Here is a 92,163-nt window from a genome sequence, read left to right as displayed (position 1 = left end):
AATGCCATACTTATTTTGAGAATTAATAAATTCCATGGCTTATATGTGAGGGATGGAATTTACTTTTACAATTCACTAAACACAATTCGAAGAAACTGAAGTTAATTTTCTGTTGCCCTACTTCAAAAAATTCGTTATAATAATCTTGTTTTTGCATAGTTCCATTATAACATGGAACGGAGAGGAGATGGTTGTCGTTAGCCATCTTTTTCTCTTTTTACGGAAAAGTTTCAGAGGCAGATTTGACTCATGCGAGTCAAATCTGCCCCTGTTTGGAACTATCTATTTCCCGACAGCCCCTTTTCTATAATTTTCTCTTACCGTATATCGCTTTCTCCATACATCATATTCTCCAAAAACCGTTTCGGAGATACATGATAATATTTCACAAACGCTCTATAAAAATTACTGTAATGATTAAATCCACAAACTGCATAGATATCTGTTGGTTTTTCACCATATACTAATAACTGCTTTGCTAAAATCATGCGCTTTTCCAAAATATATTGATAAATACTTTTCCCTGTCGTTTTCTCAAAACTTCTGGAAAGGTAAAATTTGCTGATAAAAAATTTTTCACAGAGAAAATCCAACCGGATTTCCTCTGTATAACGCTGATTAATATATTGAATAATCTCCTGTATATTCTGCTTTTCTTTCATGGTATTTAAATTTTCATAACGATTCAATAAAATCAAAAGCCTCTGTAAACAGGCATCTTTCAATAAATCCTTTCCAAATTCCTTTTCATGTGTTTCTTGAATCATTTCCAGTAATATTGATATAATCGTCGTTCTGTGAGAGGGATCTGCCCGAAACAGATATCCCTCCTGCTTTACTGAAACAAAACATTGTGCCAGATTCGTCTTTCGTGTAGAAAGTCTGTTCAAATACCAAGGATTGATCCACAATATGATCCGTTCATAATTTCCTTTTTCCGGTTTTTCACTATGGCTTATTCCCGGCGGTACCAGACAAATATCTTCCCGGCATAAATGATGACTGTGTCCGTCAACCTCAAAGCATGCTTCTCCGTCTAAAAGACAATAAACTTCAAAAAAATCATGCATATGGGTTTCTATTTCTTCCATATCTGCATTCTTATATAAATGCACTTCCATTCCGGAACTGCTCATCAATTGATAGCCGGTATAGACATCATAAAATTTCTTCATTCTTTACTACCTTAATTTCACCCTTTTTCTCAGAAAGGCTGATTTCAAGAGCGCCGTCTGCATGTTCCTCATACTTCACTAATTTACCGTTTACAAAAACCTGATAATCATAATCGGAATCCATCACGATGATCACCCTGTTCTTTTTCTTTTCATTAAGCTCGTAATGAATTACGGCTTCCGTATAATCTTCACTAAACCACTGCTTTTCAATCCATGTTTCATATCCCGTCGTCACACTTCCTTTTTTATAGTAAGCATGATACCACGTTACGATCGGAGATGACAAACCACTGAATTGGTGGAACCAACCTCCCCGTTCTGTTTCAATCTGCATCATCTCAAATGTATTGTAACTGAATTCGGTTTCCTGCTTCCATGAAGTCAGTGCTCTCTCCGCAATTTTATACGCAAACGCATTCTCCCCTATGTCCAGCATTGCTTTCCATATTAAGTATTGATATGGATACCATACGCTTCCATTCCAGTACCCATTATCATAAAAATAACTTGCGCTCATATCTACCGTCGATATTCCCACGCAGGACCATAATTCCTGATCTGATTTCAGATGCTGTAAAAGCTCCTTTTCCTGATCTTCCGTACAGATCCCGGCAATCAACGGTGTTACACCGTCCATCCCTTTATTGAAATTTTCTCCTGATTCTGTCCGGAAGATCTCTCGAGTCCCGTCGGATCGATGTAAAACATATCCAAAATATCCGCTCTCCTCATCCCACGCAGAAGACAGAAATACATCTTTCACCCGATTCAAATCTTCATCAAATTCAGCTATATCCGAATCCATTCCGAATAATTTCGCAACCCGTTTCATAATTTTTGCAATCCGTATAAAATGGACGTTGGAACATACCGGGGAAGCGATTTTTTCCAATTTTCGACGGTGTATCTCCATTTGTGGCGGATAATCATCCATTCCACTCGCATTATAAAAATAATCATATACCGTCAACAATCCGCTGCCAAGTCTATTTGTTGCAGATCCCTCTGTTTTTCCCGCCATATAACGGTAATAACGTAAAAACATCGGATAATATTTCTTAAGATCCTCACGTTTTTCTTTGTCTGCCCGCTGTAATATTTCATAAAACAAATAAAACTGTGTTGGAACAAGAGAGCCATGCGATACAAATGCAAAATCCTGATTATCCGCCTCCGAAAGATATGTATCCATGATATATTCCGCCAGTTTTTCCGAATACTCCAACATACCGATACCTATAAAGCCGGAATCCCATGTATAAAGACTGTCCCATCGTTTTCCCGGCGTATAATGCGAAATATATTCGCCATGTCGATAAATAGGATACACAATGTTAGAAAAGATCGCTGTTTTCATGAGTTTTGTGGAAAACTCATACTGATTTCCCTCACGATTATGTCGACTATCCTGTTCCAGACACGGTTTTGCACGCATCTCCCACAATTTCTCAAGTTCATGGTTCGTGTATTTTTTCTCTTCACAGGTACTCACATATGCATACTCTACACGCCGGCTTTTTGCAGGAAGAAAAATCGCCTCCACCATACTTGCATGATAAAATCCCTCATCCGAATGTTTGTCCATAAATGCACCCGAAAAACTTTTTGTAAGATTATCATATGTCTGATCTGAATTGGTCATCCGTGTGATCAACGCGTCTTCCAGACATCCGGAATACAGATCCCTATTTCGAATACGTCTGTTCTGGATCGTAAAATAAATAGGAATTTCTCCATAATTATACTGATATTTTACACGCTCGTTCTGCCGTTCTATCTTTGGGATCACATTCCGAATCTCTTTGACCGCATACACTTTTTCTGCCTCTTCTTCCTCTGTGATGGCAAAAAAATCAAGAAAAACTCCGTTGCCTAAAGTTCCGATTGCTTCCAATCTAAATTGAAATTCTCCCGCTTCCAATGCACCCAATGGAATCCGGCACATTGCCGGTGTCGACGTCGGTTCAAAGACAACCGATCCAAATCGACTGGTAAAAGAAACCTTTTCCTGATTTTGCATCGTCTTATAACGAATGCTCAGCACTGCATTTTTATATCGGTTTTTCAGCTGTATTTTATATGCTGCCGTATCTCCCCGGTCTCCGCCGAACCATTTCAAATCCCAATGCTTAGCTAACATAATATAATAAGATGCCCCAAGACCGTTTCCATCTGTAAAATCTTCGATAAAAACTTCTCCCTTTTTCATCGCATCATGGTTCAAATGCTCCCATGGTCTCTTTTTCGCATAAACCAGTTCATCATATTGAAGTGCATTCCAGACTTCACTCTTCTCCGGACGATGTATCACATAAACGCTGTTTTGAGGGTATTCCTCTGCCGCAAAGAAATTCAGAAGACAATTCTGATTTCGATCCGTATTATTTTGATAAGAGACCCGGATTCCCCAGGTCTCATCCTCAATACTGAAAAAATCTACATCTGCATACAGCATATCTTTCCATAAAAGTTCATAGCGATAACGAAAATATTTCCCCTCATTATCACAGTTCCATGGATGATAATCCGACGGAACCGTCACATTCGGAACAGAGACCGCACTGTTTGCATATGTCGGATATACGACTAAATCCCATCTCGCTCCCGGTATCCTGGATTCCCTCATAATACGGGAAATCCCCATATACTTTTTTGAATACGGTCCCCACAGAGGAATCATCTGTTTGTTTTCTTCTCTCATTATTTCACCTCAGATGCATTAGCCTCTTTTACTTTCACAATATGATCCTCGATTTCTTTCATTTTCTCTCCTGTCAGCGGATAAAATTTCATAGCGACGATAGAAATCACCCAGCCCAAAATAGGCATTCCATTATACAACAACATTGTAACTACAAAAATACCTGTTGTCAGCTCATCACCAACCTGAGGCACCGTATTGGTATATCCAAGGATTGCAACGAATATTCCTACAATCGTCGCTGCAAACGAGGAGATCAGTTTATCCACAAACGAATAAACAGTAGCGATCAGTCCCGGAACATAATGTCCGCTCCTGTATACTTCATAATCCGTACAATCTGCCATCATCGGGATCATCATATTGCTTCCGATATTTCTGATTCCATTTGACAAAATATATAATAAGAGGAATGATACATTCATAAAACTAAATGATTTCAAATCGATCTGTGTCGGATCCCCCAGACAGAAAATCAATAAAATCGCAACTTGAATCGCAGTACACAACCAGGTACTTAATACATAAATATGCTTCTGTCCCGCTGTTCTCGCTTTTAAAATACCAAATACAAGTAAAATGATATTCGGAATCATTGTGATAACGGACAAACGTCCCATTACTTCAAAATCTCCGATGATAATTCCAAAAAGCATAACCCCAACGATAGAATTTCCCGCAATGCTCATCGCAAGCTTATCACTGGATTCCGAAATAATCAACATCTGCAGTGCACGATTGTGTTTCAATACTTCCCAATATACCTTAAAACCAACTTTTTCATTTTCTTTTGTGACCATGTTCTCATAGAATTCCGGTTTATCTTTCGGTGCGATCGCAATCCAAGCGCAAACCATCATGATCAATGCAATTACGATAACCCATGCAAGTAACTCATCAAAGAACTGGAAACTCATGCTGCCATACTTCGGTACCAGATAATTCGAGATCAGATACATAAAACCTGTCTGCATGAATAACATAAAGAATCCTGTAAAAAATCCATAAACCGGACGCTGTTTCGGATCATTTGTAAGCAATGTCTGCGCAGACGTTGTAACCGTTCCCTGTACAGTATATCCGATAATATACAATGCATAAACTACGACAAAATAAGGAATCCGAATCGCTTCCGGCACAAGATGTGTCGTCTTATACATCAAAAGCATACTCACGATCAGCAAAAGATTTCCGACTACAAGGAATGGGCGGAATTTACCAAATCTTCCCTTTGTATGATCGATAAACCATCCGATGATCGGATCGGTAAAGCCGTCGAAGATTCTCATCGATGTTGCGAGCGTTGATACAAATACTACTGACATCCCAAGCAATCCGTTCGCATAATAAGAAACATAACTCATAAAAAAAAGATACATATTCGTAGACATCATATTCAGCGCAAACAACGCGATCTGCCACGTTTTTGCACGGTTGTATTTTGTTGTATTCATTTTCTTTTCCCTGTATACTTAAGTATATTTCCTTTAATCTTTATTTCTCTAAAAGTAAATTCTGCCAAAATACTCTCATTCCAGCATTTATCACAACAGAGATTTAATTGGAATCATGATTCTTAGTCATTTTATCACTAGTTTTTCCCTTTTTACATTGCGTTTATTTTCTGTTAAATTGCGATTATTGCTTCTCTGCAACACATTATTCTTCCTGTAATATAACAGAATGCAGATTTAAATTCGATTGCCGAATTTAAATCTGCATATTATTGTACATTTTTACCTGTCTTCTATTTCTCTTTTTTCGGTTCTCCCTCCGGGAAGATGATCTTAAATACAAAGAAGAAGATCACCATCGAAACGCCGCCCGTGATGAACGTCACAAGCAGATTATAGATTGCCGGCGGCACATATGCCGACGCGATTGGCATCCACAGATTGTTAAATCCGTTACAGATCAGGGAGATCACGATCCAGGCAATAAAATACCACATTGCCTGATACACCGGATTCCCTTTGCTCTTAAACGTAATGTTTCTTTGCAGCGGAAAGTTGATGCACTGCGCCAGAAACGATCCGACTTCATAACTGATAAAATATCCGAGTCCGCCGCCGATGATCACCGCACCCCTTGCATCCCGGAGCACATTATATCCCAACAGACTCCATGTAAAATCTACACCCAGGATATGCATTTCTTTCTGCGGCCACATGAACTCCGTCCCCGCGAGTTCCAGCCCCAGCCATCCCGGCATAAATGTAAATACCAGATACTGGAACACGGTAACTCCCATACTGAATACAAAAAAATAGAAAATCTGATACACCCATTTGGAAAGTTTCGGATGTTTCTCTTCAAACGATTTCCATATATTCATCCATTTTTCTTTCATTCTTAATCTTTCACCTCATTCGCGCACTTTGCTTTCCCGTTCTTTGTTTTCCCATCCTGCTATTTTTCCGCGAGTTTCGCTTCGTACGCTTTATTTGCTTTTTGATTCCGGAAGAATCCGCCGATGATCTTTTTCATTCCTTTTAAGAAATGACCATTCACGACCGTCACCATTCCCTCGACCATTTCCATACTGACCATTCCGCCCGTCATCTTCGCAATACCGCGGAACGGCATGTTATAAATGAAAAGGATATTCAGATCCGGTTTCCCTTTTTCTTCACTTTTTTTCTTCATGGTCGTCAATACTTTATATATCACTCTGGCAAGACCGCTTTTCGCATAATACATCTGACAGATCGCGTCATTGATCCCGAGGTCTCCGGACCACTTTCCCGATGGGATTGGATGCCCTAAAAGTTCTTCAAACTCTTCGTCCGAAATCTGCTGTACGATACCGGTATAATAGTAAGGAAGTTTCGCCGGATTGTACGGATACCGATCCGTCGTTCCACTCACCTGCAGTTTGCCCTCCAGCCTGATGTCCGCCACACTTGCTCCTACCATGATCTGATAGATTCCCTCTTCGACTTCCCATCCGTTCGTCTTCACATTCCAATAACGGAACGTCTTATCGTCAAAATCAATTCTGACTTCTTTGCTTTCACCCGATTTCAAAAATACTTTCCGGAAGCCTTTCAGCTCTTTTTCCGGTCGGAATACGATCGCATTCGGAAGTCCGACATAAAGCTGTACGACTTCCGCGCCGTCCATTTTTCCTGTATTTGTCAATGTAAATGTTGCTCCGTCCGCATCGACTTTCAGCTCTGAATACATAAATGTCGTATAAGACAGCCCATATCCGAACGGATACTGTACCCGGACCTTGCTTGTATCGTAATAACGGTATCCGATGTAAATACTTTCCCGATATTCCGAATTTCTCTGTGTACTCGGAAAATGCCGGAATGCCGATGTATCTTCATAGCGGAGCGGATAAGTTTCACTGAGTCTTCCGGATGGGTTTACCTTTCCGGTCAGAATGTTCAGCATCGCGCTCGCCCCCGCCTGACCGGTCAGATATCCATGCAGGATCGCTTTACAGCAATAATGCCACGGCATTTCGATCGACGCGCCTGCGCTGAGCAGTCCGACTACATTTTCATTGACCTGAACGATCGACTGCAGAAGTTCGATCTGGTTCTGCGGGATCCGCATATGGGAACGATCCATCCCCTCCGATTCGCTCAGCTCATCCAATCCGAAACAATACAGAACAATATCCGCCGCTGCCGCCAGATCCAGCGCCTCTTTTTTCATCGCCTCGTCCGCTTCTCCGGTCCGTTTGTAGCCTCTGTTGATCCCCGCGACCTGAAGATCGTAATTGCCGATCACTTTCTCGATCGTTTCCAGATAGGTCGGATTTACCATCGAAGATCCGGCTCCCTGATATCTGGGTTCCACCGCAAAATCTCCGATCACAGCAACCTTACATCCTGCTTTCAGCGGTAAGATCTCATCGGTATTTTTCAGAAGCACCGCGCTTTCTTCCGCTGCCCGTCTTGCAAGATCATGGTGCGCCGTTTCCGGAAATGTGCGTTTCTTTCCCTTCGCATTCTCACTCAATGTCAAAACCGCGTCCAGAAGTCCGTCCACACATGCGTCCAGTTCTTCCTCCGTCAGTGTCTTTTCTTTGATTGCCTGCAGGATTTCCCTTGCGGAATCGAGTCCCGGCGCAGGCATTTCCAGATTGGATCCCGCCGCCACGCCTGCCGCATGGTCGTTGGATGCGCCCCAGTCTGTAATGACGATCCCGTCAAATCCCCACTCTTTTCGCAGGATCTCCTGTAATAAATGTTTATTTTCATTGGCATATGTGCCATTGATTTCGTTGTAACTTGTCATGATGGATTTCGCCTTGCCCTCTTTTACGGCAATCTCAAATCCCGTCAGATAAATCTCGCGCAGTGTCCTCTCGTCCAATACGGAGTTCATTGCCATACGGCGCAGTTCCTGACTGTTCACCGCAAAATGTTTCGGACATGCATACACGCCCTGGCTCTGGATTCCCTTTACATAAGCCGCCGCCATTTTTCCTGCCAGATATGGATCTTCGGAAAAATATTCAAAATTTCTTCCGCAAAGCGGACTGCGTTTCATATTCAGCCCCGGTCCGAGAAGCACGTTCACTTCCTGTGTCGCCGCTTCCTCTCCGAGTGCTTCGCCTAATTCCTCACCCAGCCGTTCATCCCAACTGTTTGCAACTGTCGCCGCGGTCGGAAAGCAAGTTGCCGGAAGAGATGCGTTTAACCCAAGATGATCCCCGGCTCCCGCCTGTTTACGGATCCCGTGAGGTCCGTCGGAACAGAAGATCGACGGCAGGCCAAGCCGGCTGTAATCTCTTGTCTGCCACACATTTTTCCCGCTTAGAAATGCGGCTTTTTCTTCCAATGTCATTTTATCTATGATATCGCGATGTTTCAATTTTGTCCCTCCTGTAATCCCCTGTACGAACGTTTTCATCTCCCTATACGGAAGCAGAATCGGGATCTCTCCCGATTCTTTCTCCGTCTTCCAACTCATTTATTTACTCATTTTTTCATGAGATATTCTGAAATTATTCTTTCTCTGCATTTGAAGCGGCTTTTACAACTTCGGCGCTTCTCTTTTTGAATTTTTTGATCGCCACGATCTCAAGCACGATCAATCCTGCTGCCAGGATCACGTCGATCACGATCGCTGCGATCTGCCATGTCAGCAGACCTGTTTCAAAATTTTCAGCATCATATGCACGGCTGTTTACTACCGTATACATAATGTTCTTGCATGCCTGACGCATTGCCTGCACGCTTGTCGCGCTCTTCTGGTCTGTCAGATGGTTTGTCTCTGTATCATATGCAACGAGCATACAGTCATTTCCGTTACGGATCATACGGTCGGCATCCTGATAACCGTATACTCCATAGTAGTCTGTCAGGACAAATCCGCGGAATCCCCATTCGTCACGAAGAATGTTGTTCAATACCTCGGAGCTTGCTCCTGCCGGCTCTGTTCCATAGAAGTTGAACGCGGACATCACTGCCTTTGCTCCACCCTCTTTTACACACATTTCAAACGGCTTCAGATAAATTTCACGGGCTGACTGCTCATTGAACCATGTACAAAGCTGATTTGTACGGTTTGTCTCCTGATCGTTCAGCGCAAAATGTTTCAGATACGCATATACGCCCTCTTTTTCTGCTCCTGCAACCGCTGCCGTTGCAATTTTTCCGGAAAGGAACGGATCTTCTGAATAGTACTCGAAGTTACGTCCTGCAAATGCGCTTCTGTGGATATTCATAGCCGGTGCATACCATCCGGATACGCCCATCTCGTCCGCCATCTTACCGATGCTCTGTCCGAATGCGTCCGCGATGTCAACATTCCATGTATTTGCAATGATCACCGCTGACGGGAATCCGATAGAGCCGGTTCCGGTAAAGTTATTGTTGATCGACGCCGGTCCGTCACAATCGATCGTCTGGATCTTTCCGACGCTCTTCGCTGCGGACGTCTGATAACCGCCAAGTGCGATCATCGTATCCATCTCGCTGACCGTCAGCTGATCCAAAAGTTTATCCCACTGTGGATCATCATAGTCCACGCCTCTGAGATCTACCAGTTCCAGTCCGTTTTTCGCGCCTGTTGTCGGCATTTCATCCGACTCGTCATTATAATCTTCCGGATTATAATTGCTGTTGTTCATGAACGTAGCTTTGTCTTCTTCCGACATTGTAAAGTTGGTCGGCGCCGCAGTCGCATCTGCATAATTTGCGAATCCATTTGCGCGGGAAAGATAAGTCACGTCTCCGTTTGCAAAATCAAGCTGGTTTGTTGCCGTTGTCTCATCCGTAGAACGTCCGTTTTCACCGCTGTATGTGATCGTCTCGTCTACCGTATGTGTTTTGGTATCTACAACGGTATGTGAATCTGTGCGGAGAGAGATTTCATAATCTCCTGCTTCCAACACATATGCTTTTGCATTGATGTCGTCATAAGACGCCATATCCTCTTCCGTAAATGTCACGGTAACGGTTTCGCTCTCACCCGGCTCCAGAACTTCTGTCTTCTCAAATCCGATCAGGTTTACAGATGCTTTCTCGATTCCTCCGTTTGTATACGGCGGGTTATAATAAATCTCTACGACGTCTTTTCCTGCCGCATCCCCTGTATTTGTAACAGTTACGTCAACGGAAATCGTACCGTCTTTTACTTCCAACTCTCCCATTTTCTGTTCAAATGTCGTATAGGAAAGTCCATAACCAAACGGATACTGTACCATTTCTTCATAATTGATCAGCCCTTCTTCCGCCGCTGTCTCATAGAAACGGTATCCCACATAGATTCCGTCTGTATAGTTTACAAAATTCGGCACAAAACCATCCACTTCAAACTCGTCCATATTGTCATATGCAAAGAATCCGAAGTTGTTGTATGTAGGTGTCTTTGTCAGATCTCTTACAAACGTGTCGCTTGTCTTTGCAGACGGATTCGTCTCTCCTTTTAAAATAGATCCAAGCGAATTAAATCCTGACTGACCGGTTCCCGGGCACCACAGTACGCTGCTGATCTGCTCGTATTCGTCAACGAATCCGAGCTCCATTGCATTTGCCGCATTCACAACAACAATAATGTCCTCATAATCTGCCGCAACACGGTCCAGCATTGCCTGCTCTCTGTTCGTCAGCTCCAGGAAATGTTTGGATGCGTCCAGATCGTCTTTCTGATCACTGATCCGAAGTCCGGATGCGCCGAATGCATCTCCTGCTTCGAATGTATCTTCCACTTCCGGATCCAGGCTTGTCGGGAGATCCGCTCCCTCTCCGCCGGAACGTGAAATAACGACAACTGCGGTATCGGAATACTCTTTTGCAGACTCAAAAATTCCCGCCTCGTCATATTCCTCGATCGTCGGCTCCGGAATCGTCCAGTCCTGTCCCCACATTCCGACTGTCGGACGTGTCTCCCGGAAATTCTTGTAAAAATCAACCAGTTCACCGTTTACTTCAAATCCTGCATTCTCAAGTCCCTCTAATAAGGAGACTGTCGGATATGCATCGGAAAGTCCGCCAGATCCTGTTCCGCCATATACCGGGTTTGTGGAAGCCCAGCCAAATACATTCAGCTTTGTTCCCTCCTCAAGCGGAAGTCTGCCGTTCTCATTTTTCAGAAGTACGATTCCCTCGTCTGCAATCTGTTCACACAGTGCTGTTGCAGCATCCGACGTCTCTTTCTGAATATCATTCTTTTCTGTTGCCAGTGAGATCATGCTGGACATCGGTCCCCAGCAGATCATGTTCACGATCACAACAACCGCCAGAAGAAATGCGATCCAGCTCTGTGAGCGGATAAATTTCTTTTTCGGTTTCGGCAGTTTCATCACTGCGATCGTAATGACCACTACAAGTGCCAAGATCACACCAAGTGCGATCAGATACGACTTGCAGGAATTTAAGACGTTGATCACGTCTTCGATATTAATTGCTAACATCTCTCTTTCCTCCCTTTTTTCATTCATGATAGCAACCCGGCACGTTTTTTGCGTGCCCGTTTCATGTAACTATATCTTATCAGAAATATTTCCTCAAAACGAAATTCTGCATAATCTGTGCTTTTCCTGCATAATCTGCAATTTCATTGTATAATATTCACAAAAAAGAACGTTTGATTTTGTCCACTTCATACAAACCCAAACGTTCTTTTTCTGATATACGATTTTCTTATATATGATCTGTTCATGCTTCTCTCATCTTCATCGGTATCAATACTTTCAGCACAAACCAGTTTTCCTCCGCATTGATATCCACTTCGCCGCCATATTTCCGCGCCGTATACCGCAGACTTTTCAGACCATATCCGTGGAACTGCGTATCTCTCTTCGTTGTTGCCGGAAACACTTTCGTAAATTCCATCTGCTCCTCACAATAATTTTCAAACCGCACGATCAGAAAATTCTTCTGTGCATGCGCCGTCACATGGATCAGGCGCTTCTCTTTCTCTGCGACCGTCTCCTCATATTCGATCGCATTATCCAACGCATTTCCGAAAATAGAACAAATATCCATCGCATCCATAAAATCAAATAATGTTCCATCCACCACGCATGTCATTGAGATATCTTTCTTCATGCACTGCAGCATCTTGGAATTCAACAGTGTATCCAGCACCTCGTTTCCCGTCCGGTTCTGCGCCTCAAAATTCCGGATCTCCTCTTCCATCTTATCCAGATAGGCGTCCCGCTGCTGCGCATTTTCCTGTGCCCGGAGCGCAATGATGTGATGCTTCAGATCATGATATTTATAATGGATCAGATCCATCGCTTCCTGCGACTGTTGATACTGTACATACTGATTATGCAGGATATTCTGCACACTCTCCAGTTCATGCCGCACTCGCAGATCCACCCTCTGCCCATGAAATGCATAAAGGATCGCAACACCTCCCAGATCCACAAGCGTCCGCACATTAAAGATCTCCGCCGCTCCTCTTCCGCCAAACGGCGTCGTCAATGATACAAACCCAAGATTACTGATCAGGAACACCGCAAGACCGATGATCACACAGGAGATCAGTTCTTTCCCCGTCACCTGGATCGCCTCTTCCTGATTTTCATATTTGCGGTAGCAGAACCAGCTCACGAAAAAGACCAACGCATAAATGATGATCAGAAGACCGCCCCGGATCCAGACTTGTGTCCATCCCCATGTAAAAAATCCAAAGCAGTCCAACTGCCATTCCAAAGACGCCGCCAGCTCTGCCGTAACAAAAGCCCTCACACAATAATATCCCGTATCTTTCAGACTGATATCACAGCAAACGGCAAGAAATCCATACATAAATGCGACCGCCACCGCCATACAGACCATCCACCAGATTCCCTCCGCATCGACCGTCAGATACAAAAATGCCGACTGCACACACAGCATCCCGATCGAAATGCCTGCCAGCTTCCAGCCCCCGATGCGCCGTTTCACTTCCGAGATACAGATCAGGCACGCCAGCCATTCTGCCAGCGCCGTATAAATCCTCGGAATATCCGGCAGTACGATATTTACAACGGTTTCCATTATTTCAATTCCCCCCAGTACCTTGTCAGTTCCCGCATAAACGCATTCATCCTCGGTCGGCTGATCTGCAGCCTTTCGCCTTTCACGACCGCACATTTATCCTGAATCCCATCCACATGTGCCAGATTGATGAGATAACAGGTATTCCCCCGGGAAAATCCATACTCTGCAAGCTGTTCCTCCGCCGATTTCATCGTGCCGGACGTCAAATGCGTCGCATTTCCCATGTGGTACAGCAGATTGTGTCCCGCGCTTTCCACATAATAAATATCATCCAGATCGACCCGGATCACGCCGCCTTTTACCGCAAGCGTGATGTATTTACTGCTCCGCTTTTTGATCCGGGACACCGCCCGCTTTAATTTCTGACTGAATGCAAAATAAGACACCGGCTTCAGCACATAATCCAGAGCGTCAACTTCATATCCGCGTATCGCATACTGCGTCATATTTGTAATGAAGATAATGACGACCTCGGAATCCATTTTCCGGATCTCCTCCGCCGCCGTCATCCCATCCACAAATTTCATCTGGATATCCATCAGGATAATGTCAAACTGCGACTTATATTCCGCAGTGACCGCATCTCCGTCCCGGTAAACCGTAATATCCAGTTCTTCTTTTTCTGTTTTCTGATATTCGTTCAAATACCCGGTCAGTTGATTTACATAATATTCCTCGTCTTCCACGACCGCTATTCTGATCATACCGCACCCCTGTACCTGTTACCTTTTGTTAGAAAAGCTTTCTCTTTTTATTGAAACGACAGTAATTTCGCCAGCAGCAGATTCTTCTCATATAAAAATGTCAGGATCTCACTCTGCTCGATCAGATCAAAACATGTCTTTCCTGCTTCCGTCGAATACAAAAGCGTCAGCACAAGAAATCCGACCCAGACGATCAGAAGTGCGATCACGCCGCCCAGCGCCACACCGCCAAGATGATTGAAAAACCCGATCACCGGAAGTTCTCCGATAATATCCACCGCTGCCATCAGCGCTCTGACAATGATCACTGCCACAATAAACGTCACAAGGAACGACAAAATCTTGATCACCATCCTTGAAATGTACGACGCCACATAGGCGGCAAAAGTCTGCACTCCCAGTTCTTCGTAAATCGTTGTGTTATTATTTTCCAGAAGCGCGTCTTTTAAAAATTGAGGAAGATTGGACTCCTCCAGTTCCTTGATCTGCTGATCCTTTGGAATCTCTCCCAATGCTTTTACCACATCCGACGCAGTGATCCCGAGCCTGCTCAGATCCAGATCCGACATATTTTGGAACTGCTCCGGATCGATGCCTGCAAGCGGCGTACCGGTCAGGTCTTTCCCCTCAAACAGATCCGCCGATAATTCCGGCATAAACATTTCGATGCATTTTTCTTCGATCATCTCATCCACCGGAGTATATTTCACCAATGCATCTGCCGCATACGGCGACAAATAAATCACAAGAATGATCGTCAGCACGGAGGAAAGCAGAGACAATCCGATCTTAAAAAATCCGCGGATCCCTCCCACGACCATGCCGACAAGAAAAATCACTCCCACTACTATCAATAACCAGTTATTCATCCTTTGTTTCTCCTATATCGCAAGGTGGATCACCCGCAGCTCATTCGCACTCATCACGAGATATTTATTGAATCCATTGACCGGGATCACTGCAAGCGCATCTACTTTCAAGTCTCCTTTAAATCTCGGAACGCCCGTGCTTGTGATGATACAGCACTTCGAGCCCTCATACAGAATGATCTCATTGCCAACCATCTGTACATTACTGTACTCTCCGGTCAGCTCCCGGTTCATGAGCATTTTCCCATTCTTATTGTAAAGCCGGACTTCGTAACCGGATTTATCTTTATTCAGCAGGACAAATCCAATATACTGATCGGTGTGAAACGAGCTTTTGATCTCCTGCCCGATCTGGATTTCCGTTTTCTTTTTCAAATTCTGTCCGCCCTCGTAAACGACGAACGATTTGTCACTGACCGCAACCGCTCTGGATGCCCCCATAAAATAAATCTCCGGAATGATCACATCCGCATATTCTTCCGATCCGGTCTGTCTGTCGCTTTCTTTCTTCCCTGTCTCCCCGAAATTATAGCAGACCACCTTGGACTTCAGTGCTCCGCCCTCGGAAGAAAGATAGGAAACCATCAGTACGGTTCCGTCCGGCGACATCTCCAGCGCGGTCGGATAGCCGTTGCCGGATGCCGATACCTGATTTTCCACAAGAATGTTTCCCGCCGCGTCATAGGTCACGATCATCGGTGCATTTTCATTTTTTAAGACAGCGCTCACAATCCCCTGATCCGAAACTGAAAACATTTCTATCGGAAGCGTCGTCTCAATCTCCCCTTTTACACCGTCTTCTGTAAAGACCTGGATCGCATTTCCGCCGATATCACCCACGGCAAACACATTCTTTTGTATATCGATCTCCGGATTTTTAAACTGGGACGGCCAGATCCAGCGCTCCTCATTTTTCCGCGTCAGATAAGTGATCCCATCCCGGCTGTAACGCACGATCCCTTTTCCAAATGCCGCATATTGGTTGCTGTCCGCCGTCTCCCGTTTATAAGAAGACGTACTGTACACGGTATCATACGGATGATTCACGATCAGCATCCCGGTTCCGAATATCATCATCGAGCCCAGAACGATCCCGGTCAGCCATTTCTTCGCCCGGCTTCTCCGGTACTGCCCCGCTTTCTTTTTCATTTCTTCCAGATTCAGCGGCTTCATCAGCCGCAGATTCGGATTTTTCTTTTGAGCCATCTTCTACCCCTTGTCTCTTTCTTCCCGATCTTTTTCCTTGTCTCGTTCTTTTTCGTGATAGTAGTATAGCATCATTTTAAGGCAATAGCAATTTTTGACCTATGTAAATCAAATTTCCGTCCGTCAGACCGTTCATCCGGCTGATCGCGTCGGCATGGCTGATATCTCCGTACATCTTCCGGCTGATGATCGCCAGTGTGTCTCCCTCTTCCACAATATAAACGCCGTCGCTACCGTTAAAAGTCTCTCCTGCAGGCGCGTCGCCTCCGGTCACACTGCCTCCTGTTATACTGCCTCCGGTCATATGATCGCCTGCCGCTTCGCCCTCCGGTACCACACTGCCGTCTGCCGCCGGATCGCCTTCCGGTATCACACTGCCATCTGCCGCCGAATCGCCTGTTTCCGTACTTCCGTCACCTGCTCCCTGCTGCGCTGTCCCGGCATCCTCCGCTGCCGGATCGCCGCCGGATACTTCCGGAATCCCCTCAGACTGCACATTTCCCGAGGACACCTGCGTCAGTTCTCCGGTATCTGTTCCGTCCAATACGGCATCCTTTCCGTTCTCCTTTACAATCTTCGTTTCTTTTTCCGAATCTCCGGACATCTCATGGAGCGCCGACTGTACCGCTTTCATCTTGTCCATATTGTTCATCGTAACAACGCCCATAACAAGCACGATCAACACAAGGCAGGTACTCATCGCATACATCAGACGGCTTGTCTTCCTCTGATGCTTCCGCCCTCCGCGATCGCGCACAATGCTGCGGAAATCCTTTGCCGCTCGATCTTCCACAGTTTCCGTGGGACACACCCCGTTCTTTTTTCTGCAGGAGATCATATAATTCTGCATACAGGGATTTTTCTCATAATATGTATAATGACCGGAGATCTCCAGAAGATCGTTCATCTGATGCACGAAATATTTTTCTTCCTGCTCCACCGGATCTTTCATGATAAAAACAGAATTTTCCCGCGGAAATGATTTTTTATGCAGTTTTACAACCGCATCCTCCAGATCCAGCGGCACGCCCGCATGTGCTACAAACCATCCGAGCATCTCTCCGTCCTCGAAATACTGTTTGCAGTCCTCATACGCATGTTTCCATGTATCTTCGTCGATCAGGTAATCTTTCCCTGACATTTTCAATTCGTGCATCTGGACCGCGCCGTAAATATAGACGTATTCTTCCTCGTCCGTCTTCTGAAAATCCCCGACGAGGAACGCGCCGATCGGAGTCTCTCCCGCTTTCTCGCATAATTGCGTAAAAAATGTGTCTACATAATCTTCTACATATATTTTCGGTGATCCGCTTACATTTCCTATCTGACGTACGTTTTTTGGTATCTGTCTTTCCATTTCATTCACCTCTGCTAAATTTTTTCTCAAGCATAGCATAGAGAAAAGGCTGAATTTAGCATTTGGTGTCAGATGCGTTCGACAGGATTTTTACATTTCGTCCAAACAGTTTTTATATCGCAAATGGATCTCTTCCCTCAATCGGACGAATGTCGGAATATATTGCTCAATAATGAGACGCACTAATCTTTTCGCCGCATCCCCATCATAAATATGTGTCATGTCGTTTCATAAATCAATACTCCCTCTCTCCGAATCGAATCTCTTAACTTTTCCTGCAGCGGCTGTTCCAGATCGATCACATCAAAATCTAAAAGTGTAGATGTCTCTTCTTTTACTGCAATTGTAAATTCATCGATTCTTCCACTCCTCACCGCCAGATCGATATCGCTTGCCCGCTCATAATCGCCCCTTGCCCTTGAACCAAACAATATGACTTCTTTTAAACCATATTCTTTCGCAAACTCTGTAATCTCTTTTATTACGATCGGACGAATCCCGGATGTTTCCAGCTTTCCCATATCACACGTCCTCCTCCGTCATTTTCTCTATTATAAGTCTTTTCTTCCCCAAAGCAAACACTTTTAAACCAGTGTTTGCTTTGGGTGCTGTCTAAACAACAAAACATCCGATTTTGCCTTGTACTCCAAAACAAAATCGGATGCTTCATGTTTGAATAAAAATCTCCTACTCCACCGTCACCTCGAAGATTTCCATCCCCTCAGCTGCATCCACTTTCAACACAACCTCATATCGTCCCACCGGCATCCCGATCTCCGCCTCTGTCAGCTTCGTTATTCCCGTCTTTCCCTCAACCGTAATACTTCCCGCAATCTTCCCGTTCATCCACACGGTGACTTTTCCGCTTCCTGCAGTTATCAGGCGTACTTTCGTCCAGTCTTTTGCACTCTCCACATAACGGAAATAAATCTCATCCCCGGCATGAAGATTCGTCAATTTCTCTTCATAACAATTTCCGGCGCTGTCTTTCAACTGTTCCTCCACACCGATATAAACTTTTCCATGCAGCTCACATGCCTGATATCCCATCATCGTCTCGCCCGGTGCAAACGGATTGCCTACGCCCTGGGACGTCATTTTCACTTCGTCGATCGTACCGTCCGGATTGATCGTGATCGGCTCCGCACAAAGTCTCCGGTAACGCTGCGTTCCACGGCTACAGCGATGATAAAATACATACCACTGTCCGTTCACACATTCGATCGAACCATGATTATTCCAGCTTTCCGGATCGCAATGGTCATTGTCGATCACAATTCCCCGATAGGTAAATGGTCCGAGCGGCGATTTTCCGGTTGAGTATCCAAGCGCCGTCGGCTTTCCTCTCTCCATGTCTGCATAGACATAATAATAAGTATCCCTGATTTTCCGCATGGAAGATCCCTCATGGAAATAATGTTCTTCCTCGGTCACAAGATCATGTACAACCGCACCCTCATCAAATGAGATCATATCCTCATTCAGCTTCACACCGTGGGAAAAAAGCTGTCCCCAATAATAATATGCCTGCCCGTCATCATCGATAAAGATCGCCGGATCGATCCCGCCGCACGGAAGCTGGACCGGATCTGTAAACGGTCCCTCCGGGCGATCCGAAACTGCCACGCCCTCACTGTCATCAGTCATACAAAAATACAGATAATATTTCCCGTCTTTTTCGATACAGTCCGGCGCGAACAACAGCGGTGGTTTTTCATTTTCCGCCGCTTTCTCAAACTGCTCTTTCATATCCTCGCCGTCTGCCGCCATATTTTCCAACATCTTCCGGATAAACGGAGTCGGATGTGTCCAGTCGATGCCTTGATATTTCGGCGCATCCGGGTCGTTGAACCACGGAATCTCCTGCCCGGTAAGCGATACGTCGTGGATCGTCCAATGTTCCATATCCGGCGTGGACACAACCCGATACCGATCGCTGCAGTATACGTCCTCCCGATCATCAAAGCTTCCATATAAATATAATTTTCCATCCGGCATCACATGCGCTTCACTGTCCGGAATATGAAATTCCAACGGCAAAATCGGATTTCTTCTGTTTTTAAATTCTCTCATTTTTCCACACTCCTTTTCCATTTGACAGGTTCTCCCCCCTGTTTTATACTGAACCCAGATTACGCTCCATGAATCCGGATACTGTTTTTCACTATATCATCTATCAAACATTACGCCACGGAGGCTGCACTATGAAATTTACCGACCACTATACCCACGAAATCAATACCGATCTGCGCCCGTTAGAATCGGTTTTCAAATCACTCCATGCACAGAATCCCTCACGTCAGCTGGATCTTCCTCACGAAGTCGCATCCTGCCGGGACATTCTTTTGAAAGCCAGTCAGACCACATCGGACCCGCTCCCGAGTCTGCTCGCCACAACGCTGAACGAAGATTCTTTTTTCCACAAAGATCTGGACTGCGAAATTTATCAGCACCTCCGCTATCTTCCGTGCACCTGGCACAAACATGCATTTCTGGAAGTCGTCTGCGTGATGGAGGGAAGCTGCACCAACTACATTTTGGAACAGAAAATCCAAATGAAAGCCGGCGACATCTGCATCATCGCGCCGGATACGCCGCACGCTGTCAGTGCGTTTTCGGATGACAGCGTGATCTTCAATATCATTTTGAGGATCAGTACGTTTGAAACCGCATTTTTCGGCACGCTCTCGGAAAATGATATTCTGTCCGATTTTTTCATGCGGACGCTGTACAATTCCAAAACGCATCCGTTCCTGCTCTTTTCCACAAACGGCGATACGGAAGCGCTCAACTACGTCGGCTACGCCTACGAAGAGTACAAAAGCAGCCGTCAATACAGAAAACGGATGCTCAATTCCATTATCAATGCGTTTTTTATCGTTCTTCTGCGGAATCACGGAGCAAATGTATTCGTTCCGGCGCTGACTGACAGTGACAAAGACCAGAATCTCGTCTATATTTTAAAATATATGCAGGAACATTTTACGACCGTTTCGCTCAAGGAACTCGCCGCTTTTTTCAATTACAGCGAACGCCAGCTCCAGCGGATCATCAAGACAAGTACCGGCATGAGTTTCAGTGAAAATATCCTCAAGTTGAAAATGAACCATGCCGCTCGTCTGCTTTCCAATCCGAATCTTCCGGTCGCTGCGATCGCCGAGGAGCTGGGCTACTCCGACACAGGAAATTTCCGCGCAGTATTTAAAAAATATTACGGCATTACGCCGATGGAATTTCGTGCGCAGCAATCGGATCGGAAGCGCTAAATGCGCTTCCACACGATCTCTTTTCCTCTCCGTGCAAGTTCCGTCAGATCGATCTCAAATTCAATCTGTTCCGGAACCTGTACAGTCAGTTCCACCTCTTCTCCGCAATCTTTCACCTGCACGCGGATCGTTCCCCGGACAGATTCATAACTGCATGCAAATTCATGCATACTTTCCGGCAGATACGGGCAGATACAGATTTTTTCAAATCCCGGCTTCAGCGGTTGGATTCCCGCGATTCCGTTATAATACCATTCCACAATGTGCCCCATCATATCATGGCAATGGCTTCTCGGATTCTTTTCCCAATATTCGCCCAGCGTCGTCTCTCCATCCAGTACAAACGCATAGTAACTCGGATGTTCGTCCCGTAAAATATAGCGGCAGATCAGATCGCTCATACCATATTTCCGCGCAGTCTGGATCACATACGGCAGTCCGATCTCCCCGCTGATCAATGCGCTTTCCTGTTCCAACGTATGTCGGAACGCCCGAACAACATCCGCCTCTTTTCCCTCGGGAACCATCCCCCAGTAAAGCGGCAGCGCTTCTGCCGCCTGTGTCAGGAACAGTTCGTCCGGATGATCCCACGCCCGGTAGCACCAGCCGTTTAATTCCTCGTTCCACACAAGCAGCTTTTCATTATAATTCTCTTTCACCTGATCCGCATATCTTTCTAATTGCCGCTTTTCTTCGGCATATCCCAGCACCTCGGCAAAATAAGCAAGCGTCTTCGCATCCGCGTACAAAAATGCTGTCTCAATATTTTCACGCACAAGTTCATTTTTCGGATTGCCCCAGTCGCCAAGCCCATGATTTAAAAATCCGTCCGCATTTACTTTCATTTTCAGATGTTCCAGATACCGTTTTCCGGCTTCGTAATTCGCTTCGATGATCTGCTTATCACCGTAAAACAGATAATGCCAATACGTTCCCAAAATACAGGTGCTTCCCCACGGAATAATATCATAAAAGTCTCCCAGTCCCGGAACCGGAAGTACATTCGGAAAATAGCACGGACACTGAGATGGCATCAGCCCCTCGCCCGGATAATACGGATTCCCCTCCATATCCAGAAAATAGTCGTCCGCCGTATGCTGTGCCGTCCGCATATCCAACAGGAACTTCTCCCACAATTTCCGTCCGTCTTTCATATAGAAGATCGACGGCGCCATCAGATGATTCGGTTCCTGCCATGCAAAACGCTCGATCGTCGGACAGTCGGTATGTACGCTGACCATATTGGCTTCCACCGCTTTTTCCACAAGACTGTAAATCTGCTCATAACGTTTGTCATCACAGGAAAATGTACCGTCCGTCTTCCACGCGCTGCTGATCGCGTGGGCAGTCACATTCCGAATCCGTATTTCCGATCCCGCCTGCCGTGTCTCCTGTCCATGCACCCGCTCAACCGCAACGTAACGCCCTGCAAAATAAGTAAATTTCATCCGGCATTTCTCCCACCGGTCATCTCCCCCGATGATATAGGTAATGCAGGAATCCAGATTCACCCAGCCTTTCGCCATCTGGTCGACATCACCGTTTTCTGCCAGTTTCTCAGCCGGATAGATCCGCACTTCATCGCCGCGTTTTCCGAACACTTCAAACTCCAGTATTCCGGACATATTCTGTCCGAAATCATAAATCTCACGTCCGTTTACATTTCCGAGACATTCGCACGCATACGATCGGATCACTTTCACGGGAGGCTGACACTGCTCTGTCAGTCTTCCGGTTGGCTCTTTCTCTTTTGGCACAAGAACCGCCTGTTCCCATTCCGACGCTTCCGCCTCGAACAGCCGTCCGTCGATCGTCTCCGAACCATAGACATTGCTCATCACAACCGGATGTCTTCTCACCTGAAATGAATCATCTGCATGAAGCACCGATTCTGTCCCGTCCTCATAGACGATCCGCAGTTCCAGCGCCAGCACAAGTTCTTCCCCAAACGGGCGGTATGGATTCGGATTCGGCGGCATAAATTTCGGAAAATGAAAACTGTAATGTTCATCCATCTTATGGAACCAACCGTTTCCAACCTCCACTTCCAACACATTTTCCCCTGAATGAAGCTGCTCCGTCACATCAAAGGTCACATACTGGATCAGTTTTCGGTAATCCGTCCACCCCGGATCCAGTTCATGATCCTCCACTTTCTCATGATTCATCCAAAAATGAAACTGCCCCAGACCGCAGACTTTTGCCGTCGCGCATTTCACCGCTTTTTCTATCTCAAATACTTTTCTTGCCCAAAACGGTTTCGCCGTCCCGTTCGTGATCCATCTTCCCAAAGATCTCATGATAAACCTCCTCGTCGATCTATCGTTTTTATTTCTTTTCTTACATTTATCAGCTTATCAATTTTCTTAAAAACAGAAAAGGTCGCAAGACGACATAGACAGATTAAAAAGGCGACATTTTTGCTTAGACTTTCACATATCTCTGATTTCTGCTGTTAGGTTTATCGGGAATTGTCATCCGGATCAAGTTCGATTCAATTGCCGGACGCAGATAATTTTTACGGAATCCCTCTCTGGATTTCAATCCCACTTTTTCCATTAACGCAACACTTGTATAAGGAACGCCATATTCCATAACTGAAAGTAATTTCTTTATATATTCTGTAAACACTCCGCTTTCTTCGTCAATTCGATTCGCGATATCTTCTAAAATCCTGTCTATCTGGAATAACATAAATTCAATAAAAATTGTAGATTCTCCCTCTACATGACATCTCGAGATTGCATCGTAATATTCATTTTGAAACTTCTCAATCTGGCTTTCTATTGGAATATATTCAAACACCGATTTCCATTTTGATAGAATTGCAGTATGCCATAATCTCGCCATTCTCCCGTTTCCATCCGAAAAAGGATGTATAAAAACAAATTCATAATGAAAGACACAGCCCAAAATTAACGGATGTAGGTTATCTTTCCCCTTCTTCATCCAATCAAATAATTCTTCCATCAACTGCGGAACAAACTGTGCCGGAGGAGCCATGAAAATGCATTGTCCCCCATTAAAAACGCCTTCTTCACCACAACGAAAATCACCGGATTCTTCAACAACGTATTTTGTCATAATTCCATGAAATTGCTTCAGACTCTTTATATTATACGGATCGATTTCAGAAAATCTTTCATAAGCAGTATATGCATTTTTTACTTCCTGTATTTCTTTCTGCTCTCCTAATACAGCTTTCCCATCAATAATATCTCTTACCTGTCCCAAAGAAAGAGAGTTTGCTTCAATCTTCAACGAAGAATGTATCGATTGAATTCGATTATTTTTTCTCAAATGAGGTTTGGATACCAGACTGTTCGTTACTGTAATACGACCAATTTTTTCAGAAATAGACGATATATACGAAATCATCTTATCTGTTACCGTGAAAGGTGGTTTGTAATCTCCCATGCAATCGCCTCCATTATCTTACACACTATCTTCCGCATTATCTTGCATATTATCTTCCGTATTATCTTGCGCATTATCTTCCTTGATTATACCGTCTGAAATACAAAATCACAATGAAATATCTCTTATTCTTTTTCACTTTTCCAAAAGCGAATACATTAAGCTGATAAAATCTTTAATATTATTCATACACAATCTCTTTTCGGTTCAAAAAATTACAGCCAGACTTCAAAAAGTCTGGCTGTTGGCGTAAAATATAAGTATGCAACTCTCTATATTATTTAGCAGATACTTCTATTTCATCTTTTATTTCTGTCCTCGTCTTTCAGCAAGTATTTTATTTTGTTCTTCTAACTTTTCTGTTGTAATCGGATATCCTTTTGCAAATATAATAATACCGATTATATAAATCACTATCGGAAGGATAATCTGACATGCAATGATCATTGTATTCACGCTTCCCGTCTGTACTGCTGCCTGCTCATTAAATCCTGCAAATCCAAGAAGATATCCCGGAATTGCACCGCCGATTCCAGCTGCAAATTTGGATGAAAAACTAGATAATGCAGAAATGCCGGCTTCTGCACGTTTTCCCATTTTCAATTCAATGTAATCGGTATTATCCGCCTGAATACTATAACTTAATGTTGATACAAATCCACCGCCTGCACCGGTTAAAAAGCTGGAAACTAAAAGGATCAAGACATTTTTCGGGTCAATCATTCGAATCAGCATTGATACCGCTGCAATTACAAGTCCAAGCAAAAATACCGCTTTTTTTCCTTTCATCTGAACCGCTTTTCCTGAGAATATCGTTGTCAGAAGCAGTCCGAAAAACATAATCAGACTTGCAAGTGAAGACAGTGTCAAATCTCCGAGAATATAAGTATAGAAGTATGGACCGATCGTATTCGAGATATTATTACCAACCGTAAAAATCAATACTGCAAGAAAGGTAATCAATACCGGTTTCTGTGTCAAAATACTGACCAGTTCTTTTAACGTATACGATGCCTCTCCTTCTGTCTTTTCTACACGTTCCCGTACCCCCAATGTTCCGAGGATTGAAAGTACAAAAATACCAATCGTAGCACCAACGATCAATGTAATATATCCACTTTTATTTGATGTGTTTCCCAAAATCAGCGGTGCAGAAATTCCAAGAATCACACCTCCCGCCGCATACACGAACCCTTTAATAGCACTTAAGGTCTGCCGTTCTTTCATATCTGTTGTCATAACCGGCAGAAGACTATTCAAAGAAATATCCATAACCGGAAATAATACCCCGATCAAAATATAAGAAACGTACGCAATCACCAGTTTTCCACTCGGCGCCATCATTGGTCCAAACCACAGTAAAAGAAAATTCAAACCACATAAAATAGTACCGACAATCAACGGCATTCGAAAGTGTCCTAATCGTGTATTTGGAAGCCGGTCAATACAAAATCCAACAAGCGGATCATTCAGACCATCCAATATCCTCGCTATCAAAAACAAGGTGGCACACGCTTTTGGATCCATCCCACATATATTGGTATAGAAAATTAAAAGGTAACCATTGATCAATGTCATAATCGGAATATTTCCAAGGTTAATACAACCATAAGAGAACTTTTCCCCAAATCCAATTTTGTTGGTCTTCTTATTCAATTTCATTTTTTACTTCTCCTCTCTCTGCTCACTTCCCATAGCCCGATTTAACATGGCGATTACCTGTTCCTGCTCTTCTCCTGTCATCGCTCCAAGACTTACAAGTGATTTCAACGGTGCTCCTTCCAGAATTGCTTTCAGCATCTCCGCATCTGCCTCTCCTTCTGAATTTTCCGCCGTTTCTTCATTTTGTGCCATCACATTGCCAAACAATTTGTACGCTGCCTCTGCGGTTCTCGGATCTTTCAGTAAATCTCCAACTGTTGTTGTCCCGTCTACTCGCATCGGAAGCATCTGTTTTCCGACAAACTCAAACTCTTCTTCCAGTAAAATTTCATCACTTGCATGACCGATTCTAATTTGATAAATCCCTGACGGAGCATACCAATCATGGATCATTTCTTCATAATAAGAAAGATCTTTCTCAACAATCTCAAAAGAAACTGTCTTTGTCTCTCCCGCCTTCAACTGAATTTTCTGAAATCCTTTCAGTTCTTTCTCCGGTCGAAGCGGCGTTTTATTTTTATCACTGATATAAAGCTGTACAACCTCTTTGCCATCCCGTTCTCCAATATTGGTAATGTCTGCCGTGACAATCATTCGTTCCCCATCCTGCATCTTCCTGCGATCCAATTTTAAATTGGAATATTCAAAAGTAGTATATGATTTTCCATGTCCAAACGCCCATCGTACAGGGATCTTTTTTGTATCATAATAACGATAGCCAACAAAAATTTCTTCTCCATACACCGCTTTTTTCCCATCTCCCGGATAGTACAAGTAACAGGGAGAATCTTCCAGCCGAAGCGGAAATGTCTCTGCAAGTCTTCCACTCGGATTTACCTCTCCATACAAAATCCGATCGCAAGCCTCTCCTACCCCTTGTCCTCCAAGATACATTTCCAGAACAGCGGCTGTTTTTTCCGCCCACGGTGTCTCCACAGGACTTCCATTGTGAAGAACAACAACCGTATTCGGCTGAACTTTTAAAATTTCTTCAATCAGTTCGTTTTGACATTCCGGCATTGACATTGTCGTCCGATCGTATCCCTCTGATTCCATTATATCCGGGAGACCGGCGAAAACCACAACTACATCCGCCTGTTTTGCAGCTTCTATCGCTTTTTTCATTTCATACAACTCTTTTTCATCCCTATACGCAGAAAATCCTTTCACATAGGAAACATTTCTCTGTTTTTTCTTTGCCATCTCCAATGCTGAAGCAACACACGAACTATGAATATGACTGGATCCTCCCCCTTGATATCTTGGTCTTTCTGCAAATTCTCCAACATATAAAATCTTTTTATCTACACAAATCGGCAAGATTCCATTGTTCTCTAACAGCACTGCACACTCTGATTCAATATCCACCGCTTTTTTGTGATCTCTCCCCCGGTCAAATACTGCGTCTGGATTTCTGTGATCTATGTAATCAAAAACGACTTTTAGATTTCTCTCTACTGCCTGATCTACAAGCTTTTCATCTAAAATCCCTTCTTTTACCGCTCGAACTATCTTTCGATCATGGTAGCCGTCCGACCCCGGCATTTCAAGGTCTAACCCAGCCTTGATACCTTTCACTCGATCATTGACAGCTCCCCAGTCTGTTACCACCGCCCCTTCAAATCCCCATTCTTCTCGAAGGATTTCTGTCAGGAGTTTTTTATTTTCTGCCGCAAATACACCGTTGATCTTGTTATAACTGCACATTACCGTTTTCGGCTGCGCTTCTTTTACAGCTTCCTCAAATGCCGGAAGATAAATTTCCCTCAATGTTCTTTCGGAAAGTTCAGAGGAACTGCTCATCCGTCGGTATTCTTGACTATTTGCCGCAAAATGTTTAATACTCGTACCTACTCCGCATTTCTGAACTCCTCGAATATAAGCCGCCGCCATTTTTCCTGTCAAATAAGGATCTTCTGACAGATATTCAAAATTTCTTCCACAAAGCGGACTTCTCTTAATATTAACGGCAGGTCCAAGCAAAATCCCTATATTTTCTGCCTGACATTCTTTGCCAAGCGTCTCCCCCATTTTTGCCATCAATTCCACATCAAAACTGGACGCTGTCGCACATCCTGCCGGAAAGCATACCGCTTCCACACTCTCGTTTAATCCCAGATGATCTGCTTCACTCTCTTGTTTCCGCAGACCATGCGGACCATCAGACATCATCAAAGACGGAACTCCTAACCGCTCGATTTCTTTCGTGTTCCAAAAATCCTTTCCTGAACAAAGTCCCGCTTTTTCCTCCAATGTCATTTCAGAAATTATTTTTTTCAAATCTCTCTTCATACCATTCCTCCTCTCCCCACTTCAGAATTTCTTTAATACTTCATTGATCTGTTCCAACTGTTCCTCTTGAGCCCCTCCGAATTGTACTGCTAATTTTCTAAGAGACATCGGCATAAATTCTCTCGGCAATGTTTCAAGCGGTATCATCGAACCAATAAATTTCTTGATTTCCTTCTGCTCCAACAATTTTCTCATGGATGTATCAATACTGTAAGATGCCGGTTTCTTTTCGATGGTATATTCCACCGTATAATCGCCTGCTGTCAAATAACAAATCCCGTCTCTCACATCCGCAAACATTGGATTTTCTTTATTGTCGAATATAGATTTTTCTGCCTCCGGTATAATCAGCTGTGCCTTTCCTCCGAATGGAACTTGAACAGATACTTTTACATGCGTTTCATCTTCAAACTCCCACGCACAAGCGTACAATCCCATTGCAGACTCATAAGATGCTTTTGCATATCCTAAGGTCTGGTTTAATCTCGGTGTAAACTTTACCGCTTTAAATCCAGCCTTGGAAATATCCGTTTCATCCATATTGATTCCTGCCGCATATCGAAAAATCCATTCTGCTACCGCACCCGCTGCATAATGATTCAAACTATTCATCTGCGTTCCCGAAATACAGCCGTTTTTATCCAAGCTGTTCCAACGTTCCCATATTGTCGTTGCTCCTAGTTTTACCTCATAAAGCCATCCCGGAAATTCTTCATTCAAAAGCAGTTCATATGCAAGGTCATCCATCTCATTTTCTGAAAGCACTTTACAAAGAAGCGGTGTTCCTACAAATCCGGTTCGTAATTTTCCATCACTTTCATCCAATAAGATTCGAAGCATTTTTCTTGCCTCTTCTTCATTTTCACTCAAATGATATTTTAAAGTAAGAAGCTGTGCGGTCTGTGTCCGTATACAACATTTTCCTGTCGCTGTGTAATATTCCTGTTGGATCCATTCATACTGTGCATTCTCAACAGCTCCATATTCTGCTTCCTCTTTTTCCAAGCCCAAAATATGCGCTGCTTTTTTCACAATTCCGGCACTAACTGCATAAGATACGTCTGCGATAAACCGTTCGTCCGTGCCTCCCAAAAACCCGTTTTCACCACCGGTCGGATGATCCAGCGCAAGCCAATCCCCGTAATGAAATTCCTGTCTCCAGCAATGATTTTTTTGATCCGTTCGCCGAATGTAATCCACCCAAGAACGCATGCTCTCAAATTGTTCTTCCAGAATGGTCTGATCTCCGTAGAATAAATACAAATTCCACGGAATAATACATGCTGCGTCTCCCCATACGCTAGAAGTTCCTTCCTTTCCGAAATTCGGAATAACCTGTGGAACTTTACCTCCCCGCGTTTTCTGTTCACATGCCATATCATAAAGATATTTTTTATAAAATGAATAGGTATCTGCCAGGTAAGTGGCTGCTGCCGAAAAAATCTGTGCATCGCCTGTCCATCCCATTCTTTCATCTCGCTGCGGACAGTCGGTCGGAACATCCAAAAAATTACTCTTCATTCCCCAGCGGATATTCGAAATCAACTGATTCACAAGCGAGTTCCCGGTCTCAACATTTCCGGTTTCCGGAATCTCACTATATAATGCTAAACCGGTAAAATCATCTTTTTCCAGATGTTCCATACCTTCAATCTTTACATAACGATATCCGTAAAATGTAAAATGGGGACATATATTTTTTTCTTTTCCATCTGAAATATAGACATACTCTGACTTTGCGGTTCTAAGATTATCCCTATAAAAATTGCCGTTCTGAAGAATCTCTCCTGTCTGTATATGAATTTTTGTTCCTTTCTCTTCTTTCACCTGTAAGCTGAAAATCCCCGTAAATTCCTGTCCGAGATCTAATACAGTTTCTCCATTAGGTGTAACAATCAGTTCTTTTGGTTTTATTTGCTCATGCACGGTTACCGGTGTGCTAAGTCTGGCAGTCAATTTTCCTTTTTCCGCCTCACACACGATTGCGGCTTCCTCCGGAAGTTTTGGCAGTGTGTCATCTCTATGTTCTCCGTCATAAATCTCCGAAAATATCAAGTTGCTTCTTTCCACACGCCAGCTTTCATCTGTTCCAACTATGTCTTTGCTTCCATCTTCATATTCAATAGATAATTCAGCTCTTAACTTCCACTTATCACCGTAAAATCCAGATTCCGATGGATTGTCAAAACCAAACCTGCCTTTATACCATCCATTTCCAAGAAGCACCGAAAGCATTCCTTCTTTTTGAAGCATTTCTGTGACATCATAGGTCTGGTACTGAACCCATTCACTATAATCATTGCAATATGGCGTCAGATATTCTTCGCCGATTCGTTCATTCTCATAAAAAGCTTCATATAAACCAAGACCACAAATATATAATCTCGCTCTTATTACTTTTCCTCTTAAAGAAATCTTTTTCTTAAAAATCGGATGCCTTTTTTGCTGATTATCACAAGTTATCCATTCGGCGTGCCACGCTTCATCCATCTTTCCGGTTTCAAACCACGAAACACTGCTGACCGCTTCTTCGCCTTTATCAGTCCGCACGGTAACATCCCAAAAATATCGTTTACACGGCATAAGCGGCACATCCACTTGGGATGCAATAGATGAAAGATTTTTTGAAAATCCGGTATCCATGATCAAAGTTTCAAAATTTTCCAATTCTCCGATTCGTATTCTTGCAGCTTCCTGTTTTTTTCCGACTGCATTTTTAACTTTCCATGAAAACACGGTCTTGTTCATTTCGTATCCCAAGGGATTACATAAATGGTTCACTCGAAGGTCATATAATTCCATATCGCATTCTCCTTTGTCTACTTTAACCAATTTAAGCATTTGCTTTTTGGTCATTTTCTACAATTCTAGTTTCTTTTCTCTTTTATATTTGTAATATTATCACTTGTATTTTATAATAAATATATGATTTCACTTATTTATATATATAATCACAATAATTAAAAGGAGTTTTTATATGGATAAAAATATCAAGATCAGTCTGGATAGGAATATGAAATCCATTGAACATTCACAATTTCTTCATCAACGCTCATTTAAACAGGCAACAGAGAAACTCGACTACACCTTTCCTTTTCCCAATCGGCGTCAGATAGAGAAAGCAGTCTTAGAGTACATCGCACTTGGAAATGTCACACTTGCCGAACAATTTATCCGCACATCTTCAAAAGATGGGCTATTAACGATTGATGTCGGAAATCTTTCCGAAAACGAATTGATGCAGGCTCGGTTCACAATTGTATCTGCCATCACTCTTTTTTGTCGTACCGCTATCGACAACGGTCTTCCGGAGACTCTTGCTTATTCCATCAGTGATGTATACATTCAATACTTAAGTAATATCAACAACATCGAAAAAATATATCACTTATTCTGGCAGGCTTTTCTTGAATATTGTCAAGCAATTCAAAATTGGCGTCTCACTGCATGCAGTCCTCAATTAAAAATCTGCTGTGAATATATTATGTCAAACTTAACCTCAAAAATCACAATGAATGAATTAGGTAAAATTTGCTCTCTTAGCCCCAATTATGTATCGGATTTATTTAAAAAAGAACTTCATGTACGACCTTCCCAATATATCCGTCAGGAGAAGTTAAAATATGGAGCCTATCTTCTAAAAAACAGTACCTTAAACATTGCCGATATTGCTGCATTTCTCTCTTTCCCCAGTGCCAGTGCATTCACAGTACATTTTCAAAATACCTACGGTGTTCTTCCACATCATTATCGTAAACTTAACAATTAAAAAAGTGCAGCTTTCTTCTCCCTCATCGGTTCGAAGAAAACTGCACTTTTTTAACTCTTTTTATTTCTTATTCTTCTCTTACAAAAAGGCTTTCACTTTCTCGTAAATGCTGTCTGCATCCAATCCGTATTTCTTCACAAGCTCTACCGCCGGACCGGACTCGCCGAATGTATCGTTGACGCCGATCTTTAAAACTTTTGTCGGAGCCTGCTCGCACAATACGTCGCAGACTGCGCTTCCGAGACCGCCGATCACGGAATGTTCCTCAACCGTAACTACTTTTCCGGTATCTTTCGCTGCTGCCACGATCAGTTCTTCATCAAGTGGTTTGATCGTATGAATGTTGATCACTTTCGCATCGATTCCCTCCGCCGCAAGTTTTTCTGCCGCTTCCAGACAGTTTGCTACCGGAAGTCCCGTTGCGATGATCGCCACGTCTTTTCCCTCGCGGAGCACAACGCCTTTTCCGAGTTCAAATTTATAATCTTCGTTGTCGTTGATGACCGGAACTGCCAGTCTTCCAAAACGCATATAAACCGGTCCCTGATGCTCATAAGCTGCTTTCACTGCCGCTTTTGCTTCTACATCGTCGGACGGATTGATCACAACCATTCCCGGGATCGTACGCATCAGTGCGATGTCTTCGTTACACTGATGGGTCGCGCCGTCTTCTCCGACGGAGATTCCGGCATGGGTCGCGCCGATCTTCACATTCAGCTTCGGATAGCCGACAGAGTTGCGCACCTGCTCAAATGCACGTCCTGCTGCAAACATTGCGAAAGAACTTGCAAACGGAACTTTTCCGGTTGCCGCCAGTCCTGCCGCCACACCGATCATATTACACTCTGCGATACCGCAGTCGATATGACGCTCCGGGAATGCTTTCTTAAATACGCCTGTTTTTGTAGCCGCCGCCAGATCGGCGTCCAGCACTACGATATCCTCATGTTCTTTTCCTAATTCAGCCAAAGCATTGCCATAGCTCTCTCTTGTTGCGATCTTCTTTACATCTGACATAATGCTTCACCTGCTTTCTCCAAATCTTCCATTGCCACTGCATACTGCTCGTCGTTCGGAGCCGCGCCGTGCCAGCCAACCTGATTTTCCATAAAGGAAACGCCTTTTCCTTTGACCGTCTTTGCAACGATCGCCGTCGGCATGCCTTTTGTCTCTCTCGCCTCTTTAAATGCGGCTTCGATCTGATCGAAATCATTTCCGTCGATCGTGATCACATGGAAATTAAATGCTTCAAACTTCTTATCGATCGGATACGGGGAATTGACTTCGTCAATCGCACCGTCGATCTGCAGGTTGTTGTTGTCCACGATCACGACAAGGTTATCCAATTTTCTAAATCCTGCCAGCATCGCAGCTTCCCATACCTGTCCCTCCTGGATCTCTCCGTCACCGAGCAATGTGTACACACGGTAATCTTCATTGGAAAGTTTGGCGGAGATTGCCATTCCGACTGCCGCGGAGATTCCCTGTCCCAAAGAACCGGAAGACATATCCACGCCCGGAATGTGCTTCATATCCGGATGTCCCTGCAAATAAGATCCTGTGTGACGCAGTGTCGTCAGATCTTCTACCGGGAAGAATCCGCGGTGTGCCAGTGTAGAGTACAGTCCCGGAGCTGTATGTCCTTTGGAAAGTACAAAACGGTCACGATCCGCTTTCTTCGGATCTTCCGGGTCGATATTCAATTCTTCAAAATACAAATAGGTATAAATGTCTGCCGCAGACAGTGATCCGCCCGGATGTCCGGATTTTGCACTGTGTACTGCTGTCACGATCCCTTTGCGGATCTCATTGGCAGTCTTCATCAATTCTAACTTATTCATGTCAGCCTCTCCTTATTATTCTCCAAATACAGCTTTGTAATCTGCCTGAAATTTGGCGATTCCAGCATCTGTCAGCGGATGATGTGTCATCTGCTCGATCACTGCATACGGAACGGTCGCAATATCCGCGCCCGCCAATGCACAGTCTGTCACATGCATCGGATTCCGCACACTTGCTGCGATGATCTCTGTCTCAATTCCTGCTACTTCAAAGATCTGTGCGATCTCTGCGATCAGATCTGTTCCGCGTACGGAAATGTCGTCCAGTCTTCCGAGGAACGGAGATACATAAGTTGCGCCCGCTCTCGCTGCCAGAAGCGCCTGATTTGCAGTAAAGATCAGAGTTACATTTGTCTTGATTCCCTCGCTTGTCAGCACTTTACATGCTTTGAGTCCCTCGGTTGTCATCGGGATCTTTACGACCATGTTCGGATGGATCTTCGCGATCTCGCGTCCCTCCGCGATCATTCCCTCTGCGTCAACGGTTGTCGCCTTTACTTCTCCGCTGATCGGTCCGTCTACGATCGATGCGATCTCTGCGATCACTTCCTCAAATACACGTCCCTCTTTTGCGATCAGCGACGGGTTCGTCGTAACTCCGCAGATCACTCCCATGTCGTTTGCTTTCTTAATATCTTCTACCTTTGCTGTGTCAATAAAAAATTTCATGTCTCCGCTCCTCCTTGCATTACGCTTTGAATATAAATTCAGATTTTTCTTTCTGATTTTGATTATAGGCAACAAATTCTGAACGGTCAATAGCTCTAAAATTATTAATAATTTCTTTGGATTAATAATTCAATTATTATTAACACTATGATGTTCATATAAGATGATAGTCAAAAGATTCCCGCCGGATTGTTCCGCACTTTATGCCTCTTCAATCCATGTTCTGTAATATGTTTAATAAAATTTAATTGCTTCTATTATTAATTTTTTCTTCTAAAAAACTAATTTTTCTTTTTTGAGGTCTTCCGTTTTCCCTCTTTCTTCTGTGTTCCCGGAGGATATGACGTCGTTCCGCGCACGACCAGCTTCGGCTCGTATTCCACATGATAAATGCTCACCGGTTCCATGTCCGCGTAACGGCTCTGCCGCGTCTTCATTTTCTTCATAATGATGTCGCAGGCGTCCCGTCCTTTGTAGATGACGAAATGCTCGATCGTCGTGAGCGACACTTTATGCATCTTCGCAAACAACGTATTATCACATCCCATCACCGACATATCTCCGGGCACTTTATATTTTTCATCATAAAGTGCATCCAGGATTCCGAATGCGATCATATCGTTCAGTCCCACGATCGCGGTCAAGTCCCGCTCTTCCGCCAGAAGCTCTTTTGTCAGGTCATATCCGATCCGGTATTCCGAATCGATTCCCGGCACGTCCTTGTCGATGGATTCATTCGCCGCCTTGATCACCACATTGTCTCCAAGTCCGGCTTCCCGGAATTCTTTCATAAATCCCTCCACACGCTTCGACCGTTGCTTCTGCCTTACGGTCAGCGGCGGTGCGATATACGCCACATGCTTATGTCCCAGATCCAGAAGATGTCTTGCCATGATCCGCCCAAGTTTGGAATTGTCCAGTTCCACGGCGTCCACGTCTAATTTTTCATTTTGGTTATTGATCACGGCAAACGGGATCGTCCGCGACAGCTCTTCCACGATTGACATAAAACACCGGCTCGGATTACATGTGTAGATTACTCCCTGCGGATTCAGCGCCGGAAGCATTTTCAGATACCGCTCTTCCAATTCCAGGCTCCGCTGGGTGTTGCAGACGAAAAGCCCGAATCCCTGTTCCGTTGCGCGGGACTCGATCCCCTGCAAAAGCATGACATAATACGGGTTGGTCAGATTCGGACAGAACACAACGAGAAGCTTTTCCCGCCGGTTCTCTTTCTTTACCCTGCGCCTCGGAAGTTCATACCCCAGTTCCTGCGCAGCCTCCTCGACCCGCCGGATCACTTCCTTGGAAAATGACACATTATATTTTTTATTCAATACCATCGAGACGGTAGCCTGGGAAACTCCCGCCCGCTTTGCCACATCGGAAGACGTCACTTTTTTGCGTTCCATCTGTTTCACCTCCGCATTTACAGTTCCGTTCTTCCCTCCAGCGCGCGTAAGAGCGTCACCTCGTCGATATATTCCAGATCGCCTCCGACCGGAACTCCGCTGGCGATCCGGCTCACTTTGATCCCTGCCGGTTTGATCAGCTTGCTGATATACATCGCGGTCGTCTCGCCCTCCAGACTGGAATTCGTCGCAATGATGACTTCGTCCACATCGCCCTGCAGCCGCTCCATCAACTCTTTCAGCCGGATATCCCCCGGTCCGATCCCGAGCATCGGGGAGATCGCGCCGTGCAGCACATGATATACGCCATTGTATTTCCCGGTCTTCTCATAGGCCGCCAGATCACGCGGCGTCTCCACGACCATGATCGTCTTCTGATCCCGATCCGGATTCTTACAGATCGGACAGAGTTCCTGATCCGTCAAAGTACAGCACTGCGCGCAGTAGCGGACATTGTTCCTTGCGTCCACCATCGTCTTTGCCAGATGCTCCACCTGTTCTTTCGGCATGTTGATCACATGAAACGCAAGCCGCTGCGCCGATTTTGTCCCGATCCCCGGCAGATGCGAAAATTCTTCGATCAGCCGGCTGATCTGATTACTGTAATATTCCATTTATCTACTTCCTTACTAGCTGCTTCTTTTGTCCGTATGCCGCGGCTTTAGAACATGCCGCCGCCCAGACCGCCAAGTCCCCCCGTCAGTTTGGACATTGCCGCTCCGGATTCTTCTTCTACTTTACGCAAAGCCTCGTTTGTTGCAGCTACGATCAGATCTTCCAGCATCTCCACATCGTCCGGATCCACAACCTCTTCCTGCAGTTTCACTTTCAGAACTTCTCGTTTTCCGGAAACAGTCACTTCCACAGCTCCGCCGCCTGCGGTCGCCGTAAATTCTTTCGTCTCCAGTTCTTTTGCCTGTTCTTCCATCTGACGCTGCATCTTCTGCGCCTGCTTCATCAAATTCGCCATATTTCCCGGCATTCCGCCGCCCGGAAATCCTCCACGCTTTGCCATACTTTAGTCCTCCACTGTAATTTCCATGTTGATTTTCTTTTCAATATCCACAAATGTATCGTCGAACCGCCGCCCCTCTTCTACCTGACGGACTTCCACTTCCACCTTTTTTCCGATCCGCTGTTCGATCAGCGCTTCCAGTTCTTTTACATGGTCTTCCCGACCCGCGATGGACGCTTCGATCCCCTCCGGAAGTACGACCATCAGACGGTTTTCGCCGCCGAGGCTTAAGCGCGCTTTTTTCAGCGTCGTCCGCACCGGATCCGAGATCTCATCCGCGATCGCCCGGAAATTTTTCACGACTTCCTGCACGTCCTCCGGGATCGCAAGCGGGATCTCCGGTTTCTTGACCGAGTCTTCCATCCTGTCGCCAAAGCCGCCTGCCGCGCCTTGATTTCCCTGTGGATACGGACTGCCGTATCCGCCCTCCGGCATCACGGCGATCCCTTTTTCCAGCTTTTCTTCCACTGCGCGTATCCGATCCAGCAACGAATCTTCCGTCGTCTCCATCGCCGGCGTACACAATTTGATCAGCGCCACCTCAAGAAGCACACGCTTCTGTGTCGCATATTTCATCTGACCGGACAACTCCGAAAAAATCCGGATATACCGAAGCAGCATATCGGTTTCGATCATCTGCGCCTCTTCTTTTAACTGATGCAGATTTTCGGTGGATACATCCAGAACATCCTCTATGCTATCAGAAGTTTTCACCAAAAGCAAGTTCCGCAGATACCATGTGAAATCTGCAGCCAGCTGGGACAGCTCCCGCCCCTGCATGACCAGCTCCTCCACCGTGTTTAAAACTGCCGCCACATCTCTCTGGATGATCTTCCTAAGCAATCGGCTGAATACATCCGTATCTACCGCGCCGAGCACTTCCAGCACATTGTCGTAGGTCAGCTTCTGCCCCAGATAAAATGCGATACACTGATCCAGAAGACTCAACGCGTCACGCATCGAACCGTCCGCCACTTTCGCGATATAGCGGATCGCTTTCTCTTCCACATCCACCTGCTCAGCTTCCATCAGTTCGTTCATCCGCGCCGCGATCGTATCGATCGTGATCCGCTTGAAATCATAGTGCTGACATCTGGAAAGGATCGTGATCGGGATCTTGTGTACTTCCGTCGTCGCCAGAATGAAGATCACATACTCCGGCGGCTCTTCCAGCGTCTTCAAAAGCGCGTTGAACGCGCCGATAGAAAGCATATGCACCTCATCGATGATGTACACTTTGTACTTTCCCTCCGTGGGACGGTACGTTACCTCTTCCCGGATCTCACGGATATTGTCCACGCCGTTATTGGACGCCGCGTCGATCTCGATCACATTCATCGACGTTCCCACCGCGATCGAACGGCACATCGCGCACTCGCCGCATGGACTTCCGTCCACCGGATGCTCGCAGTTGACCGCCTTTGCAAATATTTTCGCTACCGTTGTCTTTCCTGTTCCGCGTGTTCCGCAGAACAAATATGCATGCCCGATACGGTTCGCTTTGATCTGATTCTGCAATGTTGTGATAATATGATCCTGTCCTTTTACATCTTCAAATGAAGTCGGACGGAACTTTCTGTATAATGCCGTATATGACATGAATCAAACTCCTCTTTTATCAATATCCAGTTTTTTATTCGTCTCCGAAACTGATGCCGAGCATCCGCGCCTCTTTGATCAGCCCGCATTTCGGATCCACATATTTTAATTTGCCCGCTACTTCTTCCAGCGGCACTTTCACCGTCTCGCCGTTTCGCATTGCCACCATATATCCGTATTCTTCGTTCAGGATCATCTCCGCAGCTTTTGCGCCGACTCTGGACGAGAATACACGGTCGTACGGACACGGAGAACCGCCGCGCTGCGTATGCCCCGGCACCGTGATCCGAACCTCTTTGTCCGTCTTTTTCTCGATCTGTTCCGCCAGTTCATAGGCAATGGACGGGTATTTGCGTTTTGCGAGTTTCTCTTTATATTCTTTCTTTTTCAGTTTCGCGTCTTCCTTGGAGATCGCGCCCTCCGCGACTGCCAGAATGGTAAATGTTTTTCCTGCCTGCGTACGTTTCTGGATCACATTCGCGATCACGTCGATATCATAAGGGATCTCTGGGATCAGGATCACATCCGCACCGCCTGCGATTCCCGCATGCAGCGTCACATGTCCGACCTTGTGTCCCATTACTTCTATAATAAAGACGCGGCTGTGGGAAGTTGCCGTCGTATGGATCCGGTCGATCGTATCGGTTGCAATATCCACGGCGCTCTGAAATCCGAACGTCATATCCGTCCCCCACAGATCGTTGTCGATCGTCTTCGGGAGCGTGATCACATTCAGTCCCTCCTCCCGGAGCAGGTTCGCTGTCTTATGTGTACCGTTTCCGCCTAAGATCACAAGACAGTTCAGACTCAGTTTATGATAAGTATGCTTCATTGCCGCCACTTTATCCAGTCCGTTTGCGTCCGGCTCGCGCATCAGCTTGAACGGCTGTCTCGACGTGCCGAGGATCGTACCGCCCTGCGTCAGGATCCCGGAAAAATCTTTCGACGTGAGCATCTTAAAATCCCCGTAGATCAGTCCTTTGTATCCATCCTGAAATCCAAAGATCTCCACATCATCCCGCTTTGAGCAGATCCCTTTCACGACGCCGCGCATTGCCGCGTTCAGCGCCTGACAGTCTCCGCCGCTGGTCAACATTCCGATTCGTAACATGATCCATCCTCCTATTCTTCCCCGAGAAATTTCACTGCTGTTCCGTAGGCGATCACCTCTGCCGCTCCCTGCATCACTGCCGAAGAGCAATAACGGATATTCACGATCCCATCCGCGCCCAGCGCTTCCGCTTCCTCCACCATCCGTTTTGTGGCAAGCGCACGCGCTTCATTCATCATCTCGTTATATGCTTTTAATTCTCCGCCAACCAACGTCTTAAAACTCTGGCTGATGTCTTTTCCAAGGTTCTTGGACTGAATGGTGCTTCCTTTTACAAGGCTCAGTGTCTCTAACTTCTTTCCCGAAATGTAATCAGTATTTACTAAGATCATCTTCTTCTCCACTCCTTATCTCTTTCATCCGCTGTATACACACAGCGATCATCACGCCTGCACAGATCAGAGGAACTCCGCCGAACACGATCCAGACCCATGCAGATGGCAATATTATGAATGCGGCAATGCTGAATCCGACGAGATACAGCACCATCAGCACCGTTACAACGATCGGCGCTATCATCTTTTTTCCGTGGTTTCCCATTGCATCCACCTCCGCTTCCCATTTTATCATATTCTAAAAAAAATGAACAGACCAAACCAAGCCTGTCCATTTTTCCTCTCGTACACCGACTCTAAAAATCAGTCGTACACCGTTTTACGATCTCGCAGGCAAACCGGTTGTCCTGACCGATCCCCTGCTGCCCCTGTAAGATCTTTACCAGATTTTCCACCGCATTGCCGCACAGCTGTCTGACTCCGTTGTCCACAGACGTCAATTCCGGTTCACAGTAAAGAGCCGCCGCGGAATTATTATACCCCGTCACGCTCAATTCCTCCGGGATCCGGATTCCTCTTGCTTTCGCATATTTCAGCGCCCCCACAGCCAGAAGATCGTTGCAGGCAAAGATACTGTCGAACTCCAATGTCCGATGTGCCAGAAGCATTTCTTTGACATAATCTACTTCATTCTTTGTGTAAAATTTCAGATCTCCGAGTATCGGGGATCCCGCCTCCGAGAGAGCCTGTTCATATCCGAGCAGTTTTTGCTGCGCGCTGAACGTATGGGAATCCGCCAAAAACAAAATCCGTTGTTTCCCGCGCCGGATCAATGCCGACGTCACATCATAAGCGCCCTGCCGGTCATCTCCGTAAAAGCAGTAAATGTTCTCGCCCTCCACATAACCGTTGATCAAAAAGATCGGCACTTTCTTCGCCGCCGACCTTAAGTAATCCGCTTCCTGACAGTTTCCGCCTTTCTCCGCATACGTCGATCCCACAAGGATCAGGGCGTCGATCCGTTTGGACAAAAGCAGTTGGACATGATACTCTTTGGCGGCTTTTTCCCCGCCGCTGCATCCCAAGATGCAGTCATATCCATGTTCATGCAGTTTTTTCTCAAGTGCGGATACCGCCTCCGCCATATAAAGATCCGAAATATCCGGGCAGAGTATCCCGATCGTCTTCATCGAATCCAGCCCCAGCCCCCGCGCAAATACATTCGGCGTATAATCGGCTTTCTCGATCACATCCAGCACCTTTTTCTTTGTCTTCTCACTGACATTCGGGCTTCCGTTTACAACTCTGGAAACTGTCGCAATGGAAACCCCTGCCATATCCGCTATATCGTAAATATTCATGATCTGTCTCCGTTTTCTGATGGTCTTTTTCTGTTCCTGAATCCCTGTCTTACCATTATAATGTAAGTCCTTTCTTTTTTACAATCTTTTTTCATTGTGTTTTTTACCAATTTTTTTCCGCTTCTTTTGTATACTTCCCCCAAAATATCTGTTTTTTTCTTTTTATATTGACTCCGGAACAGAAAAAGTGTATCGTTTATGTAAGCGCTTACAACAAGTAGTTTTATATTGGCGCCGCGAAGAAAAGGAATCAGCCTGTATGCGCGGACGCTCAGGAAAGAAAGGGAACACTTATGAAAGAATTTATCCAGATCCATCCAAATGATAATGTTGCCGTCGCACTCTCACCACTCCCCGCCGGAAAGGAGATCACACTCGGCGGCAGCACATTCCGACTCAGGGAAGAAATTCCGCAGGGACACAAATTCACACTTCTTCCTCTGAAATCCGGAACACCCGTAATCAAATACGGCTGTCCGATCGGAACGCTTCAGGAAGACTGCCCGGCAGGCGCCTGGATCCATACGCACAACTTAAAAACCGGGCTCGGTGAACTTCTCACCTATACTTACGATCCTCAGCCGTCTCCCCTTACTGCGGAAAATGCCCGTTATTTTCAGGGCTACCGCCGGAAAGACGGAAAAGTCGGGATCCGCAACGGCATCTGGATCATTCCGACAGTCGGATGCGTCAACAATATTGCCACCGCCATCGAACGGCAGGCACAGCAGTTTGTCGACGGGTCTGTGGAGGAGATCGCCGCTTTTCCACACCCTTACGGATGCTCCCAGATGGGAGACGATCAGGATCATACCCGCCAGATCCTCGCCGATCTGATCAACCATCCGAATGCAGGCGGCGTCCTTGTGCTCGGACTTGGCTGTGAGAACAGCAGCATCCACGAACTGAAAAAATACATCGGCGACTACGATCCGAAACGCGTCCGTTTTCTCGTCGCACAGGAATGTGAAGACGAGATTGCAGACGGACTGCAGATCATCCGTGAACTCGCCGAATATGCCGGAACATTTCAGCGGGAACCGATTCCGGCAAGCGAGCTGGTCATCGGTATGAAATGCGGCGGCTCCGACGGACTGTCCGGCATCACGGCAAATCCGGTGGTGGGTGGATTTTCCGACCGTCTGATCGCCTGCGGAGGAACAACGATCCTCACCGAAGTTCCGGAAATGTTCGGAGCGGAAACACTGCTGATGAACCGCTGTGAAAACGAAGCTCTGTTCCACCGGACCGTCGATCTGATCAACGATTTTAAAAATTACTTTAAGTCGCACAACCAGACCATTTATGAGAATCCGTCTCCGGGCAACAAAAAAGGCGGGATCTCCACACTGGAAGACAAGTCCCTCGGCTGTACCCAGAAATCCGGAAGCGCTGCCGTCAAAGGGGTTCTTTCTTACGGCGAACCGGTTTCCGTGAAAGGATTGAACCTTTTATCCGCCCCGGGCAACGATCTGGTCGCTTCCACGGCGCTGGCAGCCTCCGGCGCGCACATCGTCCTATTCACGACCGGCCGCGGAACTCCGTTTGCCTGTCCTGTCCCGACGATGAAGATTTCTTCCAACACCGCGCTGTATGAAAAAAAATCCAACTGGATCGATTTCAACTGCGGAACGCTGGTGGACGGCGATACGCTGGATACGCTGTCCGATCGGCTGTTCGATCTCGTTCTGCGGATCGCTTCCGGAGAAAAGGTCAAATCCGAAGCGGCAGGATTTCATGACATGGCGATCTTCAAACAAGGAGTAACATTATAATATTTTTCAGAAAGGATCTTTACTATGAAAACTTTGAATTACGAAACATTAAACGAAATCGGCTACGATGGTTATCTGCTCAAAGACGCGCCGGAACGTGTCCTTCAATTCGGCGAGGGAAACTTTCTCCGCGCTTTTGTCGACTATTTTATTGACATGTTAAATGAAAAAACCGGATTCAACTCCAAAGTCGTACTCTGTCAGCCGATCGCACCGGGTCTTGCCGACAAGATCAACGAACAGGAGGGACTTTACACACTCTATCTGCGCGGTTTTCAGGATGGTGCGAAAGTCAACAAAAAGCGGATCATTTCCTGTGTCAGCCGATGCTTAAATCCATACAACGATTTTGAAGAGGTTTTAAAATGTGCGGAAAATCCGGATCTGCGCTACATCACCTGCAATACGACCGAAGCCGGCATCGCCTATGATCCGTCCTGTCGGTTCACCGATGTTCCTGCAAGCAGTTATCCGGGAAAGCTGACCCAGTTTTTGTACCGCAGATTTCAGACATTCGGTTCAGAAACCGGAAAGGGCTTTGTCATCCTCTCCTGCGAGCTTATCGACAACAACGGAAAAGAACTGGAGAAATGTGTGCTCCAATATGCTGCACAGTGGGAGCTTGGCGATGATTTCATGAACTGGATCCGCGAGGAAAATCTGTTTTGTTCCACACTGGTCGACCGTATTGTCACCGGTTATCCGCGCAGTGAAGCCGATTCCATCAACGAAGAAAACGGCTACATCGACAACCTGATCGATACCGGAGAGATTTTCGGATTCTGGGTCATCGAGGGACCGAAATCACTGAAAGAAGAACTGCCGTTTGAAAAAGCCGGACTTCCGGTGCTGATCACAGACGACCACAAACCATACAAACAACGAAAAGTCCGCATCTTGAACGGCGCGCACACTTCTTTCGTGCTGGGCGCTTATCTGGCGGGGCAGGATATCGTTCGCGACTGTATGAACGATGAAGTGATCTGCGGCTTTATGAACAAAACCATTTACGACGAAATCATCCCGACACTTACATTACCGAAAGAAGAGCTGGAAGAATTTGCGGCTTCCGTGACGGAACGGTTCAAAAACCCGTTCATCGACCACGCGCTGCTTTCCATTTCACTGAATTCTACATCAAAGTGGAAAGCCCGCGTTATGCCGTCGCTGAAAGGCTACCTTGAAAAAACAGGAACACTACCGAAATGTATCACAGCTTCTTTTGCGTTCTATCTGGCATTTTACAGAGGACAGGAATTGAAAGAAGACGGTTTCCACGCTGTTCGCGGAAATGACAAATACATCATCAACGATGACCACGCGGTACTGGAATTTTTCAACGCACACAAACAGGACGATGCCGTGTCCCTGACACATGCGGTCTGCACAAACACAGATTTCTGGGGCGAAGATTTAAGCAAACTCCCGGGATTTGAAGAAAGCGTTGCACAAACATTAAAAGCGATCGAAGAAAACGGAACTTATGAAGTGATGAAAGCATGTCTGGCATAAATCTATGCATAACTGCCGGATATACCGGATAACAACATGGGGCATCGCAATCATTAAATCAGATGATTGCGATGCCCTTTTCTATGTTATTTTGTCTCAAGATCAAATCCGAAATACCGCACCGCGTTATTATAAGAAATATCTTCCACCATCTTTCCAAGCACTTTCATATCCGACGGATATTCCCCGTTCTCAACCCATCCGCCGATCAGTTCGCAGAGGATACGGCGAAAATACTCATGTCTTGTGTAAGAGAGAAAGCTTCTTGAATCTGTCAGCATTCCGATAAAGTTGCCAAGCAGTCCCAGATTCGCAAGAGATGTCATCTGCTCGATCATTCCCGTTTTGTGATCGTTGAACCACCATGCCGATCCCTGCTGGATCTTTCCGATCGCACCGGAATCCTGGAAACAGCCGAGGATCGTTCCGATCGCCGCATTGTCATTCGGATTCAGACTGTAAATGATCGTCTTCGGAAGCTCGTCACTTGCATTCAATGCATTCAGGAAATCTGCCATCTGTCCGGACGGCGCATAATTATCGATGCAGTCATATCCGGTATCCGGTCCAAGCTGTTCATAACGGAATACATTATTATCACGCTTACATCCGTAATGAAGCTGCATTGCCCATCCGAGACGCGCATATTCTTTTCCGACAAACAGCATAAATGCGGTCTTGAATTTCAGTTCTTCTGCTTTCGTCAGCGTATCTCCTCCGAGACGTTTTGCGAAAACCGCTTCCACCTCTTCCTCGGAAGCCGGCGCGTACATCACATATTCCAGTGCGTGATCGGAAGCGCGGCATCCCATGCTGTCAAAAAATGCCATTCGCTTTTTCAGCGCCGCTTTCAGGTCGGCAAACGTATGAATTTCTATTTCCGCCGCAGTTCCAAGCTTTTTCAGGTAATCGGCGTAATCCGGTTTCTCGATATTCATCGCCTTGTCCGGACGCCATGCCGGAAGTACCTGCACTTCAAAACTGTCATCCTCTGCGATCACTTTGTGCCACTCCAGAGAATCTGCCGGATCATCCGTCGTACACAGCAAAGTAACGCCTGACTGACGGATCAGGTTCCGCACGCTCATCTCCGGTGTTTTCAATTTTTCATTGCACAGATTCCATACTTCCTCCGCGGTCTCTCCGTTCAGACATCCGTCGTAGCCGAAATACCGTTTCAGTTCTAGATGGCTCCAGTGATAGAGCGGATTTCCGATCGCTTTCTCCAATGTCTCCGCCCATTTCTGAAATTTTTCACGATCCGGTGCGTCACCTGTAATATATTTTTCGTCTACGCCGTTGGAACGCATCTGACGCCATTTATAGTGATCGCCGCCAAGCCATACCTGCGTGATATTCTCAAACTGACGGTCTTTTGCGATCTCTTCCGGATTGATATGACAATGGTAATCCAGGATCGGCGTTTTCTCGGCATGTCCGTGATACAATTTCTGCGCTGTCTGTGTGCTCAGCAAAAAGTCTTCATCCATAAATTTTTTCATTTTCTCTACCTTCTTTCCTTTTCTTTCCCCAAAAATGTAACCGCTTACATTTTATATTTTACTTTTGGTTTTTCAAAAAGTCAACACAAAAAAATGTAATCTCTTACATTTCCTATCCGCACAATACCCTCGCAAAATACTTTGTTTTATGTTAGCATCAGTGTACAAGGGAGAAAACAGCAGCAGAACTATTTATTTCCCGACACTTATCAAAATCGCAAGGAGGATTTTACTTCATGGCTATACTCCAACCTTTCCACGGGCTGCGCCCGGCAGAAGCTTATGCAGCTTCGATCGCCGCGCTCCCCTATGACGTATATAACCGCGCGGAGGCAAAAAAGATCGTCGCAGACAACCCGATGTCTTTTCTGAAGATCGACCGCGCCGAAACCCAGTTTCCGGACACAACCGACCTCTACGCCCCGGAAGTCTATGCACAGGCGCGGGACACTTTGCAGGAAATGATCGGAGACGGTGCTTTTATCCGCGAGGATTCCGCATGCTTTTATCTCTATGCCCTGACGATGAACGGTCGAACACAGAACGGCATCGTAGGCTGTGCCTCCATCGACGATTACCTGAACAATGTCATCCGAAAGCACGAGAATACAAGAGCAGAAAAGGAATTAGACCGCATCCGTCATGTGGACGTCACAAGCGCCCAGACCGGTCCTATTTTTCTTGCATACCGCCCGGAAAAACAGCTTTCCGAGATCATCCGGACAATCCGGGCATCCAACCCGCTTTATGATTTTGTCTCCGAAGACGGAGTCCGTCACCAGCTCTGGAAGATCGATCAGCCGGATCGGATTGAAACGATCCGCAAGATTTTTTCTGAAATTGAACATATTTATATCGCGGACGGTCACCACCGGGCGGCTTCGGCGGTAAAAGTCGGATTAAAACGACGCGCCGAGCATCCCGGTTACGACGGTACGGAAGAATTTAATTATTTTCTCTCCGTTCTGTTTCCGGCTGATGAATTATGTATTTACGACTACAACCGGGTCGTCGACGGTTTAAACAGTTATACATTTGACACGCTTTTGGAAAAACTAGAAGATACGTTCCTGATCGAAAAAACAGGCGCGTTCCGCCGTCCGTCTTGTAAAGGCGAGCTGGCTCTGTACGGAAATAACAACTGGTATTCCCTCAAGATCCATTCCCGGATTTTTACCGGAGATCCCGTGGCAGATCTGGATGTGTCCGTTTTACAGGATCACGTCCTCGCCCCGCTGCTTGGGATCAGAGATCCGAAAACAGACGACCGGATCCATTTTGTAGGCGGGATCCGAGGAACCGATGAACTTGTCCGGTTAGCCGACACTCCCGACCGCATCGCATTTGCCATGTATCCGACCTCGATGGACGAACTGCTGTCCGTAGCGGATGCCGGGCGCTTAATGCCGCCAAAATCCACATGGTTTGAGCCAAAACTGCGCAGCGGTCTTCTGATTCACGAGATTGAACGTTGACATTCTGAAAGTAACGTGCTTAAATTGATTTGGAATAATAAAAAGGAGATGTTTTATTATGGAACGAAATGCACCATGCTGGTGCGGAAGTGGAAAGAAATATAAGAAATGCCATATGCCGATCGAGGAACAAATGCGCATTCACGCAGACCGCGGCGAGATTGTACCGACGCGCAGCCTGTTAAAAACACCGCATCAAATTGAAAAAATCAAGGAGAGCGCCGCGCTCAACACCGCAGTGTTGGACGCAGTAGCCGAAAAGATCTGTATCGGGATGAGCACCGCAGAGATCGATCAGATCGTTTACGATTTTACAACAAAGCACGGCGGAATCCCGGCGCCGCTTAATTACGAGGGCTTCCCGAAAAGTGTGTGCACCTCTCTCAACAATGAGGTCTGCCATGGGATCCCGGATAAAGATATTATCTTAAAAGAGGGAGATATCATCAATGTCGATGTATCTACGATCTTAGATGGTTATTTCTCCGATGCCTCCCGTATGTTCACGATGGGAAATATTTCCGATCGTGCCAAACGGATCGTCAAAGTCACCGAAGAATGTGTCGCGCGCGGACTGGCCGCAGCCAAACCGTGGGGACATTTAGGCGATATCGCTTATGCGATCAACAGCCACGCACAGGCGAACGGCTACTCTGTCGTGGAAGACATCGGCGGACACGGGATCGGACTGGAATTTCATGAGGATCCGTTCGTCAGCTATGTCACACCGAAAGGAAGCGAGATGCTTCTTGTTCCGGGTATGATGTTCACGATCGAGCCGATGATCAACGAGGGCTCGCCGGACTTCTTTGTTGACGAAGACAACGGATGGACCGTTTATACCATGGACGACGGACTTTCCGCCCAGATCGAATATATGGTTCTCGTCACGGAAAACGGCATCGAGATCCTGACAAAATAAAAAATCTGCACACAATTCAAAGTTTTCATATGATTTAAAACTTTCTATGTAAACAGGAAACGGCAAAAAGACCGGATTTTCTTTCCGTCTCTCTGCCGTTTCTTTTATTGTTCGTGCAAAATCCTGTTTTACATTTCCTGATCCTGCGCTGCCCATTTATGAAAGATCATCTCGCCGGAAATTCGATCATTACCTTAAACAGATCTCCATCTACATACACGGTAAATGTACCGCCCTGCATCTCCGTCAGATTCTTTGCGATCGATAATCCGAGCCCGCTGCCCTCGGTACTTCTGGAAATGTCTCCGCGGATAAACCGCTCCGTCAGCTCATCCGCATTGATATTCAGCGGATTCTCCGACATGTTTTTCATGGAAAACAAGACGGTCTTCTTTCCCTCTTCCGCTTCTTTGACTTTCAGATCCACATAAATCCGCGTTCCCGGCATCGCATATTTGGCGGCGTTGTTGAAAATATTTTCCAATACACGCCACATTCTTCTTCCATCCACATGGATGATCGCCGGTTCTTCCGGAAGCGCTGCCACGACTGTCAGTTTCTTCGCCTCCATCTTCTCTGAAAATTCACCGATCGTCTGATTGGTCATCTCCACCAGATTGACGTCCATCATCTCAAGCGTAATATTTCCGCTGCTGACTTTCGACGCCTCCACAACATCTTCCGTCAATGTTTTCAGACGCTGTGATTTTGCCTCCAGTATCTCCAGATACCCCTGGATCTTCGGATCATCAAAGTTTTCCCGTTTCAGCAGATCTACATAGTTGATGATCGAAGTCAGCGGCGTCTTAATATCATGGGAAACATTTGTGATCAAATCTGTTTTCAGGCGCTCGCTCTTGATTCCGGCTTCCACCGCACGGTTCAGTCCATTTCCGATATTGTTGACCAGTTCTGCCATCTGTCTGTTTTCGCTGCTCATTTTTTCACATGGGATCTGGTATTCCAGATCACCGGATGCGATCTTCTGGATTCCTTTTTTGATCCGGTCTTTTTCAACCGCCCATTTGATCAGAAAGACCGCAGCCGCCACATCCACTGCAAATGCGAGGATCAAAAATGCGCTTCCGAAAATCGCCATCAGCCAATGGACTCCTACAAATCCGATCAGCAGGAGGATCACTTTCACTGTGATATTCCGATTCTCCCAGAATAAAGTCCATCCCTTAACTGCCACATTTAAAATCCATCTCAGCAGGCTGTTCTTCCAAAGCGTCTTTCCTTTGATCCGCCGTACAAGACTTAAATATCCGATCAAGAACAGGATCATCGTAAACGTTGCAAAGAAAGAGATCACTGCCACATCCGCCGCCGTCAGTGAAAATGTATAATACATGTTGCCGTAATGCCATGCGTATTCAAAGTCTGTATCATAATAGCTGACTGCCTGATATCCGAACCCCGACCAATTTGAACCGATCGCAAACATCAGGAAAATCCATGGTACGATCACAGCCGCAGCCCCGATCTCCGTCTTCCACCGGTCGAATGCATTCAAATGCAGTTCCTTATCATCCGCCCGTCTTCCCGCAACGACTCCGAGCCAGATCAAGGCAATCAGGAGAACAAGCGCGCTGAGTATAAAACTGATTCCTGCGATTTTCGCATATGGCGCATATGTTGCATACGCTTTCGCACCGTCATAAAATACATCCTGGATCGGATAAGAGGTATCGACTGCCGCCGCAAACACGAAATCTTCTCCGAAAATCTCCTGTGCCTGAACGATGTTCTTCCATTCCGACGCGGAGACATCCAGGTTGCTTTCAAAATCTCCCAGTTTCGGTTTCACGATCACATACTTGCTGTGCTCCGCATTTTTTAATGCTTCAATATTGTCTTCCAGCTTTGTAAAATCTGTATATTCACTGTTGTTTGTATATACTTTTTTTGCGGAGCGGTCTGCGATCAAATACGTATAGTTCGTATTCCCCTCTGTCCATAAATCCCCGCCGGTCTCGTATATATCTACGCTGACTGCCAGATTGGAAATCGTATTTATAACCGCCTCATAGACTTCCGACAGTTTTCCGTTCAGTTCCGGAGTGTCATTGACAACCTGAAGAAGATTCTCCGCACCGTCCGGCACTGCCGTCTCCTGAATCACATCTGTAAATGCCCAGAAATCCGTATACAGTAATTTTCCCTCTTTATCCGTCAGCTTTGCCCCTGCATATGCCATTCCAAATGTGTCTTCCAGATCGTATCCCTCTTGAAGAACCCCCAGAACAGACTGGATCGTTTCACTTTCCGGATCCCCGTATCCTGCAAACGGATCTTCCGCCGCACCGGATTCTATATTCGGAAACACCGGCTTTAATCCATTATTTTTCAGCAGATTCTTAAATTCATCCATATAATAATAGTGATACGTTCCATCCGTTTTCTCACACACCACTACATTTTCAGCACTCAGATCCGACTGATTATATTTCATGCCCCATTCCGCAATATCTGACAGACGGTATGCCAAACCGGATTCATTTTTGCCGCTGATCTTACCATCCTTATCATATGCGATCACGTCCACGAGACGGTTCGGATCGTATTTCCCATCTGCCTCCAACTGTTCTTTTACCCGGATCCGCTCCAGCACATTCCGGGACGCGTCCCCCATTCGCTGCTCAAACGCTCCTGATTCCTCGTAAGAACTTTCTCCTACGCCAACGACTTTTCCCTCGGAATCATTGATCTTATAAATCAGCATCACACCGCTCAGGCAGACGATGATACTCATTCCAACCGCAATTACCGAAAGCGCCGCTTTTGTGAACGGCTTCTTTGCCCAACTTTTCATCCTAAACTCCTTTCCGGAGAACCCTCACATTTTTTCAATCTTATATCCAACTCCCCACACAACTTTCAAATATCTCGGGTCTTTCGGGTTGATCTCGATCTTCTCCCGGATATGCCGAATATGTACCGCAACCGTATTGTCCGCTCCGATCGCTTCTTCATTCCAGATAGATTCATAGATCTGATCGATCGAAAAAACTCTCCCCTGATTTTTCATCAACAATAGTAAAATATTATATTCGATCGGAGTCAGTTTCACCTTTTCTCCATCCACCGTCACTTCTTTCAGATCATCATTGATCTGAAGCCCGCCGACTTCGTACACATGCTCCGACTCTTTTTTCGCCGTGCCGCCAAGCTGTGTATAGCGCCGCAGCTGTGATTTCACCCGCGCAACCAGTTCCAATGGATTAAACGGCTTCGTCACATAATCATCCGCCCCTACATTCAGCCCGAGGATCTTATCCACATCCTCTGACTTCGCCGACAAAATAATGATCGGGATACTGTGTTTTTCCCTGATCTTAAGTGTTGCCCTGATTCCGTCCAGACGCGGCATCATCACATCGAGCACAAGCAGATGTACTTCTTCTGTCTCCAATATCTTCAATGCCTGCTCTCCGTCGTAAGCCTTAAGGATATGGTAGCCCTCCTGGCTCAAATATATTTCAATCGCCTCAACGATCGCTTTGTCATCATCACATACTAAAATATTATACATTTTCATCACCTCCCTTACAGTATACATGATATAGAAGAAAATTTAAGGAGGTTTGGGGAAAATCTTAGGAATTTCTTAACTTGGAAATGATGCACATCTCTTTCTTTATCCGCATATATTAGTACCCAAAGCGAACACTTTCAATACAAAGTGTTCGCTTTGGGTAAATATTCTATCCCGCTTATTTAAAGGAGTTTTCTTATGTCACAAAAAGGACTTGATGTCAGTGAATTTCAGGGAACGATCGATTGGACGCAGGTGCAGTCTGCCGGTTATCAGTTTGCCATGCTTCGCGCCGGATATGGTTTCGGAACCGTTGACCGCCAGTTTCACCGAAATGCCGCCGAATGCAACCGGCTTGGGATCCCGGTCGGTGCCTACTGGTTCTGCTATGCGATCAGCCCCGAGACAGCCCGGCAGGAAGCGGACGGATGTCTCGACGCAATTTCCTCCCACCGCTTCGACTACCCGATCTGCTATGATATAGAACAGGCAACGCTAAACTACGCGGCACAAAACGGAGTCACGATCACCCCGCAGCTCGCTGCACAGATCGTAACCGCCTTTTGCAACCGGCTTGAGGAACGCGGCTATTTTGCAATGTATTACAGCAACCGCAACTTCCTGACACAATACCTGCCATCGGATTTTTCTGACCGCTATGCGCTCTGGTATGCTTATTATAACGAACAGTTTGACGGAACAAACTGTGGAATCTGGCAATATACAAACGAGGGAACGATCCCCGGCATCTCCGGAAATGTAGACCTCGATGCCGGATTCATCGATTATCCGACGATCATCCATACCGCCGGTCTGAACCACCTCTCCGACGCTCCGGTTTCCCCATCCCCGGAACCTGAACCTGAACCTCCTGATTATATTACTTATATAATCCAGCCGGGTGACACGCTAAGCCAGCTTGCGGTCCGTTTTGGAACCACCGTAAATGTACTTGCCTCCCTGAACGATCTGACTGATCCAGACTTGATCTATGCCGGTCAGACACTTCGTATTCCCGAAAATGCCGATGCTTCTATTCTATATTACACCGTTCAGCCGGGAGATACACTGAGCCAGATCGCATTGCAGTATCACACTACGGTAAATGCTCTCGCTGCGTTAAATCATCTGGCTGACCCAAATCTAATCTACGCCGGTCAGATACTTCGTATATCGTAAACGGGATTAACTCCGGAGAAATTCCGCGGAAATTTAGAGTTTCATAATATTTTTTCGATTTGTTTTATATATTCAACATATTTTGGCCACATTTTTTGCATATACTAAATTCAGATAGTTGATAAACAACTATCTCCCCCCTCATAAAGTATTGGTATCCCGGCTAACCGGGATGCCGCACTTTACTCTCATTCCTTTAGATAACTATAAAACAACGAAACCCGTTAGCCCTTGTGGTTAGCGGGTTTTCGCTGTTTTGGAAACATCTGACGATTGCGCTCTGGTCACTTTCCGGTCACCTTTTTATGCCCAATCGCCTTTTCCTCATCGATTCTAATCCTATTATTCTCATCCGATAGATTTTCAGATTGCCTGCAAGTCTGTTGCCGCATCATACAAAAAGAACGTCATCTCTGCTTTTTTACCGTCTATCTCAAATGTCTTCTGCTTTTCACATCTTCTCTGCATTCCCTGATGTTCATAAAATCCATAGTTACAGCTTGTATCTGTGAACAGGAAGAATTTTTCAATGCTGTGCGCTCTCATATAATCCAGCATTTTACGATACAACATCTTTCCGACGCCTTTTCCCCGCACCGACGACGATACCGCAAAAAATGCAACTTCCCCTTGATATTGTGTCTGTGCCTCTGCCAGCAGCGCCTTATCAATGTCGTTGACTCCTCCGAAGATCCCTGACACTTTCCGTCCCTCTTTGGAAAGCATTACCGACAGGATTGCACGCCACTGCCGTATCCGATACCGAAGCGGCGCATGATGTTCTTCGATATTCTTCGCCATGATGATGCCTGCCGGTTTACCGTCGATCTCCGCAACTCTCGTATACGTCTGATTTGCCAGACAACTGCTCAAAAATACACGCGCCAGTTTGCATGCCGTCTTATGACTGCAAAGATCATCATAATGCCATGCCTCTCTGATAATTGCCTCGATCGCTTCTGTATCTTCTTTCTGAAATGCCCGTAAATTTACTTCCGTTTTCATAAAATTCTCCTCTCCTGACTTGCGCACACTTTTGAACCCGTTTCTCAAAACTCGTTTTCCGGAATCCATTTTCCGAAATCCGTTTTCCGAAATATGTTTTCCAAAATCTGTTTTCCGGATATATTTCCATGTTGCGCTTCCTGCTTTTTTTCGATACAATGAGCATAAAGTATACAGTAACTGTAAAGTCAAGGAGAAAAATATGAAAAGAAAAGAAGATTTTTCTAAACTGACAACCGCGCAATTTGCCGCGCTTCATGAAGTCAACAAACGTACCCTGCATTATTATGACTCTATCGGATTATTTTCCCCCGAAACAAAAGGCGACAATCATTATCGCTATTACGACAGTGCACAGAGCATCCATTTTGAATATATTTTAATGTTAAAAGAATTAAATATGAGTATCGAGGAGATCAAATCTTATTTGGATGCGCCCAATGCAGAAGATTTTATCGCCATTGTAGACCAGAAAACAAAAGAAATCGATCAAAAAATCGAAAAATTAAAACAGACAAAAGATTTGCTCCAGACGAAAAAACAGCAGCTCCGTCTTTGCGAGACAAAAAAAGACGCAGGCATCCATCTGGTCCAATGTCCGCAGGAAACTTATCTGACAGCGCCTTTTACATTCCGTGACGATGAAATGAAAGATTTATTTTCCTATATTAAAAAAATGTGGGGAATCAAGCAGTGCCGCGCAGGTGTCGGCAGTTATCTCTCCATTGACAAAATACAACGGAAAGATTTTGAAGAATATGACGGTCTGTTCACTCCGGCTTTGGATCCTCACACCCAAAAAGATCTTTTCACCAAACCGGCCGGAACCTATCTCTGCACCTATGCGAAAGGCGGCTGGGATAAGCTTCCCGAGACATATGACCGGCTTCTTCGCTATGCCGGATCACACAACCTGAAACTGACCGGTTATGCCTACGAAAAAGGAATGAATGATTTTGTGATCCAGTCGGAGGAAGAATATATCACGCAGGTGATGGTGATGGCGCAGCCACAGTAACTGCTGCCGCACTGCGCTTCCATCTCTCCTAAATAAATCTTCAGCATCTCTTCTCACCTCTGATAAACTGCCCAGTTCTGCTCTCCGTCATCCTCGACACGCACGTTTTCAAAGCTCTGCACATACTGTTTAAACTGGGAATAGCCATAATCCCGCACTTTGAAATCCCCGAATTTGTTCCGGATCCGGTTTCCGAGTGTTCCAAGAGAAATTCCCTGCGCCCCCGCCGAAATGATCTGCTGCATCAAATATTCTTCCAGCATCTCTTTCTTACTCTTGTCTTCATACAGCATGACCGTCACCTGCGTGCCGTCCTGCTTCAGTTTCAGCTTTGGAAATGTCTCCAGGAATTTGGACAGCAGGCTGTAACCATACCGGCGCACATCAAAATCCGGGTATAGTTTCACAAGACGGCTTCCCACTTCGCCAAGCCCGGTTTCTTTATCATTATTCTGATTTTCCGTGATAATCTTGACAACGGCTTCCTCAATCTGGTTTTTTCCGACCGCATTGACGCTTGCTTTTCGGGAACTCTTATTTTCACTGTTTCCGCTGCCGTTTCCGTTTGCTGCCGCCGCGTTCGCCGCCTGTTTTTCGCCTTTGACTGCCGGGTTAGCGATCACTGTATTTCCCAATGTATTGTCTTCCAGAAGCAATTCCAACTCGGTAAAAATATCGCACGCTTTTCGGAACGGAGCAGGCGTCTTACTCTCTCCCATACCGATCACCATGCGCCCGCTCTCCCGGAGACGGCTTGCCAGTTTTGTGAAATCACTGTCGCTGGATACAAGACAAAATCCCTCCAGTTCACTCGTATACAGCATGTCCATCGCATCGATGATCATCGCCGAATCGGTTGCATTTTTTCCGTGCGTATAACTGAACTGCTGGATCGGCGTGATGCTGTTCTGTAAAAGCACCTCTTTCCAACTGGAATTATAGGTGCTTGTCCAGTCTCCGTATATTCGTTTGTATGTTACGTTTCCGTACTTGGACAGCTCGTCCAAGATTGGTTTGATATATTTTGCGGATACGTTGTCCGCGTCGATCAGCAATGCGAATCTGTCTTCCATGTCTGATATACCTCTCCCTCCAGATTTTTCCAGTAAAATGTCCCCTTGTCATAAATCATATAACTATGCGGCGAATCCTCTTTCGGTATCGAAACGGATCCCGGATTCATATATCTGCATACTTCCCCGGACTCCGTTTTTAATTCTTCATTTGCAGGGACATGGGTATGCCCGTTCAGAAGAATGTCCCCGCCTTTTAACATCGGCTGTTTCGCCGGGTTCCATGTATGCCCATGCGTCGCAAATATCGTCTGTCCGTCCAGTTCCAGCAGACAATATTCCGCCAGTACCGGAAACTCCAGCACCATCTGATCCACTTCCGTGTCACAATTTCCACGGACGCAAAGTAAATTCCGCTTCAATGGATTCAGCATCGCGATCACTTTCTTCGGCGCATACTCTGCCGGAAGATCGTTGCGCGGACCATGGTACAATATATCTCCGAGAAGCAGGAGACGGTCCGCCTCCTCCCGCTCAAATGCTTCGATCATGGAACGGCAGTAAAATGCCGAACCATGGATATCTGATGCGATCATTAACTTCAATCTGATCCCTCCTGTTTCTGCTCATTGTTTCTACTCATCTTCTAACGCCCCAAATTCCGTCCGTTCAAATTCCTGTATGGAAATGTGTTTCTTATTCGGATTGGCATACACAAAGGTCTTGTCCACATTTTCCAGATAATTCTGGATCTTATCGTTGGTCGCGCTGATGATCGCCTGAAAGCCGAGTCCGCGGATCAACGAGATACAGCTTGCCACTTTTTCCGCATCCATCTTGGAAAATGCCTCGTCCAGCACAACAAGCCGAAGCGTCGGATTTCTCCGGATCCGCGAAGTCTGGTTGATCCGGTAAATCTGCGCAAAGCTGGCGAGAAGCGCTACATACAGAGGGTTCTGTCCCTCACCGCCGGAATTTTTCCGGATCATCCTGCTCAGCCCGATATGCATATCGGTCTCTTCCCCGGAAGTTTTTCCCGACACGATCTGCTGCATATCAAAAGAAAGATACGTCCGGTAATCCGCATATTTTTCCATGTTTTTCTTGGCTTCATCCAGTTCTTCCCGGGTCGCATTTTCCGGCGGAATGAAAATGTTGATCAGTTCGTTCATCATTTCACCGTACTCTTCTTCATGCTCCATTGTGAACATATTGAGCTGATTGTCCATCGTATGACTAAGCTGCATCGGATCGATCTGCAGCGCATCATCCATAAACATCTTATAGTATTTGCCGTCCGCGCCTTTATTTTTCGTGATCACAAACTGATATTTGTCTTTTCCGAAATCCAGTTTGCTGATGATCCGGTTCAGCTCGTCTTTCCGCTGATAGGCATCCCGGATCGCCGCGCGGATCTTAAAGATAAAGTCATCCTTAAAATGCTCCACCGCAGATTTCGCCTGTTCCTTTGCCGATTCCCTGTATCGTTCCAGATCGCCGCACTGCAATTCTTCCAGCAATTTCTCATATGCCGTATTATCCCGCGCGCTTGCGGAAAACGTCCGGTTCGGATATGTCCGCAAATACGCGCTGCGGACGTCCACCAGCTTCTGATATTCCCGCTCCGCCTGCTCGAGAAGCGGCTGCTGTTCCGATACTTTCTGCCGCCTCAGATAATCATAATTGACGGATTTCTTCGCGGCGAGAAATTCCTGAAACTCCGTTTCCAAATCATGTACTTCTTTCCCACTCATCGCCTGCACTTCTTTTGTTTTCACCGCCAACGCTTCTTCCTGATCGATGATCGCGCGCTGATATCCGTCGATATCTTTTTCATTTTTCCAGATTTCCCGCTTCACCAGATCTACCGAAGCTTTCTTTTCTTCCATCAGCTCCATCAGCTCGTTTTTCTGCGCGTCCAGCACTGCCACCGACTCTTCCCGGAGCTGTTCCATCTGCTCCTGCAAATGTTTCTTTCTCTTTTCCTTATCCGAGATCATGTCTGCATCTTTGATCCACTGCATATAATCGTCTGTCGGCTGCGGAAGCATTTCCAGTTCCAAAAGCCTGCGGATCTTCACCTCCGCCTCCTGAAGCGGAAGCCGTTCATTCTGCAGTTCCTCACATTTCAATTCCAACTGCCGGATACGTTTGCGCATACTGGTCTCCCCGATATATGCGCGCCTTGTATACAGATCCGGATTGATATGCTGCAAACGGTAGCTGTGATACAGCACGCAGTCCGGCGTGATACCGATCCGGCACTCCCGCAGTTCCTCGACGGATTCGCATTTCATCACATTTCCAAGGAAAAACCGGATATAAGCCGCCGCATAATCGGTCTTTGCGGTCACTTCCTCCGCCAGCGCGCCCGGGCGGACCGCATGCTCGTTTTCCATGACCCGCTCTGTGTCCAGCACTGCGGCACGGCAATATTTCCGCTTATCCATCTCCTTGTAAATCTCCAATGCCTCCCGGGCATACCGCGGCTCCACAACAAGAAGCAGCTTGTTATTGCCAAGATATCCCTCCACCGCATTGTGCCACCGTTCGTCTTTGATATCCAGAAGATCGGCAAGGATCTGCACGTTCACAAATTTCCCACAATACTCCTGCAGACGGTTCCGCAGTTCATAACGAGCTTCTTCCAGCTCCCGCGGATAGGCTTTCCGCCCCTGCTTCAATTCTTTCAGCTCTTCCCGCGCCTCTTTTTCTTCTTTCTTGACCGCTTTCAGTCTAGACGCATTTTCCTGCCGTTCCTCTTCCAATTCCTGCCGCATCTCTTTGAGGCTGCTCTGGAGACGCTCCATCTCCTGCTCCGAGATCGTCCCTTTCAGGAAACGGTCAATATCCCAGATCGTCTGGTTCGGCGTCACATCCTGATCTTTCCACTCTTTCAGCCGTTCCGACGTCTGCTGCCAGCGTGCCTTGCTTCCTGCCAGGCGCTCCAATGTCTCGTTCAGCGTTTCCAGTTCTTTTTCCAGACCGGAATACCCGCTGTTCGCGATCCGGACGAGCACGTCTTCATAATCTTTCTGAAGATGCCTCTGCTCTTCCTCCAGTTTTGCCTGCCGTATCTTCTGCTGCCCGATCTCCTCTTTCCGCCCATTTACGCGGTCATGGTATTCCTGTATCTTCTGCTCCAGATACAGCATTTCAAGACGGGCGATCTGATACGCGCAGCTTACTGCTTTCTGCTGTTTTTCATCAAACGTCTGATAGACTTCCCCGATCTCGGTCAGCTTCTGGATCTCTTCCAGCGTATCCTCGATCTTGCTGCGCATCCGCCCATACTGCATCACACTTTCCTGCAGATCTTCGATATGGATATCCTGCTCCATGCAAATGTATTCTTTCACAAAGTCTTCCAGCCGGATGTTCATCTTAAACGGGATCGCACGTTTGAACAGACGGGGGAATTTCTCTCCGTCCAGTCCCCCCAGATAAATGTCGTAAAGCTGCCGCCTGAATCTTTCATTGCTCGGTCCGTAATAAAATTGATCCGCCGCAAACGTTCTCTGCAGATATTCCCGCACTTCCACCGTCGTCAGGCACCGCCTGTCCGCGCGATACTGGTTTTCAAGCAGACTGCCCGTGTGCCAGAAAAAGAGACGGCTGATCTCATTTGTCGCAGTCTCCACATCGAACACAACGCCGACGCACTGTTTTTCCCGCGTATCCGTCCGTTCCAGTTCCAACACGATCGTACTGGAAAAGTTCTGATTCCGCAGATACTGGGATTCATTATTTTCGCTGATATTGACCATACCGCGCAGATACTCGATCAGCGAACGGTCGGAATCATCGGCGGCCGCTTTGTTGAAAAACCGTCGTCCGTCCGTATCCGCATAAAGTACGATCTGCAGTGCGTCCAGCACCGTCGATTTTCCGCTTCCCGAATGTCCGGTAAAGAAATTGATCCCCTCATTCAGCGTCAATACTTTTTTGTCTATATAATGCCAGTTGTTCAGGCAGATCTTAGAGAGCGCCTGAAACGCCTGTGTCTTCTCCAATCGTCGTTCCTCCCGTTATTTCTTTCATATCGTCTTCCGTTTCCAGACGTTCCTGTCTCTCATCTGCCTCGCCGAACGTCTGAAGCAGCGCCCGGATATCGTCTCCCGACAGCACCGCATGAATACTCGGATAAATGACAAGTCTTGTGGATTCGTTCAATTCCTCCAGCACATCCAGCGGCTCGATCACCTGATACCGCTTCAAAAGCGCCACCGTCCGCCGGATCTCCGTCGGAGACGGCAATGTCCGAAGCACGCCGAACTCCCCGGCTCTTCCGTTGATCGCCCCGAGCGTCGTCACGATATGGCTGCTCGAAGAAACGGAAGCCATCTGCTCATCATAGATCAGTTTCAGGATCAGCAGATAAATCGTCGCAAGCCGCGGCAGTTTCTCTCCCCAAAGCGTTTCTCCCTGAATATAGATCAGACCCATTTGGACATTTTCATTCAATGTAATCCCCGCCGCCGCAAAATATAATTTCAAAAATTCAAAATGTTTACTGCATACACGATATTCATGCGTATACTGCATCCTCCCCAGACGGCGGTCAAATTTCCGTTCCAAAAGAAAGGTCTGACGAAATAATGTCTGGATCACCTCGGTGATTCCCTCCTGTTCTTCCGGTATCAACTGCTCAAAATAGTCAATCATATGTACTCCTCTGTTATGCTCCTCTGTCACTGTCTTTCCTTGCAAAAATAAATAGCAAGCAATGTTTTATCGCTATCTGCACGCCACAGTCACTGCCTATACGCCGCGCCGGACGAATTTCAATGCCGGATAACGATAACTTCCGTTCTCGATCATCAAAGCGTCTTCCTCTGCGATCCGGTATTTGCTGCTGCGGCGCGTACTGTAATCATAAGCCAGTATCAGCTTTTCAAATGTCTCATCATCCTCCAACGGCAGTGTGCTGACATCCATCACATCATCCACCATATGCGACCGGATAAATTCTTCGATCTGCTGTCGGCTGTACCGCACTTGGATCCGGTTCAGCCGAAGCACGTCTTCCCGATCCAGATCTTCCGCCGCTTCTTCCACTGCCATCCGGCTGATGAAATCTTTTCTCGCCTTTCTCCGTTTGTAAAGTGATCTCTCCGATAATATTTCCAACTGTGAGAGATTCATCTTTTCCCCGGTTTTCCTTATCCTTGTCTCGGGATCCTCCGCGATCCGGTTTAAAAGCTGCACAACCAGTCCCTTTGTATCGGTCTCGGCGCTGAGCAGATAATTCAGACGGCTCACCGTGGCGCGGACGTATTTCGTATGTTCTTTGTCCATGTTGGAAATACGGTGCTCAATATCATCAAATCCCCTCTCGATCAGATCCAGAAGTTCCAGTACGTCCTCTCCCGTATCCCCCATCGCTTTGGACTGCGCCCGCACATTTTCGATCCACTCCTCATCCTCCCGCATTTCCTGAAGCACCCTTTTTATATCGGTCTTGTAAAGGTAAAAATTATCGGAAGTCTTTAAAATATGATATTTCTTCCGCACGATCGTTTCCACATACCCCTCCAGATGTTCCTGCAAGAGTTCCCCGTATGTTTTCTGCTCCAGGAGCCGTGCGAAAAATTTGTCCATATTATGAAGCATATCCTGAAGCGCTTTATTCAGCCGCCGCGTGTTGACAAGAGCCGTCCGCAGCATATTCAAATTGACTCTTGTATCATGCCGGAAAGAAAATAACGTTGCATATACATTTTGAATATAAATTTCCGTCTCTTCCATATCTTCCGATGTGAGGCGTTCAAATGCGTCGATCATCACCGCCGCATAGTCCGGGATCACGATATTGGTCACCAATGTATTGTAATCTTCGACCTTTTTCAGCCACCCCGTCCTTAACAGCCAGTTCAAAATACGGGAAGCCGGTGTCTCCAGAAGATCGATTTCGGTCTCATCTTCTTCTCTGCGAAGTTCGATCTGCTGTTTCACATATAAGTCGCTAAGCGCCTGGATACAGATTTCCCTTGTCAGAAAATAATTACTGTACTGATATTCTTCATTGATACAAAGCAGCGCATCTATATAGACTTCCCGGTTGACCGAGCGGAACAGGCTCCAGAACGAATCCGGTATTTCAAAACGTAACTGCATAGCTTCTCCTTCCAATGTCAATACTTATCGTTCGTGTACAATGAGAAAACAGTTTCCCCTTGTCCACTGACGCTGTTGTTCTATTATACGACACTTCGGGAATGTCTGGCAAGTTTTCTCTCCGGAAGCTTCGCCGTCTCTGCCTGATCATCCGCCCGGAACAATATGACAAACATCTCATGTGTCAGGATCGGGAAAGCAGCAAGGAAAAGAAGCGATATCCATTCAGAAGCAGCAAGAGGAGCTGTTCCGAACATAGTCACAAGATACGGCACTTCCGTCACTGCAAGCTGCAGCACAAATCCGACTGCGAAAGCTCCTACCAGCACCGGATTAAACTTCCGTTTTCTTGAAAATACCGACGTCCGTACATCCCGCATCCCCGACGCATGGAACAACTGAGACATCCCGAGTACGGTAAATGCGTATGTCTGCGCCCTTGCCAGCACCGCTCCGTCCGAAAATACCTCCATAATGTGTGCCGGATCAAACGGCAGATTGTTTTGATGGAGCATTTCCCATGGAAGTTTTAAAAATGCCGCCAGACTGATCCCTCCGATCAGCACGCCGTAAAAAACCGTACAGGCAAGTCCGCCGTTGGCGAACAGTCCCTCTTTCGCTCCGCGCGGCGGCATTTTCATCAACTGTTCTTTATCGTTATGGTCCATTCCAAGCGCCAGAGCCGGAAGCGAATCGGTGATCAGATTGATCCACAAAATATGGCTGGCTTTCAAAGGAGAGGCAATCCCAAACAGAACTGCCGTAAACATTGTGATGATCTCCCCGAAATTGGAGGACAACAGAAACAATACCGTCTTTTTGATATTCCGGTAAATGCTCCGCCCCTCCTCGATCGCTTTTTCGATCGTGGCAAAATGATCGTCCGCCAGGATCATATCGGACGCCTGTTTTGCCACGTCAGTCCCGCCCTTTCCCATCGCGATCCCGATGTCTGCCATCCGAAGCGACGGAGCGTCATTGACGCCGTCTCCTGTCATCGCCACAACGTTCCCCAGTTTTTTCAGCACGCGCACGATCCGGACTTTATGTTCCGGCGACACTCTTGCAAATACGCGGACTTCCTTTAAACGATTCCCAAGTTCAATATCCGTCAGATTTTCCAGTTCTTCCCCTGTCATACACTCTTTTGCTTTTCTTGCGATCCCCAGTTCCTGTGCGATCGCAAGAGCTGTCTTTGCGTGATCGCCGGTGATCATCACCGTCTGCACCGATGCTTTTTTAAATTTCGCGACCGCATCCTTTGCTTCCGGACGGATCGGATCTTTCATCCCGACAAGTCCGAGAAAAATAAGATCTTCTTCTTGTAAAAGCTCCTCTTTCGTGCCGTCCGTTTTCATTGCGAGGGCAAGTACGCGAAGCGCCTGAGAAGACATTTCCTCCAACACGTTTTGTATCTTCCGTCTCTTCGCTTCCCCGAGCGGCAAAATACTTCCGTTTATCCGGATTTTTGTACATCGCCCAAGTACGACGTCCGGCGCGCCTTTCGTATACGCAAAATCCCTGCCGTCTCCGCGATGCACAGTCGTCATCATCTTCCGCACAGAGTCGAAAGACCGCTCTCCGATACGGGGATATTGCTGTTCGGACTGTTTCTTCCGGATTCCGCATGTTTCCGCCATCTGAAGAAGCGCCAGTTCCGTCGGGTCTCCAACCGCTTCTTCCCCTGTCACCTCCGCATCCTGACAAAGCGCAAGCCCCCGGAGAAACATTTCCGGAATCTCCGCCTGCTGCCGGATGTTATGCATCGAAACCGGTATATGCCGGTCATTGACATAGCAAGCTGTCACGGTCATTTTATTCTGTGTCAAAGTTCCCGTCTTATCCGAACAGACCACATTGACCGCGCCTAATGTTTCCACAGATGGAAGTTTCCGCACGATCGCATTGACCCGTACCATGCGCGACACACTCATCGCAAGAACGATCGTCACAACTGCCGGAAGCCCCTCCGGAACCGCTGCGACTGCCAGCGAAATCGCTGTGATCAACATTTCAATTACATTCCGCTTTTGCAGGACCGCAATCCCGAACAACAGCACACAAAGCAAGATGGAAACGACACTGAGCAGTTTCCCCAGTTCGGCAAGTTTTTTCTGAAGCGGCGTATACTCTCTTGGAACTGCCCGGATCATCGACGCGACTTTTCCGATTTCCGACTGCATTCCCGTCGCCGTGACAATTCCCTCTCCGCGTCCCGCCGTCACAAGCGTGGACATAAACGCCTCGTTCTTCCGCTCACCGACCGCCGTCTTTTCCACCTCGTGTTTTTCAGAAGTCTTTTTTACCGGAACCGATTCTCCTGTCAGCGCAGACTCCTCGATCTTTAAATTCCATGCCTGAACAAGACGCAGATCTGCCGGAACCTGTGAACCTGTTTCAAGGATCACGACGTCCCCGACCACCAGTTCCGCGGCAGCAATCTCCCTCACCACACTGTCACGGCGCACAACCGCACGGGGACTTGTCAGCTTTTTCAAAGACTCCAATGCTTTCTGCGCCTTTCCCTCCTGAATCACACCGACAACAGCGTTGACAAGAACTACCACTCCGATGATCACTGCATCACTGATCTCATGCAGTAAAAAAGACACGAACGCCGCGACCAGCAGAACACAGATCAGTGGATCGTTCAATTGCTCCAAAAATGCCGCGCCCGGACTTTTCTTTTTTTCCTGCTCCAGTTCATTTGCTCCGTCGGCGGCAAGCCTTTTTGCTGCCTCGGTTTCCGTAAGCCCCGTCTCCCGGTTTGTCTCTACGATACTTCTGCATTTCTCCGTAACACGTTTCCTTTCTTCCGGCAATTGCCCCTCTTTCTTTTCTACCAAAAAACACCCCTCCCTATGCTTGTACGATTTCTACATGTATCGTATGCATAGAGAGGGATGTATTATGACTGGAAACTCAGCCCCGTATCATCCTGCTGATTTGACGATATCCTTATACTCCGTAAAATCCAAGTTCCATGTTCAAATTATAGATTCCGAATACCGGAAGTGTTTCATAATTGTTATAACCAGGTCCTAATAACCACCATCTATATCCTTCCGGCAAACTGTCAATGTTACTTCCCGGAAGATAGAAATAAAACGGATGTCCACCTTCGATTCCATATGGGTCTGCCGCGATATAACGGATTCCGTTTTCATACCAGACATCACCCTTTTCATGCGTGCATTCATAACTTTCCAGATATGCCAAATAGGTATTCGAGTTTACTTTTTCCAGATTTACAAATCTTCCGCTGAATTCTGAATAATACCGTGTTCCGTTCGGATAACCATATCCGGTATCTCCCATATCGGAATCACTGTACACTCCTGTAAATGTTCCATCCGCATATACGGTCATTTCGGTTCCCCATCCCCCAGCGCCGCTGCTAAATACAAAATCTTTTGACTGTACGCCAAACAGTTCCCCAAATGTCCGTCTTACCCAGCATCCGTCTGCACCTACATAATAGCCGCCGATCCACTGGCTTACTGCCATCGATCCATTCGCTGTCAGATAATAATCTCCAATCCACTGATTCGCTGCCATTGATCCATTCGGATGCAGATAGTACCAGGAATTGTTGATCCACTGCCAGCCAGTCATCATGTAGCCTGCTCCGTCGAAGTAATACCAGGTACCACCGATATTTTCCCATCCGTTCGTTACATATCCGCCGTCGCTGTGACGATACCACCAGCCATTGCTATCCTGTATCCACTGCGAACCATATCCCGGTATCCACGCACCGTCACTGCCTACATAATAATTGCCAATCCACTGATTGACCGCCATCGCACCGGAATCCGTCAGGTAATAGTTGCCTACCCACTGATTTGCCGCCATCGTTCCGTTTGAATGCAGATAATACCACGTTCCACCGATCCACTGCCAGCCGGTCAGCATATAACCTGATCCATCAAAATAATACCAGGCGTCATTGATATAGCTCCATGTTCCTGCCGGGTAAGATCCATTGTCCTCCTGATACCACCAGCCTGTTCCATCCTGCATCCACTGTGCTGCCTCAGTCTGCATTCCTGTTCCCAAAAATGCACTTCCTACAAGCGCCGCTGCCAATGCGGCTGCGATTGTCTGTTTCTTCATAAGTAACCCTCCTTTTTCTTTTCATTTTATCAGACTCTCATCTCTTCCTCAATCTTTTTCCGAATCTCCTCCGGCACTGCATCGGAATATACCGGTTTAAAAATATGTTCTTTTATCCCGATGCCATAAGTTTTATTCCCTTTCAGATCACCTACCAGATATTGAGAGATCGTCCATTTGTAAATTGCCCCGAAATCAAATTCAACAGATGCCACAACCGTATCCGAATCAATCTGGTTCTGATTTTCCGAAAATCCGATCACTTTCGCACCATTCTCTTTCGCCGACTCAATACAGCCAAGCCCCACTTTATTTGCATAAATAAACAGGAGATCGGCTCCTTTCGCGATCATCTGATCCGCAATGTCTTTTCCCATCTGCACATCTTCCCAACTGTTCGCATAAGCCCGGAATACCTCCGTTTTTTGAAAACCACGCTGCTTTGCGATCGAACGCACATCTTTTTCATACTGATCCAGAAGTTCTTCCATCGGTTCGCTCGGATATCCGGCTATGATCCCGAATGTACCGCTCTTGGTCAGATTGCCCGCTATGACCGCCGCAAGATGGCTTGCCTCATCTTCTTTCGGATATACGCCGCACACATTCATCCCACTGCTTTCCCGTCCGTTGATGATGCAAAAATCAACTTCGGGATACTCGTCTGCCACCGCGGAAACTGGTTCTTCAAACTGCGTTCCCGCAGCCAGGATGAACTGATATCCCTTGTCGGCATACCACCGGAGCATCGCTTCCGAATCCGCCTCGGATACATTTTTCTCGTAACGAAGTTCCACATCCAATGCTTTCCGGCACTCCATGATCCCTTTGTAATTTCCGGTATTCCAACTCTGATCGTCGATCTCTCCGGGAAGAAGCACAACCATCTTTACAGAACCTGCCGGCTGCTCATTTCGGGGGGAGAAAGGATAGACGATACAGACAGCGCACAACAAAAACACACCCAACACGACCCATCGGATGAAATTTTTATGTGCCCGGCAACTTCGGAGCCGACTGTGGATCGTCTCTTCCTTTCTCCCGCTTTTTTTCATTCCCTGCTCCTTTATATTCCGTATTCCTTAAGATTCTATACTTTTTTATCTGAGGCAGGAAGACTCGTCTTTCAGATCCCGCGTCTTCCGATGGATAAACTCACCGGCGCCGCGCGCTCCTGTGAACCGGTTCTCTTTTGCGATCACATTTCCGCGCTGCATTACAAGATCGATATATCCCTTCACCGGTACGCCCTCGTATGCCGTGTAGTCAACCGCTCCATGCATATTGGCATGTGTCAGCGTCTGTTCTCTTTCCGGATCCAGAATGATCAGATCGGCGTCCGCTCCCGGTTCCAGGATCCCTTTCTTCGGATACAGACCATATACTTTCGCCGGATTGGTGCAGGCTACTTCTACAAATCGATTTAAACTGATCCGGTTCTTCATCACGCCCTCGGAGAACAAAAGGATCATACGCTCCTCCACTCCCGGAGCTCCGTTCGGGCACTTCGTAAAGTCATCTTTTCCCATCTGTTTTTCAATCCCGTAATTAAACGGGCAATGATCCGTCGCAACGATCTGGATCTCTCCGTTCTCCAGACCTTTCCAGAGCGCTTCCCTGTCTGCGTCTGTCCGAAGCGGCGGCGACATGATATATTTCAATCCGTCCTCGTCTTTATATTTCTCCTCCGTCATGGTCAGATACTGCGTGCACGTCTCCACGAAAATATTTTTCTGTCCGGCTTTTCTCGCTTCTTCCACCGCTTCCAGACTTTCCTTACAAGACAGATGCACGATATAGACCGGAGCGTCTCCTGCCAGTTTTGCAAGATACAGCACGCGCCTGACTGCCTCCGCCTCCGCAATATTCGGTCTGCTCTTCGCATGATAGATCGGCGCAGTCTTTCCGCTTTCCGAATATACTTTCTTCAAATGTTCCACCACATCATGATTTTCACAGTGAAATGCCGTGATCCCATTCAGTTCTTTCATCCGCTTCAATACTTCCAACACACCGTCGTCATTGATCTTAAATCCATAAGTCAGATAGACTTTTACACTCGGCACACCGTCTTCTACCATCGATTCCAGTTCGTCCAATATCTCGTCGTTCACATGCTGGACTGTTCCGTGAAATCCATAGTCGATCACAGCCTTATCGTCTGCCAGTCTGTGGTATTCGTTCAACTGATGATGCAGATTGCATCCGGCCGGTCCGAACGCCATATGATCGACGATCGACGTCGTACCGCCGCAGGCTGCCGCCACCGTTCCATCATAAAAATCATCCACCGCTCTCGAAAATCCGACATCCAAATCCATATGCGTATGCACGTCCACTCCGCCCGGCAGCACATACTTTCCTGCCGCATCAATCACCTGCACCTCATCGGATGCAAATTTCTGCTCCAGATTTGTTCCGATACAACTGATCACACCATTTTCGATACAGAGATCCGCCTCATACGTCTCCGATGGCGATACGATCTTTCCATTCTTCACGATAGTTTTCATTACAGAACCTCCTTTTCCCCGTGCATTTTGTGCAAAATATTGTTACACTTTTCAGCTACATTAGCGTCAGTGTGCAAGAGAAAATACGCCTTGTACACCGACGCTACCCCCAGAGGATCAGCAAGTCCTCTGAGGGTATACTTCGTTCACTCACTCTTATTTTCGCGCGATCTTGATATAAATAAAATATACAAGTCCTGCGCCGATACTTCCGATCACATACGCATTATCAAAGATAAATTTGATCGGTGCAATATATTTTGCAGCGAAAATAATGATCATAGACGCAAGGAAGATCACAATGATCGGAATATTAAATCCGCCTTTGTAATTATATTTTCCTCCGTCTTCACGGAACAGATCTACGAGATCGATTTCTGTCTTATGCTCAAACAGATAAGATACAAGATACAATCCGGAAATCGGTCCCAGCAGAGCGCCAAGCATTCCACATACATTATATATCAATTCATATGCGCTTGCCAGTGCATTCCACGGCTGTGCAAATAAAGCAAGGATCGCTGCGATCAGAGCCGCCTGTTTATACGAAACCTTTTTGTGGAACAATGTCGCGATCACATTGGTCGGCGGTACAAGGTTGGCGGCAACATTCGTTGTCAGCACTGCCATAATGATAAATAATGAAAAGATCACAACAATGATCGGATTTTCAAATTTGCTGACCAGAACCGCCGGCTCCCAGATCGCCTCATGGAATGCAAGCGCCGCACCCGCTGTTCCGCAGATTCCTACAAATGAAATGAACGCTGTCATGATCGGCGCTCCCGCAAGCTGTCCTGCAAACTGTGCTTTCTGTGTCTTACAGTTCCTCGTAAAATCTGCCATAGACAATGCAATTCCGCCGTCAAATGCGATCATAGACGACAACGCCGGGAAGAACAATGTCCAGAAATTCTTCGTAGGATCTCCCTGAAGCGACGGCTCGGAAAGCAGTTTACCGATACTCCAGTCCGCTGTGCTGATTCCCCATACGATAACGATAAAGCTTAAGACGATCAGTACCGGAGCCGCATATTTTTCCAGTTTCTGTACCGCGCTGGAACCGGATCCCGCAATATACACATTCATCAGCCAGAAAATAATAAAGGAAATAAATAAACCTTTAAACCCAAGACTTCCCCATGCCGGGATCAATGCGGTGATGATCGCGTTGACAGCCTGTCCTCCGATCCACGCCTGCACACCGAACCAGAAACATCCGAGTACGCCTCGCACGATCGACGGAACTACCGTTCCTTTCGCTCCGAATACCATTTTGCTGAGCATTGGATACGTCAGACCATATTTCGTACCGAAATGTCCGAGTATCACTGCGAAGATCATAACAAGCGTGTGTCCAAGAACGATCGTAAACAATGCCTGTGCCCAGGACATTCCCGACACGATCAGACCACTGGCGACCTGATAGACTGCGATCGACACGATCATGCCGATCCAGAGATTTCCCATATCCCAGGCGCTCCATGTTCTCTCTTTTCCGCTCAGCGGTTTCGTGGAATCTGCATAATTATTTTTATGCTTTTGGATCTCTTCCATTCCCTGTGGGGTCAATTCCACAATGTCCCCTGTCTGCTTTTGAAAAACTGCCATACTTTAACCTCCTTCTCTCTTCACTTTTTTCATAACGACCTTACGGAACCGCTTTCCTGCATCTTTTTTCTGCACCGTTTTCCTGCATTGCATTCATAAAACAGTTCCCATCTATTTTTCATTTTAATAAAGTATGACATTTTTTCAATGTGTAAATCCTATGCTTTTGTGTAATATTTTCTGTTTTTCGATATTTCCGTTTATTCTTTTGTATATTTTATCCATATTGTCAGTGTATAAGGGGAAATACGCCTCTTCGTACACTGACACTCCCCCTATTTTTACAAATCAACGGTTCCGATATTCCGTCGGCGTCATCCCATATTTTTTCTTAAACATGTTACTAAAATATCTTCCGTCATGGATTCCGACCATTCCGGATACATCCCCCACGCGATATTCGGCATGATCCAGAAGCTGACATGCCTTTTCCAGACGGTATTCCGTCAGATATTCGGAAATGGTCTTTCCCGTATGTTTTTTAAACAGCTCGCTCAGATAATTCGGGGAAAGGTAAAGCTGATCCGCTATTTCTTTGATCGAAATTTTTTCGGAATAATTCAGCTTTATGTAGTCTGCCGCCTTTTGTACAAACAGATTTGGGATCTTTCCGGAATCTTTCTCTTTTTCTTGTTTTCCGCCCAGCTTTTTTTCCGTCTCTTCCAGAACGCATATCAGTTCCCTCGGATTTGTCGGTTTTGTCAGATAACGGCTGACCCCAAGTTCGATCGCCCGCTGTGCAAACTGAAAGTTACTGTACCCGCTCAAAATGATGATCGCAGTCTTTTTATCCCGTTCCCGGATACGCGCGATCAGTTCCAGCCCGCTGATCTCCGGCATTTTGATATCCGTGATCATCACATCCACCTGATTCACCGCGAGATATTTCAGCGCATCCGCCGCATTTTCGTAAGCGCCCGCAACCTCCCATCCCTCTCGTCTGGTAAGGAGATTTGATAATCCGTTCCGGATTTTCGGTTCATCGTCTATGATCAAGATCTTCATCCTCCGCAGCTCCTTTCCTTTCACTTATATGCTCAGATTCTCCTCCACCCGGAAGCCGCATCGTCACGATCGTTCCGCGCCCTTTTTCGCTCTCGATTTCAAGTCCGAAGCGCTCTCCAAACAACAACTGAATCCGTCGGTATACGTTGCGCATCCCGATCCGTTTCCTTTTTAAAGCATCTCCTGACGCTTCTTCACTCAGAACGGCTCCCTGCATGTTTTGATCACTGCTGTTTGTATGATAAATCTGTTCTCTGCATCGTTTTAGTTCCTCTTCTGTCATCCCCGGTCCGTTGTCGCACACCCGAATAAACAGACATTTTTCATTTTCTGCGGACTTGGCCGCATCTTCTTCATTTTCCAAATCTGCTGACTCCAGAGCTGCCGAAATACAGATCTGACCGCCCTCTTTCATCTGCTCAATGCCATGCCGGATCGCATTTTCCACGATCGGCTGTAGGATTAACTTCGGAACCTGACACGACATCACGTCTTCTTCAATCTTCATCCGTACCGAGAGACGCTCTTCCAACCGGTTCTTCTGGATACGCAAATAGCTTTGGATATAATGAAGTTCTTCCTCCAATGTCACAAGATCCGCATCTCCATGCAGGGAATATTTCAGGATATCCCCCAGCGATACAACCACATCACTGATTTCCATCTCATTTTTTTCAATCAGCATCCAATTGATCGAATCCAACGTATTGTATAAAAAATGAGGATTGATCTGCGCCTGAAGCGCCGTCAGTTCTGCATTTTTCTGTGCAAGTTTCTGCTGATATACTACATGGACCAGTTTGTGGATTTCCCTCACCATATAATTAAATGTCCGGATCAGCTGTCCCATCTCATCCTTTTTCTCTGTTTTGATCTGAACTTCAAAGTCTCCGGTCTCCACTTTCCTCATCCCGTCTGCCAGCATCCGTACCGGTCGGGTAAACGTATAGGAAAGGATCGATACCCCTATCACTGCCGCCAGCATGGCACAGATCACAACAAACAGGATCTTTCTCTGCAAAAGAGCCGCCTGTGGAAAAAAATCTTTTTCCGAAACGACGGAATAGGTCTCCCATCCGGTCAGTCCATTATACTGCCTGCATGCAAAATATGTTTCCCCGTTCCATTCGAACTCATATCGTCTCGTTCCCGAGTCTCTCATTTCTTTTACTTCATCCATCCATTCATAAGTCATATTCCGGTTGGAACTGATGATCTCATCTTTCTCATCCATAAGAAATGTATACTGATTCTGAAACATACTCTGATTATTGAGCATCAGAGCACTAAATTGTCCCGGGTGCAGTTCGATCACAAGATAATTCTCCGTTTTTTCAGAATTTTCCGCGTCGAGTGAAACCACAAGACTCACAACCGGATCGCCCGGCTGCTGACAGATCGGATCTCCGATTCCGAGCCAGCTTCCCGACTCCGGCTGTTCCTCCGCCAAAACGGCACACTGCTTCAACCTCTCATCGTCGATCACCTCCGGCATCCCGGTTCCCTGTCCGCCCCATCGGTCTGCTTCCTGTCCGGACATTCTTTCGGAATAGCAATATCGAATCTGCCCCTCTGCATCCACCAGTAAAATATCCGAACAAACGCCGACCATCTGCGCCATATTGTCGATCCATGCATCCAGATAAGGTATAAACTCCCCCTCTGCCGTCAGATTTCCCGCTTCTTCCTCCATCAATTCTGTCACCATCGGATTCTCTTTGATATTCTCCGCCAGCGTCGTCACCTGATCCACCCAATTGTTCAGTGAAATATCAATTCGGTTGATCGTATCTGCCATTTCTTTCTCTTTGCTCTGCAGCACCAGTTCTTTTGCATCCTGATAGGAAAAATATCCGATTACAGATCCCAATATCAGCACGAGCAGTATAAATGAAAGAATCAGTTTTTTTCTCAATGTCATCTTGATCGCTCCCCGGAAATGTCCGTCGCCGGGTCGGCGGCGCCACTTTAAAATCAAAACACTCTGCTGTTAACTGTTATCATAGCATACATTTCTGCGGACTTCTATATTCTCTCCACGCACTTACTTTCCTATTTCTTTTTTATCCACCCCATCCCTTTGCAGAATGCCACCGCCACCGCGGTGCTCACCGCGGTCGCGACGATCCCTGCTCCAACGATCGCTGCCGGATTCACGCTTCCGTACTGACTGCGGTACGCGATCACGTTCACCGGAATGAGCTGCAGAGATGATATATTCATGATCAGAAACGTGCACATTTCATTGCTTGCCACTCCCGGTTTCCGGATCGGTCCCGGCGCTCTTTTCTCCCGCCTCTCTTTTTCCAGATCGGAAAGCGCTCCCATTGCCTTGAGCCCGGCCGGGGTTGCCGCCCAGCCAAGCCCTAAAAAGTTCGCGATAAAATTCATGCAGATCGGCGCATTCGCCTTATGTCCCGGTGGAATCTGAGGAAATAAAAAACGGATCAGGGGACGCATTTTTTTTGACGCCATCTCAATGATTCCCGCCCGGGTCGCGATCTCCATCAATCCTGTCCAGAACGACATCACCCCCATCATCGTGATGCAAAGCGTCACCGCATCTTTTGCAGACTCCAGCGCCGCATTTGTGATCTCCGGCATCTTGCCGCCGAACGCTCCGAACAAAATTCCCACTGCGATCATTCCCGCCCAAAGGTAATTCATGATGTTTCTTCTCCCATCTCCCACATATATTTTTCCACCAATTCAAACGGCGCAGGACCGACTTTCAACACAGCCTCATGGAACGCTTTCTGCGGGCTGTCCGCTCCCATCTCTTTTATCCAGATTTTCTTCAACTCCAGAAATTCCACATACCCGATATAATATTTTAAATAATTTCCCGGCGCTCCGAGGATCAGATCGTAAATCCGGTCTGTCACCGCCGTATCTTTGATCCCATAATTTGAGAAAAATGCTGCCAGATCCGCGCGGCTCCACCCATGATAATGGATCCCGATATCTGCCAACGTATAAATTCCCAACAAAATCGAGCTGTTCTTCTGGAGCAGAACTGCCTGCGCTTTCGGAAACGGCGCCAGTGAATAACTGCACATTTCCGCATAAGTTGCCCAGCCCTCCACATATCCTCCGAAATTCAAAATATTCCGGATCGGAGCCGGGTTCGTTCCCGCATAATATACCGTCTGATATAAATGTCCCGGATACCCCTCATGTGCCAGCGTCGTATACAATGTCAGCGTATTTCCCATATGTGCCTGATTGACATAGATCACATTGTCCTGATAGTCATCGATCGCCGGGATCATATAAAATGCCGGACTCAAATGTGCCTCCATCGCTTTCGGAACATACTTCACATCCACATTCGTCTTGGGGGGCTCCGGAAAACATTTTTTTATCCCCTCTTCCAACTGTTTTAAAATAGAAACCGGATTCGGAGCGGTAACTGCTTCCACCTGCGCAGACGCTGTCTCCTGCGCCTGTTCGACCACAGCGTTTCTTTTTACTGTGTTTCCCCGCTCCGCGTCGGTTCCTGCATCTCCCTGTCCTGCGTTTTCCTGTTCAGCATCCCCTTGTTCTGCATCCCCTTGTTCCGCATTTCCCTGCCCGGCACTTTCATCTGCATTACGCTTCGGCTGTGTATTCTGCCCGATCCCCAGCACTTCCTCCATCGCTTCCAGATCTGCAACGATCTGTCGTCTTGTCAGATCTTCCATCTCCTCCACTGTTCGTTCAGATCCGGTCTCCTCGCGCACAATCTGCTCATAATACGCCGTCCCGTTCGGAATATAGCAGAGCCCCTGCTCATTTTTCCCTGTGCCTTTCAACTCCTGCACTTCCGCTTTCAGCTTTCCGTATGCAGGTAGGACATAGCTGTTCAGTGCCAGCGCATTTTCCTGTATGTACTCGCTCTTCTCGCTCTCATTCAATTCTTTTACCTGCTTGATCCTTTCTACGAATGTAGAAATCAGATAGTTATTTTCGCCCATTTCCATAAATGCGGTACATTGTTCCATCACCTGATCCGCCGCTGCATCCGACATGAACAATCCTGCTTTTGATTTCTCTTTTTCAAAATCGATCAATGACTCAAAATATTCCGGTGTCGTACGCATCAGTTCCAGATAAATTTCCACATCTTCCCTGCACGTCAGTGGATACTCGGAAAGCAGTACCGGAAGCTGTGTCTGCACTCCACTGACCAGCCCGAGCGGCTCATCATATAAAATATATTCGGCGTCATCTGCCATCAGCTCCAAATAATATTCCAAAATATCGTATGTCAGACGGTTCTGCACATCCAGCTTCTCATAGAGAAAAGTTTTCAACATTTCCTGTAAGTTTTCCACAGAAGCCTGTGTCTCTTTTCCATCTACCGTAAAATTTCCAAATGTTACGGTACTGTGTTCAATCCCATATGCTTCCGGTTCACGCAGCGTATAATGAAGACTTACTGTATTCGACTCCAGTTCTTCACAAAAAACCCGCTCCGTGAATTTCTCAAATTTCCGGTTCTGTCCCTCCTCCGAATTGCTTTTTCTGCCAAGAAAAAACAAACCTGCTGCCAGTCCGGCAACTAGGAACACGCCTAACAGATACCTGGACGATTTGGGAAGTTTCCACCTCTTCTTCTGCTCTGTTTCCTCCCTCCCTGCGCATTTTTGAAAAACTGCCGTTCCATTTTTTTGTACGTTTTTCCGCAAAATAAAAACTCCCCGGAATACTTTGCTTATACTTATTTGTAAAAACAAAGATTTATTCCGAGGAGCCGGCATATTCTGTTAAGAACCTTATAACATCTCCTCATGATAAGGAGCATCCTATGAAATTATTTTTATATCTTTCTGATTTTATCGTGCCGTTCCTCATTCTTGCGATCATCGTATACGGAATCCTGATGGGAACCAATGTCTATGACAATTTTATCAAAGGTGCAAGGAGCGGTTTCCTGACCGTGATCAAGATCATGCCGACGCTGATCGGGCTGATGGTTGCAGTCGGCATTCTCCGTGCATCCGGATTTCTTGAATTTTTCGCCCGTCTGATCGGAAAAATAACGCTGTATATCGGCTTTCCCGGTGAATTGGTCCCTCTGACTCTCGTGAAAATGTTTTCCTCCTCCGCAGCTACCGGATTGCTCCTGGATATTTTCAAAGAATATGGAACAGACTCCAGACTCGGATTGATCGCGTCGATCTCGATGTCCTGCACCGAAACCATTTTTTATACAATGAGCGTCTATTTCATGACTGCCAAAGTAACAAAAACACGTTACACCCTTGCCGGCGCTCTTCTTTCCACGCTGGCCGGTCTCATCGCCAGCGTCGTGCTTGCAGGATGGATGGTTTGAGCAATTCGGTCATTTTCAATCTGCCGATTTAAAAAGCTGTGTTGCCTCTTTCCAGCACTGCCGTCCTGCCGCGATCACAGAGCACGGGCGATCCAGAGTAACCATTCCGCCCTCCAATGTGGAAATGAATCCGCCTGCCTCCATCAGAATCAACGATGCTGCCGCATAATCCCATGGATGGAGCATCAGTTCTACATAGATCCCATTACTTCCCGAAGCGACCCGGCAAATGTCAAGCGCGGCGGAACCGCTGCTTCGGATCGCAAGCGTATGGAGATACAGTATTTTTGCATATCGGAAAATGCGGTCCGTCTCGCTCGTATCATTTGAATTATATCTGGCACAGCCAAATGCAGCCAGATTTTCCCCAAGCCCTTTTTCACTGCTGTGGATCCGCTTTCCGTTCTTGTATGCGCCCTCTCCTTTGACCGCCGTATACAATTCTTCTGTATATGGATTGTACACAACGCCGAACTGCATCCGTCCTTTCCATGCAAGACCGACGGAAACGCAGCTGAATTTATAATCAAAGATAAAGTTGGTCGTACCGTCGATCGGATCGATAATGAAACAATAACCGTCGCCAAGTTCCTGACGGATCCCGTCTTCCTCCGCAAGGAAATTCGCCTCCGGAAGAAGCTGGCGGAAATTCCGGATCAAAAACGACTGCACATCTTTGTCATATTTTGTGACAAAATTGGCGATCCCCTCTTTGTCATAGACCGGGATCTCCGCTTCATGCGCCTCCCGGATCATCGCTCCCGCCTGTTTTACTATCTCGATCAACTGCTCGTACATCTTACCTTTATACCTCACTCTTATCTTATTTTCTGTTTGTCTTTCCCTATGTTACCGTCTGGATACTTCTTTGTCAAACCCAAGTATCAGATAGAGGATCAAAATACAGGTTTATCAAACTCATTGTTTTACATTTTTTAATATGGTAAAATAAACATGTCTTCAGCATGCAGTCTTGCGGAAATGTATGTTCTTTGTATGCTGTGGACAGCATAATAAGATACTCGAAATGAATGTGAGGTAATCGTTATGGCAAGTGTGACTTTAAAAAATTTAAATAAAATTTATCCGAACGGATTTGTGTCGGTCAAAGATCTCTCTCTTCACATCGCAGACGGAGAATTTGTCACTTTCTATGGTCCAAGCGGCTGCGGAAAATCCACAGTCCTCCGAATGATCGGCGGACTTGAGGATATTACTTCCGGAGAGATTTATCTCGGCGACGATCTGCTCAACGATATTCTCCCGCGCGACCGACATCTTGCAATGGCATTTCAAAATTATACGCTATACAATAATTTCAACGTCTACGACAATATGGCTCTCGGATTGAAACTACGCAATATGCCCCGCAATATCATCGATACCCGGGTAAAACAGGCTGCGGATTTTTTCGGCATCTCTCATGTCCTCCACAAAAAAATCCGTTCCGTCAGCGACTCGGAAAAGCAAAAAGCCGCGCTTGGACGGGCAATCGTATTTCACCCGAAAGTACTGCTCCTTGATGAAGATTTCGCACATCAACAGGAAAAACTGCGCGAAGAAATGCTGCGCGATGTCAAAAAGATCCACCGTAAACTTGGACTTACGATCCTCTATGTTACCAATAAATACGACGAAGCGATCACGCTCGGAACAAAGATCGTCTTCATGAAAGACGGACAGATCACCGAAGTAAAGTAGTATCCGCAACGTCGGTGTACTCATATGTTTCCCCGGTCAAAAGCCGGGGAATTTCTATGCAAAAAGCTTTTGTATATTCTTCCGAATTGTTGAAACATCTATTCTCGACCTGCTGTTCCAGTGTCAATGTTCCCCCATGCATCTCTATGATTTTTGCTGAAATCCCAATCCCCAGCCCGCTTCCGCTCTTCTGGCTTCTTGAAGTATCTCCCATTACAAACGGGTCAAAAATATGCTCTGCCAGCTTTTTTTCTATTTCCGACCCCGAATCCACAATTCGGATGTACCAGTTTTTTGCCTGTTCTTCCAGAGAAACCCGAATCTTCGTTCCTTGGGGATTATGTTTTACGGCATTCACAAGCAAATTTATAACTGCACGCGTAAACTGCATCGGATCGATCTGCGCCATACATTGTTTTTCCGGAATCACAACTTCCAACGCCATTCCCTTGTCCTCTGCATCCATATAGATCCCCGCAACACATTCCCTCAACAATTCGGAGAGATCTTTTTCTTCTTTTTTTAACTCAAACCCCTCACTGTCTAATTTCACATAATCAAACAACAATGTGATCAAATGGCTCATCTGCATTGACTTTGCATGAATCGCCTTTAAATACTCTTCCTGTTTCTCTTTAGAATCCACCATGTGATCGACAAGCGCCTGCGCATATCCTGCAACCGTCGTAATCGGTGTTTTCAGATCGTGCGCCATGTCCGACAAGAGAAGATTTCTTCTCTGTGTAAACGTCTCCTGCTGTCTTCGGTCATATTCGCGGATTTTTTCCACCTTTCGGACGATCATTCTGCTGTAAATAAAAATCCCGATTAAACAGGGCAGTAAATAACAAAGCAATACTCCTGCCACTGTAACAAATATCAAAAGCAGATTCCGCGCGTCCATCTCCTCCATTCCAAAAGAAACATATTTTTCAGCAACATTTCCAAACACCAGCAAAATCGATTTCGGAAGCAATGTTCCCAATGTCAAATCGAAAAATCGAAGAAGAACCAGCCACAACACCGAGAGCAGCATCAAAATCCGTTCTGAAGATGAGATTCCTGTCGGAAAAATTTCTGTATTGATATATGTGTTGATCATTGGGATCAAACCTTTTGAAACTGCCATATTTACGATAATTTCCGTAAAGAGCACAAGTACCATCATTGCGATCAGACGCAAAATAAAATAGCGGTTCAAATGTTCTGTTGGTTTATCCGTTTCATTCCCCACTTTTTACCTCCAATGCCTCCCGCTGCTCAACATTATTTTCATTACTTCCCATCATTTGGCTTTGCTTCCCGGTTCTCGCCGCAAAATCGATACCCTAATCCCCGTATCGTTTTAATATAACGATTGCCGTCATCCGAAAGCTTCGCACGCAGCTTACTGATGCAAACCATCACGTTGTTATCATCCTGCATATATTCACTTTCCCATCCCGCTTGAAAAAGCGCCGATTTCGTAAATACTTTTCCCGGATGTTCCATAAACAAGTGCATCAGTCGAAATTCAACCGAAGTCAGTTCAATCTGTTCCTCTCCGCGATACAGTGTACATGAATCCAGATTCAACATCAGATCTGCCGCACAAATCACGCTTGCTTCTTCTTTTTTCTTTCCGCTGCCGAGTACATAAAACCGTCGGATATTGGAATGGATCCTGGCTACGGCTTCCAGTGGATTAAACGGTTTCGTCAAATAGTCGTCGGCTCCGAGATCCAAGCCTAAGATCCGATCCGCATCGCTGTCTTTTGCCGATAAGATCAACACCGGTATATTATTTTCTTTCCGTACTTTCCGAAGCACGGAAAATCCATCTAATTCCGGCATCATAATATCCAGTACAAGCAGATCCACCTGCTCCTTTTTCAATAACTCCAAAGTCTCGATCCCATTCTGGCTTTCCAGAACCCGATACCCGTCTTTTTCCAGATAGAGCCGGAGTAGTTCCCGGATCTCCGGCTCGTCATCTGCGATCAAAATACTATATCCTGTCATAGCTTTCCTCTTTCACTGCCTGATAAAATGCTGCATCTGTACTATATTGATAAGGATTTGAATAAAAGATTCCCACAAGACCAAATGTCATCGCAGACAGGAAATTCCACAATATAAACGACAGGTCCAAAACAAACGCACGCCATTTATTTCCTTTCATTAATTCCCGGCTCTTTGCAAATGCTTCCTTGGAATCCAATTCCGTATCTTCTGCCAGAAGATACGGGATCAGCCGGTATTCATAACTTTTAACGATACCCGGTATTATAAACAAAAGTGTCCAAAGTACAACTTTCACATCCATAAAGAACATGATCTTTACACTATTCTTATACGATTTATCAAAGACATAACCAAGCTCTTTAATATCCGCATTTTCCCGCAGATTCAGGTAAAAGAACCGGCGGCATCCGATTTCCAACGGATTTAGCAGAAATACATCGATCACCACTGCTATCCCTAAAATAATTACAGCTGCCGTAACAACCCAGAATACAAAGAACGCAAACCCTGTATCCGTCATTTCATCGATTTTCAAAGAAATCACAGATATCTCATCATCCGTTGTCTCTTCAGCCTCCATATTTCCCATCGTATTCTCCGAAGAATACGATGATTCAGAGGACTCCACAGACTCTGTGGAGTCGGAAGCTCCTGAAGATGATCCAACTGATGCGCCTCCCGCCATACCGGCACTACCTGCCGCAAATGTGATGATGATCGCCGCAAGCACTGCTTTCCAATAGTTCCCCCGCATCCGGATCTTTCCGGTTTCTTTCATTTTCTTTCTTGACCATATACTCATCTCGTTCCCTCCTTACAACTTTCAATGATTTATTTTCTTTGTTGTAAAGAGTATATCACCTGCGTCTTAAACTACAATGGTTGAAACCTTAACGTAACCTTATTTTCTCCCCACCGAATGTATTGTCCTTTGTACATCGACACTATCATTTTTCTATTCCAGAATCTGTTTCACTTTCTCTTCCGAAATCCCGCAAATCTCGGCAATCTCCTCTAATGACTTTCCTGCCTGTGATAACTTAAAGATTCGTTTTGCAAGAAGCAGCGCTTTCTCTTCGCCCTCACGGAATCCGGACTCTCTACCTTCACGAATGCCATCCTCTCTGCCTCTCCGCAGACCATCTGCTTCACCCTCACGTCGTCCCTCTTCCCACGCTTCTTCACGTTCCATACGCAAATGCTTCTCCTGATCATATTCAAAGATACTCATCGCTTTTGCCTCCGCTCTGTGTTTCTCCAGAAACTCTTTTAAAACGCCCTCATCTATACACTCGCAAATTGCCCGTTCCACCGCATCTTCCAGACTTATTTTCTCTGTATACTTACGGATCTTATCTGTGTAAATTGCATATTCTTTCAGCGTCTGACAAGCTTCTTTCAAATTCTGATTATGTGTTCCGTTGATATTCAGCATCGTCGCTTCCAATTCCAACTTATAAGACTTATCTTTCACCGTATACATATCAGATAGCCGCAGCACCTGACGATCCGGGCAGTCTTTTCTGCCATTATAGAAAATAATAAACTCCGGCGTCGGAATCTCTACGAGCCTTGTTCCGTACAAATTGACATCTTTTGTAATACTTGCGTATTGATTCGCAATATAAAGTAAAAATCGAAGCGGCAGATTCGGATTATACGTCGACTGATGCTCGTAGAGAGAAAGCCTGCCGTCGATCAGAAACGAAACATCATTCTTGATCGACATGTAAATGGCATTTTCCAGTGTATTGATTTCCAAAAGTTCCGGGTCTGTATAATGTTTTCCACTAATTGCATTATAAAGTTCCAACAGATTTTTCTTGTCCTCAAACAGCATAATGAATACGGTTGATTTGAACGTCCGGTTGACTGCCGGCATTGCCGCATCACTTTTTCCTGTTTGATCGCTCGTCACCATGCTGTCTTTCTCCACAACATTATCGTTTGCCGCCAAGTTATCATTGATTACCATGTTTTCATTGTTTCCCATATGCAATTCCTCCTGTGTAATAATCGTGCAGAAAGAATAAACATTGAAATATACTGAAAGCACATTGCCACTTCACATAACAACAAATATGTCACTTTCTTTCCCGAAAAATTCTCTCTGCTGTTGTAATTTGAAACCAAAAGCATTGAGATTTTCCGGATGTGTCAATAGAATGTTGGACGCGGTTCTCACCGCTCAGAACGAAATCCGTCAGAAATATAATGCTTTTCCAGTATGATAGCACAAACAGAACACAAATACCAGCAAAACTTTGTCCGGCTCAAATGCAAAAATGCCGTTGGAGAATTGTTTTGTACTATACGCATCCACACTTCTCCCCCGACATCCGGATATTAACACCTAAATATAAATTTTTATTTCGCATCCCGCTCCAGATAGTTATAAATCTCCCGTTTCGGAACGCCGCGGTCTTTCGCCACCAGTTTCATCGCCTCTTTTTTACTGCTTCCCTGTGCTAAATATTGTTCCATATGCTGCTCGATCGAAAGTTCTTCCCATTTTGCTTTTTCTTCCTGTTCGATTTCTTCCCGGCTTCGTCCCTCGATCACAAGCACACATTCTCCTTTTGGCTCATTTGCCGTATAGTAAGCCGCCGCTTCCGACAATGTGGCACGAAATGCAGTCTCATGCCGTTTTGTCAATTCCCGGCATACTGTGATCTTTCTCTGCTCTCCAAGACGATCTCTAAGCAATTCTAAAGTTTTGGTCAAACGGTGCGGCGCTTCGTAAAGAATCATCGTCCTCGTTTCGCGTTCCAATTCCGCCAGCACTTTCTCCCGCTCTTTTTTATCCGTTGGAAGAAATGCCTCGAAAGCAAATCTTCTTGTGGAAAGTCCCGAGATCGTCAGCGCCGTCACGCACGCCGCCGCTCCCGGAAGAGAGGTCACCGAAACTCCCGCCTCGTAACACATCTGTACCAGCTCTTCACCCGGATCGGAAATTCCCGGTGTTCCGGCATCTGTGATCAATGCGATATTCTGTCCCTCCAAAAGCCGATCCACCAACTTTCTTCCTTTTTCATATTTGTTATATTCATGATAACTGGTCATCGGCGTCGTAATCTCAAAATGGTTCAAAAGTTTGATACTGTTGCGTGTATCTTCCGCCGCGATCAGATCCACTTCTTTCAAAATACGGATCACCCGAAAAGTCATGTCTTCCAGATTTCCGATCGGCGTTGCACACAAATATAATGTTCCCGGCATCATTTTACTTTCCCCTTTCATACATGATGATCGGCGGTTCCACGGTCACACGCGATTTACCGCCCTTTAATCCCTCGATCATCACCATCGTCGGTTCCTTATCAATATACGGATGCACAAACCGGATCCGTTTCGGTTCAATCTTGTACTGACACATCTTTGACAAAATCTCTGCCAGCCTGAACGGCTTGTGTATCATATAAAACCGACCTTTGCTTTCTTTCAAAAGCTTCGCGCTCTCCCGCAGAATATCGTCCAACGTGCAGAGTACTTCATGCCGGGCGATCGTTCTGGCATCACCGTCATTCTGTAATCCGTGATGATTTAACATATATGGCGGATTCGTTGTAATCACATCAAAAGAGGCGGCGTCAAACAACTCCGCCGCTTCTTTTATATCTCCTGTTACAATCTCGACTTTTTCTTCCAAATGATTATACGAAACACTTCGTCTTGCCATGTCCGCGCTCTCCGGCTGGATCTCCAGTCCTGTAAAGCGGGAGCCTTTCGTCTTTGCCGAAAGCAGGATCGGGATCACGCCTGTTCCCGTTCCGAGATCCAAAAGCTGTTCCCCCGGTTTTACTTTTGCAAAATCCGTCAGGAGCACCGCATCCACACCAAAGCAAAAACGCTGCGGATCCTGTATGATATAATATCCGGAAAGCTGCAGGTCATCCAGACGCTCCCCGGGTTTTAAAATGTTTTCTTCCGTCATCCTATTGCTTCTCCAATGACGCCAGTTTCTTCATCTCTTCCTTAGAAACTTTCGCTTTTTTTCTGCGCGGTCTGAATTTCAGTTCTTCCGCTTTATATTCCCGGATCTCTTTTTCGTCATTTTCCAGATTGACAACCACTTTCACCTGTCTGCGCAGCACGCTCAATGAATGTACGGTTCCGGTCAGACCATCGCTCGTTGTCACCGTATCTCCGACGGACGGAAGCTGACTGTTCAGTTCTTCATACGTCTCTTCCTCATTCGTCAGACAACACATCAGCCTGCCGCATACACCGGAAATCTTACTCGGATTCAAGGAAAGATTCTGCTCTTTTGCCATCTTGATCGACACCGCCGCAAACTCAGACAGATACGTACTGCAGCAAAGCGGTCTTCCGCAGATTCCGATGCCGCCGCGGATCTTCGTCTCATCCCGCACACCGATCTGCCGCAATTCGATCCTTGTCCTGAAAACAGCCGCCAGATCCTTTACCAGCTCGCGGAAGTCAATTCTTCCGTCTGCCGTAAAGTAAAACAACACTTTATTATTGTCAAACGTATATTCCGCATCGATCAGCTTCATGTCCAATCCATGTTTACGGATCTTCTCAAGGCAGATCTTAAACGCTTCCTTTTCTTTCTCTCTGTTCTTCTCCTCGGTCTTATGATCCTGCTCCGTCGCAATACGGATCACGGACTTCAGCGGCTGGATCACCTCGTCGTCCGGCACTTCTTTCGGTCCGCTCACGACCCGTCCGAATTCCACCCCGCGGGCAGTCTCTACAATTACATTATCTCCCTGGCGGATTTCCAGTTTCCCCGGCGAAAAGAAATAAATCTTTCCTGCCACCCGGAATCTCACTCCGATTACTTTCACCATGTTCTAGTTCTCCTTTATTGTCAATAAAAGCAATTCCATCGTCAGTTCAAAGTTTACATTTGCTTTCAGTCTTGCTTTCGCTTTTTCCAGTCCATCCAGAATATTTTCGATCCCCTCATAGGAACTCTTGCTGGCACGCTCTTTGATATAACGCATCTGATCGGAAAATACGACCCGATCCACATTTTTCGTTGCTTTATAAATCAACACGTCCCGGTACCAGATTGCGATCACATCCAGATAATCTGTAATATCCATCTTAAATTCCGTACATTTCTTCACTGCGCCCATCAGTTCTTCCGTCTGCATATCATCAATATTGCGCAGCAGATGAACCGCTTCTTCTTTCACTTCATTGAAATGCTCCGAAGTCGCAAGCGCGATCGCTTTTCCCATATTGCCCTGCGCAAATGCGACACAGATGTCCGCCTTATAATCCGGAATCTCCATCTGTTCCATCAGATATTTTTTTACAAGTTGGTCTTTGATATTCCGAAGCTTGAGCATCACGCATCGGGAACGGATCGTCGGAAGCAGTACTTCCGCATTCTCCGTCAATAACAGGATCACCGCATATTCCGGCGGCTCTTCGATCGTTTTCAACAATGCATTCTGCGCCTGCACCGTCATCATGTCCGCATCCGCGATAATATAAACCTTATAACGGCTGCTGTAAGGCTTGATCACGATATCGTTGTTCACCTGCTCGCGGATCTCATCTACACTGATCGAAGACGGTTTTTCATGTGTCACCCTGATAATATCCGGCTGGTTTCCACTGATCGCCTGCTTACAGGACTGACACTTTCCGCAAGCATCTCCGTCCGCCTCACGATCATGGCACTGCAGGCTCATTGCAAATAGATTCGCCAGAAGTTTCTTACCGGATCCCTTTTCCCCATTCAGAATATACGCATGGGAAACCATCCCGGAATTCACTGCATTTCCTATATATTGTATAATATTCTTATGTCCTACTACGTCTTTAAATCCACTCATATTCTTCACCTGCCGCCCTTTTTCTGCTTTGTGTTATGGGATCTCCCCAGGCTACACGGTTAAGTATAACATACTTCCCGAAAAAGTTATAGTTCCCTCAGATTTTTATCAGATTTTCTTAATAGTTTCTTTCCTGTTTTTTACACCATCTTTATTTTGTGATCACAATTCCGAAACAATTATTTTTTATTATAATCTCATACAAAGCGAACAGCTTTTTTAATATAAATTAATCCTCTCATTCCTTTTTCGGCCGGTGCTATAAAAGCCCGGCTTTTCTCATGTCCGGGTTTTTCTGTCGTTTATCTTTCTCTGTGTACCCGTTCCCCGTTCTGATCTGAAACAATGAACCGGCAGATTTCTTCCACGCATGTTTCAAATTCCACATTGCAAAATCTTCTTTCTATCCCTGCCTGTTCCAGTTTTTCTTCGGAAAAATCATCCTGATCCGCCAGAAATCTCCGGCACATCTCCGCATATTTGGGATTTACCTGCTGCTGTTCCCGTTTCAGCGCACGCTCCAGCCGAATGCCGTCTTCCACCTCAATATAGATCCCGATCACTTTCTCACTTCCAAAATACCGACGCATTTCCGCATAAGACTCCAATGTCCCGATCACAAGATAATCTTTTTCGTCCAGAGAAATCTGTCCGTCATTCACTGTAAAATATTTCCACACGCCGCACTTTGTATTGTACGCACGCAGTTCGATCACACGCCCCTCCTCTTCCAGCTTTTTTAAGCCTGTCTCATCTGTAAAATAATACTCCACCCCATCGCGTTCTCCCTCTCGGATCGGACGTGTCGTGTACATTGTGATCTGACTTAGTTCCGGCATCCGCTTTTGGATTTCTTTAAACACCGAATCTTTCCCGGAAGAGCTTTTCCCCATAATATAATAAATTTTTCCCATTGCTATAACCTCAATATCTCCTAATTATTCTCACAATCTATTTTGGAAAGAACTTCGATCTGTCCTTGCCGCTTCAATCCCTCAATTTCAAATCCAATGGAACGATATTCCAGAAGAAGCCGTATCGCTTCCTCCGAAATCCGTTCTCCCGGCACAATGAGCGGGATTCCAGGCGGATACAGATATGCATATTCCGCTGAAATCTGACCGACTGCCTCATCCCATCGAACCGACTTCCGTCTTTGCTCCCGATTTCTCCTGTTCCATACATCCCCACTGCTGCAAATTTGCTCTAACTGCGGAAGTATTCCGATCTTCACACTCTTTACAGACAAATCATCTGTCGTCTTCTGAACTTCCCAATTCATATCAATTTCAAATAAAGCGTCCTCAAGCCGTTCCATTCCGGCATCTGTATCACCGATCGACGTCATTGCAATGATATAAGCCCCTGCCGCCATCTCCATCTGCAAATGATAATGTTCCAACAATTCTTCATACAGCTGCTTTCCTGTAAGCATTGTATTTTTTGTGGAGATCACGATTTTGGATCTGTCAAAATGCTCAGATTCTTCTAATTCCAGATTTTTCAGTTTTCCCAGTTTCTTTCTCGTTCTTTGCAGACGGTCCGCATATTTTGAAAACAATTCATCCGCTTTCGTCTCAAGAAGTCCCATACATGCATCGATACCTGCCATCAAGATATACGAAGGACTGCTGGATTGAAACATATGCAGATATTTCCGTACAGCCTCCCGATCTGCCAGATTCCCATTCATATGAAATAAGGCCGTCTGGGTCGGAGCAGGCAGCGTCTTGTGGACACTGTGGATCACCACATCCGCCCCCTGCTGATTTGCATTTTCCGGAAAATATGGATGAAACCCGAAATGTGCTCCATGAGCTTCGTCAACGATCAACGGAATGCCGAATTCATGAACTGCTTCTGCAATCGCCCTGATATCCGAAACCACTCCGTCATAGGTCGGGGAAGTGATCATGACCGCCTGGATTTCTTTCCCATATTTCCCAAGTGCTTCTCTCACAGCTTCCACTCGGATTTCTCCGTTTAATCCCGTCCTTTGGTCCATTTCCGGATATAAATAAACAGCATGCAGTTCATTGAGCTCAATCGCATGATACACCGATTTATGACAGTTTCTCGCTATAAGAATCCCGCCGCCTCGTTTTGTGCATCCCATGATCGCGCTCAATATACCGGCAGTGCTTCCGTTGACGATCCAGCACGTCTCTTCCGCATGATACAGATTTGCCGTACGTTCCTGCATTTCTTTTAAAATTCCCTTTGCATGATGAAGATCATCAAAGCCATCTATTTCCGTAATATCTATCCCGTAAGGCAGAGCCGCTCCGGTCAATCCTCCGTTCCGCTTATGTCCCGGCATGTGGAATCCGTAAAAATCAGATTGTTCGTATTTTTTTAGTTCGTCATACAGCGATTTCATAATGTCCCCCGGCAACTCCTGTCTTTATTCATTTTATTTTAACATGGTCAAAATCCATTGTAAATGATTCGTTCTTTTACAAAAAATTTTTAAAAAAGTCAATAAAAATTCCGGCAGACTTTACATCCACCGGAATCCTACATTCCTCTTAATTATGCCAACGCCGATTTTTTAACTTGTCCAAGTCCTTTTACAACTGCCGGAATACTTATGATGATGACCGTGATCACAGCTTCCGCAAGCAGAAAGCTGTAATTATATACGATCGGATAAACCGCTTTTAATGACTGCGGGAAATTCTCCGGCATATAATCCATCCAATACAAGTATCCGCCTAATGCATGAAACGCACCTCGGGCGATCACCGCAGCAATATATCCTTTCAACAGTCCGTGACTGCTTTTTGCAAAAAATCCGGCAACTCCAAGCGCTGCAAACGCAAGGATATAATCACAGCATACCTGGAAAAATGAAAGTACATAAGGCTCCTGCAAAAACTGCATAATCCCATATGCCAGACCTGCAAAGATCCCAGTCTGAACGCCGTACCAATTTCCGATCAGCACGATAAAAAGCATACTGCACAGAGTCACACTGCCTCCCCATGGAAGTGAAAATAATTTCAAATAGGACGTCACATATGCCAAAGCAATGGCCATTGCACAAAATACAAGCTGTCTTGTTCCCATTTTCTTTTTCTCAGAATTTCTTCCCGCAAATAAAATTGCCAGTACAAACAATGCGATCCCCGCGATCGCACAAACGACATATCCGGCTGTCGTCAAACCCCCCTCCGCATTTACCAGTAAATCAAACATAAAAAATCCTCCTTATTTTCTTTGATTGAAAACAAGGAGGACTCATCTTTCGTATCGTATCAATAATAAAATCTGATCGAAAAATCAGCACACCGGTATAGACATATCCTACGTTGGCATTATCCAAATCAGGTTATGGGTCGAAGTCTTACGCTTCCTCTCAGCCTGCAACACAAGCTCCCCTTGTCATCAACTTAACAGGTTTAATCTTATCTTTTTTTCCGGTTTCTGTCAATATACTTTTCTCACTTATCCACAAACTTTTCCAATATCGAGAAAGTTTTACACATTTTACTTTATTTATCCTCACTATGCACTTATCTCACAAGCGACTTATCTTTCCATTTTTCACTCTTAATTCTCAAAAATGAAACACTGGCTCCAACACCCCATCCAATCGGTATAGACCACCAGATCGCACTGGATCCGATAAAATGTGCCAGTAAATAAGCTATAAATACGCGCACAAACAAATTAGACATAGAACTTATCATAAACGCTTTCATATCTCCGGCGCCGCGAAGAAGTCCGTTTCCCACAAACAAAAATCCCATCAGCACGTAAAACATAGATACTGTTTTCATGTAACTCATTCCATATCCCATTGCACTGCCTTCCGCCCCCGCATTTAAGAAGAGTCCCAACAAATTTGGACCAAATAAGAAAATTACTCCCGTGATGATCAGAGAAAAGATCAATACCATTAACATACTTGCCCGATACCCTGCCGTTACCCGCTCCGGTTTATCTGCACCGATATTCTGAGCCGTATAGCTGGACATCGCATTGGAAAAATTCATATTCGGAAGCATCGCCAGAGTATCAATTTTTGTTGCCGCGGTATATCCTGCCACAAAAACTTTTCCATAAGAATTGACAAGTCCCTGCATCATCATCATACTCAACGAAACCATAGACTGCTGAAGCATGGACGGAATCCCGACACGGGCAATCCTCGCCGCTGCAGACCGCTCAAACAGCTTTGGTTTGATTCCCTGGCATTCTTCCTCACTTTCCATCCGCTTTAGTCGTTTCATCAAAACAACAAAAGAGATTACAGCACACATCCCCTGTGCGATCAATGTCGCCCATGCCACTCCTGCTACTCCCATATCAAACCGTATTACAAATAAAAGATCCAATCCAATATTTGTAAGCGCAGATACCATTAAAAAACGAAGCGGTGTATTACTGTCGCCTAATGCATTATAAATCCCATTTAATGTATTGTATAAAAAAAGAAAAATTGCCCCTCCGAAATAGATTCTCAAATAAGACAACGAATCATTCATGATATCCGGATCCGTTCCGAGAATTTTTAAAAGCGGAGACGCAATCAATTCACCAATCCCCATAATTCCCAGACCGATCACTCCAAGAAGTATCAATGCAGTAAAAATCGTTGTTTTCATAACTTGAATCTGACCAGCTCCATATAGCTGTGAGATCACAACCGTACATCCCATTGATAATCCCGACGCGATCGCCACTGCCAGGAATACGACCGGAAAAGAAGATCCTACTGCCGCTAATGCATCTTCTCCAACAAATTTACCAACAACCATAGAATCTACCATATTGTAAAGTTGTTGGAATAAATTGCCTAATATCATCGGCATCGCAAAAAGAAACAACAGTTTTAAAGGTTTACCCTCCGTAAGATTTTTTACCATTTCCAAACACTTCTCCTCTTTATATTTTCGATCTCCATGATATATTTAACAGCAAAAAACAGCGGAAACCCTTGCTATGCTTGAGTTTCCGCTGTTCTTCATTCATGAGCGTGCGGGGATTCGAACCCCGGACAACTTGATTAAAAGTCAAGTGCTCTACCAACTGAGCTACACGCCCGTATTTCATTATATTGTCCGCCTGTTTCTGGCAAACAAAATGCCCAGAGCCGGAATCGAACCAGCGACACGAGGATTTTCAGTCCTCTGCTCTACCAACTGAGCTATCTGGGCATAAGACTTAACGTCTTGAGTTGCGGGGGCAGGATTTGAACCTACGACCTTCGGGTTATGAGCCCGACGAGCTTCCAGACTGCTCCACCCCGCGATATTAAATTATATTATCTCTTTTTGAGATAAAGCCGATGATCGGACTCGAACCGATAACCTGCTGATTACAAATCAGCTGCTCTGCCAATTGAGCCACATCGGCTTACTATGAGCCTTTACGGCAATGATGATCTGAATCATCAAATGGATGGAGAAGGATTCGAACCTTCGAAGGCGTTGCCAACAGATTTACAGTCTGCCCCCTTTGGCCACTCGGGAATCCATCCATATAAGTGGGGCCTACAGGGCTCGAACCTGTGACCCTCTGCTTGTAAGGCAGATGCTCTCCCAGCTGAGCTAAGACCCCATGTCATCTGTTACCAGATAACGAACGACCCAGAAGAGACTCGAACTCTCGACCTCCGCCGTGACAGGGCGGCGCTCTAACCAACTGAGCCACTGGGCCGTATTTAATTGTTGAAGGTATGTACCTTCAAAACTACATACAAAGAATAAACACCACTTTGTTCCTATCACCTGTCTGGTTATGCCCTCGACCTATTAGTAACAGTCAGCTCCATGTGTTACCACACTTCCACCTCTGCCCTATCTACCTCGTCGTCTTCAAGGGGTCTTACTAACTTGACGTTATGGGATATCTCATCTT

General features: G+C 46.0%; 70 protein-coding genes, 7 tRNA genes, 1 rRNA gene, 1 pseudogene and 1 riboswitch. Of the genes and pseudogenes, 10 read left to right on the top strand and 69 right to left on the bottom strand.

Annotation, left to right across the window (positions count from 1 at the left end; translation table 11 throughout):
- Nucleotides 1-76 precede the first annotated feature (76 nt).
- The 14 genes and pseudogenes from I2H87_RS14190 to I2H87_RS11650 form a co-directional block, all read right to left on the bottom strand.
- A pseudogene (locus I2H87_RS14190) lies at nucleotides 77-157 on the bottom strand (transposase); the annotation flags it as partial.
- A 160-nt stretch (nucleotides 158-317) separates the two neighbouring features.
- On the bottom strand, nucleotides 318-1,175 hold the full coding sequence (locus I2H87_RS11710; RefSeq protein ID WP_195610083.1) for a helix-turn-helix domain-containing protein: 858 nt from the start codon (nucleotides 1,173-1,175) through the stop codon (nucleotides 318-320).
- Nucleotides 1,159-3,879 (bottom strand): MGH1-like glycoside hydrolase domain-containing protein, encoded by a 2,721-nt coding sequence (locus I2H87_RS11705; protein ID WP_195610081.1) that lies wholly within the window; start codon nucleotides 3,877-3,879, stop codon nucleotides 1,159-1,161. Before I2H87_RS11705 ends, I2H87_RS11710 begins: the two co-directional genes overlap by 17 nt.
- Nucleotides 3,879-5,333, bottom strand: coding sequence for an MFS transporter (locus I2H87_RS11700; RefSeq protein ID WP_195610079.1), 1,455 nt, complete (start codon nucleotides 5,331-5,333; stop codon nucleotides 3,879-3,881). Before I2H87_RS11700 ends, I2H87_RS11705 begins: the two co-directional genes overlap by 1 nt.
- Nucleotides 5,334-5,626: 293 nt before the next feature.
- Complete coding sequence (locus tag I2H87_RS11695; protein WP_009268737.1) at nucleotides 5,627-6,229, bottom strand: hypothetical protein; 603 nt, start codon at nucleotides 6,227-6,229, stop codon at nucleotides 5,627-5,629.
- Nucleotides 6,230-6,288: 59 nt separating this feature from the next.
- Nucleotides 6,289-8,712 (bottom strand): glycoside hydrolase family 3 C-terminal domain-containing protein, encoded by a 2,424-nt coding sequence (locus I2H87_RS11690; RefSeq protein ID WP_195610085.1) that lies wholly within the window; start codon nucleotides 8,710-8,712, stop codon nucleotides 6,289-6,291.
- A 133-nt stretch (nucleotides 8,713-8,845) separates the two neighbouring features.
- Nucleotides 8,846-11,758 (bottom strand): glycoside hydrolase family 3 N-terminal domain-containing protein, encoded by a 2,913-nt coding sequence (locus I2H87_RS11685; RefSeq protein WP_195610077.1) that lies wholly within the window; start codon nucleotides 11,756-11,758, stop codon nucleotides 8,846-8,848.
- A gap of 244 nt (nucleotides 11,759-12,002) precedes the next feature.
- Entirely contained in the window at nucleotides 12,003-13,430 is a 1,428-nt protein-coding gene (locus I2H87_RS11680) for a GHKL domain-containing protein (protein ID WP_330611579.1), read from the bottom strand.
- On the bottom strand, nucleotides 13,334-14,041 hold the full coding sequence (locus tag I2H87_RS11675) for a LytR/AlgR family response regulator transcription factor (RefSeq protein ID WP_009268741.1): 708 nt from the start codon (nucleotides 14,039-14,041) through the stop codon (nucleotides 13,334-13,336). Before I2H87_RS11675 ends, I2H87_RS11680 begins: the two co-directional genes overlap by 97 nt.
- Nucleotides 14,042-14,088: 47 nt before the next feature.
- Complete coding sequence (locus tag I2H87_RS11670) at nucleotides 14,089-14,910, bottom strand: CvpA family protein (RefSeq protein WP_022151485.1); 822 nt, start codon at nucleotides 14,908-14,910, stop codon at nucleotides 14,089-14,091.
- A 12-nt stretch (nucleotides 14,911-14,922) separates the two neighbouring features.
- Entirely contained in the window at nucleotides 14,923-16,116 is a 1,194-nt protein-coding gene (locus I2H87_RS11665; protein WP_009268743.1) for a DUF5711 family protein, read from the bottom strand.
- A 76-nt stretch (nucleotides 16,117-16,192) separates the two neighbouring features.
- Entirely contained in the window at nucleotides 16,193-17,473 is a 1,281-nt protein-coding gene (locus I2H87_RS11660; protein ID WP_009268744.1) for a LysM peptidoglycan-binding domain-containing protein, read from the bottom strand.
- Between the two features lie 218 nt (nucleotides 17,474-17,691).
- Nucleotides 17,692-17,994 (bottom strand): nucleotidyltransferase family protein, encoded by a 303-nt coding sequence (locus tag I2H87_RS11655; RefSeq protein WP_117551649.1) that lies wholly within the window; start codon nucleotides 17,992-17,994, stop codon nucleotides 17,692-17,694.
- 166 nt (nucleotides 17,995-18,160) lie between these two features.
- On the bottom strand, nucleotides 18,161-19,546 hold the full coding sequence (locus I2H87_RS11650) for a family 43 glycosylhydrolase (RefSeq protein ID WP_195610075.1): 1,386 nt from the start codon (nucleotides 19,544-19,546) through the stop codon (nucleotides 18,161-18,163).
- 131 nt (nucleotides 19,547-19,677) lie between these two features.
- On the opposite strand from I2H87_RS11650, the gene I2H87_RS11645 reads away from it, so the two are divergent.
- Entirely contained in the window at nucleotides 19,678-20,739 is a 1,062-nt protein-coding gene (locus I2H87_RS11645; RefSeq protein WP_195610074.1) for an AraC family transcriptional regulator, read from the top strand.
- Here the strand turns inward: I2H87_RS11645 and I2H87_RS11640 are convergent.
- The 5 genes from I2H87_RS11640 to I2H87_RS11620 form a co-directional block, all read right to left on the bottom strand.
- Nucleotides 20,736-23,039: a family 78 glycoside hydrolase catalytic domain gene (locus I2H87_RS11640; RefSeq protein ID WP_195610071.1), complete on the bottom strand. Its 2,304-nt coding sequence runs from the start codon at nucleotides 23,037-23,039 to the stop codon at nucleotides 20,736-20,738. The two genes, I2H87_RS11645 and I2H87_RS11640, sit on opposite strands and share 4 nt — an antisense overlap.
- 124 nt (nucleotides 23,040-23,163) lie before the next feature.
- On the bottom strand, nucleotides 23,164-24,156 hold the full coding sequence (locus tag I2H87_RS11635; protein WP_195610070.1) for a Fic family protein: 993 nt from the start codon (nucleotides 24,154-24,156) through the stop codon (nucleotides 23,164-23,166).
- 306 nt (nucleotides 24,157-24,462) lie between these two features.
- Nucleotides 24,463-25,818 carry an MFS transporter gene (locus tag I2H87_RS11630; RefSeq protein ID WP_022151490.1) on the bottom strand — a complete coding sequence of 452 codons (1,356 nt, stop codon included), beginning with the start codon at nucleotides 25,816-25,818 and terminating at the stop codon, nucleotides 24,463-24,465.
- Nucleotides 25,819-25,821: 3 nt separating this feature from the next.
- The gene (locus I2H87_RS11625; protein ID WP_054704560.1) at nucleotides 25,822-28,110 is read right to left on the bottom strand and encodes a glycoside hydrolase family 3 C-terminal domain-containing protein; all 2,289 of its coding nucleotides are present in this window, start codon (nucleotides 28,108-28,110) and stop codon (nucleotides 25,822-25,824) included.
- A gap of 21 nt (nucleotides 28,111-28,131) precedes the next feature.
- Nucleotides 28,132-30,912 carry an alpha-L-rhamnosidase gene (locus tag I2H87_RS11620; RefSeq protein ID WP_022151492.1) on the bottom strand — a complete coding sequence of 927 codons (2,781 nt, stop codon included), beginning with the start codon at nucleotides 30,910-30,912 and terminating at the stop codon, nucleotides 28,132-28,134.
- A 175-nt stretch (nucleotides 30,913-31,087) separates the two neighbouring features.
- On the opposite strand from I2H87_RS11620, the gene I2H87_RS11615 reads away from it, so the two are divergent.
- Nucleotides 31,088-31,879 carry a helix-turn-helix domain-containing protein gene (locus I2H87_RS11615; protein ID WP_022151493.1) on the top strand — a complete coding sequence of 264 codons (792 nt, stop codon included), beginning with the start codon at nucleotides 31,088-31,090 and terminating at the stop codon, nucleotides 31,877-31,879.
- 78 nt (nucleotides 31,880-31,957) lie between these two features.
- Here I2H87_RS11615 and I2H87_RS11610 read toward each other — a convergent pair whose 3' ends face one another.
- The 11 genes from I2H87_RS11610 to I2H87_RS11560 form a co-directional block, all read right to left on the bottom strand.
- Nucleotides 31,958-32,896 carry a transketolase family protein gene (locus I2H87_RS11610; protein ID WP_195610068.1) on the bottom strand — a complete coding sequence of 313 codons (939 nt, stop codon included), beginning with the start codon at nucleotides 32,894-32,896 and terminating at the stop codon, nucleotides 31,958-31,960.
- On the bottom strand, nucleotides 32,884-33,720 hold the full coding sequence (locus tag I2H87_RS11605; protein WP_009268754.1) for a transketolase: 837 nt from the start codon (nucleotides 33,718-33,720) through the stop codon (nucleotides 32,884-32,886). Before I2H87_RS11605 ends, I2H87_RS11610 begins: the two co-directional genes overlap by 13 nt.
- Before the next feature lie 15 nt (nucleotides 33,721-33,735).
- The gene (gene fsa / locus I2H87_RS11600) at nucleotides 33,736-34,389 is read right to left on the bottom strand and encodes a fructose-6-phosphate aldolase (protein ID WP_009268755.1); all 654 of its coding nucleotides are present in this window, start codon (nucleotides 34,387-34,389) and stop codon (nucleotides 33,736-33,738) included.
- A 281-nt stretch (nucleotides 34,390-34,670) separates the two neighbouring features.
- Nucleotides 34,671-35,801 carry a LacI family DNA-binding transcriptional regulator gene (locus tag I2H87_RS11595; RefSeq protein ID WP_195610066.1) on the bottom strand — a complete coding sequence of 377 codons (1,131 nt, stop codon included), beginning with the start codon at nucleotides 35,799-35,801 and terminating at the stop codon, nucleotides 34,671-34,673.
- 17 nt (nucleotides 35,802-35,818) lie between these two features.
- Nucleotides 35,819-36,415, bottom strand: a complete 597-nt coding sequence (gene recR, locus I2H87_RS11590) for a recombination mediator RecR (protein WP_009268757.1) — start codon at nucleotides 36,413-36,415, stop codon at nucleotides 35,819-35,821.
- A gap of 47 nt (nucleotides 36,416-36,462) precedes the next feature.
- The gene (locus I2H87_RS11585) at nucleotides 36,463-36,816 is read right to left on the bottom strand and encodes a YbaB/EbfC family nucleoid-associated protein (RefSeq protein WP_022151496.1); all 354 of its coding nucleotides are present in this window, start codon (nucleotides 36,814-36,816) and stop codon (nucleotides 36,463-36,465) included.
- A gap of 3 nt (nucleotides 36,817-36,819) precedes the next feature.
- On the bottom strand, nucleotides 36,820-38,415 hold the full coding sequence (dnaX, locus tag I2H87_RS11580) for a DNA polymerase III subunit gamma/tau (RefSeq protein WP_195610064.1): 1,596 nt from the start codon (nucleotides 38,413-38,415) through the stop codon (nucleotides 36,820-36,822).
- A gap of 34 nt (nucleotides 38,416-38,449) precedes the next feature.
- A complete protein-coding gene (locus tag I2H87_RS11575; RefSeq protein ID WP_022151497.1) occupies nucleotides 38,450-39,526 on the bottom strand; it encodes a 6-phosphofructokinase in 1,077 nt (358 codons plus the stop codon).
- A gap of 11 nt (nucleotides 39,527-39,537) precedes the next feature.
- On the bottom strand, nucleotides 39,538-39,858 hold the full coding sequence (locus tag I2H87_RS11570) for a YbjQ family protein (protein WP_009268761.1): 321 nt from the start codon (nucleotides 39,856-39,858) through the stop codon (nucleotides 39,538-39,540).
- Entirely contained in the window at nucleotides 39,839-40,066 is a 228-nt protein-coding gene (locus I2H87_RS11565) for a hypothetical protein (protein WP_009268762.1), read from the bottom strand. Before I2H87_RS11565 ends, I2H87_RS11570 begins: the two co-directional genes overlap by 20 nt.
- Before the next feature lie 91 nt (nucleotides 40,067-40,157).
- Nucleotides 40,158-41,162, bottom strand: a complete 1,005-nt coding sequence (locus tag I2H87_RS11560) for a LacI family DNA-binding transcriptional regulator (RefSeq protein ID WP_195610062.1) — start codon at nucleotides 41,160-41,162, stop codon at nucleotides 40,158-40,160.
- A gap of 293 nt (nucleotides 41,163-41,455) precedes the next feature.
- On the opposite strand from I2H87_RS11560, the gene I2H87_RS11555 reads away from it, so the two are divergent.
- Together I2H87_RS11555 and I2H87_RS11550 are read left to right on the top strand one after the other, a co-directional pair.
- The gene (locus I2H87_RS11555) at nucleotides 41,456-42,937 is read left to right on the top strand and encodes a UxaA family hydrolase (protein WP_195610060.1); all 1,482 of its coding nucleotides are present in this window, start codon (nucleotides 41,456-41,458) and stop codon (nucleotides 42,935-42,937) included.
- A 24-nt stretch (nucleotides 42,938-42,961) separates the two neighbouring features.
- The gene (locus I2H87_RS11550; protein ID WP_195610058.1) at nucleotides 42,962-44,449 is read left to right on the top strand and encodes a tagaturonate reductase; all 1,488 of its coding nucleotides are present in this window, start codon (nucleotides 42,962-42,964) and stop codon (nucleotides 44,447-44,449) included.
- 86 nt (nucleotides 44,450-44,535) lie between these two features.
- On the opposite strand, the gene uxaC is transcribed toward I2H87_RS11550, so the two are convergent.
- Nucleotides 44,536-45,951: a glucuronate isomerase gene (gene uxaC / locus I2H87_RS11545; protein WP_195610056.1), complete on the bottom strand. Its 1,416-nt coding sequence runs from the start codon at nucleotides 45,949-45,951 to the stop codon at nucleotides 44,536-44,538.
- 236 nt (nucleotides 45,952-46,187) lie between these two features.
- On the opposite strand from uxaC, the gene I2H87_RS11540 reads away from it, so the two are divergent.
- On the top strand, nucleotides 46,188-47,426 hold the full coding sequence (locus tag I2H87_RS11540) for a DUF1015 domain-containing protein (protein ID WP_195610054.1): 1,239 nt from the start codon (nucleotides 46,188-46,190) through the stop codon (nucleotides 47,424-47,426).
- A 58-nt stretch (nucleotides 47,427-47,484) separates the two neighbouring features.
- Entirely contained in the window at nucleotides 47,485-48,348 is an 864-nt protein-coding gene (locus I2H87_RS11535; protein ID WP_009268768.1) for a methionyl aminopeptidase, read from the top strand.
- Nucleotides 48,349-48,514: 166 nt separating this feature from the next.
- Here I2H87_RS11535 and I2H87_RS11530 read toward each other — a convergent pair whose 3' ends face one another.
- Nucleotides 48,515-51,163: a sensor histidine kinase gene (locus tag I2H87_RS11530; protein WP_195610052.1), complete on the bottom strand. Its 2,649-nt coding sequence runs from the start codon at nucleotides 51,161-51,163 to the stop codon at nucleotides 48,515-48,517.
- Between the two features lie 24 nt (nucleotides 51,164-51,187).
- The gene (locus tag I2H87_RS11525) at nucleotides 51,188-51,883 is read right to left on the bottom strand and encodes a response regulator transcription factor (RefSeq protein ID WP_009268772.1); all 696 of its coding nucleotides are present in this window, start codon (nucleotides 51,881-51,883) and stop codon (nucleotides 51,188-51,190) included.
- Between the two features lie 201 nt (nucleotides 51,884-52,084).
- Here I2H87_RS11525 and I2H87_RS11520 point away from each other — a divergent pair, with 201 nt between their 5' ends.
- Nucleotides 52,085-53,065, top strand: coding sequence for a LysM peptidoglycan-binding domain-containing protein (locus tag I2H87_RS11520; protein ID WP_009268773.1), 981 nt, complete (start codon nucleotides 52,085-52,087; stop codon nucleotides 53,063-53,065).
- A 363-nt stretch (nucleotides 53,066-53,428) separates the two neighbouring features.
- Here the strand turns inward: I2H87_RS11520 and I2H87_RS11515 are convergent, their stop codons facing one another.
- Complete coding sequence (locus I2H87_RS11515; RefSeq protein ID WP_054705145.1) at nucleotides 53,429-54,070, bottom strand: GNAT family N-acetyltransferase; 642 nt, start codon at nucleotides 54,068-54,070, stop codon at nucleotides 53,429-53,431.
- Between the two features lie 202 nt (nucleotides 54,071-54,272).
- On the opposite strand from I2H87_RS11515, the gene I2H87_RS11510 reads away from it, so the two are divergent.
- On the top strand, nucleotides 54,273-55,088 hold the full coding sequence (locus tag I2H87_RS11510; RefSeq protein ID WP_009268790.1) for a MerR family transcriptional regulator: 816 nt from the start codon (nucleotides 54,273-54,275) through the stop codon (nucleotides 55,086-55,088).
- 53 nt (nucleotides 55,089-55,141) lie between these two features.
- Here I2H87_RS11510 and I2H87_RS11505 read toward each other — a convergent pair whose 3' ends face one another.
- The 14 genes from I2H87_RS11505 to I2H87_RS11440 all read right to left on the bottom strand — a co-directional run bounded on the left by I2H87_RS11505 (nucleotide 55,142) and on the right by I2H87_RS11440 (nucleotide 76,133).
- Nucleotides 55,142-56,161 (bottom strand): NYN domain-containing protein, encoded by a 1,020-nt coding sequence (locus I2H87_RS11505; protein ID WP_009268791.1) that lies wholly within the window; start codon nucleotides 56,159-56,161, stop codon nucleotides 55,142-55,144.
- Entirely contained in the window at nucleotides 56,137-56,706 is a 570-nt protein-coding gene (yfcE, locus tag I2H87_RS11500) for a phosphodiesterase (RefSeq protein ID WP_009268792.1), read from the bottom strand. Before yfcE ends, I2H87_RS11505 begins: the two co-directional genes overlap by 25 nt.
- 30 nt (nucleotides 56,707-56,736) lie before the next feature.
- Nucleotides 56,737-60,114 (bottom strand): ATP-binding protein, encoded by a 3,378-nt coding sequence (locus I2H87_RS11495; protein ID WP_195610050.1) that lies wholly within the window; start codon nucleotides 60,112-60,114, stop codon nucleotides 56,737-56,739.
- Nucleotides 60,080-60,766: a DUF4194 domain-containing protein gene (locus I2H87_RS11490; RefSeq protein WP_117551633.1), complete on the bottom strand. Its 687-nt coding sequence runs from the start codon at nucleotides 60,764-60,766 to the stop codon at nucleotides 60,080-60,082. The genes I2H87_RS11495 and I2H87_RS11490 overlap by 35 nt, the downstream gene beginning before the upstream one ends.
- Before the next feature lie 96 nt (nucleotides 60,767-60,862).
- Entirely contained in the window at nucleotides 60,863-62,218 is a 1,356-nt protein-coding gene (locus I2H87_RS11485; RefSeq protein WP_117551632.1) for a Wadjet anti-phage system protein JetA family protein, read from the bottom strand.
- 83 nt (nucleotides 62,219-62,301) lie between these two features.
- Nucleotides 62,302-65,064, bottom strand: coding sequence for a cation-translocating P-type ATPase (locus tag I2H87_RS11480; protein ID WP_195610048.1), 2,763 nt, complete (start codon nucleotides 65,062-65,064; stop codon nucleotides 62,302-62,304).
- Between the two features lie 112 nt (nucleotides 65,065-65,176).
- Nucleotides 65,177-66,334: an N-acetylmuramoyl-L-alanine amidase family protein gene (locus I2H87_RS11475; protein ID WP_117551630.1), complete on the bottom strand. Its 1,158-nt coding sequence runs from the start codon at nucleotides 66,332-66,334 to the stop codon at nucleotides 65,177-65,179.
- 29 nt (nucleotides 66,335-66,363) lie between these two features.
- Complete coding sequence (locus tag I2H87_RS11470) at nucleotides 66,364-67,389, bottom strand: BMP family protein (protein ID WP_195610046.1); 1,026 nt, start codon at nucleotides 67,387-67,389, stop codon at nucleotides 66,364-66,366.
- A 45-nt stretch (nucleotides 67,390-67,434) separates the two neighbouring features.
- Nucleotides 67,435-68,847 (bottom strand): dihydropyrimidinase, encoded by a 1,413-nt coding sequence (gene hydA / locus I2H87_RS11465; protein ID WP_117551628.1) that lies wholly within the window; start codon nucleotides 68,845-68,847, stop codon nucleotides 67,435-67,437.
- A gap of 156 nt (nucleotides 68,848-69,003) precedes the next feature.
- Entirely contained in the window at nucleotides 69,004-70,458 is a 1,455-nt protein-coding gene (locus I2H87_RS11460; protein ID WP_022152141.1) for an NCS1 family nucleobase:cation symporter-1, read from the bottom strand.
- Between the two features lie 288 nt (nucleotides 70,459-70,746).
- Nucleotides 70,747-71,463: a response regulator transcription factor gene (locus I2H87_RS11455; protein WP_009268801.1), complete on the bottom strand. Its 717-nt coding sequence runs from the start codon at nucleotides 71,461-71,463 to the stop codon at nucleotides 70,747-70,749.
- Nucleotides 71,438-73,384 carry a cache domain-containing sensor histidine kinase gene (locus tag I2H87_RS11450; protein WP_195610044.1) on the bottom strand — a complete coding sequence of 649 codons (1,947 nt, stop codon included), beginning with the start codon at nucleotides 73,382-73,384 and terminating at the stop codon, nucleotides 71,438-71,440. The genes I2H87_RS11455 and I2H87_RS11450 overlap by 26 nt, the downstream gene beginning before the upstream one ends.
- A gap of 131 nt (nucleotides 73,385-73,515) precedes the next feature.
- Complete coding sequence (locus I2H87_RS11445) at nucleotides 73,516-74,130, bottom strand: nucleoside recognition domain-containing protein (RefSeq protein ID WP_195610043.1); 615 nt, start codon at nucleotides 74,128-74,130, stop codon at nucleotides 73,516-73,518.
- On the bottom strand, nucleotides 74,127-76,133 hold the full coding sequence (locus tag I2H87_RS11440; protein WP_083460843.1) for a DUF885 domain-containing protein: 2,007 nt from the start codon (nucleotides 76,131-76,133) through the stop codon (nucleotides 74,127-74,129). Before I2H87_RS11440 ends, I2H87_RS11445 begins: the two co-directional genes overlap by 4 nt.
- 119 nt (nucleotides 76,134-76,252) lie before the next feature.
- Here I2H87_RS11440 and I2H87_RS11435 point away from each other — a divergent pair, with 119 nt between their 5' ends.
- Complete coding sequence (locus tag I2H87_RS11435) at nucleotides 76,253-76,780, top strand: spore maturation protein (RefSeq protein ID WP_009268806.1); 528 nt, start codon at nucleotides 76,253-76,255, stop codon at nucleotides 76,778-76,780.
- A gap of 15 nt (nucleotides 76,781-76,795) precedes the next feature.
- Here I2H87_RS11435 and I2H87_RS11430 read toward each other — a convergent pair whose 3' ends face one another.
- Nucleotides 76,796-77,578, bottom strand: a complete 783-nt coding sequence (locus I2H87_RS11430) for an inositol monophosphatase family protein (protein WP_009268807.1) — start codon at nucleotides 77,576-77,578, stop codon at nucleotides 76,796-76,798.
- Nucleotides 77,579-77,827: 249 nt separating this feature from the next.
- On the opposite strand from I2H87_RS11430, the gene I2H87_RS11425 reads away from it, so the two are divergent.
- Nucleotides 77,828-78,481, top strand: a complete 654-nt coding sequence (locus I2H87_RS11425) for an ABC transporter ATP-binding protein (protein ID WP_022152154.1) — start codon at nucleotides 77,828-77,830, stop codon at nucleotides 78,479-78,481.
- On the opposite strand, the gene I2H87_RS13845 is transcribed toward I2H87_RS11425, so the two are convergent.
- The 20 genes from I2H87_RS13845 to I2H87_RS11325 form a co-directional block, all read right to left on the bottom strand.
- On the bottom strand, nucleotides 78,465-79,715 hold the full coding sequence (locus tag I2H87_RS13845; protein WP_195610041.1) for a sensor histidine kinase: 1,251 nt from the start codon (nucleotides 79,713-79,715) through the stop codon (nucleotides 78,465-78,467). The two genes, I2H87_RS11425 and I2H87_RS13845, sit on opposite strands and share 17 nt — an antisense overlap.
- Nucleotides 79,716-79,756: 41 nt before the next feature.
- Nucleotides 79,757-80,482, bottom strand: a complete 726-nt coding sequence (locus tag I2H87_RS11415) for a response regulator transcription factor (protein ID WP_195610039.1) — start codon at nucleotides 80,480-80,482, stop codon at nucleotides 79,757-79,759.
- Nucleotides 80,469-81,287, bottom strand: a complete 819-nt coding sequence (locus I2H87_RS11410; protein WP_195610037.1) for a DUF975 family protein — start codon at nucleotides 81,285-81,287, stop codon at nucleotides 80,469-80,471. The genes I2H87_RS11415 and I2H87_RS11410 overlap by 14 nt, the downstream gene beginning before the upstream one ends.
- Before the next feature lie 153 nt (nucleotides 81,288-81,440).
- A complete protein-coding gene (locus I2H87_RS11405; RefSeq protein WP_195610036.1) occupies nucleotides 81,441-82,478 on the bottom strand; it encodes an RpnC/YadD family protein in 1,038 nt (345 codons plus the stop codon).
- 374 nt (nucleotides 82,479-82,852) lie between these two features.
- Entirely contained in the window at nucleotides 82,853-83,704 is an 852-nt protein-coding gene (gene rsmI / locus I2H87_RS11400) for a 16S rRNA (cytidine(1402)-2'-O)-methyltransferase (RefSeq protein ID WP_195610084.1), read from the bottom strand.
- A gap of 4 nt (nucleotides 83,705-83,708) precedes the next feature.
- On the bottom strand, nucleotides 83,709-84,419 hold the full coding sequence (locus tag I2H87_RS11395) for a tRNA1(Val) (adenine(37)-N6)-methyltransferase (RefSeq protein ID WP_195610035.1): 711 nt from the start codon (nucleotides 84,417-84,419) through the stop codon (nucleotides 83,709-83,711).
- A gap of 1 nt (nucleotide 84,420) precedes the next feature.
- Nucleotides 84,421-85,299 carry a PSP1 domain-containing protein gene (locus I2H87_RS11390; RefSeq protein ID WP_022152156.1) on the bottom strand — a complete coding sequence of 293 codons (879 nt, stop codon included), beginning with the start codon at nucleotides 85,297-85,299 and terminating at the stop codon, nucleotides 84,421-84,423.
- A gap of 3 nt (nucleotides 85,300-85,302) precedes the next feature.
- Entirely contained in the window at nucleotides 85,303-86,298 is a 996-nt protein-coding gene (gene holB, locus I2H87_RS11385) for a DNA polymerase III subunit delta' (RefSeq protein WP_195610034.1), read from the bottom strand.
- Nucleotides 86,299-86,600: 302 nt separating this feature from the next.
- Nucleotides 86,601-87,212: a nucleoside/nucleotide kinase family protein gene (locus I2H87_RS11380; protein WP_195610033.1), complete on the bottom strand. Its 612-nt coding sequence runs from the start codon at nucleotides 87,210-87,212 to the stop codon at nucleotides 86,601-86,603.
- Nucleotides 87,213-87,232: 20 nt separating this feature from the next.
- A complete protein-coding gene (locus I2H87_RS11375) occupies nucleotides 87,233-88,678 on the bottom strand; it encodes an aminotransferase class I/II-fold pyridoxal phosphate-dependent enzyme (protein ID WP_009268814.1) in 1,446 nt (481 codons plus the stop codon).
- Nucleotides 88,679-88,830: 152 nt separating this feature from the next.
- A complete protein-coding gene (locus I2H87_RS11370) occupies nucleotides 88,831-89,496 on the bottom strand; it encodes an energy-coupled thiamine transporter ThiT (RefSeq protein WP_009268815.1) in 666 nt (221 codons plus the stop codon).
- A gap of 87 nt (nucleotides 89,497-89,583) precedes the next feature.
- A riboswitch (TPP riboswitch) is annotated at nucleotides 89,584-89,690 on the bottom strand.
- Nucleotides 89,691-89,813: 123 nt separating this feature from the next.
- Complete coding sequence (locus I2H87_RS11365) at nucleotides 89,814-91,169, bottom strand: MATE family efflux transporter (RefSeq protein ID WP_022152159.1); 1,356 nt, start codon at nucleotides 91,167-91,169, stop codon at nucleotides 89,814-89,816.
- 105 nt (nucleotides 91,170-91,274) lie between these two features.
- Nucleotides 91,275-91,347, bottom strand: a tRNA-Lys gene (locus I2H87_RS11360).
- A 40-nt stretch (nucleotides 91,348-91,387) separates the two neighbouring features.
- Nucleotides 91,388-91,460: transfer RNA gene (locus tag I2H87_RS11355), tRNA-Phe, on the bottom strand.
- A 20-nt stretch (nucleotides 91,461-91,480) separates the two neighbouring features.
- Nucleotides 91,481-91,554 (bottom strand) — tRNA-Met (locus I2H87_RS11350).
- Between the two features lie 32 nt (nucleotides 91,555-91,586).
- A tRNA-Thr gene (locus I2H87_RS11345) sits at nucleotides 91,587-91,659 on the bottom strand.
- 42 nt (nucleotides 91,660-91,701) lie between these two features.
- Nucleotides 91,702-91,783: transfer RNA gene (locus I2H87_RS11340), tRNA-Tyr, on the bottom strand.
- Nucleotides 91,784-91,790: 7 nt separating this feature from the next.
- Nucleotides 91,791-91,863, bottom strand: a tRNA-Val gene (locus I2H87_RS11335).
- 25 nt (nucleotides 91,864-91,888) lie between these two features.
- Nucleotides 91,889-91,962 (bottom strand) — tRNA-Asp (locus tag I2H87_RS11330).
- 75 nt (nucleotides 91,963-92,037) lie between these two features.
- Nucleotides 92,038-92,163, bottom strand: a 23S ribosomal RNA gene (locus I2H87_RS11325); the annotation flags it as partial.

The sequence above is a fragment of the Mediterraneibacter glycyrrhizinilyticus genome (assembly GCF_015560805.1).
GTDB classification, from domain to species: Bacteria; Bacillota; Clostridia; order Lachnospirales; family Lachnospiraceae; genus Schaedlerella; species Schaedlerella glycyrrhizinilytica_A.
This window is presented reverse-complemented; position numbering and strand designations above follow the sequence as displayed.

What these genes read in the sequence shown, in the direction of transcription:
- I2H87_RS11515 (WP_054705145.1), bottom strand. Translation starts at nt 54,070, where the DNA reads ATGAAAACGGAAGTAAATTTACGGGCATTTCAGAAAGAAGATACAGAA.
- I2H87_RS11630 (WP_022151490.1), bottom strand. Translation starts at nt 25,818, where the DNA reads ATGAAATTGAATAAGAAGACCAACAAAATTGGATTTGGGGAAAAGTTC.
- I2H87_RS11610 (WP_195610068.1), bottom strand. Translation starts at nt 32,896, where the DNA reads ATGTCAGATGTAAAGAAGATCGCAACAAGAGAGAGCTATGGCAATGCT.
- I2H87_RS11620 (WP_022151492.1), bottom strand. Translation starts at nt 30,912, where the DNA reads ATGGAATTATATGACCTTCGAGTGAACCATTTATGTAATCCCTTGGGA.
- I2H87_RS11510 (WP_009268790.1), top strand. Translation starts at nt 54,273, where the DNA reads ATGAAAAGAAAAGAAGATTTTTCTAAACTGACAACCGCGCAATTTGCC.
- I2H87_RS11625 (WP_054704560.1), bottom strand. Translation starts at nt 28,110, where the DNA reads ATGAAGAGAGATTTGAAAAAAATAATTTCTGAAATGACATTGGAGGAA.
- I2H87_RS11635 (WP_195610070.1), bottom strand. Translation starts at nt 24,156, where the DNA reads ATGGGAGATTACAAACCACCTTTCACGGTAACAGATAAGATGATTTCG.
- recR (WP_009268757.1), bottom strand. Translation starts at nt 36,415, where the DNA reads ATGGAATATTACAGTAATCAGATCAGCCGGCTGATCGAAGAATTTTCG.
- I2H87_RS11535 (WP_009268768.1), top strand. Translation starts at nt 47,485, where the DNA reads ATGGAACGAAATGCACCATGCTGGTGCGGAAGTGGAAAGAAATATAAG.
- I2H87_RS11565 (WP_009268762.1), bottom strand. Translation starts at nt 40,066, where the DNA reads ATGGGAAACCACGGAAAAAAGATGATAGCGCCGATCGTTGTAACGGTG.
- I2H87_RS11665 (WP_009268743.1), bottom strand. Translation starts at nt 16,116, where the DNA reads ATGGCTCAAAAGAAAAATCCGAATCTGCGGCTGATGAAGCCGCTGAAT.
- I2H87_RS11680 (WP_330611579.1), bottom strand. Translation starts at nt 13,430, where the DNA reads ATGTGCGGTCGTGAAAGGCGAAAGGCTGCAGATCAGCCGACCGAGGAT.
- I2H87_RS11585 (WP_022151496.1), bottom strand. Translation starts at nt 36,816, where the DNA reads ATGGCAAAGCGTGGAGGATTTCCGGGCGGCGGAATGCCGGGAAATATG.
- I2H87_RS11530 (WP_195610052.1), bottom strand. Translation starts at nt 51,163, where the DNA reads ATGAAAAGTTGGGCAAAGAAGCCGTTCACAAAAGCGGCGCTTTCGGTA.
- I2H87_RS11710 (WP_195610083.1), bottom strand. Translation starts at nt 1,175, where the DNA reads ATGAAGAAATTTTATGATGTCTATACCGGCTATCAATTGATGAGCAGT.
- I2H87_RS11615 (WP_022151493.1), top strand. Translation starts at nt 31,088, where the DNA reads ATGGATAAAAATATCAAGATCAGTCTGGATAGGAATATGAAATCCATT.
- I2H87_RS11475 (WP_117551630.1), bottom strand. Translation starts at nt 66,334, where the DNA reads ATGAAGAAACAGACAATCGCAGCCGCATTGGCAGCGGCGCTTGTAGGA.
- I2H87_RS11540 (WP_195610054.1), top strand. Translation starts at nt 46,188, where the DNA reads ATGGCTATACTCCAACCTTTCCACGGGCTGCGCCCGGCAGAAGCTTAT.
- I2H87_RS11705 (WP_195610081.1), bottom strand. Translation starts at nt 3,879, where the DNA reads ATGAGAGAAGAAAACAAACAGATGATTCCTCTGTGGGGACCGTATTCA.
- I2H87_RS11575 (WP_022151497.1), bottom strand. Translation starts at nt 39,526, where the DNA reads ATGTTACGAATCGGAATGTTGACCAGCGGCGGAGACTGTCAGGCGCTG.
- I2H87_RS11655 (WP_117551649.1), bottom strand. Translation starts at nt 17,994, where the DNA reads ATGGGAAAGCTGGAAACATCCGGGATTCGTCCGATCGTAATAAAAGAG.
- I2H87_RS11365 (WP_022152159.1), bottom strand. Translation starts at nt 91,169, where the DNA reads ATGGTAAAAAATCTTACGGAGGGTAAACCTTTAAAACTGTTGTTTCTT.
- I2H87_RS11555 (WP_195610060.1), top strand. Translation starts at nt 41,456, where the DNA reads ATGAAAGAATTTATCCAGATCCATCCAAATGATAATGTTGCCGTCGCA.
- I2H87_RS11695 (WP_009268737.1), bottom strand. Translation starts at nt 6,229, where the DNA reads ATGAAAGAAAAATGGATGAATATATGGAAATCGTTTGAAGAGAAACAT.
- I2H87_RS11675 (WP_009268741.1), bottom strand. Translation starts at nt 14,041, where the DNA reads ATGATCAGAATAGCGGTCGTGGAAGACGAGGAATATTATGTAAATCAA.
- I2H87_RS11650 (WP_195610075.1), bottom strand. Translation starts at nt 19,546, where the DNA reads ATGAGAGAATTTAAAAACAGAAGAAATCCGATTTTGCCGTTGGAATTT.
- I2H87_RS11430 (WP_009268807.1), bottom strand. Translation starts at nt 77,578, where the DNA reads ATGTACGAGCAGTTGATCGAGATAGTAAAACAGGCGGGAGCGATGATC.
- I2H87_RS11415 (WP_195610039.1), bottom strand. Translation starts at nt 80,482, where the DNA reads ATGACAGGATATAGTATTTTGATCGCAGATGACGAGCCGGAGATCCGG.
- dnaX (WP_195610064.1), bottom strand. Translation starts at nt 38,415, where the DNA reads ATGTCATATACGGCATTATACAGAAAGTTCCGTCCGACTTCATTTGAA.
- I2H87_RS11570 (WP_009268761.1), bottom strand. Translation starts at nt 39,858, where the DNA reads ATGATCTTAGTAAATACTGATTACATTTCGGGAAAGAAGTTAGAGACA.
- I2H87_RS11670 (WP_022151485.1), bottom strand. Translation starts at nt 14,910, where the DNA reads ATGAATAACTGGTTATTGATAGTAGTGGGAGTGATTTTTCTTGTCGGC.
- I2H87_RS11520 (WP_009268773.1), top strand. Translation starts at nt 52,085, where the DNA reads ATGTCACAAAAAGGACTTGATGTCAGTGAATTTCAGGGAACGATCGAT.
- I2H87_RS11505 (WP_009268791.1), bottom strand. Translation starts at nt 56,161, where the DNA reads ATGGAAGACAGATTCGCATTGCTGATCGACGCGGACAACGTATCCGCA.
- I2H87_RS11525 (WP_009268772.1), bottom strand. Translation starts at nt 51,883, where the DNA reads ATGTATAATATTTTAGTATGTGATGATGACAAAGCGATCGTTGAGGCG.
- I2H87_RS11685 (WP_195610077.1), bottom strand. Translation starts at nt 11,758, where the DNA reads ATGTTAGCAATTAATATCGAAGACGTGATCAACGTCTTAAATTCCTGC.
- I2H87_RS11435 (WP_009268806.1), top strand. Translation starts at nt 76,253, where the DNA reads ATGAAATTATTTTTATATCTTTCTGATTTTATCGTGCCGTTCCTCATT.
- I2H87_RS11490 (WP_117551633.1), bottom strand. Translation starts at nt 60,766, where the DNA reads ATGATTGACTATTTTGAGCAGTTGATACCGGAAGAACAGGAGGGAATC.
- I2H87_RS11375 (WP_009268814.1), bottom strand. Translation starts at nt 88,678, where the DNA reads ATGAAATCGCTGTATGACGAACTAAAAAAATACGAACAATCTGATTTT.
- uxaC (WP_195610056.1), bottom strand. Translation starts at nt 45,951, where the DNA reads ATGAAAAAATTTATGGATGAAGACTTTTTGCTGAGCACACAGACAGCG.
- I2H87_RS11700 (WP_195610079.1), bottom strand. Translation starts at nt 5,333, where the DNA reads ATGAATACAACAAAATACAACCGTGCAAAAACGTGGCAGATCGCGTTG.
- fsa (WP_009268755.1), bottom strand. Translation starts at nt 34,389, where the DNA reads ATGAAATTTTTTATTGACACAGCAAAGGTAGAAGATATTAAGAAAGCA.
- I2H87_RS11405 (WP_195610036.1), bottom strand. Translation starts at nt 82,478, where the DNA reads ATGGGAAACAATGAAAACATGGTAATCAATGATAACTTGGCGGCAAAC.
- rsmI (WP_195610084.1), bottom strand. Translation starts at nt 83,704, where the DNA reads ATGCCGGGAACATTATATTTGTGTGCAACGCCGATCGGAAATCTGGAA.
- I2H87_RS11370 (WP_009268815.1), bottom strand. Translation starts at nt 89,496, where the DNA reads ATGTTTGATTTACTGGTAAATGCGGAGGGGGGTTTGACGACAGCCGGA.
- I2H87_RS11410 (WP_195610037.1), bottom strand. Translation starts at nt 81,287, where the DNA reads ATGAGTATATGGTCAAGAAAGAAAATGAAAGAAACCGGAAAGATCCGG.
- I2H87_RS11485 (WP_117551632.1), bottom strand. Translation starts at nt 62,218, where the DNA reads ATGCAGTTACGTTTTGAAATACCGGATTCGTTCTGGAGCCTGTTCCGC.
- I2H87_RS11450 (WP_195610044.1), bottom strand. Translation starts at nt 73,384, where the DNA reads ATGACATTGAGAAAAAAACTGATTCTTTCATTTATACTGCTCGTGCTG.
- I2H87_RS11395 (WP_195610035.1), bottom strand. Translation starts at nt 84,419, where the DNA reads ATGACGGAAGAAAACATTTTAAAACCCGGGGAGCGTCTGGATGACCTG.
- I2H87_RS11390 (WP_022152156.1), bottom strand. Translation starts at nt 85,299, where the DNA reads ATGGTGAAAGTAATCGGAGTGAGATTCCGGGTGGCAGGAAAGATTTAT.
- I2H87_RS11470 (WP_195610046.1), bottom strand. Translation starts at nt 67,389, where the DNA reads ATGAAAAAAAGCGGGAGAAAGGAAGAGACGATCCACAGTCGGCTCCGA.
- I2H87_RS11640 (WP_195610071.1), bottom strand. Translation starts at nt 23,039, where the DNA reads ATGAGATCTTTGGGAAGATGGATCACGAACGGGACGGCGAAACCGTTT.
- I2H87_RS11425 (WP_022152154.1), top strand. Translation starts at nt 77,828, where the DNA reads ATGGCAAGTGTGACTTTAAAAAATTTAAATAAAATTTATCCGAACGGA.
- I2H87_RS11550 (WP_195610058.1), top strand. Translation starts at nt 42,962, where the DNA reads ATGAAAACTTTGAATTACGAAACATTAAACGAAATCGGCTACGATGGT.
- I2H87_RS11445 (WP_195610043.1), bottom strand. Translation starts at nt 74,130, where the DNA reads ATGAATTACCTTTGGGCGGGAATGATCGCAGTGGGAATTTTGTTCGGA.
- I2H87_RS11560 (WP_195610062.1), bottom strand. Translation starts at nt 41,162, where the DNA reads ATGAATATTTACGATATAGCGGATATGGCAGGGGTTTCCATTGCGACA.
- I2H87_RS11660 (WP_009268744.1), bottom strand. Translation starts at nt 17,473, where the DNA reads ATGGAAAGACAGATACCAAAAAACGTACGTCAGATAGGAAATGTAAGC.
- I2H87_RS11605 (WP_009268754.1), bottom strand. Translation starts at nt 33,720, where the DNA reads ATGAATAAGTTAGAATTGATGAAGACTGCCAATGAGATCCGCAAAGGG.
- I2H87_RS11645 (WP_195610074.1), top strand. Translation starts at nt 19,678, where the DNA reads ATGAAATTTACCGACCACTATACCCACGAAATCAATACCGATCTGCGC.
- I2H87_RS11460 (WP_022152141.1), bottom strand. Translation starts at nt 70,458, where the DNA reads ATGGCAGTTTTTCAAAAGCAGACAGGGGACATTGTGGAATTGACCCCA.
- I2H87_RS11455 (WP_009268801.1), bottom strand. Translation starts at nt 71,463, where the DNA reads ATGAAGATCTTGATCATAGACGATGAACCGAAAATCCGGAACGGATTA.
- hydA (WP_117551628.1), bottom strand. Translation starts at nt 68,847, where the DNA reads ATGAAAACTATCGTGAAGAATGGAAAGATCGTATCGCCATCGGAGACG.
- I2H87_RS11380 (WP_195610033.1), bottom strand. Translation starts at nt 87,212, where the DNA reads ATGGGAAAAATTTATTATATTATGGGGAAAAGCTCTTCCGGGAAAGAT.
- I2H87_RS11595 (WP_195610066.1), bottom strand. Translation starts at nt 35,801, where the DNA reads ATGGAACGCAAAAAAGTGACGTCTTCCGATGTGGCAAAGCGGGCGGGA.
- holB (WP_195610034.1), bottom strand. Translation starts at nt 86,298, where the DNA reads ATGAGTGGATTTAAAGACGTAGTAGGACATAAGAATATTATACAATAT.